Genomic DNA, 115343 nt, shown 5'->3' with positions numbered 1-115343 from the left:
ATTCTCTAGCCAGGCACGCCTGGTTAATACTGGTCATAAGCGCGTCCTGCTGCGTCAGAAGCCTGCAACAAGAGCAGGGCGCGCGCATCCCAATGCAGGAAAGCAGGGTGATGCAGGAAAAGTTCAGCGGTAATAGCTCAGCGGCTTTCCTGCGGCTGAAGCTGATAAATCCACGCACTGTATTGCCGATTATCCTCGGCAGAAACGCGAACCTCAACGCGATCGTAGCCATCTTCAAACGCATCCAGCATCGGCCAGTGGGCGTCCAGCTGGTCGGAGAGAAACAGATAACCCGGCACGTCGGGCCCATGCTCATCCAGAACGATGCCCGGAAAATCAGCCGCTGCGCCCCAGCCGCGCTGATAGAAGGTACCGTTCACCGAACCGGCCAGCCATTCTCCGCCAATATTTTCCAGGATATGGGCATTCTCGCGGCCCGGACAGAGCGTGCCATATACAAATAAGCGTTTCATTTTTTCTCGTCGTTGAAACAGTGGAAGCCAGCAACTCTAGCGCGGCTAAAATGGATTGTCTTGCGGAACTGCCTCTTGAACCTCTCAAAACGCCATGCGTAGGTAAATTCTGCGTACTGCCAGCCCCATCAGATGCGCAGAATTCATGTAGCGACGCCCTGGACTGCCGCAAAAGGTCGGATTTATGTGCACTCTGCCTGTCGGCAGATGGCACTCCCGTCCGGTTACTTCAAGGTTGTCGTGTAGTTAACCGGAATCCCCTGGTCATTGATCACCGCATAACTCACTGACTCACCGGGTTTCGGCAGAGTGTGACTGTCAATGTAAGCATCAGATTGTGGGGCAAGAGTGAGATTTTTTATTGATTGCTGACCTTCAGAATAGACATTCATGCTCATGAACCAGGGAGTAGGGTTGGTTATGGCGATTTTATTTCCCTTTACCGCGAAACGGAGCTTTTCCGGATCGGTGGTCAGCGGGGCGTTTAGTCCCTCAGGCCGTATAAAGATTTTTAGCCGGATTCGCAGCGGTAACACCACTTTACGTTCAGCCGCGTTAAGCTCTTTTTTCAGCGCAGGGATCTGATAAATATTTAACCAGTAGAGGCTCTCTTTGTCCGCGGGCAGCGCCTGACGTGAAGTGAGTACCAGACGCAACGATCGCATTTCTCCCGGATACATTTTTACCACCGGCGGTATGACTATGACGGGCGTGATGCTGGCGTCGGGTGAGAGAGTCAGGTCACCGTCATCTGTCCAGATTTGCAAATACGTTTCGTTTCCGCCGCTGTTGACGACGTTAACAGACTGGCTCAGATCCGATTGATTGAAAACGATCCGGGTTTTATCCACATTGACCACCGCCCAGACGCTGAATGAGAGCAGGACGCCAGATAACACAACGACGTTACTGAAAACTGACCACAACCTGTAACTGCGCATTGACTGTTCCTGCTGTAATAGTTTGCCCGCTGAGCGCTTCAAGAGAGGCGGTGAAATCACCACTGTAAATATCAGCGCCTCCTGAGGAGATTTGCGACGTTAAATCTTTATAGGCATACCAGCCACGGCTGTTGCCCGTGCCCGTCACTGTTCTGTCAGGCAGTAAATTGAGCGCCATATTATGACTGTCATAAATTTTTATACCGACGCCGGAGGCGGCAGCGCTGCTACCATAGTGGGTATCCAGCAGCAAGGTTAGCCCGCCGCCAGCTGTACTCAGCCCCAGATTTCTTGCCTGCGTCACCGCATTTGACTGGTTAACGAGAAAGCCCATAGCGACATTTGCTGACGTGATCGTCGATGTACTGGTGCCGGAGATGGCACCGGACTCGCACTGGATAGTGATAGTAAAAGGAGCCTGACTTTTCCCGCCCGCGGCAAGGGTATTCACGCTTACGGTCGGCAGCAGCACCACCGAAGGATAATCCTGGACTTCGCATAGCGCGCCACGCACATAGGTGACATTTGAGAAGGTGCTCCAGGCAGCGGGCCAGTTACGGTAAAAACCATACCAGTAAGAAAGACTATCCTGGCCCACTTTCAGATTATTGGTATCCAGCCCGGGTCCTTTAAAAGCAATATATCCGCGAGGTTGTGTCCAGTTGTCCACATAGCGATTGCTGTTGCTGGCGTAATAGCGCGTAGAGTCTATTTTAAACATTTCATACAGCACATTGCTGAAAGCACTGGCCGGAATATAAATATAGGTGCCATCAGAATACCAGTCACTGGCTGTCAGCTGTCGGGCTTTCCAGTAGCGACTGTAATATTCGCCGGTTGTCAGGTTAGTTAGCCTGACGGCAACATTTGCAGCGACATCATAATAGGCGCCGTCCACTTCAGAGGTAATATATTGACCGGCATAGGGGCTGTCGCCATTGGTGGCATACATCTCATACAAACTGTCTGCATCTGCCACGGCGCAGCGGTAAAGAATCTGGTTAGCTGAGTAGGGAACGTTGCTGGCCGATGACAGAAAGCTGCCTACCGAGCTGGCCAGCAGTGTGCCAGAGGGCTGGAAGGTCTTTCCGCTATTGATGCTGATCACAGATGGCAGGCCCACATTCCCTGAGCAGGTGTCGCAAGCGCCGGTCCAGTAGGCGGCGGTATAGCCTGCTGCAATCGCGCTTTGAGACAACGAGGATGTGGCGGTAACAACACTGCAATTAGCCCAGGCGGGCACATTGAACAGCAATAATAAGATATACAGGAAATATTTTTCGATTCTCACACGATTAACCCTTATGGCAGACAGCATCCAGGCGAACAATATTCTCATTCACGCGACCGGTTATTTGATAATTAACAAAACATGTTTTATTGCCCTTATATTCCCAGTTTACCTTTAAGGTTCCAGAGTCATGCGGTACACGTGCATATAATTGACCACCCTGGCCCACAATACCTATCACGGTATTATCAGCATCACGGACCTCGGTGCCCATTGGCGGGATTTCATGATCTTCATTTTTGAGCGCGATTAAGACGGCCTTACCCTGCAGCGTGGCAAAATTAATTCGGGTAACGGAACCGGCATAGGGCACAACGCGCTGGCTTCCGCCGCTTAATTCGGCATCAGCATTCATATAGCGTGTATCAAGGCTGACGGTGTTGGCCTGATATGGCGTCAGCGACGGCAGGATAGCGTAACCAAAATGATCAATGACGGCACCCTGACCATTGCGTACGCTGGCGCCCTGGGCACCATCCGCATGGATAAGCGCAAAAGTGTCGCTGGTATAAGGTCCGGCGGTGACGCCGCCGCGATGAATCAGCAACGTACCAGAAAGCCCTAATCCAGCCTGGCGATAATTATCCCCCTGACCATAATTCGCTCTGACCGCGCCTGCGCGCGTATTCTGCTGAATATTTCCGCCGAACGAGACACGGTGGCCGCTGTTACTTTGCGTATTTTCGGTTCCGCCATACAGGGACCAGGATCGCTGATTGTTCTCGCCAGATGAACCGGTCAGTGAGAGCGTCGAATTGCGCGTTTCTTTAGACTGGTTGTAGTTATAGGCCACTGAGGTAGTGTGATTGCCCCAGTTCAGCGGAACCGAGACATTCAGTGAAACGGTATTTTCGGTATATTTCTCGCGGTATGCGTTATCACCATCGTCCAGGTTCAGCCCGAAACGATCATAATTCCAGGTCGTACGCTGACGGGCAACGTTGAGACTGTAACTGATGTTATTCCAGCTGTTGCTGTAACCTAACTGAAGCTGAGTAATACGTGACCGGTTATTATAGTAATCCGCCGTGCTGCCGCTCAGGCTGATTAAGCCATAATCGGCCATTGACTGACTCAGGGTCACAGAAAAATTATTACGCTGATGCAGCGTATCTGAATAGTAACTGATGCCATTGTCCTGCTGGCGCCGAACGCCCAGCACATCCTGCAGGTCGCGATAACCGCTGGTTGAGTAACGATAGGCGGCCAGGACCAGATTGGTGCCGGTAGCAAAGGTTTTGCTGTAGCTCAGCTCGGCGCGCCATCCCGAAGCATTTCTGTTCTGTGCGACCTTTGCATCAGAAAAGGTGGTGTTTAATCCCACTGCGCCCGCTGCAGAAGTCCAGACACCGCCAAGCAGCCAGGCCTGATAGTCCTGAGCCAGCCGCGATCCTGCCGTAGCGGTCAGTCGGTTACTGATACCGCGCTGCAACAGCCCTTCGAAGAAGGTGTTATTAACTGAGTAGAATTGCCGTACCCGACCCAGTGCAACCGAGTAATGCCAGTTTCCCGGCCTGACCGAATCAGGCACAGAGGCATAAGGAACGGTAAACGAGGACGTTTTGCCATTGGCTTCAATAATCTCAACATCGAGATCGCCCTGGCTACGGGTATTGTACAAATCGTTGATCACGAAGGGACCAGGCGCCACGCTGGTCTCATAAATAACGCGATTCAGTTGTCTGACGATAACCCGGGCACTGGAGGAGGCCACACCGCGAATTTCGGGCGCATAACCACGCCGGCTTTGCGGACGCATCCTTTCATCGGTAGTGAGCTTAATGCCATTATAAGAAAGGCTGCCAAACTGCGAACTTTCTGTATAGCTGTCGCCCAGTGTCAGCAGACTGTTCAGCGGTTCAATGGGGCGCTGAAGCCAGGTTCTGACCGTTGTGTAGCGAACGTCACTGCCGGTAACGTTATTGTCGATAAACCGCAGATTGCCCTGATGGCGCAGCTGCCAGTTATCAATATTAGTGCCCGCCGTGATGCCACTCCAGAGATACTGGTATCTGTAACCGGAAGCGCTATTTTCCGTCCAGCTATAATTGGTGTTATGCCGGATGAAAAGGGCGGAGATCCCTTTATCCCATTCGGCGACGGGAATATTTCCCCTGGGCAGATGAATTAACTCCGCATCCGGAATGGTGAACTGCAGCCGCAGTGAAGCCTGATCAAATTGCCAGCGGGCCGCTGATGACCAGTGACGCAAGGGCTGACAGCCCTCGCTGGTTGAGGATTTATTCAGTGACTTAAGGCTTAATGATTCAGCCACCGTCAGCGGGAGACAAGGTTCTATCGGCTGACCTTTCTCTGCTGACAGAAAGTTCAGGGTGACGCCGCTTTTAACCAGCATATTGTTAACATAGATATCGACATAATAGTTGCCGGGGGCGATAGTCTGATGGTTAAACTGATCAATATTCTGGCCAAAGGCGGAACCTTTAAACAGCGAAGGATCGAAATAGTACTCATCAGCGTGTCCATACGGTGAAAAAGTAAATGATGCACAGAGAGGCAAAAAAAAGATGCGGATATTACCTGCCTGCAATCGGATAGTCTTCACTGACTTTAGCTCCCTGGTCATTCATTGCTGAAAGAGAAATCACGCTATTAGCTGATAAAGAGTGCGTTGCCGGTTTACACCTGACTATTTTTTTGGCAAAGGGCGCAATCATTTCGGCTTCGCAGGCTGTTTTTTTGCCTGCTGTTTTTATTACAACCTCTGTAAGTGAGAGATACCAGGGTTGAGTGTTGTTGATTTCAACCCCCTCTTTTTGCATCGTTACTTTTACACCGTCGAAAACATTAACCGGCTGACCAATCGCTTTAGGACGATAAAAGAGTTTCATGCGGTTACGTAACATTAAAACAATACTGTTACGGCCTGATTCCGCCTGAATATTACCGGGGGGGATCTGCAGGGAGTTGAACCAGTAAATCGTCTCGCGATCCTGTGGTAATGAGACATTAGGTATGAATCGGATTCTTAAAACCTGGCCGGTCAGAGGCTGGATCCGAAACAGCGGTGGCGTGATAATAAAAGGCACGTCACTCTTATCGCCAGGTTGCGAATCCATATTGCCATTATCAAGCCAGGCCTGAATGACATAAGGAATATTATCGTTGTTCTTTAACTGAACATCGACGGAGAGAGCATTACCCGGATAAATAATTCGGCTGCCAAGAATAGTGACGCTTGCCTGGACGTTATCCGAAATAAACGTCATCAAAAAAATCAGTATTACCATTTTTAATGGGAACAGCATAATGCGCGAATACATGTCGGATATCTCAAGCGTGGCGTGCGTATCTGGCTATCCAGATACGCACGAAAAATATTACTGGTAAGTCACGGCATATTGCAGTGATGCGGTAACGGTACCCGCCGTTGGGGTGCCTGATGCGTAATAACGGGCAGAGTAGGTGGCAGAGCCAGAAGTTTCACCGGTCTGCAGTGTCAGATCACCGCTGCCGGTATAACCACTGGTCAGATTAACCACCGCATCTTTCGGATCGAGGATTTGTACCTCAACATTTTTTGCGGTTCCGGTGTTAGATAAATTACCGGCAGCGCTAACGTTATTCCCCACAAACACCGTCGAGATTTTGGTGGCCGAGGTACTGTCCCCGGCGCAGCCGCTAACGCCCACGGTGAAGGTGGTATCACCCGCAGTTGCACCAGAGGCAGCAAGGTCCGAAGTACTGACCGTTGGCAGCAGCACGACAGGGGACGCATTGTTGCCATTTACGGAAACAGAACAGGTTTCAGTGGTCACTTCTCCCTGAAAGTTGATGGTGTTATCTGAAGCTGCAAACACGCTGGCTGACACCAGCCCGGCACTGATTAACACAGCAAGATTAAGCGTTCTGAATTTGGTGTTCATTTAATACTCCTTTATCATAATTATGCGGAAAATAACTGATTGAGGCTGATGCCCATTTTCCGGCGAATGGCATCTTTGATGTTATAAACACGCTTGACTTCAACTCCCATTTCTCTGGCAATAATCGGTAGTGACAGTCCGTTCATCGCCAGATCAAGGAACCGAACTTCATCCTGTTTAAGTGCATTCACTTTTTTCCTGACCTCGCCTTTTAAACCGAAATAACAGCCCTGGATTTGTCTGTTTATCTCCTCCAGGGACAAATCGGCATAAATCACAGTTTGTATACGCAGGTCCTCTTTTTGCCAGTACGCCGCAAGCGGCTCCATATGGCGATCACTGACGATAATCAGCATTAATCCCGTATGTTTCAAATACTCAATCCAGTTGCTATTGGTAAAATACCTGACATTTTCCCTGGAGAAGTCAACGAATACACATCCTCTGCAAAAGAGGCTTTCATATTTTCCAGCGACCATGCTGAGTATGGATGAAGAGAAAAAATGATTCCCTCCAGGCCAGGTGGTAATTTTTTGCAACGGACATCTGTTATAAATGTCTGATGCGCGATGGGTGAGATCACAGCCATATTTACAACTGGCGCAGCGAATTTCCTCTCTGGTTATCTTTATCATAATATTTTGGCGTTGTTGCGAGAGTTGTGATTATTTTATCGATAAAAATCTCCGCGTTTCAAGGCGATGAAAATTATCCGCTATTTTCTTCATTCGGATTTTTCTTAAGGGGTCACCTCCACGGGCGGGAGTAATATTTGTTGAAAATTCGGGACAAAAAGGGCGACGACGCCCTCAGCAGTGCTGAGAGACCAGGATTTTTTTACGTCCGTTAGGAATATTTCGCAAATAACGCCACTTTGATCAATAAAAATTCCGCACTCAATGCTAAATATGAGCGAATTTTGCTCAGTGATCAATTTTGTATATAGCGGCCACTATGATGGCATTGATAAATGATTTTTTACTGACTCTATTATTGCTTTCTCCCTTACTTCATTGAAACGATCTGCATTTTAAATGGCTTTTATAAAAAAATTAGCGACGATATTTATAGTTCACATCCCATTTTATTAAGAATACTCCTGGTAACAAAGATGTTAATTGACGCACTTGCTATAAATATTGATCTAAATCAGTTATTTAGTGCATGGAAACATCACTATTTTGGTCAGTGTCATTAAAAGAAAAGAGATCTATATTTATTTCTTTCCCGGGCGTTATCATTCAGATTTTGTATACGAAGAATCATTCTTGCTGTGCGAAATTTACGTTCTGCTTTTTTGTCAGATTATACAAGAAAGTTATTGGATGACAGGACAGAGCAGGGACGTTACACCTCATTTTGCGTGTCGCTGATAGTGCTGAAAACGACCGGATGTTACTGACTCTTATTTTCAATGCTCACGGCAAAAGCATCACTGCGCTGCGTTGACTGCCTTGCAATCGCAATGCGAATAGCCGGTATGAGTCCGGCTGACCAGACAGCCAGCAGAAAGCTGACTCAGGCTTTCTTGCTCATTACAGGATTAACCTGGCAAGGAACAGAGTGAAGAAAGCGTAGTTACACGTGTACGCGTTTACGACAATTTAGTGGTACGCACGGCAGACAACGAGGATGAACATAAAGCGGTGATGCATAGACGCCTCTACAGCATTTTTGTGGCCGACAGCCCTGATGAATGCGCTAATTTTCACGTAGCGACGTCACTGCTTAAGTTGTGCAAAGCACCTGAGCAGAGAAACGGTCAGAATGCGCAGCAGTGCATCCAGCCAGCCGCAAAGGGCGAAGTCGTCATTGCATCGTCCGGCTGCAAATCTCCGATATCAGGTTTGTTGATGAGAGGATAGCGTGTAGAGTCGCTGAAGAAGATGTCCCGCAGGGAAAGCCATGCTGAATAACGTAGCATCACATTATTTCAGTTTCGGAACAGAATAAGCGACAGTAACAAGGTCAGGCAGACATTGTGATCGTTTCTGACAGATTTTGCTGTAAAGAGTAAAACAGTCAGGATCAGCCCAAAATGGTGAGCAGACCATACAATAGAGCATCACGCTCCCGATCATAATCAATATGCGCATAATGTATATTATGTTAAATGAGATATTAACAGCGCACTTATCGGCTGGATACTGCTCCGTTCTTTCCTGGTGTTCCGGCAATCGCACTGCCCTGCGTCTTAGAACTGATTCCTTCAAACTTACTGTATGGTAAGAACCCCGGACGACGATTCGGTCCGGGGTTGGTTTCATGTGACCGGTCAGTTATTTGAGATGCGAACGCAACTCTTCACCCGCCTGATTAATAGCTGTTCTGACCGTGGGTTCCTGACTTAACGCGTTCAGCAAACCGTAATCATGAATCATGCCATTGTAGCGCGTTACGGTAACCGGCACGCCTGCAGCATCCAGCTTACGACCGAACGCTTCACCTTCATCACGTAACACATCCAGCTCTGCAGTCTGAATCAGCGTTGGCGGCAGCCCTTTCAGCTGTTCAGTGGTGGCACGCAACGGTGATGCCAGGATGTTATTACGATCTTTTTCCGAAACGGTATAGTTATCCCAGAACCACTTCATCATGTTCTTCGTCAGGAAATGTCCGTCAGCAAATTGATCATACGACGCGGTGTCGAAACGCGCATCGGTAACCGGCCACAGCATCACATCATAACGGATGGCCGGCGTTTTAAACTGCTTCGCCTGCAAGGCAACCGCCGCCACCATGTTACCGCCAACGCTATTACCAACCAGCGCCAGACGTTTTCCGTCAACGCCAATTTCAGCGCCATGTTCGGCGACCCATTTAGTGGCTTCATAAGCCTGAGTAATTGCCACCGGGAAATGGGCTTCTGGCGATGGTTGATAATTGACAAATACCGCAGCAGCGCCGGATGCATTCACCATGTCACGTACCAGTCGCTCATGGGTCGGAAAATCACCCAGCACCCAGCCACCGCCGTGGAAGAACATAAACACCGGCAAGGTGCTGCTGGCGTGCTCGGGCTTAACGATGGTCAGCGTCAGAGGCTTGCCCTGTACGGTAATGATCTTCTGTGAAATCTGTGCCGGCGGCAGTTCTGCGCCCTTCTGCGCCCCCGTCAACACCGCTCGGGCATCTTTGACGGAGAGTTGCTCAATCGGTTTACCACTCCCGCTGTTGAGCGCCTTCAGGAAAGCGGCCACGCCTGCGGTCGGTTGCGGACTGTTTTCAGTGGGTGCAGCAAACGCGGTACTCATCTGGCTGGCTAACAATAATGCACTGGCGATCAGTTTCATTTTCATCACAGGGTTCCAATTAACTTGCTATTAAGTAGTGTGCTATCTGGTTGGCAGGACAATGACACGGCGAACCTTGATTGTAAACTACTAAATAGCACACTATTTATCTCAAGCTTTTACCCTCTCTGACTATTTTCGTCATTAACAGACTACTTTGCCGCTATCTGTATCGATTTTCAGCAATTAAGCACTGCGCCTGAGCACCTGAAAAAAGTTAAAAGCATAGAGTTTTTTTCTGGTTAAGTTCAGCATGGACGCCAACGGTGCTCGCTACCCTATCCCGCTGCCGCTGCTGAGTCCGTTCGGTTATACACCCTGTCTCGGTCAGACCTTTGTACGTATCCGGCTCGCTGACCAGACGTGCCGGATTCACATTCTCACGTCATTCGCGACGGAAAGCAGCCCGCCCACGAGTCGATACATGTCCGGTAGTTGATAACTGACGAGACGATTCTGTGGATAGATCAGAGGATTGCTATCGCTACGTTGCCCGCCAGGGGCCAGGCTTTGTTTTATTGCTGAATTCAGAGAGGATTTCATCTGGTGCCTCTGTTCCCTGATTAGCTATGACTGCACAGGTGCTGGACTATGATTAAGCAGAAACTTTGTATGATGTAACTAAAGACATTTTCCTTCTTTCTCAGAAATTTCACATTTCCTGCGGCTAAATATCTCTTTGCCCTCAGGCGCATTACTCTCTCTGCACTGTCACCCGACTTCAGACAATCAATAAAGGAAACATTGATGAAAACTTCATATGCCTTGATCGCAACATTACTGATGACCTCTGGCGCATCCGCTATCGCTGCTCAGCCTGCTACCGCTAAAAACCCACTGAGCGTGCACGTTCTTAACCTGCAAACTGGCCAGCCAACGGCAGGCATCGAAGTTGAACTGGATCAGAAGCAGCAGGATAACTGGGTGAAACTGGCATCAGGCGTCACCGATAACAATGGTCGCATCAGCGCCCTGTTCCCGCAGGACAAAACAGCCAGTGCGGGTAGCTACCGCGTGGTGTTTAAAACCGGTGACTTCTATAAAAAGAACAACCAGAAAACCTTCTTCCCGGAGATCCCGGTTGAGTTCAATATGGAAGCCAGCGGTGAGCACTACCATATCCCGTTGCTGCTGAGCCCGTTTGGTTACTCTACCTATCGCGGCAACTGATCCCGATCCGGCACTCAGGTGCCGGATTTCCCCTCTCCCGCTACCCGCGCCGGAAAGCACTCCACCAGCCAGTCGATAAATACCCGTAGCCGTTGCGTTACGTGCCGGTTTTGCGGATAAACCAGATGAAACGGATAACCCGCCGGACGCCAGTCGTGCAGGATCTCAACCATTTCTCCCTGCCGCAGAATCGACGACAGCGAATAATTAAATGTCTGAATGATCCCAAGCCCTGCCAGTCCCGCGGCCAGATGCGCGTTGCTTTCATTGACGCCTATGCGATGCGCACTGGTGATCTCAATTTTCTCTCCCTGACGTTCGAACCGAAGCGGAAATGGCTTGCCGGTTTGCGGCGAGAGATAACTCACCAGCCGGTGTCCGTTGCGCAGTTCATCAGGATAGGCGGGCACACCAAACGCTTTAAGGTAGGCGGGTGTCGCGCAGGTAATGAGCGTAGCGTGCCCTATCAGGCGGGCAATCAGTGAGGAATCGACCAGCGGACCGCCGCGGATCACACAATCAACGTTGTCGCTAATAAGATTGACCGGGCGATCGGATACGCCCAGATCCAGCGTAATATCAGGATAGCGGGCAAAGAAATCGGGCAGCAGCGGAATCAGAACGTCCCTGGCGGTAGATCCGCCGACATCGATGCGTAACTGCCCACGCGGCTTACTGCGCAGTGAATTGAAACAGGCATCAATATCCTCGAGATCGTGCAGGATGCGCAGCGCTTTCTCATAGTATTCACGCCCTTCTGCGGTGACGGTCACGCGTCGGGTGGTGCGCTGCAGTAGCCTGACGGAAAGATGCGCCTCCAGCTCCTGAACCAGCTTACTCAGCGTCGCCTTCGGCATATTCAGCGAGTCCGCCGCCCGGGTAAAACTGCCGCTTTCCACCACCCGTGAAAAGGCTTTTATCGCCAGCAGCTGATCCATTCCATCCCCCTATTATCCACCCGTGTGGATAGTCATTTTCATTTTAGCGGATTTATCCGCCAATCCTCCTCTCTTACAGTAGCAATCAGTCCGGCAGCCCCGCTGACCGGGAATAACCAATCTGTCTAAGAGACTATCCGGAGAAGAACTTATGAACGCATCACTCGCAGGAAAAATTGCACTGGTTACAGGCGGAACGAGCGGAATTGGCCTGGCTACCGCCCGGGAGCTGGCGGCACAGGGCGCACAGGTTTTTATAACCGGCCGTCGTCAGGCGGAGCTGGATGCCGCCGTCGCTGAAATCGGCGGAACCGTCAGCGGCATCCGCGCAGACGCCTCACAACTGCACGATCTCGATGAGGTTTACTCGCGAATTGCAGCGCAGGCGGGACGCCTCGATATTCTCTTTGCCAACGCCGGGGGCGGCGACATGCTGCCGCTGGGGGCGATTACTGAAGAGCATTTTGACCGTATCTTTGGCACTAACGTACGCGGCGTGCTGTTTACCGTCCAGAAAGCCCTGCCTCTGCTGGTTGATGGCGCATCGGTAATTCTGACCGGATCGACTGCCGGAGCGCAGGGTACTGCGGCTTTTAGCGTCTACAGCGCCAGTAAAGCGGCAGTGCGCAATTTTGCCCGTTCGTGGGCGCTGGATCTGAAAGATCGCGGAATCCGGGTCAATGTCGTGAGCCCCGGCCCTGTCCGTACGACTGGGCTGGGTGATCTGGTCAGTGAAGATCAGCGTCAGGGCCTGTTTGATGCGCTGGCAGCACAGATACCGCTTGGCCGCCTGGGTGAACCGCAGGAGGTTGCCCGCACCGTTGCGTTTCTCGCCTCGGATGCCGCCAGCTTTATCAATGCGGCAGAATTGTTTGTTGATGGCGGAATGGCACAGGTCTGAGACTCACCCTGTAGCTGAAAATCAGACCCTGGTGATTGTCCTTACCCGTTACGTAAAATCCCGGTTCGCCGGGCGTGAGCAGCAAAGCGCGCCAGGCTGAACCGTTAACGTATCAATGCCTGCCTGAGACATCAGGCTGTGTTGATCTGTAACCTGAATCCGGCACGCCGTCATAAAATGTCACGTTGAAGAAACACCCGCCTGGCAAATCCCCCGCTATAGTTATTGCCTGTCACGTCAGTCATAAAAACCATGGAGATAACATGAGCCAACTTTTTTCCACTGTCTCGCTGGGCGAACTTACGCTGGATAACCGCATTGTGATTGCGCCGATGTGCCAGTACTCCGCTGAGGCGGGCAATGCGACCGCCTGGCACCGTATCCATCTTGGCCAGCTGGCCTTTTCCGGCGCAGGTCTGATGATTATTGAAGCCACCGCCGTAGAGGATATTGGTCGCATCTCCCCAGGCGATCTCGGTTTGTGGAATGATGATAATGAAGCTGCGCTGAAAACGGTTCTGGAAGATGTCCGCCGCTACTCCTCTATTCCGGTTGGTATTTAGCTGGGCCATGCGGGACGCAAAGCGTCGTGTGCCGTACCCTGGGAAGGCGGTAAGCAGATTGCGCCTGAAGCCGGCGGCTGGCAAACCGTGGCTCCGTCCGCACTGAGCTACAGCGCGGATGAAGTGAAACCGGTTGCCATGAACACTGACGATCTGGCGCGGGTAAAACAGGCCTTTGTCGACAGCGCCCTGCGTGCGGTGCGTCTGGGAATTCAGCTCATCGAAGTGCATGCCGCACACGGCTACCTGCTGCATCAGTTCCTGTCGCCGCTGTCGAATCAGCGCAGTGATGAATATGGCGGCTCGCTGGAAAACCGTATGCGCTTCCCACTGGAAGTCTTCAAAGCCGTTCGCGATGCCGTACCCGCTTCCGTGCCGGTAGGCGTGCGCATTTCTGCCACTGACTGGGTTGAAGGCGGCTGGGAGATCAATCAGTCAATCGCCTTCTCGCGTGAGCTGGAAGCGCTGAACAGTGCTTATATTCATGTCTCAAGTGGTGGTTTGTCAGAAGACCAGAAAATCAGCGTCGGACCCAACTATCAGGTGCCGTTCGCCCGCGATATTCGTGAGCAGGTGTCAATTCCGGTGATTGCGGTCGGCTTAATTACTGAGCCGCAGCAGGCAGAAGATCTGCTGCAACAGGGTGAAGCTGACCTGGTGGCGCTGGCGCGCGGTATTCTCTACGATCCGCGCTGGCCTTGGCACGCAGCCGCTGCGCTGGATGGTAAAGTCCAGGTTCCGCCACAGTATCTGCGTTCTGAACCGCACGATGTAAAAGGCATCCTGACACAGGATCAGTAAGCTTTAACGGGCAGACCGCATTAACGGCGGTCTGCCCGTTCTCTTATAAAATGCCTTTCAGCCGCAGATGCTGCAGCAGCATAATGGTCTTGGCATCCACAATCTCACCCTGGTCAATCGCCTGTAACGCCTGGTCAAAACCGAGCTCAAGCACCTCAATATCCTCACCCTCTTCCGCTATTCCGCCGCCTTCACCGCTACGCTGCTGATCGCCATACTCGGCAATAAAAAAGTAGAGTTTCTCAGTAACCGAACCGGGGCTCATAAAGGCTTCAAACACTTTCTGAACATGGCTGACGCGAAAACCGGTTTCCTCTTCGGCTTCGGCAACAATACGCGCTTCCGGCGAGGCGTTGTCCAGCAGACCGGCGGCCGCTTCAATCAGAAAGCCATCATGACCGTTCAGGAAAATCGGAAAGCGAAACTGACGGGTCAGTACCACCGTACGTTTGTCACGGTTGTAGAGCAGGATCACTGCGCCATTACCGCGGTCATAGGCTTCACGGCTCTGCTCCTGCCAGCGACCGTCACGGCGCAGCAGCGAGAACGTATATTTTTTCAGGGTATACCAGTTGTCTGACAGCAACTGCTCATTGATGATGCGCACGCGGGGATGGTTCTGCTGCATGATGCTCTCCAGGATAGTAGACAGCCATCACGCTATCATGCATAATCGTGCAACTTCAAGAAAAAACATGCAAAGGCCAGTCATGCTATCCAGCCAGCGAAAACAGACGATTCTCGCCCTGCTCGCCCAGGAAAAACAGGTGCAGTCGCGCGATCTCAGCCAGCGCTTTGGCCTCTCCGAAGACTCTATCCGCCGCGACCTGCGTGAACTGGCGGCTGAAGGATTGTTGCAGCGGGTACATGGCGGCGCGCTGCCGGTTTCCGCTGCGCTGGCCACCTTTGAAACGCGCAAAAGCGTGCAGACTGCTTCCAAACAGGTTATTGCGCAAAAAGCCGTTTCACTGATCCAGCCGGGACAGATCGTACTGATTGATGGCGGGACCACCAGCGCGGAACTGGTGCGACTGTTACCCGCCACGCTGAGCTTTACCGCGGTTACGCACAGTCCCAGCGTGGCGCTGGCGTTAGCCGATCATCCACTCGTGGAGATCATACTGATTGGCGGCCAGCTCTATAAACATTCAGTGGTGACGGTGGGCGCAGCGATGCTGGAGTCGATCAACCGCATCAATGCCGATCTCTTTTTTATGGGTGTCACCGGCGTGCATCCGGCGGCGGGCCTGACCACCGGTAATTTCGAAGAGGCGACGGTCAAGCGTGCGCTGGCAGGACGCGCAGCGGAAACCGTGGTGCTGGCGTCAGCGGAAAAGCTGAACTCCGCCTCGGCATTTGCCATAGGCGACCTGTCGCTGGCCAGCACGCTGGTCGTGGAAACGCAGCCGGACGAGGCGCTGCGACAGGCGCTGAGCCAGCAAGGTGTGACGGTCATCTGAGTTCGTAGCAGGCCTGCAGCGCAAGATGCGGACCGGTCAATGGTCGCTGTGTGTCAGGAAACTGCTGTGCTACGGGCGTCATTGAGCTTTGCGCCAGGGCCACCGCAACGGCTCCCTGCTGATAAGCCTGCTCTGCTGCTGCCGCAATCAATGCAAAATAGCGTGTTGTCTCCCCCGCTTTAAACGCCGTCCACGCTCCCTCCACCAGCACGACCTCCACCTGGCTGCCGGGCTGGCTGAAAAGTGTCCGCGTCGCCGCCAGCGTTGACTCTGCCGCACAGAGTGCGACTGTGTGCCCTGCCTGACGCTGCAGCGCCTCCGCTAACATTCCGTCGGTGCGCATAACCTGATCCTGTGCGCTGAAATCACCGGCAACCGGCCCCAGCGTCGAGCAGGTGATCAGTACCGCATCAAACTGCGGCAGCAGCGTTTCAATCATTTGGGCAATACGGCGGCGTAACGCAGTCGTCATCCCGCCGCTGCATTCCGCTTCTGCCAGCAGCGCAGGCATCACCAGATGATTCAGCGGCGGATTGTCACGCGCCAGTGCGCGGGCGGCATCATCAAATATCGCGATATTACTGGCCGCGGTGTGAAAACAAAGAATGTTCAGGGTGAGCTCCGGTTCACTGAATGGGCATGGTCAATGTGCGGATTGCCAGGCTGCATGCTGGATAACAACACGATAACCATCCCTGTCGATAAATGTCACGCCCCGTTGATCCCAGTAAGGATTCAATGCAGGAATCCTCTGTCATCCATGGAGCCATTAACTCTTTCGGTGTTGCTTTTGTAGAACCCTGATACAGATTAAAGGCATAAAAAAACCCGCCTTAGCGGGTTTTGGAGGAAGCTGACAGTCAACCAGCCTTTGCTTCGCGTGAACGCACGGTGCCTGAGCGCTCCGCAAGATCAAAAGATTCTTTGAGCTGACGCATTGCTTCCGCTTTACGCTCTGCAACTGTCATTTTTTTCAGGGTTGAAATATCGTGTTTTGAGTACATAACCTCTTCCTCCTTCGCCTATGGCGGTATTCACTTCATATATTACATCACGGGGCGGATGCTGTAAAACCCGGTCATAGAAGCGTTTTAGCTTCTCTGTTTCGGCAATCGCAAAATATGCCCTGGCCCTGTAAGCCTTATGGTGAAGCGCAATGATAGTCGCCTCTCTCTGACCTGGATGCGTGGCATGCCGCACTGCTGATGACCCGCCTGCCCGTTTTTTGCAAGCGGATGTGAACAGCCGTCAAACTGAATCCATGACGCGAAGGGTCCTGCATCCGCTGTGTCCCCTTGGTTAGCACCCTATGCCCTGTTATCGGTAAATCAGCTTACCGCTCACAGCGCTAAACGCATTCCTGCCGTGGTCATCTACACTTTCCTGGTATTCATAGGGTGATGCCCTGAGCATTGCCCGGCTATAAAAGGATGACAATATGACTGAACAAGCAACCCAGAACCATGCCTGGTTACTGGCTTCACGCCCTCACGGTGAGCCGACCAAAGAGAATTTCCGCCATGTGGCGCAGCCCGTCCCGGAAATCAAAGAGGGTGAAGTACTGCTTAAAACCATCTATCTCTCGCTCGACCCCTACATGCGTGGGCGGATGGACGAGGGTAAATCCTACGCCGCGCCGGCAGAGCTGGATCAGCCAATGGTGGGCGGCACCGTCTGTCAGGTCGCCGAATCGAAAAACAGCAACTTTAAGACCGGTGACTGGGTGCTGGCGCAGAGCGGCTGGCAGGAATATGCCGTCTCCGATGGCAAAGAGATTGCGAAGCTGGGCAACGATCTGCCCCATCCCTCATGGGCGCTGGGTATTCTCGGTATGCCAGGCTTTACCGCCTATATGGGTCTGATGGATATTGGTCAGCCGAAAGCGGGTGAAACCCTGGTCGTTGCCGCCGCAACCGGTCCGGTGGGCGCAACGGTCGGTCAGTTGGGTAAACAGAAAGGCTGCCGTGTCGTTGGTGTGGCGGGCGGTGAAGAGAAATGCCGTTACGCCGTCGATACGCTTGGCTTTGATGCCTGCCTCGATCACCACAGCGCCGACTTTGAAGAGCAGCTGAAAAATGCCTGCCCGGATGGTATCGATATCTACTTCGAAAACGTCGGCGGCAAAGTGTTTGATGCCGTATTCCCGCTGCTGAACACCGCTGCGCGCGTGCCGGTCTGTGGTCTGGTCTCGGCTTACAGCCAGCGTGAGCTGCCGCAAGGCCCGGACAGAACCTCTCTGATCATGGCGGGCATTCTGAAACGCCGTATCCGTATGCAGGGCTTTATCATCTTCCAGGATTATGGTGACCGTTACCCTGAGTTCCTGGAGGCGATGCGTCCGCTGGTGGAGAACAAAAAAATCCACTATCGCGAGCACATGATTGAAGGATTAGAGAACGCGCCACAGGCGTTTATCGATATGCTGAATGGCAAAAACTTCGGTAAAACCGTGGTGAACGTCGGCGCCTGATGACGTTAGCGTGCCGCGTCACTGACGTGGCACGCCATTAATCAGTGCGGCTGCCGGGAAACGTGCTCGGCGGCTGCACGATTTGCCGCACTCACCGCTTCTGCCAGCGTTACCCCGCTACTCAGGCGCTGACACAACACGCCGACAAAACAATCCCCGGCACCGTGGGTGCTCACCAGTGTCACCTTCTGCGCAGCCAGTGTATGCGTCTCTCCCGCCTCGCTGTAAGCCACACCATGTTCACCAGCGGTAACCACCACTCTGGCAAACCGGCTGGCCAGCGATTCTGCCGCTGAGCGCGCCGACGTCAGATCCTGCACGCTAATCCCGCACATATCGCGCGCTTCAATGGCGTTCACCACCAGCAGATCGATACAGTTTTCAAACGCGGCTGACAACGGCCGGGCGGGCGCGGCATTGACGCAGACCGTAATCCCCCGCTGCTGTGCTGCCCGGGCCGCACAGAGGTTCACCGCTTCCGGGACTTCATTTTGCAGCACCAGCAGCGACACCTCCTGCCAGAAGCCGGGCTGCTCAAAGTTCTCCAGCGGGATCTGCTGATTAGCATTGGAGACCACCACCGCACCGTAATCTCCTTCGGCATCGGTAATCGCCACGCTCATCCCGGAGGGAAGCGCATCAATGATGCTGATGGCGGTGCAATCGACCCCGGCCTGCTGCAGATGATCCAGCAGGAATTGCCCCTGCTGATCGCGCCCCACTGAACCGGCGAAGCGCACTGCGGCACCTGCGCGTGCCGCTGCGACGGCCTGATTACCCCCCTTGCCACCAAACTTATAGTGACAGGCGCTGCCCATCACCGTTTCGCCTTTTTCCGGGCGATGGTGTGCATCCAGCATAATGTCGTAGTGAAGACTGCCGGTGACTGCAATTTTGCTCATAGCTAGAATTCCCGCAGATCCTGAACCGCATGCTGGGTTTTCATCAGGTTCTTCTCCGCCCGCTTCAGATCTTTCTTGGCGATAGCGACAAACAGCGCATCCAGAATATTGAGCTGGGCGATGCGTGACGCGGCGTTTTCACCCAGCAGATGCGATCCCTGAGAGGTTGAATTGAGGACCACATGCGCACTCTTCGCGATCGGGGATTCGGCGTAGTTGGTAATGGCGATAACCTTCGCGCCATTCCTCCCCGCCAGTCTGACCGGATCGTTCACCGCGCGCGTAGCACCCGAATGGCTGATGGCGATAACCACATCGTCATCAGATAACACGGCGGCTGACATCAGCATGATGTGGGCGTCGTCATAGGCAGTCGACTTAATGCCAATCTTCAGCATCTTGTGTGACAGGTCCCGCGCCACGGCGGCAGAACCGCCCACGGCGTAAAGATCGATATGACGCGCTTTAAAGATAATGTCCGCCGCACGATTGAATTCAGAAACATCCAGAATCGATAAGGTCTCTTCAATCGCCTGGATAGAGGTCCTGAAAACTTTGGCCAGCAACTGCTCCGACGAATCATCCGGCTCAATTTCCGCATGCAGCCCTGCCACTTCAGACTGGTTGTAATAGATCAGGCCACTTCTGAAATGCCTGAAGCCGGTGAAGTTAAGTTTTTTGGTAATCTTAACGATCATCGCTTCAGAGACATTATTCTCCCGCGCAATCTCCTTTAATGAGGATTGCTCGGTAATGTCGGTTCGGGCAATTATCGCCTCAGCTACCCGACGTTCTAACGGCGTCAGCTGGGGCAAACGCATACGAATCTGAGCGCCAATGGCTCGCGGATCTTGCTTCATTACTTGCCTCGGGTCGCCCGGTCAATCAACATCGCTATGATAATAATAAGGCCGGTAGCGAGCAATTGGTAAAAGGCCTGAATGTTCAGTAAGGTCAAGCCATTACGTAACGCACCGAGGATAACCACGCCGATCAGCGTTCCGAAGATACTGCCCTTGCCGCCCATTAACGACGCACCGCCAATGGCCGCCGCCGCAATCGCATCCAGTTCCCACAGGTTGCCGATGGTCGGTTCGGCAGCCCCCAGGCGACCAATCAGAATCAGCGAGGCCAGTGAGGCAAGCAGGCCGGAGAAGATATAGACCGTGACCTTGGTGCGCTTAACCGGCACACCTGCGACCCGCGCCGCCTCTTCATTGCCGCCAATCGCCAGAATATATTCCCCCAGCGGGGTCTTATTCATCACCGTCCACAGCAGCAGCGCAATCACTGCCACAATCACAATCGGCGTCGGGATACCGAAAAGCGTACTGTTAATCAGGCTGCGAAATTCCAGCGGAATACCGAAGATGGGATTGCCGCCGGTGTAGATCAGCGCAATTGCCCGGAACAGCGACAGGCCGCCCAACGTCACAATAAACGGCTGCAGCCCGGCATAGGCAATCAGTGTGCCGCTGAACAGCCCGCACATCGCGCCCACACCCAGCGTCGCGAGGATCGCCAGCGGCACCGGCACGCCCGATGCCATCAGGGTTGCACCCAGCACCGCAGAGAGCGCCGCCGTGGGGCCGACCGAGAGGTCAATCCCGCCGGAGATAATCACCAGCGTCATGCCCAGTGCAATCAGGGCGTTGATTGAGGACTGCTGCAGAATATTCAGCAGATTAGGCAGGGTGAAAAAGACCGGCGACAGAAACGAAAATGTCACCACGATAATCAGTAAGCCAATTAAGGTACCGGCATCACGCAGATTAAATTTAAGCCGCAGCGCAGGTCGGGTACCCGGCCCGGTAGATGTCTGAGTTGTCATAGTTATAACCTTAAATAGTGTCAGGTAAGCGGTCAGGCGGTCTGGTCGATATCTTTAATGGCATAACGGGCAATGTTCTCTTCGGTGATCGCGCTGCCGGTTAACTCTTTGGTTATCCGGCCCTCGCGCATCACCAGCACCCGATCGGAGATGCGCATGATCTCGGTCATTTCTGACGACACCACCACAATGGCTTTGCCCGCCTGGGCCAGTTTTTCAATCAGGTGATAGATTTCAGACTTGGCACCAATATCGATACCGCGCGTCGGCTCATCAAACAGAAACACATTGGCATCCGCCGCAACCCAGCGGCCGATGATCACTTTTTGCTGATTGCCGCCGCTCAGCGTGCCGATGGTTTTCTCAATGTCGAGCGGGCGCAGTTTCAGGTCGCCCATGACCCTCAGCGCCTCGCGGTCCAGCCGGGCCTGGTTCATCAGCCCCGCCGACGTGAAGCGGTGCATCGACGGCAGCGCCATATTCATCTTCACCGCCCGCTCTTTGATAATGCCCTCTTTTTTGCGGTCTTCTGGTACCAGGCCAATGCCCGCCTTGATCGCCGCACGCACGTTGTGGTTCTTCACCGCGGCACCGTTGACGCTCACCGTGCCACGGGTGCGCCTGTCGATACCGGCAATCAGCTTCAGCAGTTCGGTGCGCCCCGCGCCGACCAGCCCGGCAATGCCCAACACTTCGCCCGCACGAACGCTGAAGTTTGCCGCCACCACCTCATTGCCACGCGTCAGATCCTCTACCCGCAGCACTTCGCGATCGGTGACAAAGGCCTGATGGTCAAGCTTGTCGATCTTCCGTCCGACCATTTTGGCGACGATGCTCTCCTCATCCTCATCACTGATGTTGACCACCCCAACCTGCTTTCCGTCACGCATAATGGTGGCGCGGTCGCACACCCGGAAAATCTCATTCATCTTGTGCGAGACATAGATCAGCGAGACGCCGGTCGACTTCAGATCGCCAATCAGCTCTGCCAGCCGGTCAAATTCGCGTGGCGTCAGGCTGGAGGTCGGCTCATCCATGGCGATGATTTTGGCGTCATCCAGCAGCGCCCGGGCAATCTCAACAATCTGCTGCTGCGATACCTTGAGGTTCCTGATCGGCGTATCGGGATCGATAGTGGGATCCAGCGTCTTCAGAATCAGGGTGGCCCGCGCCAGCTGGGCCTTTTTATCCACCCACCAGCCCCCGGCGCGGGTCAGCGGGCGACCCAGAAACATGTTCTGCGCCACGGAAAGCTCAGGCACATGCTGCAACTCCTGGTGGATCATCGCGATCCCGGCCTGACGGGCGCTGAGCGGACTGCGGATCTGCACCCGGTTTCCATTGACGCTGATCTCCCCGCTGTCCGCACCGCGAACGCCGGAGAGGATATTCAGCAGCGTCGACTTACCCGCGCCATTTTCCCCAATCAGCGCGTGCACCTCGCCGGGCCGCACTGAGAAATCGACATCCTGCAGCGCGGCGGCGTTACCGTAACTTTTGCTGATGCCACGCATCATTAAGCGAAACTGTTCCATACCCGCTCCCGCTGACTTATTGTTGAGCCAGCAGCTGACGCAACCGGTTGTTGTCTTTGGTTGAGAACGTTTCGACATTCTCTTTGGTGATCAGCGCCTGGGGTGTCGAGACAACGCGCGACAGTTTCTGTCCGTTGATCAGCCGGATAATGACGTCCATCGCCACTTCACCGGTCAACACCGGGAAACTGTCGACCGTGCCGGTCAGCTCGCCGCGCTTAATCGAGGCGTAGGCATCGGAAATACCGTCAGTGCCAAAGATGGCCACCTGTGACGCTTTGTTCTGCGCGCGTACCGCCTCCACCACGCCCAGCGCCATGGTGTCGTTGTTGGCGTAGAAGCCGATCAAATCAGGATGCTGCTGCAGAATGGTCGATGCGGCGTTAAAGGCCTGCTCGCGACTCCAGTTAGCGGGCACGCTGGCCACGATGCTAAACTTCCCGGCGCTGTCCAGCGTCTCTTTAAAGCCACGGGTGCGCTGTCCGGCGGCATAAACCCCTGGCTGCCCTTCAATCACCGCCACTTTGCCGCCCTGCGGATGGTGCTGAATAAACCATTTCGCCACCCGCACGCCATTGTCCTTCTGGACGTTGCCGACGTAGTAGCGCGCATTCGGCATCACCGCATCATTAACGTTCACCACCGGGATATTTTTACTGTTGGCACTCTCCAGTGCAGGCTCCAGGTTGATATCGGTCTGCGGCGAAACCAGCAGGCCGTTAAAGCCCTGCGAGATCAGGGTTTCCGCAATGGAGAGCTGACCAAGCTGATCGTCTTCATTGGCCGCCGCCTGATAAGCGACAGTGAAACCATACTTTTTCGCCGCGTTCTGGTAGCCCTGGCCGAGTGAGCGCCAGTACTCATTGGTCAGGGTTTTCGATACCCCGCCAATCTTCAGCGACTTATCGACTTTTGGCAGTGCGCCATATTTGGTGTCGAGCTGGGTCCAGTCGGTGCGATCCGGTTCAGTATCGGATTGCAGCGGTGCCAGTTCTGCCGCATAAACCGTGCTGCAGAGCAGTGAGGAGGCGATAAGAGCAAGCAGGCGTTTTTTCATTTTTTATTCTCAGGGTGTTGGGTAGAGGTGTGATGTTTTTATGATTAATCGGCTGTCAGCGCGCCAGCATGATGTCATTGACGATCTGCTGAGAGGCCACCGCATCCTGGCGCCCGATGGCCGCCAGTAACGCCGCGTTGTCGTGCAGCTGGTCACACAGCCTCAGCAGACGGGTCACGGTCGCAATATTGCTTTCTGCCTCACGGATCGGGTCAAGACCGCTGGCATCCGGGAAGGTATCGAAGTAGTAGGCACCGCGGTAGCCATCACGCTGCATCTGCCAGAGAAACTCCAGCGTGGCGCGAGGGTTGACTGAGCCGACCATCAGGCCGTCATCACGCTTGCCCCAGCCGTCGTTAAGGTCCAGCCCCAGCAGCCGTGAGCGGCGCGCCACCATAGCGGCGGCGTAAGCCGGGATCTCATTGGCAAACAGTACATGAGCAAAATCCAGTGTGATCCCCAGGTTGGCGCAGCCCGCCTCTTCCACGGCCAGCAGACAGGTGGTGGCGTTGGGAAAGATGCTGTAGGCACGTGGCTCATTGGGTTTATATTCGATGCTGACGTCAACGTCCGGTGCATACTCCGCCACTTCACGCACGGCGCTGACCGCATCCTCCCAGATCTTCTTATAGTCCGCCTGGAAGCAGTAATCGAAACCGTCCTGCCCCATCCACAGCGTCATCAGCCGTGAACCAAATTCCCGACCCGCGTCAATGCCCCGTTTGGTCAGCTCAATCGCTTCGCGACGCACTTTCGCGTCGGGATGCGTAAACGCGCCGATTTTGAACTGCGGCGCGTCCCAGCGCATCTGCATACCGTTAACGGCCAGACCCGCATCACTGATCGCCTGGCGCAGTGTGGGGATATCGCTAGTGAGATGTTGCGGAAAGTTGAGGTCGAGATGCGTTAAGCCTTTGACCTTGCCTGCACGGGCAACCATCTGCAGCACAGAGGGCTTACCCTGCTGATCGGGCCAGTAGAGGTGCGCCCCCGAGGCGAAAGAGTTAAGACGGGTAGCAAATTTCAGTTCCGACATGAGCATCAATCCTTCAGAGTGCGTATTGTGAAGTACTTTTCGTATTCACGATTAATTGTGAAGTCATATATTAATCTACGCCTCGCGGCTTAATGCGCAAGTCTGTCAGGCAGGAGAAATCGTTAAAGCGGGAGCGCTGTCACGAAATGGTTTCAATGCGTTATCAGATGATGTGAATGCGGAGATGAAAGAATTGAGATGAAATACAACAGGTTGTCGCGCGAAGCCGGGTGTGAGATCTGACAGGCAGAAGCATAAAAAAAAGCTGAGCGCCAGGGCGGCGCTCAGCGGGTCGGTTTTTTAAAAAATCACTTCAGACGGAAAGCGACAACGCTGTCGCCCGCCGTGGTGCCGAGCGAGCCGTGGCCGCCCGCGGCAATCACCACATACTGCTTGCCATCTTTGCCCATAAAGGTGGATGGCGTGGCCTGCGCTCCGGCACTCAGTTCAGTCTGCCACAGCAGTTCGCCGGTGGTGCTGTCGTAAGCACGGAAGAAGTTATCTGCCGTTGCGCCATGGAACACCAGATCACCCGCCGTCAGCAGCGGTCCGCCGTGCGCCACCATTCCCATCGGGAAACCGAGCGGGAAGCGGCCAGGCAGGAAGCTGGTCTTGAGGTTTTTGGTGGTGCCGACGCGACGCAGCCATTCGGTTTTGCCGGTGGTCAGATCCACACCGACCATCCGTCCCCACGGTGGCGCGATGCAGGGAATACCCAGACCCGACGCCATCTGCTGGATGTGGATAGCGTAGTCACCGTGGAAGTTCTCATTCCAGTACGGCGTACCATCTTTGGTGAAGGTACGCTGGGTTTCGGTTTCCGGCGTGCGTCTGATGAGGTTGTATTTGTAAGCCAGGCGTACCGGTGCCGCAATCAGCATCTGACGCTGTGGATCAACCGCTACTGAACCCCAGTTAAACACCCCGATGTTGCCCGGGAAGATCAGCGAGCCTTTCTCCGTTGGTGGCGTCCACGGGTTACCGTCATAGCGCAACTCACGGAACGTGGTGCGGCAGGCCATCTGGTCAAACGGCGTAATGCCCCACATTGACTTCTCAGTCAGCGGCTGCGGAATGAAGTTCAGGCTGGAGACTGGCTGGGTCGCCGCATACTGCTCGCCTTTAATGCCATCCGTGGAGACCTTAACCTGCTCTACCGGATAAACCGGTTCGCCGGTCAGGCGGTTCAGCACAAACAGGTTGCCGGTTTTGGTCGGCAGGATCACCGCCGGTTGCGGTTTGCCCTGATAGTTGATGTCCACCAGCGACGGCTGTGACGGGTTATCACGATCCCAGAGGTCATGGTTTGAACTCTGATAGCGCCATTTGAACGCACCAGTTTTCAGATCCAGTGCCACCAGCGCATCACGGAATTTTTCAGTGTTGCTGGCGGGATCGCGTTCAAGTCCCACTTCATCCGGCGAGGCGTTACCAAACGGCACATAGACCAGGCCGTTTTTCAGATCGGCGCTCAGGGTGGCCCAGGCGACCGGGGTATCCTGCGGATAGGTTGCCCCTTCAGCGACCGGTGCGGTGTTATCCGGGTTAGCCGGATCGAAGTTCCACACCAGACGACCGCTGACGGCATCATAGGCACGGATCACACCTGATGGGTTACCGCTGTTGAAGCCGTTATCCATCACCGAACCGCCGACAATCACCAGGTTGCCCGCCACCAGTGGCGCGGCAGTCTGCATCAGCGCGTGCGGACGCACCTCGCCCATGTTGGCGCGCAGATTCACCACACCGTTGTCACCAAAGTCAGCACAGGCTTTACCGGTATCGGCATCCAGCGCCAGCAGGCGGGCATCGGTGGTGGCATTGAAGATACGCTTGCGGCAGATGGCCGGCGATGCGCCCGTCTGCGTCTGCGCCTGCTGACCGGCATCGAAGTAGCTCACGCCACGACAGGTCTGGTGCTGCTGCAGATAAGAGCGGTTTTTATCCGGCGTCGTTTTCCACTTCACCGCACCGGTTTCCGGGTCAAGAGCATGGACTTCGTTGTGCGGCGTACAGAAGTAGAGCATGCCGTTGGCTTTCAGCGGTGTCGCTTCAAAGGTGTATTCGGTCGCATCATCACCCTGACGCAGGTCGCCGGTGTGATAGGTCCAGGCCACTTCAAGATCTTTCACGTTATCTTTAGTGATCTGCTTCAGCGCCGAAAAGCGCTGGCCATCTGTGGTTCCGCCATAGGCGCTCCACTCTTCAGCGGCACCGCCGGTCGCAGAGGCGTTGCGCGGCGTATTAATGGCGCCCTGCTGCGGCAGCGGATCGTAGAAGCAGAGACCGATGACCAGCAGCACCATCAGGACGACGGAACCCCCGAGGAAAGGATGGAAACGACGCTGCCCCTGATAGAGCGGACGCACCACCCACGGCAGCGCCAGCCAGAGACCCAGCACGCCAAACAGGTCGCCGCGCGGGATCCACTGCCATTTGTCGAAGCCCACTTCCCAGATAGTCCAGAACAGAGTGATCCACATCAGCAACGCATAAAGCGTCAGCGCACTGCGTTTGTTCATCAACAGCAGAATCGCGCTGAGCAGAACGCCCACGCCCATCAGCGCATAGAACGCGCTGCCTCCTGCAAGCAGGAGTTGTCCTCCCATGTAAATCAGGGCGATAGCAAATATCACCATGATTATACTGGTTATTTTATTAATCATGATCCATCCTCGGGTCATTAGCGGCAATTGAAAGGTTAAGCTGGAAACATAAATTCAACGAGATTTTAACTTACGCACGAAATATGTAAAAACGTGTATAAGCGTTAATCATTAGAAATATTTATTATAAATGTCACCAGTTAATGCGGTCAGGCCGCTTTTTTTACTTTCTGAAGGGCTGATTACGGGATATCCATCACAAAAAATTAACCATAGGCTGCTAACGACCGCACCTTTTGTTCAAAGGCGATTAATTAACAGACAAGCCGCCCTTCTGTAACGCCAGCTAAAGTGTGCCCGACGAAAGTTTTTCAGAGTCAAATAATCATAATGGTTTATTAACTCTGCTCTGAAATAACTCTTATTGCTGAAATCGGGAATGTTACTGCCCTGCTGTTATTATTGGCGGCTTCATCAACGCTGGTGCGGTGTCGCTGCTGTTCAAATGATTTAATTGTGCCAGTCTGAACGCGTTTTTTATTATTTTCCTGAAAAATAACACTCAGGAAATAGATTAATGAACAAAGGGATTTTGCCGATGAAAACGATTTCAGATATTCCGTAGCATGATGCTTATTTTATCTGTGATATATATCAGCTCTCTTATATTCGTTTATCCGGCCAGCAGGCGGGATTTTTCTGGCAGCAATAAACCAGGCAGGTTAACTATGACCGCACTTCATGCTATTCATCGCAAGTTTCGTTTCCCTTTTAAGTTTCTTAATGCTGCCATTCGCTATCCTGCTGCGCAGGCACGGGTAAAGCGTTATTCCGTCATGTCGATAGAAGAGACTGTCGATCTGTTATTACGTAACCCACAATTATCCCTGGCCCGTTATGGCGACGGTGAACTGGAAATGACCTGGTATAAAAATATCGGTTTTCAGCCATTTGACCCGAATCTCTCTGCACGGCTCAAAGCCTTGCTGCAGCAGGATTCAGGAGCCAACCCGAACTGTCTGATCTGTCTGCCGGATGCCTTTCGTACCACCCGTAATATGCGGGGCGGGTCGGCCCTGTTCTGGTTCTTCCATAAATCATTTTATTTTAAATATTATGAGGCTCTGCTGAATAAACAGTACCAGTATGGAAATACCTCGGTGACCCGTCCCTATCACGATTATAAAGGCAAGCAATTATCCCGGACGATATTTGATAAGTTTAAACAGCTCTATCAGGGCCGCCGGGTATTAATTGTGGAAGGCAGCGGCACGCGCCTGGGATTAGGCAATGATTTACTGGAGGGAGCCAGCGAAGTGAAACGTATTACGACGCTGAACCGTAATGCCTTTTCCGTCTATGATCGTCTGTTTGATACCGTTTTAAAGAATGCCGTCAACTTTGACCTGGTCTTGATTTCATTAGGGCCGACCGCAACCGTGCTGGCATATGATTTAAGTCAGCACGGTATCCGCTGTATTGATAGCGGCCACGTCGATATTGAATATGAGTGGATGCTGGCCAGTGCCACCAGCAAAATAAAAGTGGACGGAAAAAACGTCAATGAGGCGGGCGTACTGCTGAGTGAACAGACTACGGTGGCAGATGCGACTTATCAGCAGCAGATTTTACAACACGTTGGCGAAATACCCCAGGTCGGGACGGCTGATACAGAAGCAGTCACGGAAGCCGTGGTTATCCCGCTGCCACACGTCAGCCCCAACCATCATAACGCCGCCTGAGCCTCACCACCGACAGGCAGCGGCTGCACCGCATTGAAGCGCAGGCGAATTATTAGCGGGATCAGTTAACCCCCTTCGGAGCGGGCTCAGGGGCCCGAATTCTGTGCTTGTCCGCTGTTTGCCGGATAAATGCCCTTTCCGGCATCAATTTTGCTTCTGCTCTCCTGAGACATTTAATCAGGAGAAGTGAGATGACAACCAGCCGTTACCGTTACACCATATTTTCACTGCTGTTCCTGATCGCCCTGATCAACTACATCGATCGCGGCGCCCTGTCGTTTGCGGCCAACGCTATTGCGGCGGAGTATCACTTCAGCAAAGTCCAGCTCGGTGCAGTTCTGGGCTACTTTGGCTTTGGCTATCTGTTTGGTTCGCTGTGTGGCGGCTTTCTTGCCGACCGTATCGGCACGAAAAAGGTCTGGCTGCTGGCAGGCGTACTCTGGTCGCTGCTGGAGATCGCCACCGCCTGGGCGGGGGAACTGGGCATGGCGCTGTTTGGCGGATCCGCTATTATGGGCTTTGCTGCCCTTCGCATTATGTTTGGTTTTTCCGAAGGCCCGGCCTATGCGCTGATGAACAAGGCGATTGCTCACTGGGCACCCGATAATGAGCGCGGCTTTGCGCTGGGCATCGGCCTGCTCTCGACCCAGGTTGGCGCGCTGCTGACCGCCCCGATTGCGGTGGGCCTGCTGCTGCTGACCCATGACTGGCGCATGATGTTTATCCTGCTCGGTGTTTTCTCCCTGCTGGCGATGGCGCTGTTTGCCCGCACCTTCAGCGACAGCCCGGAGAAAAGTCCACATACCAATACCGCAGAACGTCAGCTTATCCAGACCGGTCAGCGCCGCAGCGCGGGCGACAGCATACCACTGCCCTGGTGGCGCTTCTTTACCAGCCGCACCCTGGTCTGCAACGCGCTGGGCTACTTCTCATTCCTCTACATCACCTTTACCCTGGTGACCTGGATGCCGAAATATCTGCAGGATAATTTCCATTACGACCTGCACTCACTGTGGTACGTCGCGATGATCCCGTGGAGCGGCGCCTGTATCACGGTGCTGCTGGGCGGTCGCATTGCCGATGCCCTGCTGGCTCGCTTCCGTAATCTGCGTCTGGCGCGCAATCTGTTTGCCGCCGTCACGCTGTGCGGCACCGCCTGCTGCTTTATGGCGATCCCCTATGTGCAGTCGGCTGCGGGGATTATTGCACTGATGACCCTGGGCAATGCGCTGAATGCACTGGTAAACAATGTCTACTGGTCGGTGGTGATTGATGTCACCCCTAAAGCGTCGGTGGGCACCTACAGCGGCATGACGCTGGCGATAGCCAATCTGGCAGCGATTATCTCTCCGATGCTCTGCGGCTGGCTGGCGGAATATTACGGCTACAACGCGATGTTTACCGTCACCGCGCTGATCGCCTTTGGCAGTATGCTGGCAATGACACTGCTGCAACCGGAGAAGCCGCTGGTGGCCGAGGCGCAGACCGGCGCAGCGGACGTTTCTGCCGCCTGATCTTAAAAGAGGATTTCCTGACACGCGGGTGATCACACACCCGCGAAGAGTGACACTCCCTGAAAGGCTGCCGCTCAGGCGGCCTGACCTTGTTATTGGGCGGGATAAATTGACTGTTCGGGGATGCCCCGACGATCCCAGCGGCTGGCGATCAGCCATAACAGTGCCGTCGCAAACCAGCCGATGATCCACGAGACATCATTACCGGCAAAAATCCAGGCCAGCGATCCATGGTGCAGCGGATTATCGATAAACGGCAGTTGCACCAGCACGCCCAGAAAATAGACGGTAATACCGGCCAGGTTCCAGCGTCCATACCGCCCGTCCGGCTGCGACAGTGCCGGGACATCAACCCTGCCCCTGGTGATCAGATAGAAATCGGTCAGGCTGATCGCGCTCCACGGCACAAAGAAAGCCAGCAGAAACAGCAGGAAGTGGGTGAAGGATTTCAGAAAGGCCGGTTCACTGAGCAGAGCAATGACGCAGGCCAGCGTAACCATAAGCACCACAAACAGAATGCGCCCGCCCCGACTCAGCGTGGTTTTCTGCCGGAAACCAGAGACAATGGTGGTCAGTGACATAAAACTGCCGTAGGCGTTCAGCGTGGTAAACGTGATTTTTCCAAAGCAAATGGCGAAATAAATCACCATGGCCATGGTCGCCGTGCTGCCCATGCTCACGATGTAACCGACCTCATTGCCTGCAAACGCACTTCCGGCAATGGCAGCGACAATCACCCCCAGCGTCATTGAAGCCTGCGTGCCAAGTACGGTGCCAAAAAAGACTGAACTGAAGAGTTTCTTCGCGGAGACATCAGCTGGCAGATAGCGTGAATAGTCAGAGACATAAGGACAGAAGGCAATTTGCCAGGATGAAGACAGGGAGACCGCCAGCAGGAAATTTGCCGGGGTAAAGTGCTGATTCTGCCACACGGCTGATAAGTCATGCGCAGAGAACAGCGTGATAAACAGATAAGCAAAGGCTAAAACGCCAATGACGCTCGCCAGCTTGCCCAGTTGATGAATCACGCGATAGCCCAGCACCGCAATGATCACGATGAGGGTGCTGAACAGGATCATCCCGGTTGAATGACTGACATGGATAAGTTTAGCCAGCGCCTGCCCGGCTAATACTGTCCCGCTGGCTGAAAATCCCACATACATAATGCACACCAGCACCAGAGGAATAACAGCACCAAACACGCCAAACTGCATACGGCTGGTGATCATCTGCGGTAAACCCAGGCGCGGACCCTGGATCGCATGCAAAGACATGATCGCTGCACCCAGAATCTGCCCCACCAGTAAGCCGATAAGAGACCACACGACGTCTCCACCCAGCACCACGGCCAGCGCACCCGTGACAATAGCCGTGATTTGCAGATTGCCACCAAACCAGAGCGTAAACTGGTTAAAGGGATGACCATGACGTTCACCCAACGGGATGTAATCAATGGAGCGGGTTTCTGACAGGCCCTGTTTCTCTGAGCCTGAATAATCTGATACAGATGATTTGACCGACATAGATTCCTCGCTGGAACAGTGAGAGACGTGTTGACTGAAAGCGTGATTTGCCCAATCCAGGGTTGAGAGTACATGTCTATACAAGCAGCGATATTGTCATGCGCATCGGGAAGTTACAAGGCAACCGGTCATTGGAAAATGTGATGATATCGACAGGCCTGTCATGATGCGGGGCAGGAAAGGATGAGGAAGCGCGGGGACCTGTTTCCGGGGATAACGCCCTTATGGCGGGGCGTAAAACGGGAGTAAGGCATTTTGTTCGATCACCGCTACAGGCGACAGCGATGATCGGGTAACGCGTACGATGTCAGGCCTGTCAGTTTCAGAGTGTGCGGAAGAGGAAAAACCCTGACGGTTACCCTTCAGCAACCACCCGCTGACGATGACAGTCGGCCGGTTCCAGTTTTTGCCCCTGTGAAGAGATAACCTCCAGGCGCGGCAGCGGCTTTCCTTCCGCATTATCCAGCAGCACGGAGTGGGTTTCGCCCTTCTCAAACAGGTAACGCTCGCCCCACTGGCGCATCGCGACCACAACCGGAAACAGCGAACGGCCTCTTTCGGTCAGGACATATTCGCTGTAGGCGCTGCCGTCGGAGGCCGGCGCAACCTCAAACACCCCTATCTCCACCAGCTGCTTCAGGCGTGACGCCAGGATATTTTTCGCCAGCCCCAAATTCCGCTGGAAGTCACTGAATCTGCGGACGTCATCAAAGGCTTCACGCACGATCATCATGCACCAGCGCTCACCTATCGACTCCAGGGTTCTGGCGACCGGACACTCGCTGGTTCTCAGGGATTCCTGCTTAGCCATGCTCTTCTCTCACGCTGCCTGTCTCATGATGGCAGTTTAGCCACTCCGAAAAGAAGTTGCAAAAAAAAACCAGCCCGGTTTAAGATATCGCCAATCCAGTTTCAAATAAAAACCAGAAAGGAAAGCAACATGACCTGTACGATTGGCAAGGCGCGTGATCCTGAAGCCGATTCGCCCCCAGCCGCGATCCCGGTGCTCTCGTCCCGGATGATCTTTTTGTTCTCACTCACCTCTGCGCTGGCGGTCGCCAATGTTTACTCGGCACAGCCTCTTCTGGAGTCGATCGCCGCCAGCCTGCAGGTTTCCCCTGGTACCATTGGCACAGTGGTAACTGCCACGCAGAGCGGCTACGCTCTGGGGCTGATCTTTCTGGTGCCGCTGGGCGACTGCGTGAACCGCAAAAAACTGGTGATTATCCAGTTGCTGCTTTCCGTGCTGGCGTTAATCACTGCTGCGGTTGCGCCAGACCTGATGACGCTGCTCTGTGCAATGCTGCTGGTGGGATTAATGGCGGTGGTCACGCAGCTGATGGTGGCGTGGGCCGCCATGCTGGCATCGCCAGAACAGCGCGGACAGGTGGTGGGCAGCGTGACCAGCGGCATCGTGATCGGCATCCTGCTGGCGCGGTTTGTTTCCGGAATGATTGCTGACCTGGCGGGCTGGCGGGCGGTCTATCTGACGGCTGCCTGCCTGTTACTCCTGATCTCGCTCATCCTGGCGAAAGTGCTGCCCGCCACAGCAGGTCAGACGCGGCGCACATCTTATCCTCACCTCTTACTGTCCGTTTTCCGTCTCTTCCTCACGGAACCGCAGCTGCGCAGACGAGGGATCCTGGCGCTGCTGATTTTTGCAGCCTTCAGTATGCTCTGGTCTTCGATGGTACTGCCACTTACCGCCCTGTCACTGTCACACACCCAGACCGGGATGTTCGGCCTGGCCGGACTTGCCGGTGCGCTGGCGGCCTCCAGAGCAGGCGCATGGGCTGACCTGGGCCTGGGGCAGCGTGCCACTGGCTTAGCCCTGGCGTTGCTGACCTTCTCCTGGCTGCCGATAGCCGCGCTTCACAACTCGTTGCTGTTGCTGATTTTCGGGGTGATCCTGCTCGATTTCGCCGTCCAGACGGTACATGTGATTAATCAGAGCCTGATCGTGGCCGCCCGACCCGAGGCGGCAAGTCGTCTGGTGGGGGCCTATATGTGCTTTTACTCGCTGGGCAGTGCGCTGGGGGCCATCGCCGCCACTCAGCTTTATACACACTGGGGATGGCAGGCTGTCTGCTATGCCGGTGCAGCGGTCAGTGCCTCTGCCTTTCTCTGCTGGTCCGGAGTTCGTCACTCATGAAATTAACGCATCTGCTGCTCGCCGTCATGATCACCGCCATCTGGGGGGTTAACTTTTCAGTTATCAAGCTCGGCCTGCAGGCGGTCGACCCGTTTATCCTGGCAGGTATCCGTTTTACGCTCTGCGCCCTGCCAGCGCTGTTCTTTATTAAGAAACCGGACGTGCCGTGGCGCTACCTGATCAGCTATGGCCTGGTCTTCGGGATTGGCCTGTGGGGTCTGGTGAATCTGGGGATTAAAACCGGACTGTCGGCGGGCATCGCCTCGCTGCTGCTGCAGTTCAGCGCCTTCTTCACGCTGCTGCTCGGTGGCTGGGTATTTAAAGAGCGTCTCAGCCGCTATCAGATCGCCGGGTGTGCGCTGGCCTGCGCCGGTCTGCTGAGCATTTTTTTCATTACCGATGGCTCAGTGACGTTTTCCGGCATGCTGCTGGTGCTGGCAGGCGCGGTCGCATGGAGTATTGCCAATATCATCAATAAAAAAGCGGGCACCCGGCAGGTTTTTGCTTTTCTGGTCTGGTCGAGCGCCTTTGCACCCATTCCACTCTTCCTGCTGGACGGGCTGGTCAATGGCAGCGCGGGCTATCACGCACTGTTCACCCAGCTGGATGTGAAGGCGGTGTTGTCGATACTGTTTCAGGTCTATCCCAATACCCTGCTGGGCTACTGGGTGTGGAACTGGCTGCTGAAACACTATCCGGTTTCAACGGTCGCGCCACTATCGCTGCTGGTACCGGTGTTCGGCATCCTGGGTTCAGTGGCGATATTTGGCGAAACGGTTTCACCTCAGAAAATCGCCGCGCTGCTGCTGATCGTCGCCGGACTGGCCGTCGGGCTCTATGGCCAGCGGGTTGTGCGCTATTTCGGCGTACAAACCGGCTGACGGCGCCGTGGGGTGGCTATGCACCGTGCCGCTGGCAGAACGCTTCGATGTCACCGTGCTGAAAATCGGGCAGATTCGCCAGCAGTTTCTCCAGCGGCCAGTTCCACCAGGCAATGCGCTGGAGACGTGCGGCGATAGCCGGTGTAAAGCGCACCCGCAGTGGCCTGGCCGGAACACCGCCCACGACGCTATAGGGCGCGACGTTTTTCGTCACGACTGCACCCGCGGCCAGCACCGCACCATCACCAATGGTGACGCCTGGCAGCACAATTACGCCGTGACCTATCCACACATCGTGACCGATTATCACCCGATCGGCGCGTCGGGCGGAAAAGAACCCCTGATCGCGTCGGGCGTCGGGGTGGTAATACTCCGGGCAGTAGGTAAAGCGATGCTGGGAGGCGCGGTCCATAGGATGATTCGGCGCGCCAATGCGCACCTGATTAGCAATGGCGCAGAAGCGCCCCACCTGGGTATCGGCCAGGCAGCAGTGTTCGCCGACATAGGAGAAGTCACCCAGCTCGCTATACTCCAGCGTGCTGTGCGCCAGGATCTCACACTGCTGACCCACAGTGGTTTCGCGCATCTTCACACTCTCATCAATCCATGTGTGCGCTAATCGGGCGGGCATAACGGCGGCAATGGACATAAAACTCCCGGTCTGGATAAGCAGCGCCCCGGCGGCGTGCTTTTGCCGCACCACCTTACCCGCCTCCGATGACAGAGAATTGACAAAGAAAAAAGGCGGAGTGGTTAGCTCCGCCTTGTTTCAAGTTCCGGTTAACCTGCGTGACCGGTCAGTTGCATAAGGGCAACGATGATCTGCAAGATGACCCGGATAAGATCCAGAATCAGCTTAGTCAGTTCCATCACTTTCCTTCTCCTTTTACAGGAGCGCGCTGTTCGGCAACCAGGGCTTTGACTCTACCCGCCGGGCGCCTAAGCACATCTTTGTGGAGAGAGCTGAGCGGCACTCATGGTTAAAGCCACAGGCCAGCACCACCTGATGCCTGCCGGGATTTTAAAACCGTGCCCCTGGGAGCGGCCAGTCGACAATGAGGCGATGCTCAACACTCAACACCTGTATAAACATACAGCATTTTGGCGAAACTTGAAATCCTTAGCCGCACATTTTACAATCTTGTTTGTGGAGAGTGCTGAGCACCTCGTTCGCAGCGCGGTTACCAGCCGGGTAGCGAACAAAAAATAAAGGATTTGGCGAAATGCCAAATCCTTTTTTTATGCCTGCTTTCTGCTTAAAAAAACAGCGCAATGCTTACTTCGCGGCGCTGATTCGCCACACGGTATTACCCGCATCGTCAGCAATCAGGACACCGCCCTGTTTGTCGCTGGCCAGACCGACCGGTAATCCACGCACCTGCTTTTCGTCGTCCGTCAGGAAGCCCGAGACCACCGTCTGCGGCTGACCCACCGGCTTGCCGTTTTCAAATTTCACCCACACCACTTTGTAGCCATTCAGCGGCGTACGGTTCCAGCTGCCATGTTCACTGATAAACGCACCGCCCTGGTATTGCGGCATGTTATCTGCGCCGTAGAACAGCAGCCCCAGCGGAGCGACATGCGAACTCAGGGCATAATCAGGCTTAATCGCTTTCTCAACCAGATCGGGACGCTGCGGTTCGGCACGGGTATCCACATGCTGACCAAAGTAGCTGTAGGGCCAGCCATAGAAGCCTTTGTCCTGCACTGAGGTCATGTAGTCAGGCACCAGATCGGAGCCGATTTCATCACGCTCGTTGACGATGGCCCACAGTTTTCCGCTCTGCGGTTCCCACTGTAAGCCGGTCGGATTGCGCAATCCGCTGGCGTAGATCCGGCTGGCACCGCTGGCCGCGTCCACTTCCAGCACCGCGGCGCGGCGATACTCTGCGCCAATGCCGTTCTCGGTGACGTTACTGTTGGAGCCGACACCCACATAGAGCTTGCTGCCATCGGGGCTGGCCAACAGCGCTTTGGTCCAGTGGTGGTTAATCGGCCCACCCGGCAGTTCCGTCACCTCTTCAGGCGCGGTGCGGATCTCCGTCTCCCCTTCGCGATAGGGGAACTTCACCAGGCTGTCAGCATTCGCGACGTAAAGGGTATTGCCAATCAGCTGCATACCAAACGGCGAGTGCAGATTCTCAATAAAGCGGTGCTGCTCCCATTTGCCATTGACGTTGCGCAGCAGCGTAATCCGGTTGCCGCCAGCGCCGCCCTTACCTGACGCTTTCTGCACAATGCCCATAATCAGCTGTTTAGGCCGGGTGGTGGGTTTGGCCGGGCCGTTGGATTCCGCCACCAGCACATCGTTATTCGGCAGCACATAAACCTGACGCGGATGCTGCAGATTGTCAGCGATCTTTTCGATTTTCAGCCCGTCAGCCACTTTTGGCATTTCGCCCGCTTTCCACGGCGTGCCTTCCGGCACCTGCATCGGCGGCATAAAGAAGTTCTGTGCCTGCGGCAGTTCAGGATTCGGTCCGATCTGCTTTTGCGGATCGACAAGCGCACCATCATCACAGCCTGCCAGCAGTGCTGTCAGGGTAAGCGCGAGCAACGTTTTATGCGGTATCTTCATGGTGGCTCCTCCTTAAGCGCTACGCTGACGTAACGCAAGTTGCACATTCGCCAGCAGCAGCAGCGCTACCACCAGCGTCGAAAGCGTCACGCCCAGCGGGATGACAGCGGCGGCATCACGGCTGTGAATAAACGCATTGACGATAGCGATCACAATCGCCACCAGCCAGAGCCAGAAATGACTCTTTTCCGCACTGTCACTGCCGCGGAACAGATAAACCAGCGCGATGAGTCGCGGCACAATCGCCAGTATCAGTCCCAGCGCAATCAGCCAGCCTGCGGCATCCGTCCAGAACAGCACAAAGGTCTGGCTATAGAGAATATCGAACAGCCAGGCCGCGACAAAAAAGCCCAGCGGCACCGGCTCCAGCAGAGCGTACAGCGTCACGGCAAAGGCCGATCTTCCCAGGGTATTGCGCATGTTTCTCTCCATTTTTAACGTGAATGCGGACCGCGTCAGACGTCGCGCTGCTCAGAGCAACTGACTCCGCGCCTGTAAAAGATTAGTAAATCTGAAGAGAAACAGAGGGTTTATTCGGGAGGAATTGCAAATCAGGCGGATGACGTCCCTGTCATCGCCGGTCAGTCAGGGTTTATCAGCGGGTAAAGTGACCCAGTATCCTGGCTGATAAGGCAGCGGCAGGAACTTCTCGTGGAACGTGCGGAAGGTGGCGTCCGGATCCAGATCGGCAAACAGATCGGGATGCAGCCATTTCGCCAGCGCCTGGATAGCCACAAACTGGTAAGGGCTGTCGTAGAACTGATGCCAGATGGCGTGGACATTGCCGTTGTGCGCCACCGGCAAGGTTTTAAAGGCATCGCGCATCATCAGCCCCTTAAGACGCGCGGTAGCCTCGGTGACATTGGCACCCGGACCGACGCCGACCCATTTGCCCACGGTATTGTAATTCTTCCAGTTAGCGCCGGTCACCACCACCACATCCGGCTGGCTGGCGATAATCTGTTCCGGGTTAACGGTGCCGAAGGTGCCAGGGATCAGATCTTTAGCGATGTTACGACCGCCCGCGATCTCAACCATCTGACCAAAGTTTTCATTGCCAAACGACATGCAGCACTCGTCGCTGTAGCCGCCTGCACGGTCAATCATCACTTTCGGGCGGTAGCCGGTAAAGTTCTTCAGACGCGAGGTGACAAGGTCAATCTGCTGCTGGCGGAAGGTGATAATTTCCTGGGCACGCGCCGGTTTGTTCACCAGTTCGCCCATGATGCGGATACTTTTCTCCGCATTCACCATCGGCGCTTCGCGGAAATCGATAAACACCACCGGCACGCCTACTGCCTGCAGTTTTTCAATCAGCTTGCCTTCATCGGTGGCGGCTTTGGATTCCAGATTCATCAGCACCAGATCGGGTTTCAGGGTTAACGCCTGCTCGACGTTGAAAGTGCCATCTTTCGCCCCGCCAAAGGTCGGTAATTTTTTAATTTCCGGATAGCGTTTTTCGTAAGCCTGATAACCGTCCCAGTCCGCTTTCGGGAAGTCGTCACGCCAGCCAATCACCCGTTTAAATGGGGCATCAGTATCAAATGCCGCCAGCAGATACATCTGACGGCCCTCACCCAGAATGATGCGTTTTGCCTCCTGCGGCACCTCGACCTGACGGCCTGCGACATCGGTAATCAATTTGGCCGAAGCCGTCCCTGCCAGCGTGAGCAGCCCCAGCGCTAAAAACCATTTTTTCATTGTAAAAACCCGCACAAATGATAATGAGAATTATTAATGTAAAGCGGCGTTACTATCACCTAAAACAGGGGTCAGGGGAAGTCATCCGGTTAAATGTTTTTTGCTGCAGGGTTAACTGGCGGAGTTGCGCTCAAAGAGATCCCTTGAGAGGAAAAAGCGCAGCGTGTCGCTGCTCACAAAACGGTCAGCTTTCGTGAATATGTTCACAACACCCTGGGCAGTTGCACACATATTAGCCATTAATCGTATCGTTTTGGCTAATGCGTTAATGAATTGTGAAGGCTAGATTGAAAATGAAACAGCGTTTTAATAATTCATCAGGACAGACTGCCACAGGAGCTTAACCGTGAAGATCAGCGCCATTGATGTCACCCTTTTTACCTATCCCACCCAGCGTTGCGCCGACAGCGCCGGACACTCCCACCCTGGCCCGGAAAATGATGCGCAGATGGCGCTACTGACCCTGACCAGCGAGGAAGGCGACTGTGGTTACGCCTTTGCGCCGCCGGAAGTGGTGCGATCCCATGTGGTTAATGCCTTTTTCCGCAAAGTGCTGATCGGTCAGAACGCCTTTGACCGGGAGCGTCTCTGGCAGGATCTGGTGCACTGGCAGCGCGGCAGCGCCCATCAGCTCACCGAGCGGGCGCTCTCCGCTGTGGAGCAGGCATTGTGGGATCTGATTGGACGGAAGCTGAAACAGCCTGTCCACAAACTGCTGGGCGGCTATCGCGAGAAGATCCCGGCTTACGGCAGCACCATGTGTGGTGACGAGCTGAGCGGTGGATTATCAACGCCGGATGAGTATGCGCAGTTCGCGGAAAAGCTGGTGGCGCGCGGATATCAGGCGATCAAGCTACACACCTGGATGCCGCCGGTCTCCTTCGCACCCAGCCCGGCGATGGATATCAAAGCCTGCGCGGCGGTGCGTGAAGCGGTGGGCCCCGATATCGCGCTGATGCTGGATGGCTACCACTGGTACAGCCGCAGTGACGCGCTGACCATCGGCAAGGCGCTGGAAAAGCTTAATTTCGCCTGGTTCGAGGAGCCGATGGAGGAAGAGAGCATGGCCTCTTACGCCTGGCTGGCCGAAAACCTCTCTATCGACGTGCTTGGTCCGGAGAGCCTGGGCGGTAAACATCACAGCCGCGCCGACTGGGTGCGTGCCGGAGCCTGCGACATTCTGCGAGCCGGTGCCAACGGCGTAGGCGGCATCTCGCCCACCCTGAAAGTGGCGAATCTGGCTGAAGCCTTTGGCATGGATTGCGAAGTGCACGGCAACGGTGCGGCCAGCCTGGCGGTGGTCGGGGCGATCCGTAACTGCCGCTGGTATGAGCGCGGCCTGCTGCATCCCTTCCTGGATTATGAAACACCGCCCGCCTACCTCAACAGCCTGATCGACCCGATGGACGATCAGGGATTTGTCACCCTGCCCACCCGCAGCGGGCTGGGTGAGGATATTAACTTCAGCTGGATTGAGACGCACACGCTGAACCGCTGGTAAATCGCACTACCGAAGTACGGCAAACAATAATAACCCCGTCGCCCGCCTGCTGCCTGCCATCCCGGTGGCCAGCAGCAGGCAGAGTCGTAAACGGGAAAACCTCTGACCTGCTGGACTTTACCTATGACCCTGACACAACGATGTGGCGCGTGGCTGATCACGCTGCTGGTGCTGACGGGCAGCGCGTCAATCCAGGCAAAGACCCCGGATGACCAGCTGATCGTCGGCATGAATATGAATAACCTGCTCACCCTGGATCCGGCCGCTATGACCGGCAACGAAGTGGTCGGCATTGTCGTAAATCTCTATGACGGACTGGTCGAGCTGAACCCGCAGCAACTCACCGAGGTGCGCCCGGCGCTGGCGGAACGCTGGTCAGTCAGCCCGGATAACCGCACCCTGACTTTTCACCTGCGCGACAACGTCAGGTTTCACTCCGGCAATCCGCTGACCAGCGCCGATGCGGTCTGGTCGATGCGGCGGGTGCTGCATCTGAACCTGGCGCAGGCGTCGGTGTGGAAATCGTACGGCTTCAGCCGTGACAACGTTGACCAGATGATTACCGCACCCGACGACCGCACGCTGGTGATCACCCTGCCCAGACCTAACGATCCGCAACTGGTGATCTACTCGCTGGCGGCGCTGGGCAGCATGGTGGTGCTGGACAGCAAAACCGTGCAGCAGCATGAGGTGGATGGCGACTGGGGCAACCGCTGGCTCACCACCCATGAAGCGGGCTCCGGCCCGTTCCGGCTGGATGTATGGCAGGCAAAAGATGTGCTGCGCATGAGTCGTGCGACCGATTACTGGCGCGGCGAGGCGAAGATGTCGCGGGTGGTGTTCCGCCATCTGCAGGAGTCGCAGACCCTGCGGCTGATGATGGAGAAAGGCGATCTGGATATCGCCAGTAACATGGCGATCCCCGACGTGCGCGCCCTGCGGCACGACCCCGACCTCACCATTGATGCGGTAAGAAAAGGAACGATCTACTACCTGGCGATGAGCATGAAAGATCCGCACTTCGACAATATCAAAGTGCGGGAGGCGGTACGCTACCTGGTCGATTATCAGGGCATCAATAAAAGTCTGATGACCGGCTATGGCGAGCTGCATCAGCGCCCGATTCAGGCTGGCATGCCCGCCACGCTGCCCGATCCCGGTTACCGGCTCGATGTGCCGCGCGCCCGCGCACTGCTGGCTGAAGCGGGTTATCCGGACGGCTTCGACACCACGCTGCGGGTGCTGGCCGATCAGCCCTTTCTGAACATCGCCATCGCCGTGCAGTCGACGCTGCTCCAGGGCGGGATCCGCGCAAAAATCATCACCGGCACCGGTAACCAGATCTATGGCGCGATGCGCGACCGCCAGTTCAGTCTGCTGGTCGGACGCGGCGGCAGCGGCGTGGAGCCGCATCCCCACTCCAGCCTGCGCGCGCTGGTCTATAACCCGAATAATGCTGACAGCGCCCGGCTGACCAACTTCCAGGGCTGGCGCACCGGTTTCTATGACGCGCAGCTCAACAGCATGATCGATCAGGCGCTGGTGGAGCGCGACAAAACCCGCCAGCAGCAGGCCTATTACGCCATCCAGCAGCGCTATGACCAGCTGGTACCTGCACTGATGCCGATTTCACAAATGCTCGACTCCGTGGTGGTCAGCAACCGGGTGCAGGCTTATCAGCCGCATCCCTCAGCGACCACCTTCCTCCGCGATGTCTGGAAAACCCCTGAAGCCAAAGCGGGAGGCACCCTATGATCCTGACCCTGACCCGAACTCAGTGCCGCCGCATCAGCCATCGCGCGGTGCAGGTAGTGATTACCCTGTTCGGCCTGCTGCTACTGACCTTTTTTATTGGCCGGGTAATGCCGCTGGATCCGGTGCTGGCGATTGTCGGCCCTGACGCCGATCAGGCCACCTATCAGCAGGTTTATCACCAGCTCGGCTTTGATAAACCGCTGTGGGTGCAGTTTGGCATCTACCTTAACGCGCTGCTGCATGGCGATCTCGGCCATGCGCTGCTCACCGGTCAGCCGGTGGTGCATGACATTGTGCGCGTCTTTCCGGCAACCGTAGAGCTGGCCACGCTGGCGATTGTGATTGGCGCAGGACTGGGCGTGCCGCTGGGTGTGCTGGCGGCGGCGCGTCGCAACAGCGTCATCGACTATGTGGTGCGGATGCTCAGCCTGGCCGGTTACTCCACCCCAATCTTCTGGGTCGGCATGATTGGCCTGCTGCTGTTCTATGCCCATCTCGGCTGGGTCGGCGGCGCAGGTCGGGTGGACTTCAGCCTGGATGGCATCGTGCCACGTCGCACCGGCTTTATGCTGATTGACGCTCTGCTGGCGGGCAACAGCCAGGTATTCTGGAATGCGCTGAATCATCTGGTGCTGCCCGCCTCGCTGCTCGGCTTTCACTCCATGGCCTATATCAGCCGCATGACGCGCAGCTTTATGCTCGCGCAGCTGTCGCAGGAGTTCATTCTGACCGCGCGGGTCAAAGGCCTGACTGAATGGCAGGTGATCTGGCAGCACGCCTTCCGCAATATCCTGGTGCAGCTGCTGACCGTGGTGGCGCTGGCCTATGGCTCGCTGCTGGAGGGCGCGGTGCTGATTGAAACCGTCTTCTCCTGGCCCGGCTTTGGCTCCTACCTCACCGGCAGCCTGATGCTGGGCGATATGAATGCGGTGATGGGCTGTGTGCTGGTGGTGGGGCTGATTTTTGTGCTGCTTAACCTGATCTCCGACCTGCTCTATCAGGTGTTCGATCCGAGGACCAAAGTATGACGATCTCTTTTGACGCTGCGTCTGTGAGTCATTCCCGTGAGCGGCTGGTGCGCTGTCAGCGTTTTGCTGCCCGCTGCGGCTATTTCCTCTGGCGCATGGCCTGTAATCCCCTGACCGCGATTGGTGGTGGCATTGTGCTGGTGCTCTGCATCGTGGCGCTGTTCGCGCCCTGGATCGCGCCGTATCACCCGCTGGTTCAGGATCTGAACAATGCGCTGACGGCTCCCGGCGCGGCCCACTGGTTCGGCACCGACGAGTTTGGCCGGGATATCTTCAGTCGCCTGGTGTGGGGCGCACGCATCACGCTCTACATCGTGCTGCTGGTATCGGTCACCGTCGGGCCGCTGGGCCTGCTGCTGGGCGTCACCGCCGGTTATTTTGGCGGCAAAGTCGACGGCGTGCTGATGCGCGTCACCGATATCTTTATCTCCTTCCCGAGCCTGGTACTGGCGCTGGCCTTTGTTGCCGCGCTGGGGCCGGGTCTGGAGCATGTGGTGATCGCGATTACGCTCACTGCCTGGCCACCCATAGCCCGTCTGGCCCGCGCTGAAACGCTGTCGCTGCGTCAGGCGGACTTTATCTCGGCGGTGCGCTTACAGGGCGCGTCGCCGTTGCGGGTGCTCTGGAAGCACATTATTCCGCTCTGCCTGCCGTCGGTAATTATCCGCATCACCATGAATATGGCGGGCATTATCCTCACCGCCGCCGGGCTGGGGTTTCTTGGGCTGGGCGCGCAGCCGCCGGATCCGGAATGGGGCGCGATGATCGCCAGTGGCCGCACCTACATGCTGGAGTGCTGGTGGGTGGTGACCGTTCCCGGTCTGGCGATCCTGATTAATAGCCTGGCATTTAACTTCTTAGGAGATGGCCTACGTGACCTGCTCGATCCCCGCAGTGAGTAACGCCTCGCCGTTGCTCGACGTGCGCGATTTGCACGTGAACTTTGTTAACGGACGCCAGATTACGCCGGCGGTGCGTGGCGTCTCCTTTCAGCTCGGTCAGGAGAAGCTGGCGATTGTCGGTGAGTCCGGCTCCGGTAAATCGACCGTGGGTCGCGCCCTGCTGCAGCTGCATCCAGCTAAGGCGCGCATTGAGGCGAGCCGGATGCAGTTTGGCGATATCGACCTGCTGCACGCCAGCCCGGCAGAGATGCGCGCCATTCGTGGCAAACGCATCTCGATGATTATGCAGGACCCGAAATATTCACTGAATCCAGTGATCCGGGTGGGCGAACAGATTGCCGAAGCCTGGCGCAGTCACCATCGCGGCCAGAAATCGGCGGCACGTCAGCGGGCGCTGGCGATGCTGGAGGAGGTGCAGATCCGCGATCCTGAACGGGTATATCAGCTCTATCCCCATGAGATTTCCGGCGGCCAGGGGCAGCGCGTCATGATCGCCATGATGCTGATCACCGAGCCGGAACTGGTGATTGCCGATGAGCCCACCTCTGCGCTGGATGTCTCGGTTCGCCTGCAGGTGCTGGCACTGCTGGATGATCTGGTGAAAGCGCGCGGTCTGGGACTGATTTTTATCAGTCACGATATCAATCTGGTGCGCAGCTTCTGCGATCGGGTGCTGGTGATGTATGCCGGGCGCGTGGTGGAGTCGCTGGCCGCCAGCGAACTTGACCGCGCGCAGCATCCCTACACCCAGGGACTGCTGGCAGCACTGCCCGACCTTGATCGGCGGCGCACCCGTCTGCCGGTGTTACAACGTCACGCCAGCTGGCTAACTGACTAAGGAGTTACGATGATTGAGGTAAAAAATCTCAACCTGAGTTTCGGTGAAGAGGGTCGCCGTAATCAGGTGCTGTTCGACGTCAGCCTGCAGGTTAAACAGGGTGAAATCTTCGGACTGGTCGGTGAGTCGGGCTCGGGCAAAACCACGGTGCTGAAGTGTCTGGCGGGCCTGTTTAATCACTGGCAGGGAGAGCTGACCATTGATGGCCAGCCGCTGGCGCACCGCATCGATCGGGCGCGCTGCAGTCAGGTGCAGATGGTGTTTCAGGACCCTTATGGCTCGCTGCATCCGCGTCACACACTGGGCGATATTCTTGAAGAGCCATTACAGATTCAGGGTATCGGGCAGCGCCAGCAGCGCGTCGTGGCAATGCTGGATAAGGTCGGGCTGAATCGTGCCTGGCAGACGCGTTATCCGCACCAGCTTTCCGGTGGTCAGCGTCAGCGCGTGGCGATTGCCCGGGCGCTGATTTTAGAGCCGCGCGTGCTGCTGCTGGATGAGCCGACCTCCGCGCTGGATGTTTCGGTGCAGGCGGAGATCCTCAATCTGCTCAGCGATCTGCAGCAGCAGGAGAACCTGACCTATCTGATGGTGACGCACGATCTCGGCGTGGTGGCGCACCTCTGCCATCGCGTAGCGGTTATGCAACAGGGCAAGGTGCTGGAGACGCTGGATGTGCCGACGCTGGTGGCCGACCGCGCCGCGATGCCCTACACCCGGATGCTGGTAGAGGCGAGTCGTCATTACAATCCGGCGCTGGCGCAGCAGAGCTGACGTTCAGCTGATGTCGGGAAAGAGAGAATAAAAAAAGGCCGGTCAGACCGGCCTTATGACCCCGGATGCGTTAGTGGGTCAGCTGACGCACAAAAGCGACGATTTCCTGATTTTTGCCATGCTCAAACAGACACTGCTGGAAGCGTGGGCCACTAACGGCAGTACGCACCAGTTCAGGGTCGATGGCGCGCAGCGTGTCGAGGTAGTTCTCTTTGATCACGGCAGCTTTGACCTGATTCAGCAGACCGGCATTACGCACCTGCGGCTCTTTACGCTCTGGCGGATAGCCATTGCCCTTCTCGCCGGTGAAGGCTTTTTCAAAGATAAAGCGCAGGTTAAGTTCAGCGCCCCAGCCAAAGCCTTTGGCGAACGGCAGAGATAAGGCATTACCGTTGTTGATCTGGGCAAACAGGTAGGCATCCGCCGGATCGATACAGTAGCCGCAGACAACGCCCGGATGAATGTTAAGCGACATCAGCGCGCCCTGCCCGGTGCCGCAGCCCGCGACCACGAAATCCACGGCCTGGCTGTTGAGCAACACGCTGGCCTGAATGCCGAGGTGAATATAGGTCAGGTGGTGATCCTGCTCATCGCTCATACCGACGTTGAAGACCTGATGGCCCAGCGGCTGTGCGACGCCTTCCAGTTCTTTCAGCACGGTAACGTTTTTAGCGGCCTGGCTGTTTTCCATCATTAACGCGATTTTCATGATCTACCCTTATAAATTAATTGAAACACCGTTTCATTTTAGTGAAAAACCACTAAAGTGCATAAACTAATTCACCCGAGTGCTGTGAGATCCATCACAAAACGGTCACCGCAGCAGGGGCAACCGCAGGAGGATTGCGATGTTTATCTACCATAAAGAGCGACCACTGGAAGATCTGGGCAACGGCGTGACCCGCCGCGTGCTGGCGTACGGCGGCACCATGATGGCGGTAGAAGTGATTTTTGAGAAAGAGGCTGTCGGCCCGCTGCATCACCATCCCCACGAGCAGCTGACCTATGTGCTGAGCGGACGTTTTGCCTTCACCATCAATGGTGAAACGCGTGAGGTGGGCGCAGGAGATACGCTCTATAAAGCGCCCAATGTGGTTCATGGCTGTGTCTGTCTTGAGGCGGGCACCTTACTGGATACGTTTACACCGCAGCGCGAAGATTTCCTGACCGCTAAATAGTGCATGCGGCCCGGTGGGCCGCCTGTTGACCTGACGCAGGACTGACCTGGTTTTTCCCGCCTCCGCATCCGGCTTCAGGCCCGCAGAATTTTTCTGAAATTCCTTATCCCGCTAACTTAATGATTAGCTGACATTTACGCCGCAACCGCGCTGCGCTTAGCTTCGTCCTGAAAATCAATCGGGCAGATTTCTGTACAAATTCCGGATCGTTGTATAAGTTTAATAGCAATCGCCGAACATTTTTTAACCCGAAACAGGACAATACTATGCCGATGCAAAACACCCTCACGTTGCCGGTGAATCACAGTGGCCCGGTCAAAAATGAGTTTAGTTCATCCTTTGCCGTGTCTGAACAGGACAAACTCAACTTTCTGATCGAAGAGTTACTGGAAGCGGGCAAGGAAAAAAGCTGTATGGAACTGCTGCGCCACCTGGCATCCGCAGACAGTGCAGAAGAAGAGGCATGCTGCCGCGAACTGCTGACGTTGCTGATGGCACAAAAATGAAGTCAGTCGCCAGCTGTTCAGCGCAGATTCTCCCCTTTCTGAAAGTGTATCTGATATCGCACTCAACGCCTGACCGCACTTCCCCGTTCAGGGGTGTCAACATGCCCAGCGAAAGCCGCGGTTTTTTCTGAATGCAGTAACGCCCGCAGCAGCAGAGACTGTTACGCGCGGTAAACCGGGTTTTACTCACCAGCAACTTTTTGCCTCTCATTGCTTATCTCTCCCCTGTTTTGTTAGCCTGAATCCCGCTTCGGCGAGACCTGCTTTACTTTCCCTTCGCGTAATGCGCGCGGTTCACTATCAGGCTGACACAGGAGTGATATGACCATGACTTTTGCCCCCGCCACGCTGCATCTGCTGTGTGGAAAAATTGCCTCCGGGAAATCGACGCTGGCGGCGGAGCTGAGCGCCGCCCCCGGTTGCGTGGTGATCAGCGAGGATCAGTGGCTCGCCGCGCTTTATCAGGACGAGATGCAGTCGGTGGCCGATTACGTGCGCTATGCGGCAAAACTCAGAAAGGCGATGACGCCTCATCTGGTCGCGCTGCTTAACGCAGGGGTGTCGGTGGTGCTCGATTTTCCTGCCAACACCCGGGCGAATCGCGACTGGATGATGTCGGTGATTAAGGCAACCTCTGCCGACCATCGTCTGCATTATCTGGACGTACCGGATGCGCTGTGTAAATCGCGCCTGCACGCCCGAAATCAGGGCGGCGAACACGCCTTTGCCGCAACGGACGAGCAGTTCGCGCTGATTACCCGCTATTTCGAAGCGCCGCAGGAGGAAGAAGGCTTTAACCTGGTGCGCCACGGTTAATGCCTTCTGGCGCGGGATCTTAAGAGAGGTCGAGTGCCGCGAGCACGTCAGCAATCTGCTGGCAGTGCGCATCGGAGAGCGGCTGCAGCGGGCGCGGCAGGCAGTCGCGTTCGGTCAGTTCCAGCAGCCCCGCCGCGGCGCTGATCACCCGGAAACTGCCGCCATGCTGGCGGAACAGCGCCCATAAAGGCTGCAGGCGATCGGACTGCGCCCTGACGCTCTGATGGTCGCCTGCGGCCGCCGCTTCGGTCATCGCTTTTGCAACGCGCGGAAACAGTCCGCCGCACACCGAATACCAGCCATCACAGCCCGCAATCAGCCCGTTGGCGGCAGAAGCATCGCCGCTGACGCCAATCGACACGGAATCTGGCAGCGTGCCGCGCAGCTGAGCGAGGCGATCGTTAGCCGCAGATTGCTCCGCCGGTACCCCAGGAATTTTCACTGACCCGACACCGGAAAGTGCGGCGATCCGGCTCAGCAGCGCATCGGAAAACGTAAAATGGGTGGTGCCGGGATTGTCATAGATACAGACTGGCACCGAGGCGTGTCGCGTTACGGTCTCGAAAAGCGTGAACACCTCATCTTCATTCAACGTCTGATAACCCAGCGGCGGCAGCAATAACGCGGCCGCGCCCGCCTGTTGCGCGTCCTCCGCCAGCGCCAGCACCTCGTCAGTGCCCACCGCACCAATGCAGATCATCACCGGAATCGACTCTGCATGTTCCACCGCCAGTTCTGCGATACGCCTGCGCTGCGCGCGGGTGAGATAGGCGTAGCTGCCGGTGGACCCCAGCACGCCAAGGGAATCGACTTTTGCATCAATCAGCCTGCGCAGCAGCCGCAAAAAAGCCGCCTCATCGGGCTTGCCTGCCGCAAAGGGAGTAAGGGGGAACGCACTGAGTCCGCTGAACATATCATCTGCTCCATTACAAGATTGCACCGGCTGGAGGTCGCCCCTGCAGCCATATTTCGTTACCGGACGAAGCATCAACCCGCCCCGCCCGCTATTTTTGCGCTATCACCCAAAGGAGGATAGCGATGATTGCCGTACTATTTGAAGCCGAAGCCCGACCCGAACACCAGATGCGTTACCTGCAACTGGCTGCCGACCTTAAACCGCTGCTGATGCAAAACAGCGGGTTTATCTCTCTTGAGCGCTTTCAAAGCCTGACCGATGAGAAAAAAATTCTCTGGCTCTCCTGGTGGCGCGATGAAGAATCGGTGCTGGCCTGGAAGCGCAACCTCTGTCACCAGGCCGCACAGCGTGAAGGCCGCGAGACCCTTTTTGCCGGTTACCGTCTTCGCATCGTCACGCTGATCAGAGAATATGCCTCACAACAGGGAGTAAATTAACATGTTCGATATTCATGTCATCCTGCAAAATAGTCCAGGCACACTTTCCCGGCTCACCACGCTGCTGGGCCGTCATGGGATTGGCCTGGAAGGCGGCGGCCTGTTCTCCTTTGGTGAACAGAGCCACGCTCATTTTCTGGTTGAGGAAGGCGAACGGGCGCGGGCCGTGCTTGAAGCAGAAGGTATCGCCGTCGAGGCAGTTAACGTCCCGCTTATTCGCAGGTTACCGCAACAGCGTCCCGGCGAGCTGGGGGCGATCACTGCACGCCTTGCCGATGCCGGAATCAACATCCTGGTGCAATACAGCGATCACGCTAACCAGCTGATCCTGATTACCGATAACAATCGATCAGCCGCCGGGCTGACCACAGAATGGGCACTGTAATCTGATGGCAACTCCACAACCGCATAACGCACCTGACGATAGCGAAGCACTTGAGAATGCGATTGTGGGCGTCGCCGCCGCAATGGCCGATCCGTCACGGGTGAAGATGCTGTCCGCGCTGATGGATGGACGCGCCTGGACCGCCACCGAACTCAGTGCCGTCACCGACGTGGCGCCCTCAACCGCCAGCGCCCATCTGAACCGGTTGATCACCAGCGGCTTGATCGTCTGCGTGGCGCAGGGGCGTCACCGTTATTACCGACTGACCGGCAGTGACATCGCTACGCTGATTGAGAACATGATGGGCGTGTCCTGGCGACGGATTGCCGCGCCGGCGAGCACCACCCCAACATCGCTTCGCACCGCCCGCACCTGTTACGACCATCTGGCCGGTGAGATTGCGGTGCAGATTTATGCCGTAATGGCGCAACAGGGCTGGATCACGCCGGAAGGCAGCGCTGTCACCCTGTTGGGTCTGCAGCAGTTTGCGGCGTTGCAGATTGATCTGTCGCAGCCCGGACGCCGCAGAGCCTGCTGTGGCTGTCTCGACTGGAGTGAGCGCCGGTTCCATCTCGGCGGCTACGCGGGTGCAGCGCTGCTGAGTGCCTTTGAAACGCAAGGCTGGCTAACCCGGCAGCCTGGCTACCGTGAAGTGGTTTTTACCGTAGCGGGCGTCCGACATTTACATCAGATTTTTGGCATAACCTTTCCCTGACGCCTTGCTGCCTGCGTTCTGAACCCTCTTTGCCGCCAGACTCTGCGCTGATGGCCTCAGACAAGCCAGATTCCCCCTATTCGCCTGCAACACGCTTATGAAATCTGTCACATTTCCGCAAACTCATCTCAAACCCACTAACAGGCACAAAAAAACCACCCCGCCACTTAACCCATTGAATCAAAATAATTTTAAGTGATAACGCCTGGCAATCATGCGGCTGGCACATTAATCGATGCCCTTTTTGCACTTATTTAGCGCCGGGCGCTGATCCACTCTTCAGTGACAGGCGCGGCAAAAAGCGTCAAACCTTACTGGAGTTACTGATGCAGACAACCTCACCCATGACTCACCGCGCCAGGATTGGCGCAATATTCCGTGTTACCTCAGGCAACTTTCTCGAACAGTTCGACTTCTTCCTGTTCGGTTTCTATGCCACCTATATCGCCCATACCTTTTTCCCGGCCAGCAGTGAGTTCGCCTCACTGATGATGACCTTTGCCGTGTTTGGCGCAGGGTTCCTGATGCGCCCGATTGGCGCGGTAGTGCTGGGGGCGTACATCGATAAGGTCGGTCGTCGTAAAGGGCTGATCGTCACGCTCTCCATCATGGCGGCGGGCACCTTTATGATCGTGCTGATCCCCTCTTACCAGAGTATTGGTCTGTGGGCGCCGCTGCTGGTGCTGATTGGTCGGCTGCTGCAGGGCTTTTCCGCCGGTGCGGAGCTGGGCGGCGTGTCGGTCTATCTGGCAGAGATCGCCACACCAGGCCGCAAGGGCTTCTACACAAGCTGGCAGTCGGGCAGTCAGCAGGTCGCGATTATGGTGGCGGCGGCGATGGGCTTTATCCTCAACGCGGTGCTGGAAGAGAGTGCCATCCGTGAATGGGGCTGGCGCATTCCGTTCCTGTTTGGCTGCCTGATCGTGCCGTTTATCTTCCTGCTGCGTCGCAAGCTGGAAGAGACCCAGGAGTTCAACAACCGTCGCAGCCATCCCGATGTGAAGCAGGTGTTCCGCATCCTGCTCGCCAACTGGCAGGTGGTGATTGCCGGGATGCTGATGGTAGCAATGACCACGACAGCGTTTTACCTGATTACGGTTTACGCGCCGACCTTTGGCAAGAAAGTGCTGCTGCTCAGCGCCTCTGACAGCCTGCTGGTGACGTTGCTGGTGGCGGTATCGAACTTTATCTGGCTGCCGATTGGCGGTGCGATCTCCGACCGCTTTGGTCGTAAGCCTGTGCTGGTCGCCATGACCCTGCTGGCAATAGTCACCACCTATCCGGCTCTGAGCATGCTGGCCGCCGCACCGGGCTTCTCGATGATGCTGGGCGTGCTGCTGTGGCTTTCAATGATCTATGGTCTCTACAACGGCGCGATGATCCCGGCGCTGACCGAAATCATGCCAGCGGAAGTGCGCGTGGCGGGCTTCTCGCTGGCCTATAGCCTGGCAACTGCGCTGTTTGGCGGGTTTACGCCGGTGATGTCAACCGGCCTGATTGAGATGACCGGCGATAAAGCCTCGCCAGGCTACTGGATGAGTTTTGCCGCAGTCTGCGCCCTGGGGGCAACACTTTACCTCTATCGTCGTACACGCAGTGCCGTATCACCTGCCCATGAAACCGCTAGCTGAGGAACGTAAAATGAAACTGAAAACGATGTCGCTGTACGCTGCTCTGCTGTTCAGCGTGGCGGGCAGCGCCACGGCGCAGGCAAAAGAGTTGACGGTAATGATCTCCGGCGGGTTTAAAGCAGCGTGGGATACGCTCTCGCCCCGCTTCGCCAGGCAGGAGGGCATTACTATCAATACGGTCGCCGGCCCGTCTATGGGTAAAACCCCACAGGCCATTCCGGCACGACTGGCGCGCGGTGAACCGGCCGATGTGGTGATTATGGTCGGCGACGCGTTAAGCAATCTGCAAAAACAGGGCGAGACGCTGCCGGGTTCACGGGTTGAGCTGGCGGACTCGCGCATCGGCGCGGTGATCAAACAGGGTGCCACGCCGGTTAAGATTGGCAGCGAAAGCGCGCTGCGTACTGCTCTGCTGAACGCCAGCTCCATCGCCTATTCTGACAGCGCCAGCGGTAAATATGTCAGCAGCCAGCTGTTCAGCCGCCTGGGCATTGAGGATCAGGTTAAGGGGAAAGCGGTGAAGGTTGAGCGCATCCCGGTGGCCTCAGAGGTCGCGGCCGGTAAATACGCTATCGGCTTTCAGCAGGTCAGTGAGCTGCTGCCGGTGCCGGGCGTCACTTTTATTGGCGAACTACCGGACAAGCTGCAATACACCACCCGCTTCGCCGGTGCCGTGGTGCGCAAGTCAGCGCAGCCGGATGAGGCGGCTAAGCTGCTGCGCTGGCTCGCCTCCTCTGAGGTACAACAGGCGGTGCACGCCAGCGGACTGCACACCGTGAAAGCGTCTAAACCGGTCAGAGACGCTGATACTGTTCAATAATCAGGTTCTCCAGTTCGCCCGCAATATGCGACAGCGACCGGCCATTTTTACGTAGCAGACCCACGGTGCGTTTCACCTGCGGATCGGTCAATGGAACCGCCATCAGCAGGGCGTGATCGTAGCCAGGCATCGACATGGCGGGGACGGCAGCAATGCCCAGCCCCGCCTCAACCATCCCCAGCATGGTGGTGACGTGGCGGGTTTCACAGATACAGGGTTTCTCCGGCATGATCGCCTGCAGCGCCTGATCCAGCAGGTTGCGATTGCCGGAGGTTTTATCCAGCCCGACCCACTCATACTGATAAAACGCCTGCCAGCTCAGACTCTTTTTGCCGGCTATCGGATGGTCACGCCGACAGGCCGCCACATAGGGATCATCCATCAGCGGCTGGAAATGCACATCCGGCTGCGAGCGGCTGGAAAAACTGATGCCAAAGTCGGCCTGACCGCCAATCACCGCGTCATAAACGTTAGCCGCACTGCTGTCGATCAGTTTGACTCGTACGCGGGGATAGCGCGCCTGAAACAGCCGGATAATGTTGGGCATAAAGTAGTAGGCGGCTGACGGCACGCAGGCCACGGTAATCAGGCCGGTGCGGGCTAAGCTCACCTCACTGAGATCGGCCATGACCTCCTCAAAATCAGCCAGCAACTTATCCGAGCGCTGAGCAAACGCATGCCCCTTCAGCGTCAGCGTGACGCGGCGCGTGGTACGCTCAAACAGTTTGATCCCCAGCGAGGTTTCCAGCTTATCTATCCGGCGGCTCAGCGCCGACTGTGAGAGACAGATCGATTCCGCCGCCAGGCGAAAATTTCCAAACTCCACCAGCGCGCGAAACGCATAGAGATCGTTGAGATCGAAATTAACCGGCATAAATCCCTCTTCCCTTAAACCGCATCATGCTTGTCATCATTTTCGTCACCTTCCGTGAGGGTAAAATCGGTAACAAATCTGCTGAGCAGTTGCTCCAGCGCCTCGCGATCGCTGTCCGGCCAGTGCCGGAAAACGCGCTGATAGACCTGCACGCGCTGCGCATCGATTTTATCGGTCATCGCCCGGCCATCTGCGGTAATGGCTGCCTCGTTAATCCTTTTGTCCTGCTGATTTTTCTGCCGCACGACCAGCCCGGTTTCCTCCAGTTTCGCCACCTGACGGCTGACCGTGCTGTAGTCACGCCCCACCCGATCGGCCAGTTCGCCTACGCCGATCGGCCCGAACCGGCTGACCTGAACCAGCAGCGGAAACAGCGCCCGATCCAGTTCAATACCCGCCGCTTTAATCATCGCCATATCGCGCTGGGGGCGGTTAAGCGCGCCTGCAATCGTCAGCAGACAATTATGCAGCGCATCGTATTTATGTGTATTTTGCACACTTTTCATTGACGCCATCCTGAGGCAGGAATAATGTGTGTACTTTACACCTAATAACTCCCAGACAGAAGGCAGACCAACCATGAAAGCAGCGATAATCGATCAGGCAGGCGCAAAACCTCACTACGGTGACAGACCGGAACCCCAGGCCGGTGAGCATCAGCAGCGGATTACCGTCAGAGCCGCAGCACTCAGCCAGCTGGCGAAAGCCCGGGCGGCGGGCAACCACTACAGCGCCGTTTCGCAATTCCCGTTTATTCCGGGCATTGACGGAACGGGCTACCTCGACAACGGCGAGGCTGTCTACTTTCTGGCTTTTGACTCCGCCTCGGGCAGTATGGCCGAGCGGACGGTGGTCAGTAGAGAACACATCATCCCACTGCCTTCTGGCCTTGATCCGGTGCTGGCAGCAGCTCTCGCGAATCCGGGCATGTCCTCCTGGACAGCGCTGACCCGTCGGGCCGCACTTCGCCCCGGCGAGACCGTGCTGATCAATGGCGCGACCGGCACTTCGGGTCGCCTGGCGATCCGCATTGCCCGCGCGCTGGGTGCAGGCAAAATCATTGCCACCGGCCGTAACAGAGAAACGCTGCAGCAGTTGCACAATGAGGGTGCTGATATCACTCTGACGCTGGATGCGCTGCCCACCGAACTCCCCGCCCTGATGGCAGAGGGCGTTGATGTAGTACTGGATTATCTGTGGGGTGAGAGCGCACTGGCAATCATGACTGCGGCGGTTCGGGGTGGCGAAAAAATCGTGCGCTTTGTGCAGATTGGTTCGCTGAGCGGGCAGGAGATTTCCCTGCACAGTAAGCTGCTGCGCTCATCCGGGCTAACACTGATGGGAAGCGGGCTGGGCAGTGTGCCAGACCGTGAACTGATCGCCTCAATAGGGGAAATGCTGCAGGCCGCCGGACCGCACGGTTTTACCATTCCTTTCCGGTCGCGTCCATTAAGTGATATCGCGGAGGAATGGCAGAGCGACGACAGCCGTTGCCGGACGGTATTTACCCTTCCGTGACCGTCTGCTCCACCTCATGCAGAAATCGACCAGGATAATCGGGTTGGATAGCGTGCTGGGCGCTGTAACGCCCAAACAGCTTATAGCGGTTTAACGCGATGCGGTCATAAGCAAAGTTACTGATCGCGTCGGGAAAGTGGCGCAGCACCGCCAGCCCGCGCCACGGGGCCGGCAGGTGCTGCATCACGCGGAACACCGCCTGCGCCCGCAGCCAGTGCTGGTTATCGGCAATGTAGACAATGGTGCTGATGTTCTCTTCCGGCAGTCCGGCCCAGCGCAGCAGCGCTTTGCCCTGCTCGCTCTGCACCGAGGCAAAACGGACCTGCCGCGCCAGATGGTGACGCAGCAGGAACTGAACCCAGCCGTTACACAGCTTACAGACGCCGTCATAGAGCACGGCGCTCTCACCGGTTTGCAGATACGGGGGCGACGACATCCTGCAACACCTCACTCCTCTGATGATGAACTGAAGTGTAGCGGGTTCTGGTCAGTTGCTGCTGCAGCCAGTGAATGACGGCAGCGTGATCCTGGGCGCAGGCATCAACCTCATACACCTGGCCCAGCGCCATCGGAGTGGCCTGTTGTGCCAGCTGGCGCAGCTCCGGCAAATACTCCGCACCCGGATGGCCCGGCAGCCGCTGTGACAGCCGCGCCTGATAGCGCGCCACCGCCGCTTCCGGTTCAATCTTGAGCCATAGCTCCAGCGCCTCTTCCACGCCCGCCTGTTTCAGTCCCTGCTCCAGCAGCGTACGGGGCTGGAACCCAAACCAGGCGTCGATCAGCCAGATCTGACTGGCGGGAGCCTGCGCGACGATGTTCCAGATCGCCTGATAGGCCGCGCAGCCCAGTTGCCGGTTACGCTGGCGATCGACCGGCGCAAAAGCGTGCATAAACGGCTCTTTCAGGCTGTCGAGCGTCAGCACCGGCCAGCTAAAGTGTTGTGACAGCACGCGCGTCAGGGTGCTTTTACCCGATGCCGGAATACCGTTAACCAGCACCACGCGTTTGGGGGGGATGTTTTGCGTCATAAGATATCGATGACCTCCGCGACACTGCTGGCCTGACGTAACCGGACCAGCGTTTCCTCATCTTCCAGCAGCGACACAATCGCGCGGATCCCCTCTTCGATATGGGCATTGCTGTCACGCGCACCAAACATAATCACAATGTCCGCTTTGTCACTGCCCTCAAACGAGATCGGCTCATTCAACAGAATCATACTGAAACAGTCGCGGATCACACCCGCGTCCGGTCGCGCATGGGGAATGGCGATCCCCTCTTCAAACACGTAGTAAGCGCCATGGGCCAGCGTATTGGCAATGACCGCATCAGGATAAGAAGCATCGAGATAGCCGCCACTGACCAGGGGTTCGGCAGCCAGCGCGATAACCTGACGCCAGTCCGTGGCGTCGATACCAATCTGAATGGCGTTTGCCTCTTGCAATAACTGCTTAATCGTCATCAGCTCTCCTTAAATCGACTGGCGAACCACATTGCGTAATTCATCGATTTTGACAAACAGCGCATCAATTTCATTGCGATAGCGACGGCTTTTCGCAAATAAGCTTAATGCCCGGTTATATTCCAGCATTAATTGTTTTTGCGTTTCGCCATCACGCGGATTAATAGCCAGCTGCTGCTCCAGTTGCGTTATTTTCTCGCGACTTAATTCCGCCAGATGATCCTGCTGCTGCTCGCTGGGTTGTTCCACAGCCGGAGACTTTTTTAAGAATCCAAACATAGGCTCTCCTGCCCCGTAGCATGTCGGGGTGGCTCAGATTAATAGGTAATTATAAAAGGTTTGACGCAATAAGCCGGTGATGGCGAAACGGGCGATTACCGGAATAATTGCATCTTCTCTACCAGCACACTGGTTACCGCATCATTGGCCGGCACCAGGAAATTACGCACGCTGTCATTGACCTTGCCTTTTTCAAAGGTCGATTTGCACTGCGCCACCCATTGAACATTCATTTCGGTGCCGACATTGACCTTCTCAATACCGCTGCTGACCGCCAGCCGCATATCTTCATCGCTGACGCCGGTGCCGCCGTGCAGCACCAGTGGCGTGTGGGTTGCCGCCGTGATATCTGCCAGCCGCTGATGCTGAATATGCGCTTTACCGGTGTAAAGCCCATGCACGGTGCCGATGGAGATCGCCAGCATATCGACGCCGGTCTCTTCGACAAAGCGGCGCGCATCTTCCACCGGCGTAAACGCAATCGCCTCCATCTCCACACATTTACCATCTTCCGAGCCGCCAATCGCGCCCAGCTCCGCTTCTACCGAAACATCGTGCGGACGCGCCATATCGATCACCCGGCGGGTATTGGCAATATTCTCCTCAATTGACAGATGGGACCCGTCATACATCACGGAACTGAATCCGGCATCAATCGCTGTCTGAATTGCCGCTAAATCGGAACAGTGATCGAGATGCAGACAGGTCGGGACATTTTTGCTCTCTGACAGCGATTTAATGGCATCGACCAGTAATTTATGGCCGAGATATTTCGCCGTACCGGTGGAGATCTGAATCATTAACGGACTATTGGTTTTCTCTGCCGCTTTAAAATAGGCGGGCAGCATCTCCAGGCAGTGAAGATTAAAAGAACCCACCGCTTTAAAGTCGCGCTGTTTAGCCAGCTGTAACAGATCGGCGAAGTTATAAAGTTTCATGGATTTTTTCCTCTTGAGGTTTTGTGGATTTGCCATTAACAAACCAGGCAAGCGCGGTAACAAAGGCAATAAACAGGGCGACGAACAGCCAGTTATTCTGGAAGGCGTGGCCGAGCACCAGGCCGGTACTGATGACATCTGAGTCACTGAAGGTCACACCGGTGAAGCCATAGCTCTCCAGCATCGGCACCAGGATGGCGGGCAGAATGGTGATAAAGAGGCCGTGGACGAAGCCGCCGATCATCGCGCCGCGCCGTCCGCCCATGGCATTACCAAATACCCCGGCGGTGCCACCGGCAAAGAAGTTGGTCAGCAGGCCAGGCAGGATCATCGCCAGACCAAACATCGGGAAGACGAGCATGCCGACAATTGAGCCGAGCGTGGTGGCGAGAAAGCCAACAATCACCGCGTTCGGGGCATAGGGAAACATCACCGGGCAGTCCAGCGCCGGTTTGGCATCCGGCACGACACGCATGGCGATACCGCGGAAGGCAGGCACCAGCTCGTTCAGCAATAGACGAACGCCGCTGTAGAGCACAAAGACTCCGGCCACGAACTGAATCGACTGCATAAAGGCGTACATCAGGTAGTTCATGCCGTTGCTGTACTGGGCGATAAACGCCGGACCGGCCGCCACGGCGGGGATCAGGTACATCGGCACCATCACCAGCGCCATCGACAGATAGGTATCCTGCAGAAACTTGAAGTTATCGGGCAGCTTAAGATCTTCAGTGGATCGCGATCCTTTGCCGACCACTTTGGCGACCGCCGCAGTGACCAGATAACCAATGGTGCAGAAGTGACCCAGGGCAACGTCGTCCGAATCGGTAATACGCCGTACCACCGGCTGCGCCAGCGCAGGCATCACCACGGCCATGATCCCGCCAAAGATACCGCCGGTCAGGATCAGCGGCAGACCGGTCAGCCCCGCTTTATAGCCAATCACCGCGCCAATCGTCGCCATCCACAGCAGAGCCTGGCCGGTGAGGAAGATGTACTTAAAGGGCGTCAGTCGCGCGATGATGATATTGACGATAAAGATCACCAGCAGCGTCAGTGCCACTTCAGACCCCAGCTCACGGTTAGCCAGCCCGGCAATGGCGGCAACATCGGTGATATAGCCGCGCATGCCAAAGCCGTGGGTAAAAATGGTATTGAGGAACGTCAGGGTTCCCACAATAATATTGATACCCGCCATCATAATTAAAAAACCGAGCAGGGTTTTAAAGGTGCCTTCCACCACCTTGCCTGCAGATTTCTTTTGCAGCAGCAGACCAATCAGGGCAATAAAGGCGATCAGAATAGACGCCTGCCCCAGCAGATCTTTTACCAGGAAGTCGATCACACTATTCATGGGCGGCGACCTTTACGTTGCGTTCTTTTAAAAAGGCCAGGATCTTCTGCTCTATTTCCGCTTTATCGGTGAGCCGGTTAAGAATAATGACCCGCTTAATCTGTTCCGGACTGGCGTCGGCATTTAACACATCGGCAAAGGCTTTTTGCGTCAGAATCATGTCCGACTTAAAGGCATTCGCTTCTGAAATGGTGGTGTGATCGATATCGGCCTCAATCTCCAGTTTTTTTAAAACCGCTTTTGCGCTCATCTCAATCGCAAAACTGGATCCTAAGCCACAACCACAGACACATAATATTTTCAGCATGGTTTTCTCCTCACAATATATTGAGTTGTTTAGCGAGTTTATAATGGTGCCCGTCAATATCGACCAGGCGTTTTTGCATGCTTATTAAATCAATCGGAATCGGTTTATTGCTGCCATTAATAATGACCGCTTTATTCCGCATGCCTGACTGAATACAACGCACCACTTCACTGGCCATAATGGTGCCCTGATAAATCTCTTCGCAGGTGGGATCACCATTCCGCAGCCCGTAACCGAGGATAGTTTTACGGACGCGTACGCCAATAAGCGGCTCAAGCTGTTTGATTAAGGTGTCGATAGCCCCCTGAAAACCCGGCGAATATTCGCGGGTGTAGCCTTCTGAACAGAGAATGATCACGCTGTTCTGTTCTGCCAGCCGCCGGGTGATGCGCTGCGCCAGCTGTGGCAAAGGAATCTGGCACTCCGGGATCAGCGCAATGTCCGCGTTGGATTTAATCGCCGACTGCAGGGTTAATTCGCCGCAGTAACCGCCGAGTAACTCCAGCATAAATACCCGTCCAGGTAAGGCGCGCCCGGTATTCCGCAGTTTCGCGACCTCTTTTAATACCTGTTCGCAGGCGGTGGAAAAACCCAGGGTGTAATCACTGCCGAAGACATCATTATCGATAGTCATGCCGACGCCGAAACAATTAACGCCAGACTCCGACAGGGTATGGAGAAATTGCAGCGACCCGTCACCGCCCGCCATAATTAACACTTCAATACGGGCGTTTTTCAGCTGGCGGGCAATACATTCATATTCGCTGCGCACCAGTTTCTTTTGCGTGCGTCCCGATTGCATAACCGGAATTGAGGCAATTGAAAAGTCGAGCAGATCACGCTGGCTGATATCACGATGGTTATTTGCCAGCAGGCCGGGAATGCCACCATCAAATATCACGATCTCCGCCTGCGTCAGACGCCCTAACTGGAAGACAAAATTATTAATGCCGGTTACATCACCGCCACTGATCACCATTCCAATTCGCATTTCCCTCACCTCGCTGGCTTAATCTGCTGAGGGCCATTCTTCCGGTTCGTGGGGTTGCTATTTGCAGAGGAGATCACAGTTACGAGCGGTATTTTTTGGGCGGGGTTATTGACAGGGGTGTCTGAACGGCGGTTTATGAGATCAAAATCACACTATTTGCGGGAAGGCAGATTAGAGCGAAACGATATAAATCAAAGGGTTAGTTCAGAAGGCATCTGAATTTTATTTCGCCACACAGCGGCACTGAGTGGCTTATTCCGTGCTGTTGCAAATTTGTGACTTTCGCCTCATTTTCCCGGTTCCGGGCCAGATAAAGCGTTCAGAAAATAGTTGATGAGGAGATATCCGGATTATTTTATGGCAGAGAAACAGGCGGGCAGAATAGATTTCAGAGGGGAAGAAGGCGCAGAAAAAACGAATAAGGGGCGTAGCAGCAAGCCGCTACGTCCCAAAAAGCTTACTTGGCGTAGGCTTCAGTAGACAGAGTCAGAGTGACCTCGTCGCTTACCGCTGGGACATATTTGTCCAGCTTAAAGTCAGAACGCTTGATGGTGCCGGTGGCATCAAAACCAATCGCCTGCTTTTTCACCATCGGATGCTCGCCCTGCTTGTTCAGCGTCGCGTGCAGCGTAACTGGCTTGGTGATCCCTTTCAGGGTCAGGTTGCCTTCAACATCAAATTTGTTGTCGCCCTTCGCCACCACTTTGGTGCTGTGGAAGGTCGCAGTCGGATATTTAGCGGTGTCGAAGTACTCAGCGCCTTTGAATTCTTTGGTCAGCGCAGCCACGTGGCTGTCGATTTTGCTGACTGGCAGGGTCACGTCAACGCGTGATGCCTCTGGATGATCTTTATCAAACACCAGGTTACCGGTTGCATCAGGGATATCAGCGGTAGGGTTTGAGAAGCCGAAGTGGTTCCAGGCAACAATTACCGACGTATGCTCAGGATTCAGCTGGTAGTGCATCGCCTCAGCCTGAGACAACGGGGCGTAGAGGGTGGCAGCGGCTAACAGGGGCAGTGCAATACGTTTGAAGTTTTTCACGGTCAATTCCTTATGCGGACAAAGTGAATTGAGTGTGGTCCAGTTCGCCCGGAATAGACAGTGAAGAGATTTGTCGGTAATTTTCAAATAAATTCAGCAACTTTATACCGGGCGCTACACATTCTCGCCGCCGGTGAACAGCACCCGCCAGCGGCGGCGATCCTGAATCAGCGTGCGGTGAAGCTGTTGCAGATCCGCAAGTGTCAGCGCCTCAATCTGCGCCGCATCCGGTTCTGCCAGGCCATTGTCAGCGCGTAAGCACGCCAGTGGCTGATCCACTTCCCGGCTCAGAAGACGCGCTTTCAGTGCCGCCAGATCGTAACCCGCCAGCGTCTCGTTCAGTGACCGCAGGAAGTTGCGGCAGTAGCGCAGCAGTGACAGCGCGCTGTAATCGGGCGACTGCAGCGCAAACAGCACCCCATCTTCATCGGCACAGCGCATATAGCGACTGCTGACCACATAACCGATAGGCTGCTCAACGCGATAGCGCTGGAAAAAGCGCGGCTCGTAGATCAGCGCCAGCGCGCGTAGCGCCGCCAGCTGTTCAGGTCGATGCAGCGGGATAAACAGCAGCAGAGCATTGTCCGCGCTGCTGTGTGGCAGGCGCGTCATACCGGTTTGTGTCGTCATGCGCTTTGGCGGCGTGTCAGGATTAACCGGTAGCGACAGTGCGCTCAGCCGCCGGGCAATCAGTGAATGCAGTGCCGCGTTGCCGCCTTTCAGCGCCGCCCGCCAGCAATGTGGCGTAATAGTGGCGGCCAGCTGCCAGGGCAACTGCCGCAGCAGTGCACGGATCGCGATGCTTTCCCCCGAAGAAGGCTGCGCCGCCTCAACCGGCAGCGTCAGTGCGGCGACAATCTGGCTCAGCGCCCGGTCAGCCACCGCCTCATCCGGCGTCAGTTGTAGCGTCAGTTGCCACACGCCCTCCACTTCCTGCCAGCTGCCGTTGCCGCCCTGATGACGCAACGCGGCAAACAGCGGACGTAACCGCCGGCCCAGCGCTTCGCCTGCCGCTTCGGTGAACGTTGACCAGAACTCTGGTCGCAGGATCAGCGTCGCCTGCAGGTCATCAGGCTGATGATGCGGCAATGCCACCGCCTGTGCGGGCAGCGGCTCAGACGTTAAGGCAGTCTCGAACGGGTAGAATGTGAAATGCGCCGGAGGTAGCGCCTCAGACGGGGCTGGCTGCCAGGCGGTCAGCGCAAGGCTGAATCCCTGCGTCTGAAGGGTTTCCTCAGCCGGGTGCGACGTGCAGAACAGCAGCGTGCCCGGCGCGTCGGTGAGACGCGCCAGCAGCGGCTGTAACGCAGGCACGGCTTCATCTGGCGCAAAGCCGATTGCGCGCTGGCGTAACTGCTCCATCGGTGACATTGTCACAAATCGCTGCTTTGCCAGCTGGTGATAGTGTTGATGTTGTGGCTCATTCGTCTGGCGCAGTGCATCCAGATAACGGTCGATCAAGACATTAACGGTTTCGGGTTGATGCGTTTCAACGCCCAGCGCCAGCCAGAGCGCGCCTCCCGCCTGATAGATCCACTTCAGCTCCAGCGACTCCGCCAGCCCCTGCTCACGAAGGGTAGCCAGCAGCGATCCGGGTGCTTCATCCAGCAGAAATTCACGCCATAACGTGACACCGTCACTCTTATCCAGTATCCAGCTGCGCCATAGCGCCCCAGGTGCGGTCTCTGCCAGCTGCCAGCAGGTATCGCTGGTCAGCTGCGGCGGTGGCAGATCCTGTCGCCACTGACCGGAGGGCAGCGCGGCAGCAACGTTACGCGCCAGCTGTTCCAGCTCATCCAGTGAGAGTGGCCCCTGCAGCCAGAGCCGCATATTGCTGGCGAAGTAGTAGCGCTGGTGGAACTGGCGCAACGCCCGCTGCAGTGCAGAGAGCTCATCGCCAAAACTCGCCCGGCTGCCAATATGGAACCGGTGGAATTCCGCAGGTGACGCGGCGGCGTGCAGCAGTGCCGCTTCAATGCGTGACGGCTGATGACGCTGCAATAGCTGATATTCCGCATCAATCACCGCCACTTCCTGACCGATTGCCTGATTATCAAGCAGCGGATGGCAGACCATATCCTGCAGCCGCGCCAGCCCGTCAGCCAGCAGCGACGGCGTGACCTCAAAAAAGAACGCGCTGCGCCGGGCCAGCGTGGTGGCGTTAACCCTGCCACCCTGCGTCTGAATCCAGCTCATCAACCGGCCCTCATCAGGCCAGCCGGTGCTGCCGGTGAACAGCAGATGTTCCAGCAGATGCGCCAGTCCGGGCCAGCGATCGGGTTCGTCGTGACTCCCCGCGCCCACCTGAATCAGGGCGGCGGCCTGGCTGGCATCGGGCTGATGCACCAGTTCAACCGTCAGACCGTTTATCTCCAGGCAACGCGTTTTCATCAGAGGTTCCGTGTTTTATAGATCAGTTGTGAGTTGCTGCGGTTACGGAACTGCAGCTGACCAATTTTAATGTCGCTGCAATCCGCCTCACGCCGGGCGTCAAGGATTTTGCCGTGATGCGGTGATTTGCTGCAGACCGGATCGGTGTTGTCGGCATTGCCGGTCAGCATGTAAGCCTGACAGCGACAGCCGCCAAAATCTTTCTCTTTCTCATCACAGGAGCAGCATGGCTCTGGCATCCAGTCAAAACCGCGATAACGGTTGAAGCCGAATGAGTTATACCAGATATCGTCCAGACTTTGCGTCAGCACTGAGGGAAATTCTATCGGGAGCTGACGCGCACTGTGACACGGCAGCGCGGTGCCCTCTGGCGTAACGCTGAGGAAGATGGCGCCCCAGCCACCCATGCAGGGCTTAGGGCGCTCTTCGTAGTAGTCTGGCGTCACAAACAGCAGGTTGGTCAGATTGCCGGTGGTGCTCATCCGCTCGCGGTAGGTTTTCACCACCGCCTCTGCGCGGGCGATCTGCTCGCGGGTGGGCAGCAGGCCTTCGCGGTTGAGCTGCGCCCAGCCGTAGAACTGACAGGTCGCCAGTTCTACGTCATCCGCTTCCAGCTCAATGCAGAGGTCGATAATCCTGTCGATCTGGTCGATGTTATGGCGATGCAGTACAAAGTTCAGCACCATCGGATAGCCGTGGGCTTTAACCGCTTTCGCCATCTCCAGCTTCTGCTGAAACGCTTTTTTCGAACCGGCCAGCGCCGCATTCAGGGTTTCGTCACTCGCCTGGAAGCTGATCTGGATATGATCCAGACCCGCCTCGCTGAACGCATCCAGCTTCTTCTCCGTCAGGCCGATGCCCGAGGTGATCAGGTTGGTGTAGAAGCCGAGATCGCGCGCCGCCTTGATCAGCTCCGGCAGATCTTTACGGACCAGCGGCTCGCCGCCCGAGAATCCGAGCTGCACGCTGCCCATCGCCCGCGCCTGACGAAACACCTCAATCCACTGCTCGGTGGTCAGCTCCTTCTCCTGCTGGGCGAAATCCAGCGGGTTGGAGCAGTAGGGACACTGCAGCGGACAGCGATAGGTCAGCTCGGCCAGCAGCCAGAGCGGCGGATTCACGTCAGGTTTATGCGGGGTCACGGAACTGTATCCACTTCTGTTCATAGGCTGATTGCAGGAACTCTAAAACGTCTGCACCCACGCCGCCCGCTTCCGGAAAACGGCTATCCAGCGTTGCGATAATCGCGGCGATATCCTGCTTGCCATCCACCAGCTCAAGGATGGCAGCGGCGGTTTCGTTCAGCTTCGCCATGCCTTCGGGATAGAGCACCACATGGGTATCCTGGGCGGCTTCCCACTGCATGCGGTAGCCGCGACGAAACGCGGCAATCGAGTTTTCATTCATCTGTTATACCAGTCGGGTGGTGTGCCACGCCGCTTTATCAGTCACGGTGTGATAAGGCGGACGTTTCAGCTCGTATGCCATGGTCATGGCGTCCAGCATGCTCCATAAAATATCGAGCTTAAACTGCAAAATTTCCAGCATGCGGTTTTGCGTCTCAGCGGTGGTGAAATATTCCAGCGCCAGCGCCAGGCCATGTTCCACATCGCGGTTCGCCTGACCCAGGCGACTGCGGAAGTAGAAATAGCCCTCTTCTTTGATCCACGGATAGTGCTGCGGCCAGCTGTCGAGCCGTGACTGGTGGATCTGCGGTGCGAATAGCTCGGTGAGTGAGCTGCAGGCCGCCTCCTGCCAGTTGGCGCGGCGGGCAAAGTTAATATATGCATCCACCGCGAAGCGCACGCCCGGCAGCACATGCTGCTCTGAAAGTAGTTCTTCGCGCGTCAGCCCGACCGCCTCGCCCAGTCGCAGCCAGGCCTCAATGCCGCCCTCTTCGCCGTTGCTGCCGTCGTGGTCGAGGATGCGCTGCACCCACTTACGACGGGTAGCCGGATCGGGGCAGTTGGCCATGATCGCCGCATCTTTCAGCGGAATGGTGGTCTGGTAATAGAAGCGATTCGCCACCCAGCCCTGAATCTGCTCGCGCGTTGCCTGACCGTTATGCATCGCGATGTGATACGGGTGATGGATATGGTAGTAAGCGCCTTTGTCGCGCAGGGCCTGTTCAAAAGCCTGCGGCGACAGCGTGTCAGTGATCTGCATGTTTTAGCCCTGAAGGTGGATCGCCATTCCGTCCCAGCTCACCTCTATTCCCTGCTCCGTCAGAAACTGACGCTGCGGTGACTGCTCGTTGAGGATCGGATTGGTGTTGTTAATGTGGATCAGAATTTTGCGTTTTGCCGGCAGCGATGCCAGCAGCGCCATCAGCCCCTGCTCTTCCGCCAGCGCCAGATGGCCCATCGCCTTGCCGGTGTTATGACCCACGCCAGTAGTCAGCAGCTCATCATCCTGCCAGACGGTACCATCAATCAGCAGGCAATCCGCTTTTTGCAGCCACGGCAGGATCACCGCATCCGGCTCGCCCAGGCCTGGCGCGTAAAGCAGCGTCTGACCATTCGCGCGGTTTTCAATAAACAGCGCCACGTTATGGCCCGGCAGCGGCCGGTCGCGATACGGCGAGTAAGGCGGTGCATTACTGATAATCGGAATCGCGGTGAACTGTAGATCACCACAAACATCGACGCTGAACGGCGTCAGTGGCGCAATGGGACGGTGCTGTAAGCCTCCATTCCAGTGGGTGAGCATAGGAAATATCGGGAAGCCGGTGCTGAGGTCACCATGCACTTCCGCCGTACACCACACCTGATGCGGACAGCCCTCACGCAGGCTCAGCAGCCCGGTGGTGTGATCGATCTGGCTGTCGGTAAGGATAATCGCGCCGATCGCCGTGCCGCGTAACACCTCTTTGCGGGTCAGTTCTGGCGTATGCAGAATCTGCTGGCTGATGTCGGGTGAAGCGTTGCATAACACCCAATCTTCGCCGTTATCACTGAGGATAATCGACGATTGCGTGCGTGCCTGGGCCTGGATCGTGCCGTTACGCACGCCGTGGCAGTTGGCGCAGTTACAGTTCCACTGCGGAAACCCGCCGCCCGCGGCTGAACCGAGGATTTTGATAAACATAGAGGAAAACCAGAAGTTGAAAAAAAATGCCCGCTCAGAGGGCGGGCAGAACGATTAACGGTTGGAGATGTAGAGAGTCACTTCCAGACCGAGACGCATATCAACGAAAGTTGGTTTTTTCCACATGAGTTACTTCCTCTTGGTTAACAGTAAATGAGCTGCCTGAAATCAGTGTGACCGGCATTGAATGAGACCGCCGTCACAATTTCCAGGCAGATGTTGCGCCAATGGCGCGTCGGGATCAAGCCCGGAACATCAGGAAATTGTTATCACAGCCCGGTCAGATGTAAAACCCGCTGCCAGTTTCCCCATGCCAGTTTCTCTGTCAGTGTCTGATCATAGCCCGCTTCCTGAAAAGCGGCGAGCAATCGCGGCAATCCGCTGACATCGCCCAGCGCAGCCGGTGGGGTAATCCCGTCGAAATCAGAGCCAAAGGCTACATGGTCGCTGCCCATTATCTTCAACATGTGATCACAATGCTTAACAATTTCTGTTAATGGCGTGTCAGCGTCGCGTTTACCGTCGGCGCGCAGAAAAGCGTTGCCGAAATTAATGCCGACCAGACCGCCGCTGTCGCGGATTGCCACCAGCTGGTCATCCGTCAGATTACGCGGCTGCGGACAGAGAGCATGCGCGTTGGAGTGGCTGGCGACCAGCGGCGCGCTGGAGAGCCGGGCGGTGTCCCAAAAGGCTTTTGCGTTCATATGCGACACGTCAATCATCATCTTCAGGTCACTCGCCTGCTGAATCAGCCTCTCTCCGGCGCGGGTCAGGCCTGGCCCGGTGTCGGGCGAGCCAGGAAAGGTGCCGCTGACGCCTTCACCAAAGCGGCTGGCCAGATTCCAGAATGGCCCGATGCTGCGCACTCCCGCCTGCCAGAAGGCGTGCAGCTGCTCGCCCTCCTCATCCAACGCATCAGCACCTTCGATGTGTGCCACCATCGCCAGTACGCCTGCGGCGCGGCAGGCGACGATCTCGTCATGGCTGCGGCAGAGTCGCGCCCGCCCGCCTGACGCATCAGCCAGCTGCTGCAGGATCTCAAGCTGTTGCCACATGATCTGAAGCGGTTGAAACGGCTCGTCGGCACGTGCCGGAACGGTGCGGGCAATGTACTCCTGCGGAGGCACAAAGATTGCAAACAGCCCGCCGCCGAGCCCGCCCTGCTGAATGCGCGGAAAATCGAGGTGGCCCCGTTCAATCCCCTGATAAAACGCCTGCGCGGGCGCATCACGATGATGCAGCCAGAGATTAAGCAACAGATCGTTGTGACCGTCAAAAATCAGCATATGAGTCCACCCAAATAAACAGGCGACCATGCTAACCCTGCCATGCGGATTCACCAAACCGGAGCGCACGCAGGGCCACGCAGGTCATGCTGGTCATGCTGGTCATGCTGGGTATTGTCACTTTTGCGCGTCAGGTTGTCAGCCCTGCGCGCGCGGACCCGGAGGCGTGTCGGCAGACTGGTAAAAAAACCACAGGAGACTCCTATGCTGACCCGACCCGCTGATAAATATCGTCCCTCCCCGCTGATCACCCTGCCCGATCGCCAGTGGCCCTCACGCCAGCTGACCCAGGCGCCACGCTGGCTCTCCAGCGATTTGCGTGACGGCAATCAGGCGCTGGCAGAACCGATGGATCGGGAACGCAAAATGGCCTTCTGGGATCTGCTGCTGCGCTGCGGGTTCCGGGAGATCGAGGTCGCCTTTCCCTCGGCGTCGCAGACGGATTTCGATTTCGTCCGCGACCTGATTGAGCAGCAGCGTATCCCGGAGGATGTGACGTTACAGGTACTGACTCAGGCGCGGGAGGACCTGATTTCCCGCACGTTTGTGGCGCTGCAGGGTGTGCCGCGAGCCATCGTACATCTCTATAACGCCACCGCGCCGCTGTTTCGTGAGCGGGTATTTAAACAGAGCAAAGCGGAAATCGTGGCGCTGGCCACCGCTGGTGCACGGCAGATCCGCGCCGAATGCGAGGCGCAGCCGGAAACCTACTGGACCTTTGAATATTCGCCAGAGACCTTCTGCTTTACCGAGCCGGAGTTTGTGCTGGAGATCTGCGAGGCGGTGGCCGATGTCTGGCAACCGGACGCGCAGCGCCCGATGATCATTAACCTTCCCGCCACGGTGGAGGTGAACACCCCTAACGTTTATGCCGATCAGATTGAGTATTTCTGCCGTCACTTCAGCCGCCGTGATGCCGTCTGCATCAGCGTGCATCCGCACAACGATCGCGGCACCGGCGTCGCCTGCGCAGAACTGGCGCTGCTGGCGGGCGCTGACCGGGTCGAGGGCTGTCTGTTTGGTAACGGTGAACGCACCGGCAATGTGGATCTGGTGACGCTGGCGCTGAATCTCTATACCCAGGGCGTTTCGCCCCAGCTCGATTTCAGCCAGATGCATGAGGTGATTGAAGTGGTAACCCGCTGCAACCAGCTGCCGGTTCATCCGCGCCATCCCTATGCGGGCGAGCTGGTCTTCACCGCCTTCTCTGGTTCTCATCAGGATGCAATTAAAAAAGGGTTTGCCATCCGCGCCGAACAGCAGGAGACAGAGTGGCAGATGCCTTACCTGCCGCTGGACCCGGCCGACATTGGCTGTAGCTATGAGGCGGTTATCCGCGTTAACAGCCAGTCGGGAAAAAGCGGGGCTGCCTGGCTGCTGGAGCAGAATCACGGGTTACAAATGCCGCGAGCGCTGCAGCAGGATTTCAGCCGCTGTGTTCAGCAGGAGACTGACCGGCACGGCGGAGAGATGACGCACTACGCGCTGTGGCAGCTCTTCTGCCGCCAGTATGGCGTCACGCAGCCCGCGGTAGCCTTACAGCGGGCTGACAGCCAGAGTGACAGCGGCGGGCAGACGCAGATTAGCGCCAGCGTGGTGTATCAGACGCAATCGCTGACGCTGACCGGCAGCGGCAACGGCTGGCTGTCGGCGGCGGTCAATGCCCTGCGCAGCGCGTTTGATCTGCATCTGACCATTGAGGACTATCACGAGCATACGCTGGGACGACGCAGTGACAGCCGCTCGGTGGCCTATATCAGCTGCGTGGATGCCCGTGGCGCGCGAGCCTGGGGAGTGAGTATCGACAATGACACCGCCCGCGCCGCCCTGCAGGCGCTGCTCAGCGCGGCAGGCCAGTTTCTGCAGGCGGAAAATAGTCAGTCGGAGAGACGCCCAGCAGACGACGAAACATCGCACTAAACGCGCTGGGGCTTTCATAGCCCAGTTCCAGCGCCACCCGCAGCACGGAGTCGCCCTGAGCCAGTCGCGTCAGGGCGATAGCCAGTCGGGCGCGCCGCACCCAGTCGCTGAACTGCAGGCCGGTTTCGCGCATAAAATGGCGGGCCAGAGTGCGGCCCGAGACATTCAGGTGGGCACTGGCCCGCAGCAGCGTCCAGCTCTCACCGGGCGTCTGCTGAATCAGCTCGCACAGCGCCTGTAAACGGGGACTGTCGGGCGTTGGCAGCGCAAAGGGCAGCACATCCATGCCCCGAATCTCATCCAGAATTAACTCCATCACCCGCTCGGCCCGACTGCCTGCGGCGTAACGCTCTGGCAGGCTCAGCGCCGTGACAATCAGCTCGCGCAGCAGCGGTGAGATTTGCACCACCTGACAACTGGCGGGCAGATCGGCGCGCGCCAGCGGATCGATAAACAGCGTGCGCGCCGCCACACTGCCGGTAATCTGCAGCGCATGACGGGTAAATGCGGGCAGCCAGACGCCGCGACTCGGCGGCACAATCCAGCTGCCATACTCCGTCTCTACCCTTACCACGCCGCTCAGGGTGTGGATCAGCTGGGCACAGGCATGCTGGTGCCAGGGTTCGCTGGCACCGTGCAGATAATCGTGCGCCAGCGGCACCAGCGGACGCGTGCTGAAGTCAAAATGCTGCTGACTCATTGCGCCTTCAGATAGCGGTAGATCACCGCCAGATCCTCTTCACCGTGTCCGGCCTCCACCGCCTGCTGCCAGAGCTGGGCGATATTCTCCAGCGCCGGCAGCGGCGTCTCTGCGGCATCCAGCGCCAGGCGGGCATCTTTCAGCGCCCAGACCAGATGCATCTGCGGCGTGAAGTCGTCGCTGGCGATCATCCCGAGCTTCATTTTTGCATACGGTGCGGCCAGCGGACCGCCCTCCAGCACCTGCCAGAGATCGTCGGTGGAAAAGCCGAACTGCTCTGCCAGCCGGGTACTCTCCGCCAGGCTCTGCATCATGCCAATCAGCCAGCTGTTGATGACCAGCTTCATCCGGGTGCTTTTTCCCGCCTCACCCAGCCACTGGGTGCCTTTACTGATGGCAGCAAACACCGCTTCTGCGGCCTGCGCCCGGCTCTGATCGCCGCTGGCCAGCACCAGAACCTGCGCATTCTCTGCTGGTGCTTTGGTGCCGGAGACCGGCGCGTCGATCAGTAACAAATCGGGGCGTTTTTCTGCGAAAAAGGCGATCAGCGCGTCGGTTTTTTCTACGCCGATGGTGCCCATCTGGCAGAGCGTCGCGCCCTGCTTAAACGCCTCTTTGACCTGATGCAGCACCTGCTCAGTGGTGTCGCCATCAGACAGCATGGCGATCACGACATCCGCCTGACGTACCGCCTCGGCTGGCGAGTCAGCCAGCTGCAAACCCGCATCCAGCAGATCTTCGCCGCGCGCGCGGGTGCGGTTCCAGCCATGAACGTGAAAGCCTTTTTTCAGCAGGTTGGCGGCAAATGCGTGCCCCATTGCGCCTAATCCCAGAACCGCCACTTCAGGTTGTTTCATGCTGACTCCCGTGAGTTTTTTGTCTGCATCCGGGTGAATCGGACGCCTGATCACTGCAAAAGATGGATTCCAGCCTGGCGGTAAACAGAGAAAAAATCCAGCCCGAAACGATGTACCCCAGCGCATCAAACCCTTACCATATGCGGAAATTGTTCCACCTGGTTCATATCCTCTCTTTTTTCAGGCCACATATAATGAAAATAATCTCTCTGCGCCAGGCGACGCTGTTGATGTTGCCTGCCATTTTGCCGCTGCCGCTGCTGGTGGCGGCGGCGGATAATGACAATACCCTGGTCGTCACGGCCGCACCGCCGGAAACGGGCCTTAACGAACTCGATACGCCTGCGGCCCTGAGCGTGGTCAGTGGCGACGATATGCGCCAGGCAGCGCCGCGCGTTAACCTGTCGGAAAACCTCAGCAGCGTGCCGGGTCTGCAGATCCAGAACAGACAGAATTACGCGCAGGACCTGCAGCTGTCGATGCGTGGCTTCGGCTCCCGCTCAACCTACGGCGTACGCGGGCTGCGCATCTACGTGGATGGCATCCCGGCCACCATGCCGGATGGTCAGGCGCAGACCTCCAATATCGATATCGGCTCGATTGATCATGTCGAGGTGCTGCGCGGCCCGTTTTCTGCGCTGTATGGCAACGCTTCGGGTGGCGTGATCAATGTCACCACTCAGCAGGGTCAGCAGCCGACCACGCTTGAAGCCAGCAGCTGGTACGGCAGCTACGGCAGCTGGCGAAACAGCGTCAAAGCCAGCGGCGCGACCGGTGACGGCAGCCATGCCGGGGATGTGAACTACACCGTCTCCGCCTCCCGCTTCACCACTCACGGCTATCGTGATCACAGCGCTGCGCAGAAGAACCTTGGCAACGCCCGACTGGGCGTGCGTATTGATGATGTCAGCACCCTGACGCTGCTGTTTAACAGCGTTCACATTGACGCGCAGGATCCCGGCGGCTTAACCGAGGCGCAGTGGCGTGACAATCCACGTCAGGTGGTCAGCAACGTCCCGCTTTATAACACCCGTAAGACTGTCGATCAGACTCAGGGCGGCCTGCGTTATCAGCGCCAGATGAGTGAAAATGACGACCTCAGCGTGATGCTCTATGCGGGCATGCGCGAAACTACCCAGTTCCAGTCGATCCCCGCAGCCGTGCAGCGCAACCCGTCTCATCCCGGTGGCGTGATCGCCCTGACCCGCCACTATCAGGGCGTCGATACCCGCTGGACCCATCGCGACACGCTGCTGTCTATTCCGGTGGCGCTGACCGGCGGACTCGACTACGAAACCATGACCGAGCGCCGCAAGGGCTATGAAAACTTCACGGTCAGCAACGGGGTGACGCAACTGGGCGAACAGGGCAATCTTCGCCGCAACGAGCGCAACCTGATGTGGACGCTCGATCCCTATCTGCAGACCGCCTGGCAACTGACCGATAAGCTGTCGCTGGATGCGGGTGTGCGGTTCAGCACCGTTAACTTTGACTCTAATGACTTCTATATTCAGCCCGGTAACGGCGACGACAGCGGTGATGCGCGCTATCACAAATGGCTGCCCGCTGCGGCACTGAAGTATGCCTTTGACCCAGGCTGGAACGCGTGGATCTCCGCCGGTCGCGGCTTTGAAACCCCGACCATTAATGAGCTCTCTTACCGCTCGGATGGCGCGACCGGTCTGAATCTGGGGCTGAAACCGGCCACCAGCGATACGCTGGAGATTGGCAGCAAGAAACGCATCGGCAACGGCCTGATCAGCGCGGCGCTGTTCCAGACCGATACCCAGGATGAGATTGTGGCGGATACCAGCAGTGGCGGACGCACTACCTATAAAAATGCCGGTCAGACCCGCCGTCGCGGTCTGGAGTTAAGCCTGGATCAGCAGTTTGCCTGGGACTGGCGGCTGAAGATGGCCTACACCCTGCTGGATGCGCGCTATCGCACTAACGCCTGCGGCAGCGACAGCTGTGACGGCAACCGCATTCCTGGCATTGCCCGTAACATGGCTTACGCCGGACTCGGTTACCTGCCGGAACAGGGCTTTTATGCAGGCAGTGAGGTGCGTTATCTGAGCCAGATCGCCGCTGAAGATCAGAATAGCGTGAACACCCCGTCCTACACCGTTGCAGCGGTTAACAGTGGCTATAAGTGGCTGGTTGAGAACTGGACACTGGATCTGTTTGGCCGGGTCGATAACCTGTTTGACCGGCACTATGTGGGTTCAGTGATTGTGAATGAGAGTAATGGACGCTACTTCGAATCCGCGCCGGGCCGCAATTACAGCGTCGGTTTAACGCTGGGTTACGCCTTCCGGTAAAACAATTCGGGCCACCGTCGCGGTGGCCCGGATCTTCCCTTCACACGCGAATCAGGCGCGCGAATTGAATTTCTTTTAAGGATTGATTGTTATGGACAACGAGCTACAAATTGCAATGTCTCCGGTACATCTTGCGGCGGTGCTTTCCGATAAGTCAGTTACTGAATCCGAGGGAATGAGCAACCGTCTTATGGGTGGTCTTGACCTGCTCATGGGTAGTCTGGAGTTGGCTGGCGCAACCGCATTGTGTATGGCTCCCGAACCCACCGGGATAACCAAGGCAGCATGTATTGTCGTTGGTGCTCACAGTATGGATAGCATTAATGCTGCAGCTAACCGGGTGCTGACCGGCCAGAATACCCGAACTGCCACCTACCAGACGGCTGTTGCTCTCGCAAAGAAATTTGGCGCTGACGACACAGCAGCATGGAATATCGGTCTGGCCATAGATGTGGGTGTTCCAGCTGCCTTTGGACTTACTGTTAGTGCAGCCCGTGTTGTATACGTCCGGGCGGGGACGTTTAAAATTGCTGAGCATGAGGCTGTCAGCTCTGTAAGGGCTGGCGGCCACACCATTGCTAAGCACGTCGCAATTTCTGATGATGATTTACTCGCCAGGCTGGCCCTCAGCCCAAATATGCACTCAGTATCATCATATTATTCAGTTCAGATTGCAGAAAAAGCGATCAGCTCAGCCCTGAAAGCTAACCGACTACGGATCATTCATTGGGGGAACTGGGGGAATAACGCCAGTCCTCTGGAACTGGTATATCGTAGCAGGGCTGCTGTGGGTTATGGATTCAGGCAGGGTAAAGCGGCAAAAGAAACCTGTTACGCTGTGCGCGTGGTGCTGCTTAAGCAAACTTATAACGGGAAACCTTACTATGTTCTCACGTCTTATCCGTGGATGGGGTGATAAACCCGAGAAACAATACCCGGCGCTAACCGGCATGTTAAGAGTGTTTTTAAGCTGCCATCATGACGACTTTGGCAGTACCCTCGAAGAAATGCTCCAGAGCTATATTGATCATGACATGCCTGTTATTGAAGCGCGGAATGAAATAAACATCCTGCTTCAGAATGAGGATGACAATTTGAATGTCATTATGTCAGCGATTGCTGATGAAGAGTTTCGTCCGGCCCCCTGGGGAGAAACATGGCGCAGTTTTTTGATAAGAGCTATGTCTGCCCTCAACGGGCCACCGTCGCGGTGGCCCGACGCTTAACGTCACACGCCAATCAGGCGCGCGAATTCAGCTGCGCCTTAATATCCTCACAGCTGCCGGTTTCACCCAGGCGCGGGAAGATCAGGTTCACGCTATTGTTGTGCGTATCCAGGTTGAGATCGGTCATCGCATCGGTCGCCAGCGTGACGTTGTAACCCAGCTCATACGCCTGTCGTGCGGTGGATTCCACGCCGATACTGGTCGCGATACCACAAATAACTACCTGAGTAATGCCGCGCTTTTGCAGCTCATCGTGCAACGCCGTGGCGTGAAACGCACCCCAGGTTTTCTTGGTGACCGTAAGGTCATTTTGCTGTGGGGCCATCGCCGGAACCAGCGTGGCCCAGTCGGCGGGCAATTCGCCGCTGTGACGTGCCTGCTCATTGCGGCCCGGCGCCCCACCAGCCACGTTAACCAGCACAACCGGCAGATCGTGCGCGCGAAACGCCTCAGCCAGTCCGGCACAGCGTTCGATCACCGGCTGCGGTTCATGAACCAGCGGCAATGCCACAATGCCATGTTGCAGGTCGATAACAATCAGCGCAGTTTTTGCATCAAGTGTGGTTACAGCCATGTTGAATCCTCAGATTTAATAGTCAGTGAGTCGTTGCAGCAGAGGGAGAACGTCGGTCAGTTGCTGCTGTTCTGCCGGACTCAGTCGCGCTTCCAGCGTCCGGACCAGCCAGTCATCGCGCATCGCGCGACTCGACGTAATCACCGCCAGGCTGGACGTCGTGGGAAGATAGCGGGTTTTACGGCCATCATGGGGATCCGGCTCGCCCGTCACCAGTTCCGCCGCCAGTAACCCGGCGACGGTCGCGCCCATTGACTGGGTGCGTACGCCCTCGGCCGCCGCCAGTTGCGTTACCGTCATCGCCCCATCGCGAACCAGATGACCCAGCACCGCGACCTGCGACCAGGTTAATTCGCCAGGCGGTGCTGACTCGCGCAACCGGCGGCCCAGCTTGCCCACCAGCATGCGCAGCATTGCAGCGGATTCAGTCAGATCGCTCATTACACGTCTCCATCGATAAGCGAAAGTATAAAGATACGAAGGTAAACTGTGTAGTTTGCTCAGGTATCAATTTGTAACGTCCGGGCGCTGCAGATAATGGATCAGACTGTGGAAGCGCAGCGGCGTGCTGAGCGGGTTCCGGTAGCTGTGCAGCACATCGGCCCTGAACTGGAATGCCTCCCCGGCGAGCAGACGTCGCCAGAGGTCACCGACGCCCAGCAATAGTTCGCCCTCGATGACCACCACCTGCTCCACACAGCCCGCTTCATGGGGCGAAGAATGACTCTGCGCCCCCGCTGCCAGCTCCACCGCCAGCAGATCAAAACGCAGTTGCGGATCGTAAGGCAGCAGCGACCGTACCGACATGTCGGCATTGGGCTGACTGAATCCTGGCGCGGCGCCTGAAGGCAACACGCTGCCGTCGATAAAAAAGGAAAAGGGAACGTTGAAACCGGTGGCAATCTTCCACAGCGTCGCCACGGTGGGACTCGATTCGCCGCGCTCAATCTGGCCCAGCATCGCTTTACTGACGCCGGTTCGCTCCGCCGTCAGCGTCAGGCTCCAGCCATTGGCCTGCCGCAACTGTCTGAGCGCGCTGCTCAGGTGTTGCTGAAAATCCGCCATTTTTTCTCCTGCTTTCTCGTCATCCTGGTGAGTGACGTTATGGCAATAGTGTAACACTTGTGCGTTATAGCGCATCATGCGACCATGTGCGCTATAACGCACAACCTCATAAAGAGTCTGACCATGACGAGAGCGGAACCTCCCCGTTTTACCCTGCCGATGCTGGTTTCCGGCTTCGTGGCTGTGCTGGTGGGCTACAGCAGCAGTGGCGCGATTATCTATCAGATGTTTCAGGCGGCGGGCGCCACGCCCGCGCAGATTGGCGGCTGGCTGTCGGTGCTGGGCATTGCGCAGGGGATCGCCTCGCTGGGCCTGTCACTGCGCTACCGCATGCCGGTGCTCGCTGCCTGGTCAACGCCCGGCGCCGCGCTGCTGGCGACCAGTTTTCACGGCGTTTCGCTGAATGAGGCGGTAGGCGTCTTTGTTTTCGCCAACCTGCTGATCGTATTGTGCGGCGTCACCGGCCTGTTTGCCCGGCTGATGAACTACATTCCCGCTTCACTGGCAGCGGCGATGCTGGCAGGTATTCTGCTGCGCTTCGGGCTGCAGACCTTTGCCGATTTGCAAAGTAACTTTGTACTGTGCGGCAGCATGTGCCTGGCCTGGCTGCTGGCCCGCCGCTGGCTGGCCCGCTATGCAATTCTGGTCACGCTGCTGGTGGGTGTTGCCGTCGCGCTGGCACAGCACGCCATTCACTTTCCGCCGCAGCCGATTAGGCTGACAATGCCGGAAGTGGTGATGCCGCACTTTACGCTCACCACGCTGCTGGGGATCGGCGTGCCCTATTTCCTGGTGACGATGGCGTCACAGAACGCCCCCGGCATCGCCACGCTACAGGCGCACGGCTACCGTCCGCCCGTCTCTTCACTGATGAGCTGGACCGGATTAATTGCGCTGCTGCTGTCGCCATTAGGGGGTTTTTCGGTCTGCGTGGCGGCGATTACGGCGGCCATCTGCATGAGCGATGAGGTCGACCCAAATCCTCAGCAGCGCTGGCGCGCGGCGGCGCTGGCGGGGATCTTCTATCTGCTGGCGGGCGCGTCCGGTGCGCTGATCGCCGTGCTGTTCAGTGCCCTGCCTGTGGTACTGATTGAGGCGCTGGCGGGTCTGGCACTCCTTGCCACGCTGGGTGGCAGCCTCCACCGCGCACTGGATCTGCCTGCCGAACGCGACAGCGCGCTGATCACCTTTCTGATCACCGCATCCGGCGTTTCGCTGCTGGGCATTGGTCCGGCCTTCTGGGGACTGGCGGGCGGCGTCATCGCCCACCTGCTGCTGGTGCGCAAATCCGGCTGATTGCGTCATACTCTCTGAAATAGCGGTGGTTTTTCCGTCAGCCGGTGAAAAAAACAGTGGATTTACCCCCTTTTTCTGCCGTTTGATTTGTCATTGCCCCGCGTAAAATCAACCTAATCGTCGATAACACGCGATTTTCTGCCTCAGACAACGACCGATAAGGGCCCAACAGGTGGCAAAAACTTTTCTGCGCAGCGGTAATTTAGATGCAGTTCTGGCGTTAGGTGAAAATGGCCAGCCGGTCTACGCCTCAGCACTGCAAATTCGTGAAACCCTGCGCCTGCGCCGTCAGAGCGCACTGGCAGATTGCCTGGCCATTCCTCAGGCCAATGAACGGGGCGATCGCCTCGACTGGTATGCCCCTTTTAGCGGCCGGGTGAAATCCTGGCTGGGTGCCAGCGATCATGAACGTCGCGCGGCGCTGCAACAGCTCACCGCCTGTCAGCAGGATATGCAGGATCTCAGTACGCGCGCGCGCGCGGCAGAGAATCCATCAATGCGGCTGTTTGGTGCGCTGCTGAGCAAAACCCTGCAATTCCCCGACCAGCAGTATGTCTATCTGGTTGATGGCAAACCGGTCATCACCTTCTGGGGCTTTGTCGATGCCCAGGCGCGCAGCCGCGATGACGCGCTGGCCTGCCTGCGTGACACGCTGGAAGAGAACCTGCCGGTGGCGCTGGTTGAACCGCTGCCTGAGCTGCCTGCCGCGCCGGTCATCGCTGAACCAGAGATAATCGCTGAGCCCGAACCTGAACCTGAATCTGTGGCTGAACCGCTGCCGGTTGCGGCACCCGTTGAAGCTCAGCCGGCGACGCCTGTAGCGGCTCGCCGCCGTTTCCGCGTCTGGTATCTGTTACCGCCGGTGGCGATTGCTGCCGCCGTGACGGTGGCCGTGTTGCTGCATCGTTCAGAGCCCGTAAAAACACCGGTTGCCACCGCGAAGCCAGCGTCAGCCCCGGCGACGGTACCCACTCCGGCTCCTGCTGCGACTCCGGCACCGGTGGCGGCGACACCGTCCGTCACCCCACCTGCCGAGCAGGCAGCACCGGAAAAACTTCCCGAATCGCAGCCGCAGAAACCGGCCAACACCACCACCGATACCGCACCGGCAACCTCATCTGCTACCCTTGCCACAACGGTGACGGCGCCGGTTCCGGCCAAACCCGATGACCTGATCGTGACGCCGGATGCGGTGCGCGATGGCCAGGTACGGGTGATTGATGGCCGCTGGCGTGTCACTATCGACCAGATGCCGACGCCAACCGGTAAGCCTCCGGTAATGCGCTTCCAGTTTAAAAACGGCAAAGGCAGCGTGCAGATCGCCCAGGGCAATACTACCTGTAAAGCGGATGTCAGCGCGGCCATGACCAGCGCCGGTAACCTGGTGATTGAGAGCCGCTACACGGCGAAGTGCCAGAACAATTCGCGCTACCGTATGCCACTGCTGGTCTGCCATGCGAGTATCGGCGCCGCAGTGTGTGAAGCGCAGTATGCTGATGACCGGGTCTTCCCGATGACGATTAAGCGTGAGAGTAAATAACGATGCTGGCTCCCCTGATCGATGACAAACAAAAAATTTCGCTGATTGAAAACAGCGGCGTGCAGTTTCTGGATTTCGGCCTGCAACTCTCAGATACCCCGGCGCGCCGCCAGTTTGTGCGCCAGACCGCCAACGGCCCTCTGCTGCGCCTGAACGTCGATGGCAACAGCGGTAAGTTCCTGCTCTATCCGGAAGATGGCGGCGCTGCGGAAGTGGTGCGCCCGGAGTCTGATATCGCGCTGGCGGACTCACTGTCCCTGCTGTCAGCCTGCTGGCTGCCGCTGCCGATGCTGCGCTGTGCCAGCGGACGTCGTTTTATCGGCGGTCCTGAAAACTGGGCGCGGATGCGTCTGGTTGCGCTGCCCGCGCCCGATGCAGCAGGCAATACCCATCGCGTCAGCCTGGCCTTTGATACCCGCTGCGTGGCGGAACAGGATGGCGGTGAACAGCTCGGCCTCAGCCCGGCTGATGCTCAGAACGGTGTGACCTTTGCGCTCGCCTGGCACAACTACGAGCTGGGTGATTTTCTTGACCTGACCTGGGTTGACGGCTGGCTGCGCGAATCCTTTACCGACCGCGTCTCCGATCGCCGCGAACAGGCGATTAATCAGGCGCTGCGCGAGTTTGAGTATCAGGCGCACTACCTCAATCTGCTGGAGCTGCTGGGCGAACAGCTCGACCTCAGCGAGATCCATATTCAGGCCGCCACGCTGCAGACCCCGGCGGTCAATGTCGATATCATTCTGGATGTCGGTAACTCCCATACCTGCGGCATTCTGGTGGAAGATCACCCGGAAGAGAGCAACGGCCTGAAGCAGACCTATGAGCTGCAGCTGCGCGATCTGTCGCAGCCGCATCAGGTTTATAACGAGCTGTTTGACAGTCGTCTGGAGTTTGCCGAGACCCGTTTTGGCAAAGCGAACTTCTCGCTGGAGAGCGGTCGTGAGCAGGCCTTTATGTGGCCTTCTCTGACCCGCGTCGGCCGTGAAGCAAGCCGTCTGGCCCTGCAGCGTGTGGGACTGGAAGGCAGCACCGGCCTCTCCAGCCCGCGCCGTTATCTGTGGGATGAGGCGCGCTATCAGCCAGGCTGGCGTTTTAACACGCCCGGCGAGCAGGCTGAACCGCTGGCCTATGCCGCACCCTTTACCACCCTGCTCAACGACGAAGGCCAGCCGCTCTCGACGCTGGCACCGGACGATCGTCTGCCGGTCTTTTCTCCGCACTACAGCCGCAGTTCGCTGATGACCTTTATGCTGTGTGAGCTGCTGGCTCAGGCGCTGATGCAGATGAACAGCGCGGCACAGCGTCAGCGGATGCCACAGAGCCACGCGCCACGTCAGCTGCGCCATGTGATCCTGACGCTGCCGTCAGCGATGCCGAAGCCGGAGCGTGAAATTTTCCGCCGCCGGATGCAGGAAGCGCTGGCGCTGGTCTGGAAAGCGGAAGGCTGGCTGGCTGACGAAGATGACCTTTCACCATCACTGCCACGTCAGAACCCGAAACCGCTGCCGGATGTGCAGATGGAGTGGGATGAAGCGACCTGTGGTCAGATGGTCTGGCTGTTTAATGAAACCCAGGTCAACTTTGCCGGTCGTGCCGAAGACTTTTTCAGCAGCATGGCCCGTCCGGATCGCCCGCGCGATGCTGACGAACTGCCAGGCAAGAGCCTGCGCATCGCCTCGATTGATATCGGCGGCGGCACTACTGACCTCGCCATCACCCAGTATCGTCTGGATGATGGTCAGGGCAACAACGTCAAAATCACGCCGCGACTGCTGTTCCGCGAAGGCTTTAAAGTCGCGGGCGACGATATCCTGCTGGATGTGATTCAGCTGTGGATTTTACCGGCGCTGCAGCAGCATCTGCAGAAAGCGGGCCTGACGCTGGCGGAACCGCTGATGAACAAGCTGTTTGGTCACGACAGCCGCATGGACGGTCAGGCCACGCTGCGTCAGCAGATCACCTTACAACTGTTTATTCCGCTGGCGCAGGCGGTACTGGAACGCTACGAAAACTGGGATCCGCTGGAGAGCCATGCGGAGATTAACGCGCTGTTTGGCGAGCTGGTCGATCAGCCTCCGGGCGAAGCGGTACTGGCCTTCGTCAACGGCGAGATTCAGCGCGAGCTGGGCGGTAACAGCCGCTTTGACCTGCTGCAGGTGCCGCTGGTGGTGAGCCTGTCACAGCTGCACGGTGAATTTATGCAGCACCGGATGGCGATTATCCCGGCGCTGCGTTCAATGTGTGAAGTGGTGTCGCTCTATCAGTGTGACGTGCTGCTGCTGACCGGTCGCCCGTCGCGCTTCCCGGGCATTCAGGCGCTGGTGCGTCATCTGCAACCGCTGCCGGGCAGCCGTATACTGTCGCTGGAAGGCTATCACACCAGCGACTGGTATCCGTTTAACAAACATGGCCGCATCGACAACCCGAAATCGACCGCGGCGGTCGGCGCGATGCTCTGCCTGCTGGCGCTGGATCTGCGCCTCAGCAGCTTCTGGTTCCGCGCAGGCGATTTTGAACCCTACTCGACGATTCGCTATCTTGGCATGCTCGACGAAAACCAGGCGCTGACGGACGAGAACCTCTGCTACAGCGAAATTGACCTCGACGATCCCGGCTATGTGCTGGATAAAAAGCGCAGTTTCCGTATTCGCGGCAACGTCTGTCTCGGCTTCCGCCAGCTTGATAACGATCGCTGGCCCGCCTCGCCGCTCTATAGCCTGACGCTGAACGACGCCACCCTGGCGCGTAAAGTGGCCGGTGAGAGCGTGCTGCGCATCCGGCTGGCGGTAAAAGCCGGACCCGACGCGTCCGGCCCGGAAAGTCTGGTGCTGAGCGATGCCCGTCTGGATGATGGCACCCGCGTGCCGCTGGAGCAGTTGAGTCTTAAGCTGAATACCCTGTCGGCGACCGGCAATGCCAATGCGCAATACTGGATTGACAGCGGGAGCGTGTGTAAACGATGAAAGCCCTGAAACCCCGTCAGCCGCAAACGCTGGCAAAACGTCTTGGCCTGTTGCAGGACGCCCTGAATAACAGTCTGGCCTGGATTGAGAGCAGCCGTGAGCAGTCGCCGCGTCTGGCGCTGGAAGCAGAAACCCTGACGCTGCAACTGCGCCAGGCGCGCGTGCAGACTCAGGCGCTGGCGCAACAGGTGGCGCGTCCGGTGACGCTGGCGCTGTTTGGCCAGTCGCAGGCGGGTAAGGCCTGGCTGCTGAACGAAATGGTGGCCGATGCACAGGGCCAGTTAGTGACCCGCATGGGTGATAAACTGCTGAACTGGTTTCAGCATATCAATCCCGGCAACCTCGATTTTGCTACCGCCACCCGTTTCAGCCATCAGCGCGAGCCGCTCTCAAACGAGTGGCCGGTTGAACTGACGCTGCTGAGTGAAGCGGAGATCGTACGGCTGATAGTCGCCTGTGCCGGCGCGACAACGCCCGACACCGCACAGATCGACAGCGCACTGCAGCGCCTGCAGCGTCATCGTCTCGCCACGCCGCTGGCGGGTCTGGAAGGCGATGCGCTGGTAACACTCTGGTCCTGGTGCCGTCGCCGTGCGCACCACGATGCGCGGCTTGATCGTCATTTCTGGCCGCAGGCGGTTGAGCTGGCGCCCTGGCTCAGCGTTGACGACCGGGTACAGCTTTTTTCACTGCTGTGGCCTGGTCAGCCTGAACTGAATGAGATGCTGCGCACCCTGCTGCATCTGCGTCACCAGTTGCGTAACAGCAGCCGGGTGCTTGCTCCACTGAGCCTGCTGACCGACGCATCACTGCTGCCGGCCGAGCAGCTGATTGTGCCGGCCAGTGAGCAGGATCAGCAGCAGCTGGTGGAAGTCTGCCCGCTGAATGGTAACCGCATCGGTAAGGCGCAGAACGTGCCACTGGGATTACTGGCGCTGCTGACGCTGGAAGTGCTGGTCCCGCTGAGTTCCACACCGCGAACCGCACTCTATGATGATGCTGATATGCTGGAACTGCCCGCGCCAGGCCAGTCCGGTGACGCGGCAATCCAGGAAGATCGTCAGCGCCTGCAGCAGCAGGATCCGCTGCGTGCCCAACTGCTGGAACAGAAACGTGCCCTGCTGCCCGGTTTTTACGCCGCGCGTCAGGCAATTGATCTGCTGCTGGTCTGTACCGCAGCCAGCCAGCGTCAGGATGCCGACCTCGCCAGCGAAACGCTGCGCGAATGGCAGCGTCAGCAGCCCGCACAGGAATCCGCAGAGAAACCGCGTCTGATCTGGGCGATTACCCCTTTCGATGCCCGCCATCAACAGGTCAATGTGGATGAAGCGGTGCAGCGTCAGATGGGACAGCCCGGTCAGCACTGGGGATCGATGCTGGCACTGGATCGCGCGGGTGTCGACCGCATGGCGAGCTGGTTGCAGGATGAGATGCAGCCGGAAGCGCGCCGCGACATGCTGCTGGCTCAGCTGGCGCAGATTCAGCACACTGTGGTGGAGCGGCGTTTATTGCCCTGGACCGAAGCGGGTGCCAGCCCGGAACAGGCGGCACGCAAACAGAATATCGCCGATACGCTACTGAAGTGTTTACAGCATCGGACCGGCCTGCATGGCGAGCTGCTGGAACGCCTGCAGCCGCCGCGTGAGGCGCTGCGTCAGCTGTGGCTCAATCAGTCGGCCTTGCAAGGCAGCAAACCGGCCAGTAGTCAGGCCCCGGAAAATCAGTTTGGCATCGGGTTTGAATTTGATCTGTTCAGTGAGAGCCCGGCTGAAGCGCCGGTTCAGCCGCGTCAGAGTCTGCAGAGCGCGCAGCAGTATCCGCGTCAGGTGCTGCTGCTGTGGCTGGATCATCTGCGTCAGCTGCCTGAAAACCGCAGCCTGCTGGCGTTGCTGAACGTGGATAAGCCAACGATGGAGTGGCTGGTTGAGGAGCTGATCACGGCCGGATTCCGCACCGATATCGCGCAAAAGCTGCAGCTGGCGCTGCATGAGCCCGATACGCAGAGCGTCAGCCATGAATCACGCGCGGATCGTCAGGTGACGCGGGCGATGACGGTGCTGGGGGATTTTGTGGCCTGGCTCGGCTTTTTACAGCGTCCTGAAAATGAACGCCCTGCCAGCCGCGTTAATCGGGGTCAGGTGATTTTCTCGCGGCCTCCGGCTCCCAGCGTCAGCTTCAGTTCCGGTCAGCGTCTGACCAGACTCTCTGCCGCCCCGGCCAACCACACGGCCTACTATATCTACGACTGGCTGGTGGGGCTGAACCAGGTCATCATTGAGAATAATGGTTACACCGGCGGCGGCGATCTGCCGCTGGCAGCCCGCGAAGCGCTGGTTGCGCTGCTCAAGCCGCTACGCGCTTAATCAATGATCAGGCGCAGTTCGCCCTCCAGCGACTGCGCCGCCTCTTCCAGCAGCGCCAGCACCGGCGCTAAATCGGCCTGATGCGCGGCATAGTGCTGCAACCACATTGTCGCAGGCAGCGCCATCCCGCCCGTCAGCCAGTCCCATAACGCATCCAGATTATGTCCGAAGGTCTGCGGACAGCCGCTCTGCTCAGCAAACTGCTGATAAAACGCCGCGCGCGTGGTGAGCTGACGCAGGTCAAAGGTCAGATTAAGCATGATCAGGGCACCTGCCTGAAACTGCGGTAGTGATCGGTGGAGAGAAACACCAGCCCGTCAGAGGAGTAAACCAGGCGATCGGCGTCGCGATGCCCGCAGCGATAATTCACATCCGCTTCATACCACTGACGGCCCGCACGCGCGGGCAGACGCTTTTCACGGTTCGTAAAGCGATCGCCGCCGATGGCTCTGCCTGGCAACACGTCACACAGGTTGCCTTTAGCCGGATTCCAGCCACGCTTGCGCGCGTCGTTTTTGGTGAGGTAGTAGTCCGGCAGTTGCTGATGCTGCAGCACCCAGCGCGCCACGGTATGGGCGTCAGTCAGGGTGGCGATATCGGCCTGGGCAGGGGCTGAAACGGAATTCAGATAGGGTTTAAGGCCGTAGAAACAGGCCGCGAGGACGAGAAAAAGTCCAATCCAGAGTTTTTTTGACATGATGGCATCCGTGACGACAGGACGCAGATGATACCAGTTTTGCGCGCAGAGAAAAGCGCGGGCCAGACAAGCTGGCCCTGGCGAGGTTATGCTGCGTGCGAATCCCCGCTGTGCCGACGCCATGCACCCGGCGCGACGCCATACTGGCGTTTGAAGCTGCGGTTAAAGGATTGCTGGGAGTCGAAACCTAACGAGATAGCCACATTGAGAATCGGTTCATCAGTGCTGGTCAGGCGGTCGGCTGATTTCTTCAGCTTCTTAACCCGGATGTATTCACCCAGTGGATAACCGGTGTGCTCTTTAAACATGCGCTGCAGGTGCCATTTGGAGTAGCCCGCGCGCTCTGAAACGGTATCCAGATCCAGACGTGCTTCGATGTTGTTATCAATCCAGTCGATTAAATCGTGAATAAAAGCATCACTCATCATTCCAGTCTCTCCTGTCGCCGTGGCGAAAAGTATTAGTATCAGTTGCAGTTACACTTAAGGGTGGCTGACTATGCCATTTAATGCAAGTTTTATTAGTACATTAAATGCCGCACTATTTGTGGGGTTTTAGCTAAGTTGTTCAGGCTTTCATCGCCCTGCCCTAAACCGCACATAAAGTGTATCTGTTATTCTTGCAGTTGCCAGCCACGCAAGCCTACACTCACCGCGATTAATTGCAATCTTAAAAGTTGCAAATATTGGCCTGCAGGCCGCCTGTTTATATCTATCGCGGAATAACAACAATGATTACGAACCGGGTTCGTCAGGGTTTAACCCTCTTAGGGATGGTACTGCTCATCACGCAACTGAGCGGCTGCGATAAGGGTGTGGCGCAAAACGCCGCTCCCCCGCCGCCTGAAGTGAGTGCCGCACCCGTGCTGATCAAACCGGTCAGTCAGTGGGATAATTTCAATGGCCGGGTTGAAGCGGTGCAGAGCGTGCAGTTGCGTCCGCGCGTCTCTGGCTACATTGATGCCGTTAACTATCGTGAAGGCGATGAGGTCAGAAAAGGTCAGGTACTGTTTACCATTGATGACCGGAGTTACCGCGCGGCGCTGGAGCAGGCCAAAGCGGAACTGGCCCGGGCGCGCAGTCAGGCGAGTCTGGCCCGCAGCGAATCGGGCCGCAGCGAGAAGCTGATCGGCACGCAGGCGATTTCCCGCGAAGCGTGGGAGCAGCGTCGTTCTGCCGCCAGCCAGGCGCAGGCGGATGTGCTGGCCGCAGAGGCCGCGGTCGATATGGCGCAGCTGAACCTCGACTTCACCCGCGTTACCGCGCCGATTGATGGCCGCGCCAGCCGGGCGATGATCACCGCCGGTAACCTGGTGACCGCCGGCGACAGCGCCAGTGTGTTAACCACGCTGGTGTCGCAGCAGCAGATGTATGTCTATTTCGATGTCGATGAGAACACCTTCCTGAACTATCAGGCGATGGCGCGTCAGGGCCAGCAGCGCCATGCGCTGCCGGTTGAGATTGCGCTGGTCGGCGAACAGGGTTTCCCGCACCAGGGCAAAATTGACTTTCTGGATAACCAGCTGACCGCCAGCACCGGCACCATTCGTATGCGCGCCCTGCTCGACAATCAACAGCGGCAGTTTACGCCTGGCCTGTTTGCCCGCGTGCGTCTGCCCGGCAGCGCGCAGTTCGAGGCGGTGCTGATCGATGATAAAGCGGTATTGACCGACCAGGATCGCAAATATGTCTACGTGGTGGATGGCGAAGGTAAAGCGCAGCGGCGCGATATCCAGCCTGGCGCGATGGTGGATGGTTTGCGCATCGTTAAATCGGGTCTGCAATCTGGCGACAAGGTCATCATCGCCGGTCTGCAAAAAGTATTTATGCCCGGCATGCCGGTCACTGCTCAGCCGGTCGCCATGCGTGCGGCAGCCGCTCAATAACCCGAGGCCGCTATGGACTTTTCCCGCTTTTTTATCGACCGGCCCATTTTTGCTGCGGTGCTGTCGATCCTGATTTTTGTGACCGGGGTGATTGCCATCCCACTGCTGCCAGTCAGTGAATATCCCGACGTGGTGCCACCCAGCGTACAGGTGCGCGCCGAGTATCCAGGCGCTAACCCGAAAGTGATTGCGGATTCCGTGGCGACGCCGCTGGAAGAGGCAATCAACGGCGTCGAAAACATGATGTACATGAAGTCAGTGGCCGGTTCTGACGGCGTGCTGGTGACCACCGTCACCTTCCGTCCAGGCACCGATCCTGATCAGGCGCAGGTGCAGGTGCAGAACCGCGTAGCGCAGGCAGAAGCCCGTCTGCCGGAAGATGTGCGTCGGCTGGGGATCACCACCCAGAAGATGTCGCCGACCCTGACGCTGGTCGTCCACATGTTCTCACCGAACAATACCTACGATTCGCTCTACCTGCGTAACTACGCCACCCTCAAGGTGAAAGATGAGCTGGCCCGCCTGCCGGGTGTCGGTCAGATCCAGATTTTCGGCGCAGGCGAGTATGCGATGCGCGTCTGGCTTGATCCCAATAAAGTGGCGGCGCGTGGTCTGACCGCCTCTGACGTGGTAACGGCGATGCAGGAGCAGAACGTGCAGGTCTCTGCCGGTCAGCTGGGTGCCGAGCCGCTGAAAAAACAGAGCGATTTTCTGCTGTCAATCAACACCCAGGGACGACTGGAGAGCGAGCAGCAGTTTGGCGATATCATCCTGAAAACCTCGGAAGATGGTTCGCTGGTGCGGCTGCGTGATGTGGCGCGGATTGAGATGGGCTCGGGCAGCTATGCCCTGCGCTCGCAGCTGAATAACAAAGATGCGGTTGGTATCGGTATCTTCCAGGCACCTGGCGCCAACGCCATCGACCTCTCCAATGCGGTTCGCGCCAAAATGGATGAGCTGGCGACCCGCTTCCCCAATGACGTGAAATGGGCCGCGCCTTACGATCCGACGGTATTTGTCCGCGACTCGATTAAAGCCGTGGTGCAGACCCTGCTGGAAGCGGTCATTCTGGTCGTGCTGGTGGTGATTCTGTTCCTGCAGACCTGGCGCGCCTCAATCATTCCCCTGCTGGCGGTGCCGGTTTCGATAGTCGGTACCTTTAGCGTGCTCTATCTGCTTGGCTTCTCGCTGAATACGCTGAGCCTGTTCGGGCTGGTGCTGGCGATTGGTATCGTGGTGGATGACGCCATTGTGGTGGTGGAGAACGTCGAACGTAACATTGAGATGGGGCTGTCGCCACGCGCCGCTGCGCATCAGGCGATGCGTGAGGTCTCCGGGCCGATCATCGCCATTGCGCTGGTGCTGTGCGCGGTGTTTGTGCCGATGGCGTTTCTCTCTGGCGTCACCGGGCAGTTCTACAAGCAGTTCGCCACTACCATCGCCATCTCTACAGTGATCTCTGCTATTAACTCGCTGACGCTCTCGCCTGCGCTGGCGGCGATGCTGCTGAAAGATCATCACGCGCCGAAAGACCGGCTAACGCGGATCATTGATGCGCTGTTTGGCTGGCTATTCCGGCCGTTTAACCGCTTCTTCCAGCGCAGTGCCCATGGTTATGAATCGCTGGTGGGCCGTACGCTGCGTCGCCGTGGCGCCGTGTTTGGCGTCTATATTCTGCTGCTGGCGGGTGCCGGATTTATGTTCCACACCGTGCCGGGTGGATTTATTCCGACGCAGGATAAGCTCTACCTGATTGGTGGCGTGAAGATGCCGGAAGGTTCCTCTCTGGCGCGTACGGATGCAGTGATTCGTAAGATGAGCGAAATCGGTATGCAGACCGAAGGCGTCGCCTATGCGGTAGCGTTCCCCGGCCTGAATGCATTGCAGTTCACCAATACGCCGAACAGCGGCACGGTGTTCTTCGGTCTGAAGCCGTTTAATGAGCGCAAACATACGGCAGCGGAGATCAACGCTGAGATCAATGCGAAGATCGCTCAAATCCAGCAGGGCTTTGGCTTCTCGATTATGCCACCGCCGATTCTGGGGCTGGGCCAGGGCTCGGGCTATTCGCTCTATGTGCAGGACCGGGCGGGTCTGGGTTATGGCGCGCTGCAGACGGCGATTAATACGCTGTCAGGCAGCATCATGCAGACGCCAGGGATGCACTTCCCCATCTCCTCTTATCAGGCCAACGTTCCGCAGCTTGATGTGAAGGTAGACCGGGATAAAGCCAAAGCGCAGGGAGTATCGCTGACCGCGCTGTTCAGCACGCTCCAGACCTATCTCGGCTCGTCGTATGTGAATGACTTTAACCGCTTTGGCCGCACCTGGCGGGTGATGGCGCAGGCTGACGGGGATTTCCGCGACAGCATCGAAGATATCGCTAACCTGCGGACCCGAAACGATCGCGGTGAGATGGTGCCGATTGGCAGCATGGTCAACATTACCACCACCTACGGTCCCGACCCGGTGATCCGCTATAACGGCTATCCGGCGGCGGATTTGATTGGTGATGCCGACCCACGCGTGCTCTCCTCGGCGCAGGCGATGAGTCAGCTCGAAGCGATGTCCGGTCAGCTATTGCCAAACGGCATGAACATCGAGTGGACCGATCTGAGTTATCAGCAGTCAACGCAGGGCAATACCGCGCTGATTGTCTTCCCGATGGCCGTGTTGCTGGCGTTCCTGGTGCTGGCCGCGCTGTATGAGAGCTGGACGCTGCCGCTGGCAGTGATCCTGATTGTGCCGATGACCATGCTCTCTGCGCTGTTTGGCGTCTGGCTGACCGGCGGTGACAACAACGTCTTCGTGCAGGTCGGACTGGTGGTGCTGATGGGGCTGGCATGTAAGAACGCGATTCTGATCGTCGAGTTTGCGCGGGAGCTGGAGATTCAGGGCAAAGGGATTGTGGAAGCGGCGCTGGAAGCGTGTCGCCTGCGTCTGCGTCCGATTGTGATGACCTCCATCGCCTTTATCGCCGGTACAATACCGTTGATTCTGGGTGAAGGCGCGGGTGCAGAGGTGCGCGGCGTTACCGGTATTACGGTCTTCTCCGGCATGCTCGGCGTGACGCTTTTCGGCCTGTTCCTGACGCCGGTGTTCTACGTGGCCCTGCGCAAGCTGGTGACGCGTCGGTCAGGTAGTGCATCGTCCGTGACGGCGTAAACCGTAAAAGTTAAAAGGGGCGATCATGCGGTCGCCCCTTTTTTTGCCTGTAATTCACTGATTTCAGCAGACCCCGTCTTGCAGGCTAGCGCCGCTTCAATCTTTCATTCAGCGTTTCAATGATAAACGCATTCAGCGAGGTTTCATTGATCATGGCGGGTTGCCCGGCGACATTAGCCAGATCAGAATTATTATTCATCTTTGACCTCCAGCGTTCTGCTTGCGGGCAGATGATCAGGTCCGAATTTCAATCCGGACTTTGCGCCCCAGCTGAGCCAGCGCCAGCTCCACATTTTCGACTTTCGATGAGTGCTCTACATCCAGTAGTCGATCAACCTGTGGGCCATTCACGCCCAGTTGACGTGCCAGATCGACTTTACGGGTGCCGGTTTCAATCATTGCGTTGTAAAGTGCCGCTTTCATTGCCACCAGTACAGGCACAGAGACGATGTACTCTCCTTCCAGCGGTTTACTGGCAACCGGAATCGGACGACGCGTATCCATCTCGAGAGAGATTGCCGTCACCAGTCCATCTTCGGCTTCTGCAAGTGCTTCCTCAACGGTGTCGCCGACGGAATGCAGTAACGGCAAATCACGACACGAGACCTCATAGGTATCGGTTTTGGCGTCATGAGTTAATCTGACGGCATAATTAAACATAGAGTTACCTCTCTGATCGGGCTCACAGGCCCAGATCTTTTAAAATTTTTCTGCGCGTACCTTCAGGCATTTCTTTTGCTCCGTGATCCGGAAAAATGGATTGCCTGTCGCCCAGGAAGACCTTGAAATGGCTGCTTCCACTGCGGTGCTTAGTCAAAATAGCGCCCTGCTGAATGAGCCAGCGTCTGAATTCACTGTACTTCATCGCGTTCCCTCGCTGTGTATAACAGCAAGAATAACATTGGTGATAATCAATACAACATTAATGTTGTCATGGATGCTGAATTTTCAACTGTTTATCAGATTCAGCGTGATAACCGACCCCAGGAAAGTGAGTTATTGGCTTATGGCAGATTTGAGGCAGGAAGTTAGTGACCAGCAGGCATAAAAAAAGCCGCTAATCAGCGGCTTTTTTTGCAGAGATCATCAATCTCTTCGGGTTCAGGTTCCGGCACGGCGGTGCAGTTGCTGGTGTCGCGTTTCTTCAGTTCGTTCAGTGCGTCTGCCACGGTGCGTTTTGCCAGCACATCCAGCGACGCCTGCTCGGCTTCATCGGCTATCGACTTGAAGTACCAGCAGAGGTTGGCACTGACCAGACAGCGCGGCGCGACGTCGGGACGCGCGGCCCAGATTTTTTTGTCTTCGATCACGGAGACATAGATATCCCGCAGGGTAATTTCCGCAGCAGAACGGCCCAGATGAATCGAACCGGTACGGCCCAGCGTGGAGACGATAATGCCGTCACGGGTCAGCGGGACCATTAATTTTCGTATGAAACTGGGATTCGCTTCCAGCCCGTAGGCCAGAATCGCGCTGGTAGAGCGTTTTCCCATTTGCTCCGCCATCGCTACGCTCAGAACCATTTGCAAAGCTGTCGGGAAGCGGTAATCAAGCATTTCTTTATCCTGAGTTGCGGTGCATCTTATTGTTTTATTGCCGCATAAGTGAACAATCAATGAGCAATAAATATAACAAACACTGTTGCTTTTTTGAAGCAAACCGGCGGTGACAAGGCACGTATTCACCAAAGGCTGAGGCCCGATAGCACAAGGTGCTTAGCCTGCTAACGGCCCTCTTCCTGCGGAGCAGGAAGAACCGTTCCGTTATGCCGTGGTGGCCGCTGTCGCCGGTAATCGCTGCTTAAGCGCAATAACCAGTACCACGTTAAAGATTGCCAGGGCGCAAAGCAACCACAGCGTCGCCGATGCTCCCATCTTTTCAAACACATATCCACCTATCAGCGGCGTCAGTGCCTGCCCCATCAACGCCGGGCGGGCCATTTTACCCACCACAATCGCATAGGACTCTGGTTTGACCATCGCCAGCGGTAAAGTTCCCCGCACGATGGCACGTAAGCCATTTCCTGCGCCATACAACACCATGCTCAGCAACGCCATCTGCGGAAACAGTGCCAGCAACAGCAAGCCCAGTGCCACCAGCCCGACGGAAAAAAAGGTGGTACGGATGGGATGACTGCGTTTAAAGGCGATATCGACGAGTCGGGATCCTACCTGACACGGGCCAAGTACGGCGCTGATCGCCAGCGCCGAGGTCAGCGTATGGCCACTGGCCTGCAACAAGGCGATAAGCTGCACGGAAATAGCTGTCATGATCACGGACGCCAGAGTGAAAATGGCACACAGCAGCCAGAACAGCGCAGGCGCAATCTCCGCCGTGCCAGGCTGCGGACTCAGTCGTTTCTCCGGCCGCTTAGCGTGACTGTCGGGTAAGGCAAACAGATAGGCAGGCAGCACGCAGACGACCATCAGTGCCGCAATTATCAGCGACGCGTTCCGCCAGCCGAATCCGTGAATTAACAACGCTGTTCCCGGCCAGACCAGCGTGGTGCAGAAGCCAGATATCAGGGTGATACCGGTGATCGCTGCACGCGCCTGACCGCCATAGCAGGTGCCGAGCGTGGCAAACAGTGCGTCATAAAGGCCCATCGCCATACCGATGCCAATAATTACCCAGGCAAACAGAAACAGCGGCAGAGAGTGGCTATAAGCCATGATCACCAGCCCCACCGCCATCACCATGCCACTCAGTGCCAGCAACAGGCGGCCACCGGTGCGGGAGATAATCCTGCCTGCCAGCGGTGACAGCAGGCCCGATACCAGAATCCCGGTCGAGAGCGCGCCATAAATCCACTGCTGTGACCAGCCTGTCTCAGCCGCAATCGGATTCGCCATCACCGCCATCAGATAGAACGACCCGCCCCATGACAGGATCTGCACCCAGCCCAGGGTAATAATGGCGGCGATGCCGGGTTTGTTGTTCTGATTCACAGGCAATCTCCTGGTTAGCAGGCGAACCGTTTTTATAACATGTTCTGCGATAAGCCAAAATGCGTGATGCCCTTTTGACTGGATAGCCATGCAGGCCGCACGGTTTTGAGTAAACCATCTATAGTATGTTGTAACTATATGACGCTTGCATCCTCGCCAGGCTTCTGCCACATTGTGGACGTTGTAACTATGGAGGCACAACATGACGCGCTACGACTTAGTGGCTGATATGCATCAATGTGTAAATGACCTGGAACTGGCGCTGGGTGAATTGCGTCAGCAGATTGAAGCGCAGCCTCTGCTGATCGCCCGCGTCTTCAGCCTGCCGCCGGTGGTTAAAGGTCGCGAACATGAAGCGATCACCCGGATTGCTGTCGAGCAGCATCTCGGGGAGAGCGCGTTAAAGATGGCGCTTGACCACTACTGCCGCCTGTTTATGCAGCATCAGTCAGAACAGCTGAGCACCAAGGCTGCCGTGCGCTTGCCTGGCGCGCTCTGTATCGAATGCGACGCGCAGCAGGAGGCGGAGATCGGCTCGCTGGTCGACGTCATCAATCAGTTGAAAGCACGGCTGGAGCAGCTGATTACGGTGGACTCAGGCCTGCCGAGTGAAGCGCGTTTTGAGTTCGTCCACCAGCATTTGCGCGGACTGATCACCCTGAATGCCTATCGCACTATCACCCTGCTGAGCGCACCGGATAGCCTGCGTTTCGGCTGGGCCAACAAGCACATTATCAAGAATCTCAAGCGTGAAGAGGTGATCGCCCAGCTGGAAAAAAGCCTGAAGTCGGGACGTGCAAAAGCGCCGTGGTCACGTGAACAGTGGGCGGAAAAAGTGCAGGAAGAGCTGGCAAGCGTGCGCGCCCTGCCCGCCTCGGCACGATTGAAAATCAAGCGCCCGGTGAAAGTTCAGCCGGTTGCCCGCGTCTGGCGCGCGGATGAACAAAAACAGACTCAGCTGGCCTGTCCTTCTCCGATTCTGGTTATCTGTCGCGATCGCACGCAGGTTCCGGTACTGGGCGAATTGCTTAACTACGATGCCGATAATATTAACCATCGTTATAAACCTGCTGCAGAACCGCTGAATCTTTTGATCCCCAGACTGCATCTGTGGGTCGATTGTCCGATATAAATAAAAAGGCCAGCTTTCGCTGGCCTCTGACTCACTCAAACCTTACGACTTCATGCTGCCGACCATCTCTTCCGGACGAACCCAGGCATCAAACTCCTCTTCGGTAAGATAACCCAGCTTCAGCGCCGAGCCTTTCAGCGTCAGCCCCTCTTTGTGCGCCTTCTTGGCAATTTCTGCCGCTTTGTCATAGCCAATATGGGTATTCAGCGCCGTCACCAGCATCAGCGATTCGTTAAGCAGTTGATCGATGCGCTCACGCACCGGCTCAATGCCGACCGCGCAGTGATGATTAAAGCTGTCCATGCCATCCGCCAGCAGGCGAATTGATTGCAGGAAGTTATGGATTACCATCGGACGGAACACGTTAAGCTCAAAGTTACCGGATGCGCCGCCCATATTGATCGCCACATCGTTACCCATCACCTGACAGCAGAGCATGGTCATCGCTTCGCACTGGGTCGGGTTAACTTTACCCGGCATGATGGAGCTGCCTGGCTCATTTTCCGGGATGGCGATTTCGCCGATGCCGCAACGCGGGCCGGAAGAGAGCCAGCGCACGTCGTTCGCGATTTTCATCAGCGAGGCGGCCAGCCCTTTCAGCGCGCCATGCGCATGCACCAGCGCATCACAGGTTGCCAGCGCCTCAAACTTGTTTGGCGCAGTGACAAATGGCTGCTGCGTGAGATCGGCCAGCGCCTTCGCCACGCGCACCGCATATTCCGGATGGGTGTTCAGGCCCGTACCTACTGCCGTGCCGCCCAGCGCCAGTTCCGCCACGTGCGGAATGCTCTGCTCAATATGCTTCAGGTTATGCTCCAGCATCGCCACCCAGCCGGAAATCTCCTGGCCCAGAGTCAGCGGCGTGGCATCCTGCAGGTGAGTACGGCCAATCTTGACGATATCTTTGAAGGCGTCGGACTTCTGGCTTAAGGTCTTCTTCAGTACCTGAATCTGAGGGATCAGCTGTTCGCGCAAGGCGATAACGGCGGCAACGTGCATCGCCGTCGGGAAGACATCGTTGGAACTCTGGCTCTTGTTCACATCGTCGTTGGGATGAACCAGCCGCGCCATTCCGCGCTCGCCGCCGAGGATTTCACTGGCGCGGTTCGCCAGCACTTCATTCATGTTCATATTGGTCTGGGTGCCGGAACCGGTCTGCCAGATCGCCAGCGGGAATTCATCCGCATGCTTGTCAGCCAGCACCTCATCGGCCGCGCTGACAATCGCCTCGGCGCGGTCAGCGGGCAGCAGTCCCAGATCGCGGTTAACGCTGGCCGCGGCGCGCTTGGTCAGTGCCAGTGCATGCACCAGCGCGGTCGGCATTTTTTCGGTTGAGATGCGGAAGTGTTCCAGTGAGCGCTGTGTCTGCGCGCCCCACAGTTTGTCTGCCGGTACGTCGATGGGGCCCATTGAATCTTTCTCAATGCGATTGGCTGCCATGAATACGTCTCCTTCATCTGGTTTTTAAAAGAATGACCGCCCGGTACGTCATTACGATCGACTGCCGGGCGGTCAGGATAGTAATACACAATAATTTAACATTATCAGAGCTTAGCGTCCTTTTGCGCTGGAGATGTATTTTTACCGGCAGTTTCTGCTTTAATACTGGCAATAATTTCCCGTGATAAAGGGTTATACAATGCAAAAAATGAACAATACGCTGCAAAACTACGCATGGGGCAGCAAAACTGCGTTGACTGAGCTTTACGGAATCGCTAATCCACAGGGGCTGCCGATGGCGGAACTCTGGATGGGCGCACATCCGAAAAGCCCCTCCACCGTGATTGACCAGGGCAGCGAGCGTTCGCTGCGTGACGTGATTGATGCCGCGCCTGCCGCCATGCTGAGCGAAGCGGTGGCACAGCGTTTTGGTGAACTGCCCTTCCTGTTCAAAGTGTTGTCTGCCGATCAGCCGCTGTCGATTCAGGTCCATCCCAGCAAACGCGCGGCCGAAGTGGGCTTTGCCCGTGAGAATGCGGCGGGTATTCCGCTGACAGCTGCTGAGCGTAATTATAAAGATGCCAACCACAAGCCGGAGCTGGTCTACGCGCTGACGCCCTTCCAGGCGATGAATGGCTTTCGCACCCTGACGGAGATGGTCTCACTGCTGGAGCCGGTTGCGGGCGCACATCCACAGATAGCCCATTTTCTGCAGCATCCCGATCAGGATACGCTGGCCGCGCTCTTCTCTACCCTGCTGTCACTGGAGGGTGAGGCGAAATCGCTGGCGCTGGGCATCCTGAAATCCGCGGTTGATGCACAACAGGGTGAGCCGTGGCAGACCATTCGCATGATTGCGGCAGAGTATCCTGACGACAGCGGCCTGTTTTCGCCGCTGCTGCTGAACGTAATCACGCTGCAACCGGGCGAGGCGATGTTCCTCTACGCGGAGACCCCGCACGCTTATCTGAAAGGCGTGGCGCTGGAGGTGATGGCAAACTCTGATAACGTGTTGCGGGCCGGTTTAACCCCGAAATATATCGATATTGCCGAGTTGATGGCGAACCTGAAGTTTGAAGAGAAGCCAGCCAGCACCCTGCTGACCGAGCCAGAGCAACAGGGCAACGCGCTGCGCTTCCCGATTCCGGTGGAGGATTTTGCCTTTGCCATTCATACCCTGAACGCAGAGCCACAGCCGCTGGCGCAGCAGAGCGCCGCACTGCTGTTCTGCATCGAAGGCCAGACGGTGATCGCCAAAGGCGAGCAGCAGGTGACGCTGAAACCAGGTGAATCCTGCTTCATTGCCGCCAGCGAATCCCCCGTAACGGTCGCAGGCACGGGCCGACTGGCGCGGGTATTTAACGACTTAGGGTGAAGCGGCTGACGGAGTGCCTGTTAACTGCTATCATTTCAACCTATTAGCTTTTAAACGCCTGCGGGCGTTTTTCTTCAGTCGCTGGGGTAAACCTGCGGCATAAGCGGACTCAAGGATAAGGACGAATCAGCAATGAAAAAGACCAATGTTGCCGTAGGTGTCATCATCGCACTGGGCGTAGTCTGGACTGGCGCGGCATGGTTCACCGGCAAGCAGATTGAAAGCCACAGGGATGAGCTGGTGCAGAACGCCAATGCCCAGCTGAATGCTTATGCCCCTAACAGCCGACTGAAGATCAGCTATCAGGACTATCAGCGCGGCGTGTTCAGCAGCAAAGTGAATCTGGTGATTCAGGCCAACTCGCAGACGGAAGATAATCCCCTGCTTAAACCAGGCCAGAGCATCATCCTGAACGAAACCATCGATCATGGCCCTTTCCCCTTTGCTCAGCTGAAGCATTTCAATCTGATCCCAAGCATGGCGTCGGTTCATACCGAACTGGCTAACACCGATGCGGTGAAAAAGTTGTTTGAGCTGACCGGCAACAAGTCGCTGATTAACGCCGATACCCGTATCGGCTACAGCGGTGCCACCGATACGGCGCTGCGCGTTCTGCCGGTTGATTATCAGAATGCGCAAAGCGGCGAGCGTCTTGCCACCAATGGGGGCACCTTCAACGTCAGCGCGGATAACAAAGGCGACAAAGTGTCGCTGGACAGTGACGTTGATAGCCTCGCGCTGACCAGTAAAAATGAGATGGGCCAGCCGGTGCTGTTCACCATTAATGGTCTGAAGCTGAGCGGTAACACCCATCTCAGCCCGGAAGGTGTGCGCATTGGCGACCAGTCAGTGGATATTGAGAAGGTCAATGCCAGCATCAATGGTCAGGACGCCCTGACGCTGCACAAAATGAAAGGCACCTCCTCTTTCGATAACAGCGCCGGTAAGATTGGCGGCAATATCGACTACAAAGTTGAAGGCATTCAGCTGCAGAAGCAGGATTTTGGTCAGGCAGCGCTGAAGATGAAACTGTCACAGTTTGATGCGCAGGCGGTAAAAGCCTTCTCCGATCGTTACAACGCGCAGATGCAGGAACTGCTGAGCCAGCCTGGCGTCGCGGAAGATCCTATCCGCTACCAGGCGGGTGTGCATCAGATTCTGATGAGCAACCTGCCGATGCTACTGAAAGGCTCACCTGCGATCAGTATCGCCCCGCTGAGCTGGAAAAATGATAAAGGTGAAAGTACCTTTAACCTGAACGCAAATTTCAACGATCCCTCTGCGGTGACCGGCGAAGCCCAGACACTCAGCGCCATGGTTGATCGGGTACTGAAGAGCCTGGACAGCAAGCTGGTCATCAATATGCCAATGGCGACCGAAACCATGCATAAAGTGGGACTGGCTGAAGGATATCAGGCCGATGACGCACAGAAGCTGGCAGATCAGCAGGTGAAAGGACTGGCGGCGATGGGTCAGATGTTCCGCCTGACCCAGCAGCAGGATAACAATATCGTCACCAGCCTGCAGTATACCAACGGTCAGGTGAACATGAACGGCGACAAAATGACGCTGGAGCAGTTCCTCTCCCGCTATATGCTGGGTATGCCGACCAGCGAAGGGATGCCGCAGTAATTCTCTACTTTTCTTTTAAAGGCGACCTCCGGGTCGCCTTTTTTATGCCGAGCCGCGAATAACCAGCTGCGGCGGCATAATCACGTTCTGCCGGGCGGCATCCGGTTGCGCTATCCGTTGCAGGATACGCTCAGCTGCCACACGGCCAATCTCCCGGGCTGAACTGGTGACAAACGTCAGCGGCGGATCGGTCAGTTCCGCCTGCGGTTCATCGCCAAAGCCCATCAGAGCCAGCTGCTGATCGTAATAGCTGTCGACTGCACCCCGGGCGAATGTTCGCCCGGTGCGCAACAGCCCAAAATAGCATCCCAGCGCGGTAGTGGCGTTATAGGCCAGCACGGCAGTCAGCCGCGGATGGTGCTGAAACAGCTGTACCGCTGCTTCAGCCGCCTCTTTTTGCGTGTTACCGCATTCAATAATCCACTCCGGCCGGAACGGCAGCCCATATTGCAGCAGGGTGGCGCAGTAGCCGCCAAGACGTTCTGCCCGGGTCAGTGATGCGCTATGGCCGCCCAGCCAGGCAATGCGCTGATGCCCCTGACGAATCAGGTATTCTGTGGCCAGACGCGCAGCCTGAGCATTATCGGGGCGGATAGCGTCTACCTCCTCCAGGCTACTGGCGCGCGCGGCACAGACTAAGGCCATATTCACCTCTCTGGCCCGCGTCACGATCTGGCTGGCCTTATCGGCACCGCCTCCCAGCACTACGCCATCCACTCCCTGAGCGACCAGTGACTCAAAGCAGCGATGCAGATGTTGTCCCTGGGCACCGCTCTGCGTCAGGAACAGCAATTTGCCCTGCTTCTCCAGCGCTTCACTCAGGCCTGCCGTCATTTCGGCATAAAATGGCTGGCTGAGATCGCGGACGATCAAGCCAATCACGCCACTCTCCCCCCCGCGCAGCATGGTTGCCGAACGGTTACGCACGAAACCGAGTTGCTCAATGGCCTCGTTCACGCGCGCCATGGTGGCCGCAGAGATCCGTCCTTTGCCGGATAACACCAGCGATACCGTGGTCACCGACACGCCCGCCGCCGCCGCAACATCATTGATGGTGATTTTACTCATCAGATTACTCAACTGAATTACAGCATTAGAAAACAAGGTAAAACGTTACACCTTATGACGTCAGAATTATATCGTCCACGACCTGAAGAGTGTGATTCAGCGCGCATAAGATCCAGGTAAAACGTTTTATCATCCCGCCACTTCACTCAGTGGTCCGTTTATCCAGGAGCGTTCATGTCACCCTCTCACCAAAAAATGTCCGTCTGGGAATTTTTCCAGAGTCTGGGGAAAACCTTTATGCTGCCGGTTGCCCTGCTTTCCTTCTGCGGCATCATGCTCGGGATTGGCAGTTCGCTGAGCAGTCGTGATGTCCTGACCCTGTTACCTGTGCTGGATCAGCCCTGGCTGCAATATCTGTTTCTCTGGATGGCCAAACTGGGATCGTTCGCCTTTAGCTATCTGCCGGTGATGTTCGCCATTGCGATTCCGCTGGGTATGGCACGCGAGAACAAGGGCGTGGCAGCGTTTGCCGGCTTTGTGGGTTATGCCGTGCTAAACCTCAGCATCAACTTCTGGCTCAATATCCACGGCATTCTGCCAACCACCGATGCCGCCGTGCTGAAAGCTAACAACGTTCAGCCGATCCTGGGGATCCCGTCGATCGATACCGGCATTCTGGGCGCGGTCATTGTGGGTATTGTGGTGTTCTGGCTGCATGAGCGCTTTCATAATATCCGACTGCCCGATGCGCTGGCCTTCTTTGGCGGCACCCGGTTTGTGCCGATTATCACCACGCTGGTGATTGGTTTACTGGGACTGGTCGTCCCGCTGATCTGGCCTTTTTTCGCGCGGGGTATCACCGGATTAGGCTGGATGATTAACAGCGCAGGTGATTTTGGCCCGATGATCTTTGGTACCGGCGAACGTCTGCTGCTGCCGTTTGGCCTGCAGCATATTCTGGTCGCCATCATGCGCTTTACCGATGCAGGCGGCACACTGGATGTGTGTGGCAAGAGCGTGAGCGGTGCCTTAACCATTTTCCAGGCGCAGCTCGCCTGCCCGGAAACCCACGGTTTTGCTGAAAGCGCGACCCGCTTCCTGTCACAGGGTAAAATGCCTGCCTTCCTGGGTGGTCTGCCAGGTGCCGCACTAGCCATCTATCACTGCGCCCGCCCGGAGAATCGCCATAAGATCAAAGGCCTGTTGATCTCCGGCGTGGTGGCCTGCGTGGTCGGCGGCACCACCGAACCTATCGAATTCCTGTTTCTGTTTGTCGCCCCGTTCCTCTATCTGATCCACGCCCTGCTGACCGGCGTTGGCTTCAGCATCATGGCGATACTGGGCGTCACTATCGGCAATACAGACGGCAATATCATCGACTTTGTAGTGTTTGGTGTGCTGCACGGGCTGTCGACCAAATGGTACTGGGTACCCGTTGTCGCAGCGATATGGTTTGTCGGTTACTACCTGATTTTCCGTTTCGCCATTCTGCACTTCAATATCAAAACACCGGGCCGCGAAGTGGAAAGTGCCAGTGCGGTTGCGCAGCAGGTCAGCAATGCCGGTAAAGGCAAATCTGGCTATAACTCACCAGCTATTCTGGCGGCACTTGGCGGCGTGGAGAATATTACCTCGCTGGATAATTGTCTGACGCGCCTGCGTCTGACCCTGGCGGATATGAGTAAAGTGGATGATGCGGCGCTGAAAGCCAACGGCGCGATAGGTGTGGTCCATCTTAATCAGACCAGCCTGCAGGTGGTTATCGGTCCACAGGTGCAGTCGGTGAAAGATGAACTGTCACACCTGATGAATGTCACTGCCTGAAGTGCCGGAGCCGATAATGTTTAACTTTGACGAAGTCATCGATCGCCGCGGCAGCTGGTCTACCCAGTGGGATTTCGTGGCTGACCGCTTTGGCGTCCCCGATCTGCTGCCGTTTACCATTTCGGATATGGACTTCAGAACTGCGCCAGCGGTTCAGCAGGCGCTGGCCCAGCGCGTAGCACACGGCGTGTTGGGTTACAGTCGCTGGCAGCATGACGATTTTCTTTCCGCCTGCTGCCACTGGATGTCCAGCCGTTTCGGCTACCAGCCCGATGCTGACACGCTGGTTTATGGACCCTCGGTGATCTATATGGTGGCGCAGATGCTGCGCCGCTGGAGCAACCCGGATGATGAAGTGGTGCTCCACACCCCCGCCTACGATGCTTTTTATAAAACGGTACGCGGCAATCAGCGACAGGTGCTGGAGATGCCGCTGCAGCGGGATAACGGTAGCTGGCGATGTGATATGGCCGCGCTGGAGACGCGGCTGGCGCGCCCGCGCTGCAAGATCCTGTTGCTCTGCAGCCCGCACAATCCCACCGGTAAAGTGTGGACAGCAGCTGAGCTGCACCAGATGGCGGCGCTCTGCGATCGTCACGGCGTGCGGGTGATCAGCGATGAAATCCATATGGATATGGTAGTGGGTAATCAGCCCCATACTCCGTGGGCCAGCGTGGCGCGCAGTGACTGGGCGCTGTTTACCTCGGCGTCGAAAAGCTTCAACGTGCCGGGCCTGACCGGTGCGTGGGGAATCATCCCGGATGCGGCAGACAGAGCCGCCTGGTTTCAGGCGCTGAAAAATGCTGACGGCCTTTCTTCTCCGGCCGTGCTGGCCGTCACGGCACACGTTGCGGCTTACCGTCAGGGCGCATCCTGGCTGGATGCCCTGCGCAGCTATCTTTATAATAATTTCATACTGGTTGCCAATCGGCTTAACGCTGAGTTTCCCGCACTGAACTGGCACATTCCCGAGGCGACCTATCTCGCCTGGCTCGATATCAATCCGCTGGGCATTCCTGAAGAGGCCCTGCAACAGGCGCTGATCCAGCAACGGGTCGCAATTATGCCCGGATCGACCTACGGTGATGCAGGCAAAGGGTTTTTGCGTCTTAACGTCGGCTGTCCGCGCAGCAAAGTTGATGAGGGCGTTTCACGCCTGATTGCGGCGATCCATCAGTTGCAGAAGTGATATTAACCGGCGAGGCAACCATTGCTCGCCGGTTATGCGTAATTAAGCAGCATCCGGCGCGGCTGTTGCGCAAATAGCTGGCGCTGTTGCGCAAGATATTTTTATAATGCTCTGCACTTCACCGACAACTGAGCGAGTGCGCCATGATCGATTCTAAAATTCCTCTGACTGATATTCACCGCCACCTTGATGGCAACATCCGTGCACAAACCATTCTCGATTTAGGTCGCCAGTTTAACCTCGCCCTGCCTGCTTCCACGCTGGAAACGCTGCGTCCGCATGTGCAGGTCGGCCAGAATGAGCCTGACCTGGTGAGCTTCCTGCAGAAGCTCGACTGGGGTGTGAAAGTGCTGGGTGATCTGGATGCCTGCCGCCGGATCGCGCAGGAGAATGTCGAAGATGCCGCCCGCGCGGGCATTCACTATGCTGAACTGCGTTTTTCCCCTGGTTATATGGCGATGACCCACAACCTGCCGATTGCCGGTGTGGTTGAAGCGGTAATTGAGGGCGTGCGCGCAGGCCGTCAGCAGCACGATATCGACGTGCGTCTGATCGGTATTATGAGCCGTACCTTTGGCGAAGATGCCTGCCTCAGCGAACTGGAAGGTTTGCTTGCCCATCGCGATCACATCACCGCGGTCGATCTGGCGGGTGATGAGCTGGGCTTCCCGGGCAGCGAGTTCCTGAGCCACTTTACCCAGGCGCGCGATGCCGGTTTCCGCGTGACCGTCCATGCGGGCGAGGCGGCCGGACCCGAGAGCATCTGGCAGGCGATTCGGGAGCTGGGTGCAGAACGTATCGGTCACGGCGTGAAAGCGATTGAAGATCGCGCGCTGATGGATTTCCTGGCGGAGCACCGTATTGGTATTGAATCCTGCCTGACCTCCAATATCCAGACCAGCACCGTGCCATCACTGGCGCAGCATCCGCTGAAGACCTTCCTGGAGCATGGCATTCTGGCGACGATTAACACGGATGATCCGGCGGTTCAGGGCATTGAACTGGCGCATGAGTATCATCACGCCGCTCCGGCTGCCGGTCTGAGCGCGGCGCAGATCCGTCAGGCGCAGGAAAATGGTCTGACGATTGCGTTCCTTAGCGAAGAAGAGAAAGCGGCTCTTCGCGCCCGGGTGCAGTAATCCTGAAGCGTAGCGACAAAAAACGGGCCGGATATCCGGCCCGTTTCGCTTTTTTACTTATTGCGTTTTAAGCACCGACCGATTAAACGCGCTTCAGCGACATCGTCTGGCGTTTCTCGGCAGATTGCAGACCTAACTCGATCAGCTCCATCACATGAATCGCCTCTTCCGCTGTCACCGGATTGTTACCACGTCCGGCAATCGCATCGCGGATGCCCGCATAGTAAGCGGGATAGTTGCCTGGCTGGGTCAGTTGGGTCGTTTCGGTCAGGGAATCTCCGTCAACCAGCGTCAGAGTGCCATCACGCATGTCATAGCCCCAGTCTTCCTGCGGCGGGAAGTCACCTGACTTCAGGCGATCTTCCTGCGGATCAAGACCATATTTGACGTAACTGCCGCGCGTGCCGTGGACGGTATAACGGGCAGATTCTGCCGCGACCAGCATGCTGGCGTGCAGCACGACACGGCGCTGCGGATAAGTCAGCGTCGCGTGGAAGTAGTCGGTGGTCTGCGCGCCCGGACGCATCTCGGCCAGATCAACCGTGATAGCGACCGGCGGGCCAAACAGCTGCAGCGCCTGGTCCAGCAGATGCGGCCCCAGGTCATACCAGATTCCGCTGCCTGCGCCTTTCATTTCACGCCAGCGATTACGCACTTCCAGACGGAAGCGGTCAAAGTGCGATTCGAAGTAGCGTACTTCACCCAGCGTACCGGCCTCAATCAGCGATTTCAGCGTCAGGAAGTCACTGTCCCAGCGGCGGTTGTGGAACACCGACAGCAGCAGCCCTTTGGCTTTCGCCAGCGCATCCAGTTCACGTGCCTGTGACAACGTCACGGTGAAAGGCTTATCGACCACCACATGTTTACCAGCGTTCAGCGCTGCTTTTGCCAGCGGGAAGTGCGTGTCGTTCGGGGTAGGAATAACAATCAGTTGCAGCGTCGGGTCGTCCAGCAGCGCCTGAGGGTCGGCCACCACCTTAACGGCGGGCCAGTCGGCGTGGACTTTGCTGGCGTCGCTACTGGAAATGGCTGCCAGCTCGACGTCCGGCGTCCCCGCAATCAGCGGGGCGTGAAACGTTTTACTGGCAAAACCGTAGCCGATCAGACCAACACGTAATTTATCGCTCATTTGGATTCCTCTCAGAGCCTGATTGACCAGGCTCTTAGTTGATAACCTGATTGATTTAAGACTATTAACCAAATGACGACAAGCCGGAATTCCCCGAAAAAACTAAGAGATAGCACTTCGCGCCAGCGGCCAGGCGGTCTGAGCGGCCAGGCTGTCGTGCGCATCCTGATTACGGCGGCGGAAGTCGCTGGGACTGACGCCGACCCGCTTGCGGAACACCCGCGAGAAGTAGAGCTGATCGTCATAGCCCACTTCACGTCCTACCGAGGCGATCGGTTCCTGGGTGGTCTGCAGCAGCAGTTTCGCGCGGATTACACGCTGATCTTCACGCCAGCGCAGCAGGTTCACACCCATCTGCTCGCGGAACAGGTGCGCCAGCCGCGACGGCGACAGACAGACGTGGCGCGCCACCTCTTCAATCTTAACCTCACTGGCGAGATGGTTGGTGACGTACTGGCAGGCTTCAATCACGCGCGGATCGCGAATTAACTGATGGCTGCGAGGATCTTCTTCAACGGCGCGCAGCAGCAGCCGTTCCAGCAGGTTCATCGCCAGCTCTTCCGCAAAGCGACGGCCCGAATTGTGGGTCTGTTCGATACTGGCAAACAGGCGATCAAATTCGCCACGCAGCGATTCAGGCAGCAGCAGTCGTCCCACGCCCTCCTGCTCATCCTGCCAGCGCAGCCAGTCGTGCCAGTAGGCGCGCGGACGGAAATAGACCCAGCGGTGAAACCACTGCGGGCTGTCCGGCGCGCGACCATAATAGTGAGCCGTTTTCGGCTGAAACAGCAGCATTTCGCCAGGTTCGCAGTCAAATGCCCGCTCGCCGTCAAATACCCGCCCTTTACCTTTAATAGTGAGATTCAGAATGTAACCTTTCATGCCGTGCGGGCGATCGATAAAGAAATCGAGCGGGCCATCTGCGGTAATGGGCGTCAGCCCCGCCACCAGCCAGGCATTGAATGAATAGCCCGGCAACAAGGGGTTTTGCTGCTCGGCCGGTAATTCACGGTGATACATAGCGTCCTCACTCAGTCTGTTATTGTTCGGATAGCCCGCAGAGGCTTCTGCCTCTGCGGACCAACGGCTCGCTCAATCAGGCTTTTTTCTGTTTGTAACGGTCAAAAATCACCGCAGCTAACAGTATCAGACCGCGTACCACATACTGTGAGAATGGCGAGATATTCAATAAATTCATCGCATTCTCTACCGTGCCGAGGATCAGCACCCCTGCCACCACATAGGAGATTTTACCGATGCCGCCCTTCAGCGAAACGCCACCCAGCACGCAGGCAGAAATCACCACCAGCTCATAGCCGATGGAAGTCATTGGCTGGCCGCTGGTCATACGTGACGCCAGGATGATGCCCGCCGCCGCTGAAACCAGACCGGAGAGGATAAAGATGATGATGCGGGTACGCACCACTGGCACACCGGCCAGACGTGCTGCTTCTTCATTGCCGCCAATCGCCAGGGTGTTACGGCCAAAGGTGGTTTTGTTGAGCAGGAAGCCGAAGATCAGCATGGTGGCCAGAGTCAGCCAGATGGGTGCGGGCACGCCAAGCCAGTTGGCAAAGCCCAGTTCGAAGAAGCGCTCATCTTCGATACCGACCGCTTTACCGTCAGAGAAGATATAGGCCAGCCCGCGGACAATCTGCATGGTCGCCAGCGTGGTGATCAGCGCATTGATCTTGAGGCGGGCAATCACAAAGCCGTTGATAAAGCCGGTGATCATACCGAGTACCAGACCGGCACCCACGCCAATCCACAGGCTTTCGGTCATATTAATCACCACGGCGGTAACTACACCCGCACAGGCGATGACGGAAGCGACCGACAGGTCAAAATCACCGGAGGCCAGACAGAACAGCATGCCGCAGGCGACCATGCCGGACATCGACATTGCCAGCCCTAAGCCTTTCATATTGATAAACGAGCCGAAGTTCGGCACAAAGATCGCACAGACAATAAACAGCAGTGCAAATACCACCAGCATGCCGAAGTTGTCCCAGATGCGACCTAACTGCAGGCCGCCGCGTGAAGCGGGCTGCGGCGTATTTGAGGTCGTGGATGAAGCCATGATGATCTCCTGTCAGGCCACGGCGGCCGCTTGAGTGGTTTTGGGCATCGCCAGGCTCAGCGTCTGCTGTTCCGTGGCGTCGTCGTGTAGCAGTTCACCGGCAATGGCACCTTCGCGCATTACCACGATGCGATCGGCCAGGCCCATCACTTCCGGTAAATCGCTGGAGGCGAACAGCACCGCAATGCCCCGGTTCGCCAGCTGATAAATCAGGTTATAGATTTCATGTTTGGCACCGACATCGATACCGCGCGTTGGCTCATCCAGCAGGATCACCTTCATATCCTCTGACAGCCAGCGTCCCAGAATCGCCTTCTGCTGGTTGCCGCCGGAAAGGTTCATGATCAGCTGATCGGCGCTGGGCGTTTTGATGTTCAGCGAGCGGATATGGCTGTCGGCATTTTTATTTTCCCAGCCGTTTTTAATCAGGCAGCCCGCAGTAAGGTTATGACGACGGGCGCTGATGTTGATGTTGTCGCGCACCGAATGCACCGGAATAATGCCCTCGGCTTTGCGATCTTCCGGGCAGAGCATGATGCCCGCACGGATGGCATCGATCGGCTCCCGCAGCGGCAGCGGTTTGCCGTCCAGAATCACCTGACCGCCGCGCAGACGCGTGCCGCCGAACAGCCCTTTCAGCAGTTCACTGCGACCGGCACCGACCAGGCCAAACAGGCCGACGATTTCACCGGCATGGACTTTCAGCGAAATCGGCGTCCGCACGCCCTTCGCTTCGACCTTGTCCAGCTCCAGCCGCACCGCGCCTTTAGCTCGCGGTGAATAGCCATAAATATCACCGAGGTTTCGTCCCACCATCGCCTGCACCAGATCGTCGTGATGGGTGTTAGCCATATCGGTAAACGTCCGCACGTAGCGGCCATCTTTAAAGACGGTGATGGCATCGCTGAGGGCGAAGATCTCCTCCATGCGGTGTGAAACGTAGAGCACCACCCGGCCCTCCTCACGGAGCTGACGGATGACGCGGAACAGGTTGTCGATTTCACGCGCTGAAAGTGAGCTGGTTGGCTCATCAAAGGCGATAATACGCGCGTTACGCGCCAGCGCTTTGGCAATCTCCACCATCTGCCACTGCCCCAGCGACAGGTATTTCAGCGGCATATCGGGATCGATATCCATGCCGAGATTTTTCAGTTGCAGGCCCGCCTCAAAACGCATCAGCTTACGGTTGACCAGCCCATGTTTGTGCGGGATCTGACCGAGATAGATGTTCTCTGCCACGCTCATTTCCGGCACCAGATGCAGTTCCTGGTAAATAATGGCGACGCCCGCGTCCAGCGCATCGGTGGTGCGCTGAAAGCTCATCGGCTGGCCTTTAATACGAATCTCACCGCCGCTCGGCTGATAACTGCCGCTGAGTATTTTTAACAGCGTCGATTTGCCTGCGCCGTTCTCGCCCATCAGAGCATGGACTTCACCGCCACGGCAGTCGAAGGAGATATCCTGCAACGCTTTGACGCCAGGGAAGGTTTTACTGATGCCATGAAACGACAGAAATGCTGAATCAGTGTTCATGTTTTTCCTCACTCTTTCGCGCCACCGGCCGGTTATGGCGGGCGGCGCGAAATTGGCTATTAAGGATGCCAGGCGACAAACTGCCTGGCAGGCTCAGGGTTACATCAGTCCTTTTTTCGCCAGTTCAGTTTTGAAGTTGTCACGGGTGATCAGCACCACATCGGTAACTTCGGTGAATTTCGGTGGCTCTTCACCTTTGCTGACCCAGTTGTAAAGCATCTGGCTGCTTTTGTAGCCGTGGATATCCGGGCTTGGCAGCAGCGAGCCGTAGAAGCCGGTCGCCTTCTCTTTCGACAGTTCACTGATGGCATCCACGCCGTTGATGCCGATACCGATGACGTCAGCCGCTTTAAAGCCCTGACCTTCGGTCGCGCGCACGCCGCCCAGCACGGTGTTGTCGTTCATGCCGACAATCAGCCAGTGTTTGACTTCAGGATGCTGAACCAGCAGAGAGTTACCGGCGTCGAACGCGCCAGGAATGTCGTTAGATTTGGTGGGGACCTGGTAGATCTGCGCTGCCGGGAAGCCAGCGGCTTTGATGGCGTCCATGGAGCCGCCGGTACGACGACGAGCGGTGTCGAGTTCGTTGGCGGTAATCGCCATCACGCCGGTGGTTTTCACATCCCAGCCGCGTTTCTGCATCTCTTTGTAGAGTTCCTGACCCTGACGCTCACCAATTTTGGTCGCAGCCATCATCACCAGCGGCACGGTATCCATTGGTTTGCCTTTGGCGGTGACGAACTGGTCATCGACCGCGATGACTTTCAGACCGTAGCCACGCGCTTTTGCCATGATGGCAGAGCCGAGTTTCGGATCGGGCGTACAGATAACAAAACCTTTCGCGCCGTTAGCCGCCAGGCTGTCGATGGCATTCAGGGTTTTTTCACCATCCGGCACGGCAATTTTAATGACATCAAAGCCAAGATCTTTGCCCGCTTTGTCGGCGAATTTCCATTCAGTCTGGAACCAGGGTTCCTCTGGTTGCTTGACTAAGAATCCCAGCTTCATGGTCTCGGCGATAGCGGATTGTGACATAACCGCTGCCAGGCCGATGACCGCGAACGCTTTAGTGAATTTATGCATGATGCTCTCCGGTACCAGGTTATTTTTCGCTGCTAATAACGAATCGGTGTAAACGCTACCAGTTTGTTTTGTTTTGTGGGTACAGCCATAAATCAGTGCGTTAGGCTGGCATGTGCTGACAGACTGTCCAGACGCTGGGCTAGTTTTAGCGGTATTAGCGAAGAAAAATGTAGAGCGGTATCACATCTTAAAATCACGACAAAATGATCCATATATTCAGCAAATTTAACCGGACCTTAACTTTTGCAATGGATCACAAAATCACTGCCGATGACAGAAAAGTGCATATTGTCAGCCAGCGATGACTAACTGATTTGGCGCGCCGAACCCAGGATACAGGAGTTAACTAACTACAGGAGATTCCGATGCGTGCTGGAGCCATCACCCTTGGGCTGGACTTTGGTAGTGATTCGGTGCGTGCGCTGGCCGTGGATTGTCATAGCGGCAAAGAGCTGCAGAGTGCGGTGTTCAGCTATCCGCGCTGGCAACAGGGCTTATACAGCGATCCGCACACTAACCGTTTTCGTCACCATCCACAGGATTACATCGACGCCATGGAGCAGGCGCTGCTCGGCGTGCTGAATGCACTGAGTGAAGATCAGCGCAACGCCGTGGTCGGCATTGGTGTTGACAGCACCGGTTCGACCCCTGCCCCTATTGACCGCGACGGCAACGTGCTGGCGCTGCGTCCGGAGTTCGCCGACAACCCCAACGCGATGTTTGTGTTGTGGAAAGATCACACCGCTATAGAAGAAGCGGAAGAGATCAATCAGCTGTGCCACAGCGGCCGCTTCCAGGATTACAGCCGCTATATTGGCGGAATTTACTCCTCAGAGTGGTTCTGGGCGAAGATTCTGCACGTGTCGCGTGAAGATGCGGCCGTGCGTGACGCCGCTGTCTCCTGGGTCGAGCTGTGCGACTGGGTGCCAGCCCTGTTAAGCGGCACCACCGCACCTGACAAATTGCGTCGGGGGCGCTGTGCGGCCGGGCACAAGGCGCTGTGGCACGGCGACTGGAACGGTCTGCCCGATGTGGATTTTCTCAATGCGCTGGACCCGCTGTTAACGCAACAGCTCGACTCTCCCCTGTTTACCGATACCTGGACCGCTGATCTGCCTGTCGGCACGCTTAGCCCTGAATGGGCGCAGCGTCTTGGCCTGACGCAAACCGTGACGCTTTCGGGTGGCGCATTTGACTGCCATATGGGCGCGGTCGGTGGCGGTGCCAAACCCTATACCCTGGTGAAAGTGATCGGCACCTCGACCTGCGACATCCTGATTGCGGATAGTGAAAAGGTCGGCGATCGCGACATCAAAGGCATCTGTGGTCAGGTCGATGGCAGCGTAATGCCAGGCGCTATCGGGCTGGAGGCGGGTCAGTCTGCCTTTGGTGATATCTACGCCTGGTTCAGCCGTTTACTGGGCTGGCCGCTGCAGCTGGCGGCGCAGCAGCATCCGGAGCTGAAGCCTCAGCTGGCTGAGATGCAAAAGAGTCTGATTAAAGATCTGACCGAGGCCTGGGCCGCAAACCCGCAGCTCGACCATCTGCCGGTGGTGCTGGACTGGTTTAACGGTCGCCGCACGCCAAATGCTAATCAGCGGCTGAAAGGGGTGATTACCGACCTCAATCTGGGCACCGATGCCCCCGCCCTGTTTGGTGGTCTGGTCGCCGCCACCGCATTTGGTGCACGCGCAATTATGGAGTGCTTCGAGCAACAGCAGATCCCGGTCGAGAGCATTCTGACCCTGGGCGGCATCGCGCGGAAATCCCCGGCGATTATGCAGGCCTGCTGCGATGTGATGAACCGCCCACTGGATATCGTCGCTTCTGACGAGTGCTGTGCGCTGGGTGCGGCCATTTTCGCCGCCGTCGCCGCCGGTGTGCATGCCAGCGTTCCCGACGCCCAGCAGGTGATGGCCAGCCCGATTGCCGTGACGCTGCAGCCCGATCCGGCGCGCGTCGCACGCTATCAACAACTTTATCAACGCTATCAACAATGGTGCGTGGCGGCTGAACCGCAATACGCCGCACGCCCCGCTTCCGCTAAGAGCCTATCTCAGCAGGCGTAATGTTGCAGGCAGTCTGGACACGGACAGCGCGGAACAATCCGTAGTACACGGAGTACGTGAGGATTACTCGCTACGCTCGCCCTTTCAGGGCCGCCCTGACGGGCGTTCAGGTTGCTAAAGCAGCCTGTGTGAGCACTGCCCAGGTTCAGACTGACAAATAAAATAGCCTATTGAGGTAGGCTCAAAGTAAAGGAGTGATTTTATGGAACAGTCAAACAGCTACAGCGTGTGGTTTGTCATCGGCACGCAGCACCTCTACGGGGCGGAGACGTTACGCCAGGTTGAACAGAATGCACGTCAGGTGGTAGAGGGTTTAAATCAGGCCGGTTTACCGCTGCGTCTGGAGCTGAAACCGCTGGTTAAATCACCGGATGAAGCGCTGGCTCTGTGTCGCGACGCCAATTATGACAAGGAGTGCGTCGGTATCATTACCTGGCTGCACACCTTCTCCCCGGCCAAAATGTGGATCGGTGGCCTGAGCGTGCTGAATAAGCCGCTGCTGCAATTCCATACCCAGTTCAATGCGGAGATTCCGTGGGACAGCATGGACATGGACTTTATGAACCTGAACCAGACCGCACACGGCGGCCGCGAGTTCGGTTTCATCGGCGCACGTATGGGCCTGCAGCACAGCGTGGTGACCGGTCACTGGCAGGATAGCGCCAGCCAGCAGCGCCTCGGCAACTGGATGCGTGCAGCGCTGACAAAACAGGCCAGTCAGCAGCTGAAAGTCGCGCGTTTCGGCGACAACATGCGTGAAGTGGCCGTGACCGAAGGCGATAAAGTCGCCGCGCAGATTCAGTTCGGTTATTCGGTGAATGGCTGGGGCGTCGGCGACCTGGTTGAGGTGATCAATGGCGTCAGCGATGGCGACGTGAATGCGCTGGTCGACGAATATGAAAGCCTGTATCGCTTTACCGATGTTGCCGCTTCCGGCGGCGAAAAGCGTCAGAACGTGCTGGATGCCGCACGCATTGAGCTGGGTCTGAAACGTTTCCTGGAAGCAGAAGGCTGCCACGCTTTCACCACCAACTTCCAGACGCTGCACGGCATGACGCAATTGCCAGGTCTGGCGGTTCAGCGTCTGATGGGTCAGGGTTATGGCTTCGCAGGTGAAGGTGACTGGAAGACCGCTGCGCTGCTGCGCATTTTCAAAGTGCTGGCAGGCGATCGCAAAGGTGGCACCTCCTTTATGGAGGATTACACCTATCACTTCTCACCCGGTAACGATCTGGTTCTCGGCTCGCATATGCTGGAGGTCTGCCCGTCAATTGCCATTGAAGAGAAGCCATTGATCGATGTGCAGTTCCTGGGCATTGGTGATAAAGCCGACCCGGCGCGCATGATTTTCTCAACGCCAGCGGGTCGCGCGATTAACGCCAGCGTAATTGATATGGGTGATCGTTTCCGTCTGCTGGTTAACGTGGTGGATGCTATCGAACAGCCGAAACCGCTGCCGAAGTTGCCGGTTGCGCGCGCACTGTGGAAAGCCCAGCCGTCACTGGCAACAGCATCCGAAGCGTGGATTCTGGGCGGCGGCGCGCACCATACGGTGTTCAGCCAGGCGCTGACGCTGGATGATATGTATCTGTACGGTGAGATGAACGATATCGAAGTGCTGGTGATTGATGAGCACACGCGTTTACCTGCGTTTAAAGACGCACTGCGCTGGAACGAAGCGTATTACCGTTTGAAACGTTAATAACTAAAGGGCGCTGTTCGATTTTTTAATTAACAGCGCTCTTAAGTAAGTTAATGAAACGGCTGACGCAGGATTATGTGGCATCAGTTTTTGATAAATACTGTGCTATTCAGTCGGGAATTGAAAATTCCATGCGGCGAACACCTTAATTTACTGCTCGTTATCTACCCCTTATTAATACTTTCTCGCATGTTTTTAAAAGCAATGATTAAGCCTAATCGGGAAGGAAAGGTATGCCTGAAAAGCAAAGCGTCCGTGCCAGGGATGGCGCGGCCGATCCGCATGGATGCGGGAATCCTTTGCGATCAGGCATACCTTTCCTGACCTTTCTCATCAGCCAACAGCAATTTGAATTAATCCACCATCAATAGAAATATCCACTGTCCTGCTTCTTAAAGCGATGCATCAGCCCAACCGGGAAAGAAAGGTATGCCTGAAAAGCAAAGCGTCCACGCCAGGGATGGCGCGGCCGATCCGCATGGATGCGGGAATCCTTTGCGATCAGGCA

At 56.7% G+C, this 115343-nt stretch carries 105 protein-coding genes and 2 pseudogenes; 42 read left to right on the top strand and 65 right to left on the bottom strand.

The window, feature by feature from the left end; all coding sequences use genetic code 11:
- Window positions 1–137: 137 nt before the first annotated feature.
- The 8 genes from ACK13D_RS05055 to ACK13D_RS05020 all read right to left on the bottom strand — a co-directional run bounded on the left by ACK13D_RS05055 (window position 138) and on the right by ACK13D_RS05020 (window position 9891).
- Window positions 138–473, bottom strand: a complete 336-nt coding sequence (locus tag ACK13D_RS05055) for a gamma-glutamylcyclotransferase family protein (RefSeq protein ID WP_022625647.1) — start codon at window positions 471–473, stop codon at window positions 138–140.
- Window positions 474–697: 224 nt separating this feature from the next.
- Complete coding sequence (locus ACK13D_RS05050; protein ID WP_010670153.1) at window positions 698–1414, bottom strand: fimbrial assembly chaperone; 717 nt, start codon at window positions 1412–1414, stop codon at window positions 698–700.
- The gene (gene stbD, locus ACK13D_RS05045) at window positions 1380–2732 is read right to left on the bottom strand and encodes a fimbrial usher protein StbD (RefSeq protein WP_418795934.1); all 1353 of its coding nucleotides are present in this window, start codon (window positions 2730–2732) and stop codon (window positions 1380–1382) included. The genes ACK13D_RS05050 and stbD overlap by 35 nt, the downstream gene beginning before the upstream one ends.
- Window positions 2710–5271, bottom strand: coding sequence for a fimbrial outer membrane usher protein (locus ACK13D_RS05040; protein WP_418795852.1), 2562 nt, complete (start codon window positions 5269–5271; stop codon window positions 2710–2712). The genes stbD and ACK13D_RS05040 overlap by 23 nt, the downstream gene beginning before the upstream one ends.
- Window positions 5243–5989, bottom strand: coding sequence for a fimbria/pilus periplasmic chaperone (locus tag ACK13D_RS05035; RefSeq protein ID WP_022625650.1), 747 nt, complete (start codon window positions 5987–5989; stop codon window positions 5243–5245). The genes ACK13D_RS05040 and ACK13D_RS05035 overlap by 29 nt, the downstream gene beginning before the upstream one ends.
- A gap of 57 nt (window positions 5990–6046) precedes the next feature.
- Complete coding sequence (locus tag ACK13D_RS05030; protein WP_010670150.1) at window positions 6047–6592, bottom strand: fimbrial protein; 546 nt, start codon at window positions 6590–6592, stop codon at window positions 6047–6049.
- Between the two features lie 20 nt (window positions 6593–6612).
- The gene (locus tag ACK13D_RS05025) at window positions 6613–7131 is read right to left on the bottom strand and encodes a LuxR family transcriptional regulator (protein WP_227028290.1); all 519 of its coding nucleotides are present in this window, start codon (window positions 7129–7131) and stop codon (window positions 6613–6615) included.
- Between the two features lie 1740 nt (window positions 7132–8871).
- The gene (locus tag ACK13D_RS05020) at window positions 8872–9891 is read right to left on the bottom strand and encodes an alpha/beta hydrolase (RefSeq protein ID WP_010244912.1); all 1020 of its coding nucleotides are present in this window, start codon (window positions 9889–9891) and stop codon (window positions 8872–8874) included.
- A 741-nt stretch (window positions 9892–10632) separates the two neighbouring features.
- On the opposite strand from ACK13D_RS05020, the gene uraH reads away from it, so the two are divergent.
- A complete protein-coding gene (gene uraH, locus ACK13D_RS05015; RefSeq protein ID WP_010244915.1) occupies window positions 10633–11055 on the top strand; it encodes a hydroxyisourate hydrolase in 423 nt (140 codons plus the stop codon).
- 14 nt (window positions 11056–11069) lie between these two features.
- On the opposite strand, the gene ACK13D_RS05010 is transcribed toward uraH, so the two are convergent.
- Window positions 11070–11993 (bottom strand): LysR family transcriptional regulator, encoded by a 924-nt coding sequence (locus ACK13D_RS05010; RefSeq protein ID WP_010670147.1) that lies wholly within the window; start codon window positions 11991–11993, stop codon window positions 11070–11072.
- Window positions 11994–12144: 151 nt separating this feature from the next.
- On the opposite strand from ACK13D_RS05010, the gene ACK13D_RS05005 reads away from it, so the two are divergent.
- Window positions 12145–12894 (top strand): SDR family oxidoreductase, encoded by a 750-nt coding sequence (locus ACK13D_RS05005; RefSeq protein ID WP_418795850.1) that lies wholly within the window; start codon window positions 12145–12147, stop codon window positions 12892–12894.
- A gap of 263 nt (window positions 12895–13157) precedes the next feature.
- Window positions 13158–14258 (top strand): annotated as a pseudogene (locus tag ACK13D_RS05000) (NADH:flavin oxidoreductase/NADH oxidase).
- A gap of 43 nt (window positions 14259–14301) precedes the next feature.
- On the opposite strand, the gene ACK13D_RS04995 reads toward ACK13D_RS05000, so the two are convergent.
- Window positions 14302–14886 (bottom strand): NUDIX domain-containing protein, encoded by a 585-nt coding sequence (locus ACK13D_RS04995; protein ID WP_033767247.1) that lies wholly within the window; start codon window positions 14884–14886, stop codon window positions 14302–14304.
- Window positions 14887–14968: 82 nt separating this feature from the next.
- Between ACK13D_RS04995 and ACK13D_RS04990 the strand changes: the two genes are divergently transcribed.
- Complete coding sequence (locus ACK13D_RS04990; protein WP_010670143.1) at window positions 14969–15718, top strand: DeoR/GlpR family DNA-binding transcription regulator; 750 nt, start codon at window positions 14969–14971, stop codon at window positions 15716–15718.
- Here the strand turns inward: ACK13D_RS04990 and ACK13D_RS04985 are convergent.
- The 3 genes and pseudogenes from ACK13D_RS04985 to ACK13D_RS04975 all read right to left on the bottom strand — a co-directional run bounded on the left by ACK13D_RS04985 (window position 15711) and on the right by ACK13D_RS04975 (window position 16722).
- Window positions 15711–16229 carry a glutamate racemase gene (locus tag ACK13D_RS04985; protein WP_418795932.1) on the bottom strand — a complete coding sequence of 173 codons (519 nt, stop codon included), beginning with the start codon at window positions 16227–16229 and terminating at the stop codon, window positions 15711–15713. The genes ACK13D_RS04990 and ACK13D_RS04985 overlap by 8 nt on opposite strands.
- Before the next feature lie 132 nt (window positions 16230–16361).
- A pseudogene (locus ACK13D_RS04980) lies at window positions 16362–16469 on the bottom strand (VOC family protein); the annotation flags it as partial.
- Window positions 16470–16578: 109 nt separating this feature from the next.
- On the bottom strand, window positions 16579–16722 hold the full coding sequence (locus ACK13D_RS04975; RefSeq protein WP_022625658.1) for a hypothetical protein: 144 nt from the start codon (window positions 16720–16722) through the stop codon (window positions 16579–16581).
- A gap of 434 nt (window positions 16723–17156) precedes the next feature.
- On the opposite strand from ACK13D_RS04975, the gene ACK13D_RS04970 reads away from it, so the two are divergent.
- The gene (locus tag ACK13D_RS04970) at window positions 17157–18188 is read left to right on the top strand and encodes an NADP-dependent oxidoreductase (protein WP_346459011.1); all 1032 of its coding nucleotides are present in this window, start codon (window positions 17157–17159) and stop codon (window positions 18186–18188) included.
- Between the two features lie 41 nt (window positions 18189–18229).
- Here the strand turns inward: ACK13D_RS04970 and ACK13D_RS04965 are convergent, their stop codons facing one another.
- The 7 genes from ACK13D_RS04965 to ACK13D_RS04935 all read right to left on the bottom strand — a co-directional run bounded on the left by ACK13D_RS04965 (window position 18230) and on the right by ACK13D_RS04935 (window position 27215).
- Window positions 18230–19090, bottom strand: coding sequence for a PfkB family carbohydrate kinase (locus ACK13D_RS04965; RefSeq protein ID WP_111533803.1), 861 nt, complete (start codon window positions 19088–19090; stop codon window positions 18230–18232).
- Between the two features lie 2 nt (window positions 19091–19092).
- Window positions 19093–19950 (bottom strand): MurR/RpiR family transcriptional regulator, encoded by an 858-nt coding sequence (locus tag ACK13D_RS04960; RefSeq protein WP_010244943.1) that lies wholly within the window; start codon window positions 19948–19950, stop codon window positions 19093–19095.
- Entirely contained in the window at window positions 19950–20921 is a 972-nt protein-coding gene (locus ACK13D_RS04955) for an ABC transporter permease (RefSeq protein ID WP_010244946.1), read from the bottom strand. The genes ACK13D_RS04960 and ACK13D_RS04955 overlap by 1 nt, the downstream gene beginning before the upstream one ends.
- 32 nt (window positions 20922–20953) lie before the next feature.
- Window positions 20954–22456, bottom strand: a complete 1503-nt coding sequence (locus ACK13D_RS04950) for a sugar ABC transporter ATP-binding protein (protein WP_033787875.1) — start codon at window positions 22454–22456, stop codon at window positions 20954–20956.
- Window positions 22457–22472: 16 nt separating this feature from the next.
- Window positions 22473–23513, bottom strand: a complete 1041-nt coding sequence (locus ACK13D_RS04945; protein ID WP_124889967.1) for a sugar ABC transporter substrate-binding protein — start codon at window positions 23511–23513, stop codon at window positions 22473–22475.
- Between the two features lie 55 nt (window positions 23514–23568).
- Window positions 23569–24549 (bottom strand): TIM barrel protein, encoded by a 981-nt coding sequence (locus ACK13D_RS04940; protein WP_022625661.1) that lies wholly within the window; start codon window positions 24547–24549, stop codon window positions 23569–23571.
- A 308-nt stretch (window positions 24550–24857) separates the two neighbouring features.
- On the bottom strand, window positions 24858–27215 hold the full coding sequence (locus ACK13D_RS04935; protein WP_323170148.1) for a membrane-bound PQQ-dependent dehydrogenase, glucose/quinate/shikimate family: 2358 nt from the start codon (window positions 27213–27215) through the stop codon (window positions 24858–24860).
- Between the two features lie 668 nt (window positions 27216–27883).
- Between ACK13D_RS04935 and ACK13D_RS04930 the strand changes: the two genes are divergently transcribed.
- Together ACK13D_RS04930 and ACK13D_RS04925 are read left to right on the top strand one after the other, a co-directional pair.
- Window positions 27884–28897, top strand: a complete 1014-nt coding sequence (locus tag ACK13D_RS04930; protein WP_418795846.1) for a GT-D fold domain-containing glycosyltransferase — start codon at window positions 27884–27886, stop codon at window positions 28895–28897.
- Between the two features lie 191 nt (window positions 28898–29088).
- Window positions 29089–30411, top strand: a complete 1323-nt coding sequence (locus tag ACK13D_RS04925; protein WP_033779188.1) for an MFS transporter — start codon at window positions 29089–29091, stop codon at window positions 30409–30411.
- 92 nt (window positions 30412–30503) lie between these two features.
- Here ACK13D_RS04925 and ACK13D_RS04920 read toward each other — a convergent pair whose 3' ends face one another.
- Both ACK13D_RS04920 and ACK13D_RS04915 read right to left on the bottom strand, forming a co-directional pair.
- Window positions 30504–31934, bottom strand: coding sequence for a purine-cytosine permease family protein (locus ACK13D_RS04920; protein ID WP_418795844.1), 1431 nt, complete (start codon window positions 31932–31934; stop codon window positions 30504–30506).
- A gap of 355 nt (window positions 31935–32289) precedes the next feature.
- Window positions 32290–32745: a winged helix-turn-helix transcriptional regulator gene (locus ACK13D_RS04915; RefSeq protein WP_010244971.1), complete on the bottom strand. Its 456-nt coding sequence runs from the start codon at window positions 32743–32745 to the stop codon at window positions 32290–32292.
- Between the two features lie 129 nt (window positions 32746–32874).
- On the opposite strand from ACK13D_RS04915, the gene ACK13D_RS04910 reads away from it, so the two are divergent.
- Together ACK13D_RS04910 and ACK13D_RS04905 are read left to right on the top strand one after the other, a co-directional pair.
- Window positions 32875–34086, top strand: a complete 1212-nt coding sequence (locus tag ACK13D_RS04910; protein ID WP_187506936.1) for an MFS transporter — start codon at window positions 32875–32877, stop codon at window positions 34084–34086.
- The gene (locus tag ACK13D_RS04905) at window positions 34083–34967 is read left to right on the top strand and encodes an EamA family transporter (protein WP_022625667.1); all 885 of its coding nucleotides are present in this window, start codon (window positions 34083–34085) and stop codon (window positions 34965–34967) included. Before ACK13D_RS04910 ends, ACK13D_RS04905 begins: the two co-directional genes overlap by 4 nt.
- Before the next feature lie 16 nt (window positions 34968–34983).
- On the opposite strand, the gene ACK13D_RS04900 is transcribed toward ACK13D_RS04905, so the two are convergent.
- From ACK13D_RS04900 to ACK13D_RS04885, 4 genes are all read right to left on the bottom strand, one after another.
- Window positions 34984–35616, bottom strand: a complete 633-nt coding sequence (locus ACK13D_RS04900) for a DapH/DapD/GlmU-related protein (RefSeq protein ID WP_010244979.1) — start codon at window positions 35614–35616, stop codon at window positions 34984–34986.
- A gap of 627 nt (window positions 35617–36243) precedes the next feature.
- Window positions 36244–37545, bottom strand: coding sequence for a PQQ-dependent sugar dehydrogenase (locus tag ACK13D_RS04895; protein ID WP_010670132.1), 1302 nt, complete (start codon window positions 37543–37545; stop codon window positions 36244–36246).
- A gap of 12 nt (window positions 37546–37557) precedes the next feature.
- Window positions 37558–37965 (bottom strand): hypothetical protein, encoded by a 408-nt coding sequence (locus ACK13D_RS04890; RefSeq protein ID WP_010244987.1) that lies wholly within the window; start codon window positions 37963–37965, stop codon window positions 37558–37560.
- A 165-nt stretch (window positions 37966–38130) separates the two neighbouring features.
- Window positions 38131–39246, bottom strand: a complete 1116-nt coding sequence (locus tag ACK13D_RS04885) for an ABC transporter substrate-binding protein (protein WP_010670131.1) — start codon at window positions 39244–39246, stop codon at window positions 38131–38133.
- Between the two features lie 346 nt (window positions 39247–39592).
- On the opposite strand from ACK13D_RS04885, the gene ACK13D_RS04880 reads away from it, so the two are divergent.
- The 6 genes from ACK13D_RS04880 to ACK13D_RS04855 all read left to right on the top strand — a co-directional run bounded on the left by ACK13D_RS04880 (window position 39593) and on the right by ACK13D_RS04855 (window position 46044).
- Window positions 39593–40747: a mandelate racemase family protein gene (locus tag ACK13D_RS04880; RefSeq protein WP_010244993.1), complete on the top strand. Its 1155-nt coding sequence runs from the start codon at window positions 39593–39595 to the stop codon at window positions 40745–40747.
- 123 nt (window positions 40748–40870) lie between these two features.
- Window positions 40871–42502: an ABC transporter substrate-binding protein gene (locus ACK13D_RS04875; RefSeq protein ID WP_033787890.1), complete on the top strand. Its 1632-nt coding sequence runs from the start codon at window positions 40871–40873 to the stop codon at window positions 42500–42502.
- Window positions 42499–43530, top strand: a complete 1032-nt coding sequence (locus tag ACK13D_RS04870; protein WP_010245000.1) for an ABC transporter permease — start codon at window positions 42499–42501, stop codon at window positions 43528–43530. Before ACK13D_RS04875 ends, ACK13D_RS04870 begins: the two co-directional genes overlap by 4 nt.
- Entirely contained in the window at window positions 43527–44432 is a 906-nt protein-coding gene (locus ACK13D_RS04865; RefSeq protein WP_033787892.1) for an ABC transporter permease, read from the top strand. Before ACK13D_RS04870 ends, ACK13D_RS04865 begins: the two co-directional genes overlap by 4 nt.
- Window positions 44404–45270, top strand: a complete 867-nt coding sequence (locus ACK13D_RS04860; RefSeq protein WP_010245006.1) for an ABC transporter ATP-binding protein — start codon at window positions 44404–44406, stop codon at window positions 45268–45270. Before ACK13D_RS04865 ends, ACK13D_RS04860 begins: the two co-directional genes overlap by 29 nt.
- A gap of 9 nt (window positions 45271–45279) precedes the next feature.
- Entirely contained in the window at window positions 45280–46044 is a 765-nt protein-coding gene (locus ACK13D_RS04855) for an ABC transporter ATP-binding protein (protein WP_418795839.1), read from the top strand.
- A 70-nt stretch (window positions 46045–46114) separates the two neighbouring features.
- Here the strand turns inward: ACK13D_RS04855 and ACK13D_RS04850 are convergent, their stop codons facing one another.
- Window positions 46115–46753: an RpiB/LacA/LacB family sugar-phosphate isomerase gene (locus ACK13D_RS04850; protein ID WP_003853539.1), complete on the bottom strand. Its 639-nt coding sequence runs from the start codon at window positions 46751–46753 to the stop codon at window positions 46115–46117.
- Between the two features lie 139 nt (window positions 46754–46892).
- Between ACK13D_RS04850 and ACK13D_RS04845 the strand changes: the two genes are divergently transcribed.
- The 3 genes from ACK13D_RS04845 to ACK13D_RS04835 all read left to right on the top strand — a co-directional run bounded on the left by ACK13D_RS04845 (window position 46893) and on the right by ACK13D_RS04835 (window position 48544).
- Window positions 46893–47222, top strand: coding sequence for a cupin domain-containing protein (locus ACK13D_RS04845; RefSeq protein WP_010245017.1), 330 nt, complete (start codon window positions 46893–46895; stop codon window positions 47220–47222).
- 266 nt (window positions 47223–47488) lie between these two features.
- Window positions 47489–47728: a hypothetical protein gene (locus tag ACK13D_RS04840; RefSeq protein WP_010245020.1), complete on the top strand. Its 240-nt coding sequence runs from the start codon at window positions 47489–47491 to the stop codon at window positions 47726–47728.
- 321 nt (window positions 47729–48049) lie between these two features.
- Entirely contained in the window at window positions 48050–48544 is a 495-nt protein-coding gene (locus ACK13D_RS04835; RefSeq protein WP_022625673.1) for an AAA family ATPase, read from the top strand.
- 19 nt (window positions 48545–48563) lie between these two features.
- Here the strand turns inward: ACK13D_RS04835 and ACK13D_RS04830 are convergent, their stop codons facing one another.
- A complete protein-coding gene (locus ACK13D_RS04830; protein WP_341576005.1) occupies window positions 48564–49457 on the bottom strand; it encodes a dihydrodipicolinate synthase family protein in 894 nt (297 codons plus the stop codon).
- A 125-nt stretch (window positions 49458–49582) separates the two neighbouring features.
- On the opposite strand from ACK13D_RS04830, the gene ACK13D_RS04825 reads away from it, so the two are divergent.
- From ACK13D_RS04825 to ACK13D_RS04805, 5 genes are all read left to right on the top strand, one after another.
- Window positions 49583–49897: an antibiotic biosynthesis monooxygenase family protein gene (locus ACK13D_RS04825; protein WP_163851511.1), complete on the top strand. Its 315-nt coding sequence runs from the start codon at window positions 49583–49585 to the stop codon at window positions 49895–49897.
- A 1-nt stretch (window position 49898) separates the two neighbouring features.
- Window positions 49899–50282, top strand: a complete 384-nt coding sequence (locus ACK13D_RS04820; RefSeq protein ID WP_010245033.1) for an amino acid-binding protein — start codon at window positions 49899–49901, stop codon at window positions 50280–50282.
- Between the two features lie 4 nt (window positions 50283–50286).
- On the top strand, window positions 50287–50997 hold the full coding sequence (locus tag ACK13D_RS04815) for an ArsR/SmtB family transcription factor (protein ID WP_341576004.1): 711 nt from the start codon (window positions 50287–50289) through the stop codon (window positions 50995–50997).
- 323 nt (window positions 50998–51320) lie between these two features.
- Entirely contained in the window at window positions 51321–52628 is a 1308-nt protein-coding gene (locus ACK13D_RS04810; protein ID WP_122888982.1) for an MFS transporter, read from the top strand.
- 10 nt (window positions 52629–52638) lie between these two features.
- On the top strand, window positions 52639–53448 hold the full coding sequence (locus ACK13D_RS04805) for a molybdate ABC transporter substrate-binding protein (protein ID WP_341576003.1): 810 nt from the start codon (window positions 52639–52641) through the stop codon (window positions 53446–53448).
- Here ACK13D_RS04805 and ACK13D_RS04800 read toward each other — a convergent pair.
- Together ACK13D_RS04800 and ACK13D_RS04795 are read right to left on the bottom strand one after the other, a co-directional pair.
- The gene (locus ACK13D_RS04800; protein WP_010670120.1) at window positions 53423–54322 is read right to left on the bottom strand and encodes a LysR family transcriptional regulator; all 900 of its coding nucleotides are present in this window, start codon (window positions 54320–54322) and stop codon (window positions 53423–53425) included. The two genes, ACK13D_RS04805 and ACK13D_RS04800, sit on opposite strands and share 26 nt — an antisense overlap.
- 14 nt (window positions 54323–54336) lie before the next feature.
- Complete coding sequence (locus ACK13D_RS04795; protein WP_010670119.1) at window positions 54337–54828, bottom strand: MarR family winged helix-turn-helix transcriptional regulator; 492 nt, start codon at window positions 54826–54828, stop codon at window positions 54337–54339.
- A gap of 73 nt (window positions 54829–54901) precedes the next feature.
- On the opposite strand from ACK13D_RS04795, the gene ACK13D_RS04790 reads away from it, so the two are divergent.
- Window positions 54902–55840, top strand: coding sequence for a quinone oxidoreductase family protein (locus ACK13D_RS04790; protein WP_010670118.1), 939 nt, complete (start codon window positions 54902–54904; stop codon window positions 55838–55840).
- Here the strand turns inward: ACK13D_RS04790 and ACK13D_RS04785 are convergent.
- From ACK13D_RS04785 to ACK13D_RS04710, 16 genes are all read right to left on the bottom strand, one after another.
- Window positions 55827–56276: a thiol-disulfide oxidoreductase DCC family protein gene (locus tag ACK13D_RS04785; protein WP_033779212.1), complete on the bottom strand. Its 450-nt coding sequence runs from the start codon at window positions 56274–56276 to the stop codon at window positions 55827–55829. The genes ACK13D_RS04790 and ACK13D_RS04785 overlap by 14 nt on opposite strands.
- A complete protein-coding gene (locus ACK13D_RS04780) occupies window positions 56245–56868 on the bottom strand; it encodes a glucokinase (RefSeq protein WP_122458514.1) in 624 nt (207 codons plus the stop codon). The genes ACK13D_RS04785 and ACK13D_RS04780 overlap by 32 nt, the downstream gene beginning before the upstream one ends.
- Window positions 56865–57302, bottom strand: coding sequence for a PTS sugar transporter subunit IIA (locus ACK13D_RS04775; RefSeq protein WP_010245049.1), 438 nt, complete (start codon window positions 57300–57302; stop codon window positions 56865–56867). Before ACK13D_RS04775 ends, ACK13D_RS04780 begins: the two co-directional genes overlap by 4 nt.
- 9 nt (window positions 57303–57311) lie before the next feature.
- Window positions 57312–57581 carry a hypothetical protein gene (locus ACK13D_RS04770; protein ID WP_010245053.1) on the bottom strand — a complete coding sequence of 90 codons (270 nt, stop codon included), beginning with the start codon at window positions 57579–57581 and terminating at the stop codon, window positions 57312–57314.
- Window positions 57582–57676: 95 nt separating this feature from the next.
- Window positions 57677–58519: a class II fructose-bisphosphate aldolase gene (locus ACK13D_RS04765; protein WP_045140371.1), complete on the bottom strand. Its 843-nt coding sequence runs from the start codon at window positions 58517–58519 to the stop codon at window positions 57677–57679.
- Window positions 58506–59873, bottom strand: coding sequence for a PTS sugar transporter subunit IIC (locus tag ACK13D_RS04760; RefSeq protein ID WP_008925155.1), 1368 nt, complete (start codon window positions 59871–59873; stop codon window positions 58506–58508). The genes ACK13D_RS04765 and ACK13D_RS04760 overlap by 14 nt, the downstream gene beginning before the upstream one ends.
- A complete protein-coding gene (locus ACK13D_RS04755) occupies window positions 59866–60180 on the bottom strand; it encodes a PTS sugar transporter subunit IIB (protein WP_010245062.1) in 315 nt (104 codons plus the stop codon). The genes ACK13D_RS04760 and ACK13D_RS04755 overlap by 8 nt, the downstream gene beginning before the upstream one ends.
- A gap of 10 nt (window positions 60181–60190) precedes the next feature.
- On the bottom strand, window positions 60191–61171 hold the full coding sequence (locus tag ACK13D_RS04750) for a 6-phosphofructokinase (protein ID WP_187494447.1): 981 nt from the start codon (window positions 61169–61171) through the stop codon (window positions 60191–60193).
- Between the two features lie 457 nt (window positions 61172–61628).
- Window positions 61629–62213 carry a YceI family protein gene (locus ACK13D_RS04745; protein WP_010245067.1) on the bottom strand — a complete coding sequence of 195 codons (585 nt, stop codon included), beginning with the start codon at window positions 62211–62213 and terminating at the stop codon, window positions 61629–61631.
- A 114-nt stretch (window positions 62214–62327) separates the two neighbouring features.
- The gene (gene pqqF, locus ACK13D_RS04740) at window positions 62328–64604 is read right to left on the bottom strand and encodes a pyrroloquinoline quinone biosynthesis protein PqqF (protein WP_159226410.1); all 2277 of its coding nucleotides are present in this window, start codon (window positions 64602–64604) and stop codon (window positions 62328–62330) included.
- The gene (pqqE, locus tag ACK13D_RS04735; protein WP_418795830.1) at window positions 64604–65770 is read right to left on the bottom strand and encodes a pyrroloquinoline quinone biosynthesis protein PqqE; all 1167 of its coding nucleotides are present in this window, start codon (window positions 65768–65770) and stop codon (window positions 64604–64606) included. The genes pqqF and pqqE overlap by 1 nt, the downstream gene beginning before the upstream one ends.
- Entirely contained in the window at window positions 65733–66011 is a 279-nt protein-coding gene (gene pqqD / locus ACK13D_RS04730) for a pyrroloquinoline quinone biosynthesis peptide chaperone PqqD (RefSeq protein WP_010245072.1), read from the bottom strand. Before pqqD ends, pqqE begins: the two co-directional genes overlap by 38 nt.
- 3 nt (window positions 66012–66014) lie before the next feature.
- A complete protein-coding gene (gene pqqC, locus ACK13D_RS04725; protein ID WP_010245074.1) occupies window positions 66015–66770 on the bottom strand; it encodes a pyrroloquinoline-quinone synthase PqqC in 756 nt (251 codons plus the stop codon).
- A 3-nt stretch (window positions 66771–66773) separates the two neighbouring features.
- Complete coding sequence (gene pqqB, locus ACK13D_RS04720) at window positions 66774–67691, bottom strand: pyrroloquinoline quinone biosynthesis protein PqqB (protein WP_341576002.1); 918 nt, start codon at window positions 67689–67691, stop codon at window positions 66774–66776.
- Between the two features lie 54 nt (window positions 67692–67745).
- Complete coding sequence (pqqA, locus tag ACK13D_RS04715) at window positions 67746–67817, bottom strand: pyrroloquinoline quinone precursor peptide PqqA (RefSeq protein WP_010245082.1); 72 nt, start codon at window positions 67815–67817, stop codon at window positions 67746–67748.
- A gap of 143 nt (window positions 67818–67960) precedes the next feature.
- Entirely contained in the window at window positions 67961–68977 is a 1017-nt protein-coding gene (locus ACK13D_RS04710) for a dipeptidase (RefSeq protein WP_236351746.1), read from the bottom strand.
- Window positions 68978–69181: 204 nt separating this feature from the next.
- Between ACK13D_RS04710 and leuA the strand changes: the two genes are divergently transcribed.
- The gene (gene leuA, locus ACK13D_RS04705) at window positions 69182–70897 is read left to right on the top strand and encodes a 2-isopropylmalate synthase (RefSeq protein WP_418795827.1); all 1716 of its coding nucleotides are present in this window, start codon (window positions 69182–69184) and stop codon (window positions 70895–70897) included.
- On the opposite strand, the gene ACK13D_RS04700 is transcribed toward leuA, so the two are convergent.
- Window positions 70818–71597 (bottom strand): AraC family transcriptional regulator, encoded by a 780-nt coding sequence (locus tag ACK13D_RS04700; RefSeq protein WP_010245094.1) that lies wholly within the window; start codon window positions 71595–71597, stop codon window positions 70818–70820. The two genes, leuA and ACK13D_RS04700, sit on opposite strands and share 80 nt — an antisense overlap.
- Entirely contained in the window at window positions 71594–72580 is a 987-nt protein-coding gene (locus ACK13D_RS04695; protein ID WP_261308178.1) for an NAD(P)-dependent oxidoreductase, read from the bottom strand. The genes ACK13D_RS04700 and ACK13D_RS04695 overlap by 4 nt, the downstream gene beginning before the upstream one ends.
- Before the next feature lie 68 nt (window positions 72581–72648).
- Here ACK13D_RS04695 and pqqU point away from each other — a divergent pair, with 68 nt between their 5' ends.
- The 3 genes from pqqU to ACK13D_RS04680 all read left to right on the top strand — a co-directional run bounded on the left by pqqU (window position 72649) and on the right by ACK13D_RS04680 (window position 76001).
- Window positions 72649–74775: a TonB-dependent receptor PqqU gene (gene pqqU / locus ACK13D_RS04690; protein WP_418795824.1), complete on the top strand. Its 2127-nt coding sequence runs from the start codon at window positions 72649–72651 to the stop codon at window positions 74773–74775.
- Between the two features lie 91 nt (window positions 74776–74866).
- On the top strand, window positions 74867–75691 hold the full coding sequence (locus ACK13D_RS04685; RefSeq protein ID WP_418795822.1) for an RNase A-like domain-containing protein: 825 nt from the start codon (window positions 74867–74869) through the stop codon (window positions 75689–75691).
- Window positions 75660–76001, top strand: coding sequence for a contact-dependent growth inhibition system immunity protein (locus tag ACK13D_RS04680; protein ID WP_033767169.1), 342 nt, complete (start codon window positions 75660–75662; stop codon window positions 75999–76001). Before ACK13D_RS04685 ends, ACK13D_RS04680 begins: the two co-directional genes overlap by 32 nt.
- Window positions 76002–76014: 13 nt before the next feature.
- Here the strand turns inward: ACK13D_RS04680 and ACK13D_RS04675 are convergent, their stop codons facing one another.
- The 3 genes from ACK13D_RS04675 to ACK13D_RS04665 all read right to left on the bottom strand — a co-directional run bounded on the left by ACK13D_RS04675 (window position 76015) and on the right by ACK13D_RS04665 (window position 77640).
- Window positions 76015–76575: an isochorismatase family protein gene (locus ACK13D_RS04675; RefSeq protein ID WP_418795820.1), complete on the bottom strand. Its 561-nt coding sequence runs from the start codon at window positions 76573–76575 to the stop codon at window positions 76015–76017.
- A 15-nt stretch (window positions 76576–76590) separates the two neighbouring features.
- On the bottom strand, window positions 76591–77016 hold the full coding sequence (locus ACK13D_RS04670) for a MarR family winged helix-turn-helix transcriptional regulator (RefSeq protein WP_010245273.1): 426 nt from the start codon (window positions 77014–77016) through the stop codon (window positions 76591–76593).
- A gap of 66 nt (window positions 77017–77082) precedes the next feature.
- Complete coding sequence (locus ACK13D_RS04665) at window positions 77083–77640, bottom strand: helix-turn-helix domain-containing protein (RefSeq protein ID WP_060680161.1); 558 nt, start codon at window positions 77638–77640, stop codon at window positions 77083–77085.
- 84 nt (window positions 77641–77724) lie between these two features.
- Here ACK13D_RS04665 and ACK13D_RS04660 point away from each other — a divergent pair, with 84 nt between their 5' ends.
- The 4 genes from ACK13D_RS04660 to ACK13D_RS04645 all read left to right on the top strand — a co-directional run bounded on the left by ACK13D_RS04660 (window position 77725) and on the right by ACK13D_RS04645 (window position 85805).
- Window positions 77725–78936, top strand: coding sequence for a benzoate/H(+) symporter BenE family transporter (locus ACK13D_RS04660; RefSeq protein ID WP_144340855.1), 1212 nt, complete (start codon window positions 77725–77727; stop codon window positions 78934–78936).
- Between the two features lie 172 nt (window positions 78937–79108).
- A complete protein-coding gene (locus tag ACK13D_RS04655) occupies window positions 79109–80476 on the top strand; it encodes an SrfA family protein (protein ID WP_342605929.1) in 1368 nt (455 codons plus the stop codon).
- Window positions 80477–80478: 2 nt separating this feature from the next.
- Window positions 80479–83442: a virulence factor SrfB gene (locus tag ACK13D_RS04650; RefSeq protein WP_061703987.1), complete on the top strand. Its 2964-nt coding sequence runs from the start codon at window positions 80479–80481 to the stop codon at window positions 83440–83442.
- Window positions 83439–85805 carry a virulence factor SrfC family protein gene (locus tag ACK13D_RS04645; RefSeq protein ID WP_418795816.1) on the top strand — a complete coding sequence of 789 codons (2367 nt, stop codon included), beginning with the start codon at window positions 83439–83441 and terminating at the stop codon, window positions 85803–85805. The genes ACK13D_RS04650 and ACK13D_RS04645 overlap by 4 nt, the downstream gene beginning before the upstream one ends.
- On the opposite strand, the gene ACK13D_RS04640 is transcribed toward ACK13D_RS04645, so the two are convergent.
- From ACK13D_RS04640 to ACK13D_RS04630, 3 genes are all read right to left on the bottom strand, one after another.
- On the bottom strand, window positions 85802–86065 hold the full coding sequence (locus tag ACK13D_RS04640; RefSeq protein WP_010670099.1) for a barstar family protein: 264 nt from the start codon (window positions 86063–86065) through the stop codon (window positions 85802–85804). The two genes, ACK13D_RS04645 and ACK13D_RS04640, sit on opposite strands and share 4 nt — an antisense overlap.
- A 2-nt stretch (window positions 86066–86067) precedes the next feature.
- Window positions 86068–86502 carry a ribonuclease domain-containing protein gene (locus ACK13D_RS04635; protein ID WP_010670098.1) on the bottom strand — a complete coding sequence of 145 codons (435 nt, stop codon included), beginning with the start codon at window positions 86500–86502 and terminating at the stop codon, window positions 86068–86070.
- Between the two features lie 86 nt (window positions 86503–86588).
- Entirely contained in the window at window positions 86589–86930 is a 342-nt protein-coding gene (locus ACK13D_RS04630) for a helix-turn-helix domain-containing protein (RefSeq protein WP_009090299.1), read from the bottom strand.
- Between the two features lie 302 nt (window positions 86931–87232).
- Here ACK13D_RS04630 and ACK13D_RS04625 point away from each other — a divergent pair, with 302 nt between their 5' ends.
- Window positions 87233–88387 carry an efflux RND transporter periplasmic adaptor subunit gene (locus ACK13D_RS04625; protein ID WP_010245312.1) on the top strand — a complete coding sequence of 385 codons (1155 nt, stop codon included), beginning with the start codon at window positions 87233–87235 and terminating at the stop codon, window positions 88385–88387.
- Window positions 88388–88399: 12 nt separating this feature from the next.
- The gene (gene oqxB / locus ACK13D_RS04620) at window positions 88400–91552 is read left to right on the top strand and encodes a multidrug efflux RND transporter permease subunit OqxB (RefSeq protein WP_010670097.1); all 3153 of its coding nucleotides are present in this window, start codon (window positions 88400–88402) and stop codon (window positions 91550–91552) included.
- Between the two features lie 234 nt (window positions 91553–91786).
- Here the strand turns inward: oqxB and ACK13D_RS04615 are convergent, their stop codons facing one another.
- From ACK13D_RS04615 to ACK13D_RS04600, 4 genes are all read right to left on the bottom strand, one after another.
- Window positions 91787–92212, bottom strand: a complete 426-nt coding sequence (locus ACK13D_RS04615; protein ID WP_346439141.1) for a type II toxin-antitoxin system HicB family antitoxin — start codon at window positions 92210–92212, stop codon at window positions 91787–91789.
- 22 nt (window positions 92213–92234) lie between these two features.
- Window positions 92235–92417, bottom strand: coding sequence for a type II toxin-antitoxin system HicA family toxin (locus ACK13D_RS04610; RefSeq protein WP_010245321.1), 183 nt, complete (start codon window positions 92415–92417; stop codon window positions 92235–92237).
- Between the two features lie 196 nt (window positions 92418–92613).
- The gene (locus tag ACK13D_RS04605; RefSeq protein ID WP_187510818.1) at window positions 92614–93108 is read right to left on the bottom strand and encodes an RrF2 family transcriptional regulator; all 495 of its coding nucleotides are present in this window, start codon (window positions 93106–93108) and stop codon (window positions 92614–92616) included.
- A 207-nt stretch (window positions 93109–93315) separates the two neighbouring features.
- Window positions 93316–94500, bottom strand: coding sequence for an MFS transporter (locus tag ACK13D_RS04600; protein WP_418795813.1), 1185 nt, complete (start codon window positions 94498–94500; stop codon window positions 93316–93318).
- Between the two features lie 202 nt (window positions 94501–94702).
- Between ACK13D_RS04600 and tus the strand changes: the two genes are divergently transcribed.
- Window positions 94703–95632, top strand: a complete 930-nt coding sequence (tus, locus tag ACK13D_RS04595) for a DNA replication terminus site-binding protein (protein WP_045140384.1) — start codon at window positions 94703–94705, stop codon at window positions 95630–95632.
- A gap of 42 nt (window positions 95633–95674) precedes the next feature.
- Here the strand turns inward: tus and fumC are convergent, their stop codons facing one another.
- Entirely contained in the window at window positions 95675–97072 is a 1398-nt protein-coding gene (fumC, locus tag ACK13D_RS04590) for a class II fumarate hydratase (protein ID WP_010245332.1), read from the bottom strand.
- Between the two features lie 199 nt (window positions 97073–97271).
- Between fumC and manA the strand changes: the two genes are divergently transcribed.
- Both manA and ACK13D_RS04580 read left to right on the top strand, forming a co-directional pair.
- The gene (gene manA / locus ACK13D_RS04585; protein WP_418795811.1) at window positions 97272–98447 is read left to right on the top strand and encodes a mannose-6-phosphate isomerase; all 1176 of its coding nucleotides are present in this window, start codon (window positions 97272–97274) and stop codon (window positions 98445–98447) included.
- Window positions 98448–98579: 132 nt separating this feature from the next.
- The gene (locus tag ACK13D_RS04580) at window positions 98580–100079 is read left to right on the top strand and encodes a YdgA family protein (protein ID WP_010245343.1); all 1500 of its coding nucleotides are present in this window, start codon (window positions 98580–98582) and stop codon (window positions 100077–100079) included.
- A gap of 42 nt (window positions 100080–100121) precedes the next feature.
- Here the strand turns inward: ACK13D_RS04580 and malI are convergent, their stop codons facing one another.
- A complete protein-coding gene (gene malI / locus ACK13D_RS04575; protein ID WP_010245345.1) occupies window positions 100122–101147 on the bottom strand; it encodes a Mal regulon transcriptional regulator MalI in 1026 nt (341 codons plus the stop codon).
- A 174-nt stretch (window positions 101148–101321) separates the two neighbouring features.
- Here malI and malX point away from each other — a divergent pair, with 174 nt between their 5' ends.
- The 3 genes from malX (at window position 101322) to add (ending at window position 105239) form a co-directional block, all read left to right on the top strand.
- Window positions 101322–102911: a maltose/glucose-specific PTS transporter subunit IIBC gene (gene malX / locus ACK13D_RS04570; protein ID WP_163639412.1), complete on the top strand. Its 1590-nt coding sequence runs from the start codon at window positions 101322–101324 to the stop codon at window positions 102909–102911.
- Between the two features lie 16 nt (window positions 102912–102927).
- Window positions 102928–104100 carry a MalY/PatB family protein gene (locus tag ACK13D_RS04565; RefSeq protein ID WP_418795809.1) on the top strand — a complete coding sequence of 391 codons (1173 nt, stop codon included), beginning with the start codon at window positions 102928–102930 and terminating at the stop codon, window positions 104098–104100.
- Between the two features lie 143 nt (window positions 104101–104243).
- The gene (gene add, locus ACK13D_RS04560) at window positions 104244–105239 is read left to right on the top strand and encodes an adenosine deaminase (RefSeq protein WP_064691285.1); all 996 of its coding nucleotides are present in this window, start codon (window positions 104244–104246) and stop codon (window positions 105237–105239) included.
- Window positions 105240–105321: 82 nt separating this feature from the next.
- Here the strand turns inward: add and ACK13D_RS04555 are convergent, their stop codons facing one another.
- From ACK13D_RS04555 to ACK13D_RS04535, 5 genes are all read right to left on the bottom strand, one after another.
- On the bottom strand, window positions 105322–106368 hold the full coding sequence (locus tag ACK13D_RS04555) for an oxidoreductase (RefSeq protein WP_010670085.1): 1047 nt from the start codon (window positions 106366–106368) through the stop codon (window positions 105322–105324).
- Between the two features lie 102 nt (window positions 106369–106470).
- Window positions 106471–107388: an arabinose operon transcriptional regulator AraC gene (araC, locus tag ACK13D_RS04550; RefSeq protein WP_003853440.1), complete on the bottom strand. Its 918-nt coding sequence runs from the start codon at window positions 107386–107388 to the stop codon at window positions 106471–106473.
- 76 nt (window positions 107389–107464) lie between these two features.
- Window positions 107465–108448 (bottom strand): L-arabinose ABC transporter permease AraH, encoded by a 984-nt coding sequence (gene araH, locus ACK13D_RS04545; protein WP_010245363.1) that lies wholly within the window; start codon window positions 108446–108448, stop codon window positions 107465–107467.
- Between the two features lie 12 nt (window positions 108449–108460).
- Window positions 108461–109981 carry an L-arabinose ABC transporter ATP-binding protein AraG gene (gene araG, locus ACK13D_RS04540; protein WP_010245364.1) on the bottom strand — a complete coding sequence of 507 codons (1521 nt, stop codon included), beginning with the start codon at window positions 109979–109981 and terminating at the stop codon, window positions 108461–108463.
- Window positions 109982–110080: 99 nt separating this feature from the next.
- Window positions 110081–111064 (bottom strand): arabinose ABC transporter substrate-binding protein, encoded by a 984-nt coding sequence (locus ACK13D_RS04535; protein WP_010670084.1) that lies wholly within the window; start codon window positions 111062–111064, stop codon window positions 110081–110083.
- Window positions 111065–111429: 365 nt separating this feature from the next.
- Between ACK13D_RS04535 and ACK13D_RS04530 the strand changes: the two genes are divergently transcribed.
- Entirely contained in the window at window positions 111430–113133 is a 1704-nt protein-coding gene (locus ACK13D_RS04530) for a ribulokinase (protein WP_061703991.1), read from the top strand.
- A gap of 202 nt (window positions 113134–113335) precedes the next feature.
- Entirely contained in the window at window positions 113336–114835 is a 1500-nt protein-coding gene (araA, locus tag ACK13D_RS04525; protein ID WP_010670082.1) for an L-arabinose isomerase, read from the top strand.
- Window positions 114836–115343: the final 508 nt, after the last annotated feature.

Origin of the sequence: Pantoea sp. K16 (assembly GCF_048452805.1) — a bacterium.
GTDB lineage: Bacteria > Pseudomonadota > Gammaproteobacteria > Enterobacterales > Enterobacteriaceae > Pantoea > Pantoea agglomerans.
This window is presented reverse-complemented; position numbering and strand designations above follow the sequence as displayed.

Bases quoted from the DNA above. Each gene is read 5' to 3' on its own strand.
- oqxB (WP_010670097.1), top strand. From the start codon at position 88,400: ATGGACTTTTCCCGCTTTTTTATCGACCGGCCCATTTTTGCTGCGGTG.
- ACK13D_RS05030 (WP_010670150.1), bottom strand. From the start codon at position 6,592: ATGAACACCAAATTCAGAACGCTTAATCTTGCTGTGTTAATCAGTGCC.
- ACK13D_RS04760 (WP_008925155.1), bottom strand. From the start codon at position 59,873: ATGAATAGTGTGATCGACTTCCTGGTAAAAGATCTGCTGGGGCAGGCG.
- ACK13D_RS04565 (WP_418795809.1), top strand. From the start codon at position 102,928: ATGTTTAACTTTGACGAAGTCATCGATCGCCGCGGCAGCTGGTCTACC.
- tus (WP_045140384.1), top strand. From the start codon at position 94,703: ATGACGCGCTACGACTTAGTGGCTGATATGCATCAATGTGTAAATGAC.
- araA (WP_010670082.1), top strand. From the start codon at position 113,336: ATGGAACAGTCAAACAGCTACAGCGTGTGGTTTGTCATCGGCACGCAG.
- ACK13D_RS04605 (WP_187510818.1), bottom strand. From the start codon at position 93,108: ATGCTTGATTACCGCTTCCCGACAGCTTTGCAAATGGTTCTGAGCGTA.
- ACK13D_RS04640 (WP_010670099.1), bottom strand. From the start codon at position 86,065: ATGCTTAATCTGACCTTTGACCTGCGTCAGCTCACCACGCGCGCGGCG.
- ACK13D_RS04845 (WP_010245017.1), top strand. From the start codon at position 46,893: ATGTTTATCTACCATAAAGAGCGACCACTGGAAGATCTGGGCAACGGC.
- ACK13D_RS04905 (WP_022625667.1), top strand. From the start codon at position 34,083: ATGAAATTAACGCATCTGCTGCTCGCCGTCATGATCACCGCCATCTGG.
- ACK13D_RS04965 (WP_111533803.1), bottom strand. From the start codon at position 19,090: ATGAGCAAAATTGCAGTCACCGGCAGTCTTCACTACGACATTATGCTG.
- araC (WP_003853440.1), bottom strand. From the start codon at position 107,388: ATGTATCACCGTGAATTACCGGCCGAGCAGCAAAACCCCTTGTTGCCG.
- ACK13D_RS04775 (WP_010245049.1), bottom strand. From the start codon at position 57,302: ATGACGATTAAGCAGTTATTGCAAGAGGCAAACGCCATTCAGATTGGT.
- pqqE (WP_418795830.1), bottom strand. From the start codon at position 65,770: ATGAACAGAAGTGGATACAGTTCCGTGACCCCGCATAAACCTGACGTG.
- ACK13D_RS04645 (WP_418795816.1), top strand. From the start codon at position 83,439: ATGAAAGCCCTGAAACCCCGTCAGCCGCAAACGCTGGCAAAACGTCTT.
- ACK13D_RS04920 (WP_418795844.1), bottom strand. From the start codon at position 31,934: ATGTCGGTCAAATCATCTGTATCAGATTATTCAGGCTCAGAGAAACAG.
- manA (WP_418795811.1), top strand. From the start codon at position 97,272: ATGCAAAAAATGAACAATACGCTGCAAAACTACGCATGGGGCAGCAAA.
- ACK13D_RS04940 (WP_022625661.1), bottom strand. From the start codon at position 24,549: ATGTCGGAACTGAAATTTGCTACCCGTCTTAACTCTTTCGCCTCGGGG.
- ACK13D_RS04535 (WP_010670084.1), bottom strand. From the start codon at position 111,064: ATGCATAAATTCACTAAAGCGTTCGCGGTCATCGGCCTGGCAGCGGTT.
- ACK13D_RS05055 (WP_022625647.1), bottom strand. From the start codon at position 473: ATGAAACGCTTATTTGTATATGGCACGCTCTGTCCGGGCCGCGAGAAT.
- ACK13D_RS04865 (WP_033787892.1), top strand. From the start codon at position 43,527: ATGACGATCTCTTTTGACGCTGCGTCTGTGAGTCATTCCCGTGAGCGG.
- add (WP_064691285.1), top strand. From the start codon at position 104,244: ATGATCGATTCTAAAATTCCTCTGACTGATATTCACCGCCACCTTGAT.
- ACK13D_RS04555 (WP_010670085.1), bottom strand. From the start codon at position 106,368: ATGAGCGATAAATTACGTGTTGGTCTGATCGGCTACGGTTTTGCCAGT.
- ACK13D_RS04700 (WP_010245094.1), bottom strand. From the start codon at position 71,597: ATGAGTCAGCAGCATTTTGACTTCAGCACGCGTCCGCTGGTGCCGCTG.
- ACK13D_RS04765 (WP_045140371.1), bottom strand. From the start codon at position 58,519: ATGAAACTTTATAACTTCGCCGATCTGTTACAGCTGGCTAAACAGCGC.
- ACK13D_RS04995 (WP_033767247.1), bottom strand. From the start codon at position 14,886: ATGCAGCAGAACCATCCCCGCGTGCGCATCATCAATGAGCAGTTGCTG.
- ACK13D_RS04815 (WP_341576004.1), top strand. From the start codon at position 50,287: ATGGCAACTCCACAACCGCATAACGCACCTGACGATAGCGAAGCACTT.
- ACK13D_RS04750 (WP_187494447.1), bottom strand. From the start codon at position 61,171: ATGCGAATTGGAATGGTGATCAGTGGCGGTGATGTAACCGGCATTAAT.
- ACK13D_RS04755 (WP_010245062.1), bottom strand. From the start codon at position 60,180: ATGCTGAAAATATTATGTGTCTGTGGTTGTGGCTTAGGATCCAGTTTT.
- ACK13D_RS04650 (WP_061703987.1), top strand. From the start codon at position 80,479: ATGCTGGCTCCCCTGATCGATGACAAACAAAAAATTTCGCTGATTGAA.
- ACK13D_RS04680 (WP_033767169.1), top strand. From the start codon at position 75,660: ATGTTCTCACGTCTTATCCGTGGATGGGGTGATAAACCCGAGAAACAA.
- ACK13D_RS04885 (WP_010670131.1), bottom strand. From the start codon at position 39,246: ATGAAAAAATGGTTTTTAGCGCTGGGGCTGCTCACGCTGGCAGGGACG.
- ACK13D_RS04530 (WP_061703991.1), top strand. From the start codon at position 111,430: ATGCGTGCTGGAGCCATCACCCTTGGGCTGGACTTTGGTAGTGATTCG.
- malI (WP_010245345.1), bottom strand. From the start codon at position 101,147: ATGAGTAAAATCACCATCAATGATGTTGCGGCGGCGGCGGGCGTGTCG.
- ACK13D_RS04970 (WP_346459011.1), top strand. From the start codon at position 17,157: ATGACTGAACAAGCAACCCAGAACCATGCCTGGTTACTGGCTTCACGC.
- ACK13D_RS04945 (WP_124889967.1), bottom strand. From the start codon at position 23,513: ATGAAAAAACGCCTGCTTGCTCTTATCGCCTCCTCACTGCTCTGCAGC.
- ACK13D_RS04780 (WP_122458514.1), bottom strand. From the start codon at position 56,868: ATGACGCAAAACATCCCCCCCAAACGCGTGGTGCTGGTTAACGGTATT.
- ACK13D_RS04890 (WP_010244987.1), bottom strand. From the start codon at position 37,965: ATGCGCAATACCCTGGGAAGATCGGCCTTTGCCGTGACGCTGTACGCT.
- leuA (WP_418795827.1), top strand. From the start codon at position 69,182: ATGCTGACCCGACCCGCTGATAAATATCGTCCCTCCCCGCTGATCACC.
- ACK13D_RS04820 (WP_010245033.1), top strand. From the start codon at position 49,899: ATGTTCGATATTCATGTCATCCTGCAAAATAGTCCAGGCACACTTTCC.
- ACK13D_RS04615 (WP_346439141.1), bottom strand. From the start codon at position 92,212: ATGTTTAATTATGCCGTCAGATTAACTCATGACGCCAAAACCGATACC.
- ACK13D_RS04675 (WP_418795820.1), bottom strand. From the start codon at position 76,575: ATGGCTGTAACCACACTTGATGCAAAAACTGCGCTGATTGTTATCGAC.
- ACK13D_RS05010 (WP_010670147.1), bottom strand. From the start codon at position 11,993: ATGGATCAGCTGCTGGCGATAAAAGCCTTTTCACGGGTGGTGGAAAGC.
- ACK13D_RS04580 (WP_010245343.1), top strand. From the start codon at position 98,580: ATGAAAAAGACCAATGTTGCCGTAGGTGTCATCATCGCACTGGGCGTA.
- ACK13D_RS04960 (WP_010244943.1), bottom strand. From the start codon at position 19,950: ATGAAGCAAGATCCGCGAGCCATTGGCGCTCAGATTCGTATGCGTTTG.
- ACK13D_RS04915 (WP_010244971.1), bottom strand. From the start codon at position 32,745: ATGGCTAAGCAGGAATCCCTGAGAACCAGCGAGTGTCCGGTCGCCAGA.
- ACK13D_RS04710 (WP_236351746.1), bottom strand. From the start codon at position 68,977: ATGCTGATTTTTGACGGTCACAACGATCTGTTGCTTAATCTCTGGCTG.
- araG (WP_010245364.1), bottom strand. From the start codon at position 109,981: ATGAACACTGATTCAGCATTTCTGTCGTTTCATGGCATCAGTAAAACC.
- ACK13D_RS04895 (WP_010670132.1), bottom strand. From the start codon at position 37,545: ATGAAGATACCGCATAAAACGTTGCTCGCGCTTACCCTGACAGCACTG.
- uraH (WP_010244915.1), top strand. From the start codon at position 10,633: ATGAAAACTTCATATGCCTTGATCGCAACATTACTGATGACCTCTGGC.
- ACK13D_RS04910 (WP_187506936.1), top strand. From the start codon at position 32,875: ATGACCTGTACGATTGGCAAGGCGCGTGATCCTGAAGCCGATTCGCCC.
- ACK13D_RS04660 (WP_144340855.1), top strand. From the start codon at position 77,725: ATGTGCGCTATAACGCACAACCTCATAAAGAGTCTGACCATGACGAGA.
- ACK13D_RS04670 (WP_010245273.1), bottom strand. From the start codon at position 77,016: ATGAGCGATCTGACTGAATCCGCTGCAATGCTGCGCATGCTGGTGGGC.
- pqqU (WP_418795824.1), top strand. From the start codon at position 72,649: ATGAAAATAATCTCTCTGCGCCAGGCGACGCTGTTGATGTTGCCTGCC.
- ACK13D_RS04665 (WP_060680161.1), bottom strand. From the start codon at position 77,640: ATGGCGGATTTTCAGCAACACCTGAGCAGCGCGCTCAGACAGTTGCGG.
- ACK13D_RS04850 (WP_003853539.1), bottom strand. From the start codon at position 46,753: ATGAAAATCGCGTTAATGATGGAAAACAGCCAGGCCGCTAAAAACGTT.
- ACK13D_RS04800 (WP_010670120.1), bottom strand. From the start codon at position 54,322: ATGCCGGTTAATTTCGATCTCAACGATCTCTATGCGTTTCGCGCGCTG.
- ACK13D_RS04990 (WP_010670143.1), top strand. From the start codon at position 14,969: ATGCTATCCAGCCAGCGAAAACAGACGATTCTCGCCCTGCTCGCCCAG.
- ACK13D_RS04875 (WP_033787890.1), top strand. From the start codon at position 40,871: ATGACCCTGACACAACGATGTGGCGCGTGGCTGATCACGCTGCTGGTG.
- malX (WP_163639412.1), top strand. From the start codon at position 101,322: ATGTCACCCTCTCACCAAAAAATGTCCGTCTGGGAATTTTTCCAGAGT.
- ACK13D_RS05020 (WP_010244912.1), bottom strand. From the start codon at position 9,891: ATGAAAATGAAACTGATCGCCAGTGCATTATTGTTAGCCAGCCAGATG.
- ACK13D_RS05050 (WP_010670153.1), bottom strand. From the start codon at position 1,414: ATGCGCAGTTACAGGTTGTGGTCAGTTTTCAGTAACGTCGTTGTGTTA.
- stbD (WP_418795934.1), bottom strand. From the start codon at position 2,732: ATGCTGTCTGCCATAAGGGTTAATCGTGTGAGAATCGAAAAATATTTC.
- ACK13D_RS04955 (WP_010244946.1), bottom strand. From the start codon at position 20,921: ATGACAACTCAGACATCTACCGGGCCGGGTACCCGACCTGCGCTGCGG.
- ACK13D_RS04695 (WP_261308178.1), bottom strand. From the start codon at position 72,580: ATGCGCTGGGGTACATCGTTTCGGGCTGGATTTTTTCTCTGTTTACCG.
- ACK13D_RS04835 (WP_022625673.1), top strand. From the start codon at position 48,050: ATGACCATGACTTTTGCCCCCGCCACGCTGCATCTGCTGTGTGGAAAA.
- ACK13D_RS04975 (WP_022625658.1), bottom strand. From the start codon at position 16,722: ATGTACTCAAAACACGATATTTCAACCCTGAAAAAAATGACAGTTGCA.
- ACK13D_RS04840 (WP_010245020.1), top strand. From the start codon at position 47,489: ATGCCGATGCAAAACACCCTCACGTTGCCGGTGAATCACAGTGGCCCG.
- pqqF (WP_159226410.1), bottom strand. From the start codon at position 64,604: ATGAAAACGCGTTGCCTGGAGATAAACGGTCTGACGGTTGAACTGGTG.
- ACK13D_RS05005 (WP_418795850.1), top strand. From the start codon at position 12,145: ATGAACGCATCACTCGCAGGAAAAATTGCACTGGTTACAGGCGGAACG.
- ACK13D_RS04635 (WP_010670098.1), bottom strand. From the start codon at position 86,502: ATGTCAAAAAAACTCTGGATTGGACTTTTTCTCGTCCTCGCGGCCTGT.
- fumC (WP_010245332.1), bottom strand. From the start codon at position 97,072: ATGGCAGCCAATCGCATTGAGAAAGATTCAATGGGCCCCATCGACGTA.
- ACK13D_RS05035 (WP_022625650.1), bottom strand. From the start codon at position 5,989: ATGTATTCGCGCATTATGCTGTTCCCATTAAAAATGGTAATACTGATT.
- pqqC (WP_010245074.1), bottom strand. From the start codon at position 66,770: ATGCAGATCACTGACACGCTGTCGCCGCAGGCTTTTGAACAGGCCCTG.
- ACK13D_RS04830 (WP_341576005.1), bottom strand. From the start codon at position 49,457: ATGTTCAGCGGACTCAGTGCGTTCCCCCTTACTCCCTTTGCGGCAGGC.
- ACK13D_RS04855 (WP_418795839.1), top strand. From the start codon at position 45,280: ATGATTGAGGTAAAAAATCTCAACCTGAGTTTCGGTGAAGAGGGTCGC.
- ACK13D_RS04900 (WP_010244979.1), bottom strand. From the start codon at position 35,616: ATGTCCATTGCCGCCGTTATGCCCGCCCGATTAGCGCACACATGGATT.
- ACK13D_RS04625 (WP_010245312.1), top strand. From the start codon at position 87,233: ATGATTACGAACCGGGTTCGTCAGGGTTTAACCCTCTTAGGGATGGTA.
- ACK13D_RS04795 (WP_010670119.1), bottom strand. From the start codon at position 54,828: ATGAAAAGTGTGCAAAATACACATAAATACGATGCGCTGCATAATTGT.
- pqqB (WP_341576002.1), bottom strand. From the start codon at position 67,691: ATGTTTATCAAAATCCTCGGTTCAGCCGCGGGCGGCGGGTTTCCGCAG.
- araH (WP_010245363.1), bottom strand. From the start codon at position 108,448: ATGGCTTCATCCACGACCTCAAATACGCCGCAGCCCGCTTCACGCGGC.
- ACK13D_RS04790 (WP_010670118.1), top strand. From the start codon at position 54,902: ATGAAAGCAGCGATAATCGATCAGGCAGGCGCAAAACCTCACTACGGT.
- ACK13D_RS04870 (WP_010245000.1), top strand. From the start codon at position 42,499: ATGATCCTGACCCTGACCCGAACTCAGTGCCGCCGCATCAGCCATCGC.
- ACK13D_RS04610 (WP_010245321.1), bottom strand. From the start codon at position 92,417: ATGAAGTACAGTGAATTCAGACGCTGGCTCATTCAGCAGGGCGCTATT.
- ACK13D_RS04770 (WP_010245053.1), bottom strand. From the start codon at position 57,581: ATGTTTGGATTCTTAAAAAAGTCTCCGGCTGTGGAACAACCCAGCGAG.
- ACK13D_RS04925 (WP_033779188.1), top strand. From the start codon at position 29,089: ATGACAACCAGCCGTTACCGTTACACCATATTTTCACTGCTGTTCCTG.
- ACK13D_RS04785 (WP_033779212.1), bottom strand. From the start codon at position 56,276: ATGTCGTCGCCCCCGTATCTGCAAACCGGTGAGAGCGCCGTGCTCTAT.
- pqqD (WP_010245072.1), bottom strand. From the start codon at position 66,011: ATGAATGAAAACTCGATTGCCGCGTTTCGTCGCGGCTACCGCATGCAG.
- ACK13D_RS04950 (WP_033787875.1), bottom strand. From the start codon at position 22,456: ATGGAACAGTTTCGCTTAATGATGCGTGGCATCAGCAAAAGTTACGGT.
- ACK13D_RS04630 (WP_009090299.1), bottom strand. From the start codon at position 86,930: ATGATGAGTGATGCTTTTATTCACGATTTAATCGACTGGATTGATAAC.
- ACK13D_RS04985 (WP_418795932.1), bottom strand. From the start codon at position 16,229: ATGCCTGCGCTGCTGGCAGAAGCGGAATGCAGCGGCGGGATGACGACT.
- ACK13D_RS04825 (WP_163851511.1), top strand. From the start codon at position 49,583: ATGATTGCCGTACTATTTGAAGCCGAAGCCCGACCCGAACACCAGATG.
- ACK13D_RS04805 (WP_341576003.1), top strand. From the start codon at position 52,639: ATGAAACTGAAAACGATGTCGCTGTACGCTGCTCTGCTGTTCAGCGTG.
- ACK13D_RS04930 (WP_418795846.1), top strand. From the start codon at position 27,884: ATGACCGCACTTCATGCTATTCATCGCAAGTTTCGTTTCCCTTTTAAG.
- ACK13D_RS04685 (WP_418795822.1), top strand. From the start codon at position 74,867: ATGGACAACGAGCTACAAATTGCAATGTCTCCGGTACATCTTGCGGCG.
- ACK13D_RS04935 (WP_323170148.1), bottom strand. From the start codon at position 27,215: ATGATTAATAAAATAACCAGTATAATCATGGTGATATTTGCTATCGCC.